This is a genomic window from Scytonema sp. PRP1, from assembly GCF_036697665.2.
GTDB lineage: Bacteria > Cyanobacteriota > Cyanobacteriia > Cyanobacteriales > Nostocaceae > Kalymmatonema > Kalymmatonema gypsitolerans.
The window spans coordinates 57672-138780 of record NZ_JBAHYJ020000067.1 but is presented as its reverse complement, the minus strand read 5'-3'; the positions used below and the strand labels follow the sequence as shown (position 1 = coordinate 138780).

At 44.3% G+C, this 81109-nt stretch carries 66 protein-coding genes, 1 tRNA gene and 2 pseudogenes; 38 read left to right on the top strand and 31 right to left on the bottom strand.

Annotated elements, in window-relative coordinates; genetic code table 11:
- Positions 1–307: 307 nt before the first annotated feature.
- Positions 308–790: a hypothetical protein gene (locus V5G28_RS14040; protein ID WP_332988748.1), complete on the top strand. Its 483-nt coding sequence runs from the start codon at positions 308–310 to the stop codon at positions 788–790.
- Positions 791–842: 52 nt separating this feature from the next.
- Here the strand turns inward: V5G28_RS14040 and V5G28_RS14035 are convergent, their stop codons facing one another.
- Entirely contained in the window at positions 843–1142 is a 300-nt protein-coding gene (locus V5G28_RS14035) for a TMEM165/GDT1 family protein (protein ID WP_096570958.1), read from the bottom strand.
- Positions 1143–1159: 17 nt separating this feature from the next.
- Complete coding sequence (locus V5G28_RS14030) at positions 1160–1585, bottom strand: TMEM165/GDT1 family protein (protein WP_332988742.1); 426 nt, start codon at positions 1583–1585, stop codon at positions 1160–1162.
- A gap of 665 nt (positions 1586–2250) precedes the next feature.
- Here V5G28_RS14030 and V5G28_RS14025 point away from each other — a divergent pair.
- From V5G28_RS14025 to V5G28_RS14015, 3 genes and pseudogenes are all read left to right on the top strand, one after another.
- Complete coding sequence (locus V5G28_RS14025; protein WP_332988740.1) at positions 2251–2415, top strand: hypothetical protein; 165 nt, start codon at positions 2251–2253, stop codon at positions 2413–2415.
- Positions 2416–2466: 51 nt separating this feature from the next.
- Complete coding sequence (locus V5G28_RS14020) at positions 2467–3273, top strand: phytanoyl-CoA dioxygenase family protein (protein WP_332988738.1); 807 nt, start codon at positions 2467–2469, stop codon at positions 3271–3273.
- Positions 3274–3483: 210 nt separating this feature from the next.
- Positions 3484–3627: pseudogene (locus tag V5G28_RS14015) on the top strand (transposase); the annotation flags it as partial.
- 82 nt (positions 3628–3709) lie between these two features.
- Here V5G28_RS14015 and V5G28_RS14010 read toward each other — a convergent pair.
- Together V5G28_RS14010 and V5G28_RS14005 are read right to left on the bottom strand one after the other, a co-directional pair.
- Positions 3710–4672, bottom strand: coding sequence for a DMT family transporter (locus V5G28_RS14010; protein ID WP_332988736.1), 963 nt, complete (start codon positions 4670–4672; stop codon positions 3710–3712).
- A 240-nt stretch (positions 4673–4912) separates the two neighbouring features.
- Entirely contained in the window at positions 4913–7360 is a 2448-nt protein-coding gene (locus V5G28_RS14005; RefSeq protein ID WP_332988733.1) for an FAD-dependent oxidoreductase, read from the bottom strand.
- 881 nt (positions 7361–8241) lie between these two features.
- On the opposite strand from V5G28_RS14005, the gene V5G28_RS14000 reads away from it, so the two are divergent.
- Positions 8242–9501, top strand: coding sequence for an RNA-guided endonuclease InsQ/TnpB family protein (locus tag V5G28_RS14000; protein WP_332988731.1), 1260 nt, complete (start codon positions 8242–8244; stop codon positions 9499–9501).
- A 96-nt stretch (positions 9502–9597) separates the two neighbouring features.
- Positions 9598–10671, top strand: coding sequence for a glycoside hydrolase family 43 protein (locus V5G28_RS13995; RefSeq protein WP_332988729.1), 1074 nt, complete (start codon positions 9598–9600; stop codon positions 10669–10671).
- A gap of 246 nt (positions 10672–10917) precedes the next feature.
- On the opposite strand, the gene V5G28_RS13990 is transcribed toward V5G28_RS13995, so the two are convergent.
- Genes V5G28_RS13990 through V5G28_RS13980 form a run of 3 tightly spaced genes read right to left on the bottom strand, consistent with a single transcriptional unit; the run spans position 10918 to position 13363 of the window.
- Entirely contained in the window at positions 10918–12336 is a 1419-nt protein-coding gene (locus V5G28_RS13990) for a pyridoxal phosphate-dependent decarboxylase family protein (protein WP_332988728.1), read from the bottom strand.
- 17 nt (positions 12337–12353) lie between these two features.
- Positions 12354–13076, bottom strand: coding sequence for a M48 family metallopeptidase (locus tag V5G28_RS13985; RefSeq protein WP_332988726.1), 723 nt, complete (start codon positions 13074–13076; stop codon positions 12354–12356).
- A gap of 8 nt (positions 13077–13084) precedes the next feature.
- A complete protein-coding gene (locus V5G28_RS13980) occupies positions 13085–13363 on the bottom strand; it encodes a hypothetical protein (protein WP_332988724.1) in 279 nt (92 codons plus the stop codon).
- 519 nt (positions 13364–13882) lie between these two features.
- Between V5G28_RS13980 and V5G28_RS13975 the strand changes: the two genes are divergently transcribed.
- The 3 genes from V5G28_RS13975 to V5G28_RS13965 all read left to right on the top strand — a co-directional run bounded on the left by V5G28_RS13975 (position 13883) and on the right by V5G28_RS13965 (position 17094).
- Positions 13883–15094: a sensor histidine kinase gene (locus tag V5G28_RS13975; RefSeq protein WP_332988721.1), complete on the top strand. Its 1212-nt coding sequence runs from the start codon at positions 13883–13885 to the stop codon at positions 15092–15094.
- 26 nt (positions 15095–15120) lie between these two features.
- Positions 15121–15810: a response regulator transcription factor gene (locus V5G28_RS13970; protein ID WP_332988718.1), complete on the top strand. Its 690-nt coding sequence runs from the start codon at positions 15121–15123 to the stop codon at positions 15808–15810.
- A gap of 132 nt (positions 15811–15942) precedes the next feature.
- Entirely contained in the window at positions 15943–17094 is a 1152-nt protein-coding gene (locus V5G28_RS13965) for an alanine--glyoxylate aminotransferase family protein (protein ID WP_332988716.1), read from the top strand.
- A 212-nt stretch (positions 17095–17306) separates the two neighbouring features.
- Here V5G28_RS13965 and V5G28_RS13960 read toward each other — a convergent pair whose 3' ends face one another.
- The 7 genes from V5G28_RS13960 to V5G28_RS13930 form a co-directional block, all read right to left on the bottom strand.
- Positions 17307–20063 carry an AAA family ATPase gene (locus V5G28_RS13960; protein WP_332988713.1) on the bottom strand — a complete coding sequence of 919 codons (2757 nt, stop codon included), beginning with the start codon at positions 20061–20063 and terminating at the stop codon, positions 17307–17309.
- Between the two features lie 144 nt (positions 20064–20207).
- Positions 20208–20549: a hypothetical protein gene (locus V5G28_RS13955; protein ID WP_332988710.1), complete on the bottom strand. Its 342-nt coding sequence runs from the start codon at positions 20547–20549 to the stop codon at positions 20208–20210.
- 28 nt (positions 20550–20577) lie between these two features.
- Complete coding sequence (locus V5G28_RS13950; RefSeq protein WP_336230574.1) at positions 20578–20805, bottom strand: hypothetical protein; 228 nt, start codon at positions 20803–20805, stop codon at positions 20578–20580.
- A complete protein-coding gene (locus tag V5G28_RS13945; RefSeq protein WP_336230573.1) occupies positions 20793–21932 on the bottom strand; it encodes an ATP-binding protein in 1140 nt (379 codons plus the stop codon). The genes V5G28_RS13950 and V5G28_RS13945 overlap by 13 nt, the downstream gene beginning before the upstream one ends.
- 376 nt (positions 21933–22308) lie before the next feature.
- On the bottom strand, positions 22309–23952 hold the full coding sequence (locus tag V5G28_RS13940) for an acetolactate synthase large subunit (protein ID WP_332988705.1): 1644 nt from the start codon (positions 23950–23952) through the stop codon (positions 22309–22311).
- Positions 23953–23993: 41 nt separating this feature from the next.
- Positions 23994–25361, bottom strand: coding sequence for an NAD-dependent succinate-semialdehyde dehydrogenase (locus tag V5G28_RS13935; protein WP_332988703.1), 1368 nt, complete (start codon positions 25359–25361; stop codon positions 23994–23996).
- A gap of 626 nt (positions 25362–25987) precedes the next feature.
- Complete coding sequence (locus V5G28_RS13930) at positions 25988–27592, bottom strand: adenylate/guanylate cyclase domain-containing protein (RefSeq protein WP_332988700.1); 1605 nt, start codon at positions 27590–27592, stop codon at positions 25988–25990.
- Positions 27593–28055: 463 nt separating this feature from the next.
- Between V5G28_RS13930 and V5G28_RS13925 the strand changes: the two genes are divergently transcribed.
- A complete protein-coding gene (locus V5G28_RS13925; protein WP_332988755.1) occupies positions 28056–29564 on the top strand; it encodes a serine/threonine protein kinase in 1509 nt (502 codons plus the stop codon).
- Positions 29565–29607: 43 nt separating this feature from the next.
- On the opposite strand, the gene V5G28_RS13920 is transcribed toward V5G28_RS13925, so the two are convergent.
- Positions 29608–30453 carry a TlyA family RNA methyltransferase gene (locus V5G28_RS13920; protein WP_332988698.1) on the bottom strand — a complete coding sequence of 282 codons (846 nt, stop codon included), beginning with the start codon at positions 30451–30453 and terminating at the stop codon, positions 29608–29610.
- Positions 30454–30459: 6 nt separating this feature from the next.
- Positions 30460–30888 carry a DUF29 family protein gene (locus tag V5G28_RS13915; RefSeq protein WP_332988695.1) on the bottom strand — a complete coding sequence of 143 codons (429 nt, stop codon included), beginning with the start codon at positions 30886–30888 and terminating at the stop codon, positions 30460–30462.
- Positions 30889–31337: 449 nt separating this feature from the next.
- Between V5G28_RS13915 and V5G28_RS13910 the strand changes: the two genes are divergently transcribed.
- Positions 31338–32357, top strand: a complete 1020-nt coding sequence (locus tag V5G28_RS13910) for an NADP-dependent oxidoreductase (protein ID WP_332988692.1) — start codon at positions 31338–31340, stop codon at positions 32355–32357.
- Positions 32358–32381: 24 nt separating this feature from the next.
- Here the strand turns inward: V5G28_RS13910 and V5G28_RS13905 are convergent, their stop codons facing one another.
- Positions 32382–36587 carry a CHAT domain-containing protein gene (locus V5G28_RS13905; protein ID WP_332988690.1) on the bottom strand — a complete coding sequence of 1402 codons (4206 nt, stop codon included), beginning with the start codon at positions 36585–36587 and terminating at the stop codon, positions 32382–32384.
- Positions 36588–36674: 87 nt separating this feature from the next.
- Between V5G28_RS13905 and V5G28_RS13900 the strand changes: the two genes are divergently transcribed.
- Positions 36675–36986 (top strand): hypothetical protein, encoded by a 312-nt coding sequence (locus tag V5G28_RS13900; RefSeq protein ID WP_332988688.1) that lies wholly within the window; start codon positions 36675–36677, stop codon positions 36984–36986.
- A gap of 140 nt (positions 36987–37126) precedes the next feature.
- The gene (locus V5G28_RS13895) at positions 37127–38638 is read left to right on the top strand and encodes an aldehyde dehydrogenase family protein (protein ID WP_332988685.1); all 1512 of its coding nucleotides are present in this window, start codon (positions 37127–37129) and stop codon (positions 38636–38638) included.
- 42 nt (positions 38639–38680) lie between these two features.
- Here V5G28_RS13895 and V5G28_RS13890 read toward each other — a convergent pair whose 3' ends face one another.
- From V5G28_RS13890 to V5G28_RS13875, 5 genes are all read right to left on the bottom strand, one after another.
- Positions 38681–38944 carry a hypothetical protein gene (locus tag V5G28_RS13890; RefSeq protein WP_096564074.1) on the bottom strand — a complete coding sequence of 88 codons (264 nt, stop codon included), beginning with the start codon at positions 38942–38944 and terminating at the stop codon, positions 38681–38683.
- A gap of 254 nt (positions 38945–39198) precedes the next feature.
- Positions 39199–39483 (bottom strand): zinc ribbon domain-containing protein, encoded by a 285-nt coding sequence (locus V5G28_RS13885; RefSeq protein ID WP_332988681.1) that lies wholly within the window; start codon positions 39481–39483, stop codon positions 39199–39201.
- The gene (locus V5G28_RS36725) at positions 39452–39583 is read right to left on the bottom strand and encodes a hypothetical protein (RefSeq protein ID WP_442994264.1); all 132 of its coding nucleotides are present in this window, start codon (positions 39581–39583) and stop codon (positions 39452–39454) included. Before V5G28_RS36725 ends, V5G28_RS13885 begins: the two co-directional genes overlap by 32 nt.
- Before the next feature lie 132 nt (positions 39584–39715).
- Positions 39716–40420, bottom strand: a complete 705-nt coding sequence (locus V5G28_RS13880; RefSeq protein WP_332988679.1) for an HAD-IA family hydrolase — start codon at positions 40418–40420, stop codon at positions 39716–39718.
- 317 nt (positions 40421–40737) lie between these two features.
- Positions 40738–40968, bottom strand: a complete 231-nt coding sequence (locus V5G28_RS13875) for a hypothetical protein (RefSeq protein ID WP_332988677.1) — start codon at positions 40966–40968, stop codon at positions 40738–40740.
- A gap of 104 nt (positions 40969–41072) precedes the next feature.
- Here V5G28_RS13875 and V5G28_RS13870 point away from each other — a divergent pair, with 104 nt between their 5' ends.
- The 10 genes from V5G28_RS13870 (at position 41073) to V5G28_RS13825 (ending at position 52962) form a co-directional block, all read left to right on the top strand.
- Entirely contained in the window at positions 41073–41237 is a 165-nt protein-coding gene (locus tag V5G28_RS13870; RefSeq protein ID WP_332988675.1) for a hypothetical protein, read from the top strand.
- Positions 41238–42242: 1005 nt separating this feature from the next.
- The gene (locus V5G28_RS13865) at positions 42243–42419 is read left to right on the top strand and encodes a hypothetical protein (protein ID WP_332988673.1); all 177 of its coding nucleotides are present in this window, start codon (positions 42243–42245) and stop codon (positions 42417–42419) included.
- A 334-nt stretch (positions 42420–42753) separates the two neighbouring features.
- Positions 42754–43653 (top strand): SDH family Clp fold serine proteinase, encoded by a 900-nt coding sequence (locus tag V5G28_RS13860; RefSeq protein ID WP_096568967.1) that lies wholly within the window; start codon positions 42754–42756, stop codon positions 43651–43653.
- 58 nt (positions 43654–43711) lie between these two features.
- Entirely contained in the window at positions 43712–43864 is a 153-nt protein-coding gene (locus V5G28_RS13855) for a hypothetical protein (RefSeq protein ID WP_332988671.1), read from the top strand.
- A gap of 122 nt (positions 43865–43986) precedes the next feature.
- Positions 43987–45438, top strand: a complete 1452-nt coding sequence (locus V5G28_RS13850; RefSeq protein ID WP_332988669.1) for a hypothetical protein — start codon at positions 43987–43989, stop codon at positions 45436–45438.
- 795 nt (positions 45439–46233) lie between these two features.
- A complete protein-coding gene (rimP, locus tag V5G28_RS13845) occupies positions 46234–46695 on the top strand; it encodes a ribosome maturation factor RimP (protein WP_332988667.1) in 462 nt (153 codons plus the stop codon).
- A gap of 186 nt (positions 46696–46881) precedes the next feature.
- Positions 46882–48159, top strand: a complete 1278-nt coding sequence (gene nusA / locus V5G28_RS13840) for a transcription termination factor NusA (RefSeq protein ID WP_096571478.1) — start codon at positions 46882–46884, stop codon at positions 48157–48159.
- A gap of 130 nt (positions 48160–48289) precedes the next feature.
- A complete protein-coding gene (locus V5G28_RS13835; RefSeq protein ID WP_073632737.1) occupies positions 48290–48559 on the top strand; it encodes a YlxR family protein in 270 nt (89 codons plus the stop codon).
- 434 nt (positions 48560–48993) lie between these two features.
- A complete protein-coding gene (gene infB / locus V5G28_RS13830) occupies positions 48994–52191 on the top strand; it encodes a translation initiation factor IF-2 (protein WP_336230568.1) in 3198 nt (1065 codons plus the stop codon).
- A 573-nt stretch (positions 52192–52764) separates the two neighbouring features.
- The gene (locus V5G28_RS13825; protein WP_332988660.1) at positions 52765–52962 is read left to right on the top strand and encodes a hypothetical protein; all 198 of its coding nucleotides are present in this window, start codon (positions 52765–52767) and stop codon (positions 52960–52962) included.
- A 46-nt stretch (positions 52963–53008) separates the two neighbouring features.
- Here the strand turns inward: V5G28_RS13825 and V5G28_RS13820 are convergent, their stop codons facing one another.
- Both V5G28_RS13820 and V5G28_RS13815 read right to left on the bottom strand, forming a co-directional pair.
- Entirely contained in the window at positions 53009–53296 is a 288-nt protein-coding gene (locus V5G28_RS13820; RefSeq protein WP_332988658.1) for an alpha/beta hydrolase, read from the bottom strand.
- A gap of 46 nt (positions 53297–53342) precedes the next feature.
- Positions 53343–53450 carry an alpha/beta hydrolase gene (locus V5G28_RS13815; RefSeq protein WP_332988656.1) on the bottom strand — a complete coding sequence of 36 codons (108 nt, stop codon included), beginning with the start codon at positions 53448–53450 and terminating at the stop codon, positions 53343–53345.
- 509 nt (positions 53451–53959) lie between these two features.
- Here V5G28_RS13815 and V5G28_RS13810 point away from each other — a divergent pair.
- The 7 genes and pseudogenes from V5G28_RS13810 to V5G28_RS13775 all read left to right on the top strand — a co-directional run bounded on the left by V5G28_RS13810 (position 53960) and on the right by V5G28_RS13775 (position 62824).
- Positions 53960–55642, top strand: a complete 1683-nt coding sequence (locus tag V5G28_RS13810) for a DUF1565 domain-containing protein (protein WP_332988654.1) — start codon at positions 53960–53962, stop codon at positions 55640–55642.
- Positions 55643–55920: 278 nt separating this feature from the next.
- Entirely contained in the window at positions 55921–56046 is a 126-nt protein-coding gene (locus tag V5G28_RS13805) for a hypothetical protein (protein ID WP_332988652.1), read from the top strand.
- 202 nt (positions 56047–56248) lie between these two features.
- Positions 56249–56425 (top strand): hypothetical protein, encoded by a 177-nt coding sequence (locus tag V5G28_RS13800; RefSeq protein ID WP_332988650.1) that lies wholly within the window; start codon positions 56249–56251, stop codon positions 56423–56425.
- Between the two features lie 454 nt (positions 56426–56879).
- On the top strand, positions 56880–57479 hold the full coding sequence (locus V5G28_RS13795) for a GUN4 domain-containing protein (protein WP_332988648.1): 600 nt from the start codon (positions 56880–56882) through the stop codon (positions 57477–57479).
- A gap of 146 nt (positions 57480–57625) precedes the next feature.
- Positions 57626–58858 carry an efflux RND transporter periplasmic adaptor subunit gene (locus V5G28_RS13790; protein WP_332988646.1) on the top strand — a complete coding sequence of 411 codons (1233 nt, stop codon included), beginning with the start codon at positions 57626–57628 and terminating at the stop codon, positions 58856–58858.
- Between the two features lie 84 nt (positions 58859–58942).
- Positions 58943–62208 (top strand): annotated as a pseudogene (locus V5G28_RS36720) (efflux RND transporter permease subunit).
- A gap of 415 nt (positions 62209–62623) precedes the next feature.
- Positions 62624–62824 (top strand): hypothetical protein, encoded by a 201-nt coding sequence (locus V5G28_RS13775; RefSeq protein WP_332988641.1) that lies wholly within the window; start codon positions 62624–62626, stop codon positions 62822–62824.
- Between the two features lie 467 nt (positions 62825–63291).
- Here V5G28_RS13775 and V5G28_RS13770 read toward each other — a convergent pair whose 3' ends face one another.
- A complete protein-coding gene (locus V5G28_RS13770; protein WP_096569000.1) occupies positions 63292–63561 on the bottom strand; it encodes a DUF3493 domain-containing protein in 270 nt (89 codons plus the stop codon).
- A gap of 22 nt (positions 63562–63583) precedes the next feature.
- On the opposite strand from V5G28_RS13770, the gene V5G28_RS13765 reads away from it, so the two are divergent.
- A tRNA-Thr gene (locus tag V5G28_RS13765) sits at positions 63584–63655 on the top strand.
- Between the two features lie 128 nt (positions 63656–63783).
- Here V5G28_RS13765 and V5G28_RS13760 read toward each other — a convergent pair.
- A complete protein-coding gene (locus tag V5G28_RS13760; RefSeq protein ID WP_332988638.1) occupies positions 63784–63906 on the bottom strand; it encodes a hypothetical protein in 123 nt (40 codons plus the stop codon).
- A gap of 222 nt (positions 63907–64128) precedes the next feature.
- On the opposite strand from V5G28_RS13760, the gene V5G28_RS13755 reads away from it, so the two are divergent.
- Together V5G28_RS13755 and mazG are read left to right on the top strand one after the other, a co-directional pair.
- On the top strand, positions 64129–65253 hold the full coding sequence (locus V5G28_RS13755; protein ID WP_336230564.1) for an RNA-guided endonuclease InsQ/TnpB family protein: 1125 nt from the start codon (positions 64129–64131) through the stop codon (positions 65251–65253).
- A 95-nt stretch (positions 65254–65348) separates the two neighbouring features.
- Positions 65349–66176 (top strand): nucleoside triphosphate pyrophosphohydrolase, encoded by an 828-nt coding sequence (gene mazG, locus V5G28_RS13750; RefSeq protein WP_332988636.1) that lies wholly within the window; start codon positions 65349–65351, stop codon positions 66174–66176.
- A gap of 68 nt (positions 66177–66244) precedes the next feature.
- Here the strand turns inward: mazG and V5G28_RS13745 are convergent, their stop codons facing one another.
- Positions 66245–66712 carry a peptidoglycan-binding domain-containing protein gene (locus tag V5G28_RS13745; protein ID WP_332988634.1) on the bottom strand — a complete coding sequence of 156 codons (468 nt, stop codon included), beginning with the start codon at positions 66710–66712 and terminating at the stop codon, positions 66245–66247.
- 316 nt (positions 66713–67028) lie between these two features.
- Here V5G28_RS13745 and V5G28_RS13740 point away from each other — a divergent pair, with 316 nt between their 5' ends.
- On the top strand, positions 67029–68336 hold the full coding sequence (locus V5G28_RS13740; RefSeq protein WP_332988632.1) for a glutamate-5-semialdehyde dehydrogenase: 1308 nt from the start codon (positions 67029–67031) through the stop codon (positions 68334–68336).
- A 509-nt stretch (positions 68337–68845) separates the two neighbouring features.
- Positions 68846–72538, top strand: a complete 3693-nt coding sequence (locus V5G28_RS13735) for a PAS domain S-box protein (protein ID WP_332988630.1) — start codon at positions 68846–68848, stop codon at positions 72536–72538.
- On the opposite strand, the gene V5G28_RS13730 is transcribed toward V5G28_RS13735, so the two are convergent.
- On the bottom strand, positions 72530–73945 hold the full coding sequence (locus V5G28_RS13730) for an isochorismate synthase (protein WP_332988628.1): 1416 nt from the start codon (positions 73943–73945) through the stop codon (positions 72530–72532). The two genes, V5G28_RS13735 and V5G28_RS13730, sit on opposite strands and share 9 nt — an antisense overlap.
- Before the next feature lie 334 nt (positions 73946–74279).
- On the opposite strand from V5G28_RS13730, the gene menA reads away from it, so the two are divergent.
- Genes menA through V5G28_RS13715 form a run of 3 tightly spaced genes read left to right on the top strand, consistent with a single transcriptional unit; the run spans position 74280 to position 77697 of the window.
- Positions 74280–75185, top strand: coding sequence for a 2-carboxy-1,4-naphthoquinone phytyltransferase (gene menA, locus V5G28_RS13725; protein WP_332988626.1), 906 nt, complete (start codon positions 74280–74282; stop codon positions 75183–75185).
- Positions 75185–76153: an o-succinylbenzoate synthase gene (locus V5G28_RS13720; RefSeq protein ID WP_332988624.1), complete on the top strand. Its 969-nt coding sequence runs from the start codon at positions 75185–75187 to the stop codon at positions 76151–76153. Before menA ends, V5G28_RS13720 begins: the two co-directional genes overlap by 1 nt.
- Positions 76138–77697 (top strand): 2-succinylbenzoate--CoA ligase, encoded by a 1560-nt coding sequence (locus V5G28_RS13715; RefSeq protein ID WP_332988622.1) that lies wholly within the window; start codon positions 76138–76140, stop codon positions 77695–77697. The genes V5G28_RS13720 and V5G28_RS13715 overlap by 16 nt, the downstream gene beginning before the upstream one ends.
- 110 nt (positions 77698–77807) lie before the next feature.
- Here V5G28_RS13715 and V5G28_RS13710 read toward each other — a convergent pair whose 3' ends face one another.
- The 3 genes from V5G28_RS13710 to V5G28_RS13700 all read right to left on the bottom strand — a co-directional run bounded on the left by V5G28_RS13710 (position 77808) and on the right by V5G28_RS13700 (position 80932).
- Positions 77808–78254, bottom strand: coding sequence for an acyl-CoA thioesterase (locus V5G28_RS13710; RefSeq protein WP_332988620.1), 447 nt, complete (start codon positions 78252–78254; stop codon positions 77808–77810).
- An 82-nt stretch (positions 78255–78336) separates the two neighbouring features.
- Complete coding sequence (locus V5G28_RS13705) at positions 78337–79425, bottom strand: T3SS effector HopA1 family protein (RefSeq protein ID WP_332988618.1); 1089 nt, start codon at positions 79423–79425, stop codon at positions 78337–78339.
- Between the two features lie 268 nt (positions 79426–79693).
- Complete coding sequence (locus V5G28_RS13700; RefSeq protein ID WP_332988616.1) at positions 79694–80932, bottom strand: aminoglycoside phosphotransferase family protein; 1239 nt, start codon at positions 80930–80932, stop codon at positions 79694–79696.
- Positions 80933–81109: the final 177 nt, after the last annotated feature.

Sequence of the window (81109 nt, the reverse complement as noted above, 5' to 3'; positions counted from 1 at the left end):
AACATCTTGCCAGTACCCAGTACTCAGTAAAGAGTCCCACAGCGGCGGTTCTCCCCAACCAATACGCGAATCTGGTTGAGGACTCCGAGGCGCGACTTGTAAATCTTCTACGTCTTTATTCAACTAATGTTTTATTATTCTTAACATTATTTAATTTCATTCATTATTTGAGCGTAATCAGGCAACAAATACTGAAATAGCTTTACGAAATAGCAACATATTTGTAAAAGATAATTGATATTTGTTGTCAGAGTGCTTTAGTTAAGTTAGAAGTGAGAAGTATAAAGATACGCAATTATTCAAAATTATGAATGCTGTTTCTAGTGTTGAACTCAAGCGACCCATTTGGCAAAGTATTGCCTTGTTAACTTTAGGCTTTTGGCTCAGTGCCAGCCTCTTGTTAGACTGGGTAATTATGCCTAGTTTATATGTTTCTGGCATGATGACTCAAGCGAGTTTTGCTTCAGCCGGCTATGTGATTTTTTGGAATTTTAATCGGCTCGAATTATTGTCTGCTGGTTTGGTATTAACTAGCGTGTTAGCTATGTGCAACAGCCAATCTAAGTGGCGTCGCAGTGCAATTATTTTATCTATGCTATTGCTCGCTATAGCTTTGGTTGATACTTACCTGTTAACTCCGCAAATGTCTGCAATCGGGCTTGAACTGAACCTCTTTCAGACAATTGAAACTCCAGCAACTATGGATGTACTGCATGGTGGTTACTGGATTTTGGAAGCAGTAAAACTATTGGCAGGCGGCACACTTTTGGGCTGGTGCTGGCGACGTTAAATCACTACATGAGGAATGATGAATGATACAAAGCTTCAGAATGCATGATTCATCATTCATCAGCTTCCGGCGAAGCTTCCTCATTGTTAAAAAATAGTAGGCGTACCGCGAGTATGGCAAATCCTACGGCGGCGATCGCTTTCAACAGCCTTGTAGGTAATAACTCTGCCACTGCTCCCCCAGCTAATGCTCCTAACAAGCTCGTCAACAGCAGTGCGCCAGCTGCCCCAAAAAACACCGCACGCGGAGATTGAGAACGACCTGAAAGGGCGATCGCCGCTAACTGACTTTTATCACCCAATTCCGACAAAAAAACTGTAATAAAGCTTAATCCTAAAAGATGCCAGTCCATAGTTAATAAATCCAAATTCAAAATTGTGCCACATCCCAAAAAAGCATCAGGGAAATCAGCAACAACATTATTCCTGCTGCTTTTTCTACGATTTTCGGAGAGAACCTGGTAGCCATCCAACTTCCCAACACCACACCGAGTAGACTAGTCGTGACGAGCGCTGCTGCAGATCCAAAAAACACCACCCACGGAGATTGTGATTCCGCACTCATTAACAAGGTGGATAGCTGTGTCTTGTCACCAATTTCTGCCAAAAAGATGGTCAAGAACGTAGTGGCGAAAATGACTCTTGGGGTTTGCGGCTTCTGAGGTTTGTCAGAAATCAAAGGTGACGACACTTCAACTAAGGCGGTTGTAGAATTGCAATCTACTTCATCTTTTAAATCTAGCTGGCTTTCAGTCTCAGATGTGGAAAAGTTCAAAGGCTTGGCGTCAAGTTTCACAGGTAGTATTTTTTTCGCTAAATTGTTTTCATATTTTTCTCATTTTCTCAATATTTTTGACAAATGGCAAGCCAGGGTTTACGAAAGCTTGTTATTATCGCCCTTCTCCTGTCGGAGACGCTACGCGTATGCCTAGCGGCACGCTTTGCGCTTACGGGCAAGGCAGAGGGCAGGAGGGAAGAACTTTTTTGATGTAAGCCTTCGCTGCCTTCTGCCCTCGCGGTGCGGCACGGCGTAGCCTGCCCTGCGGACAGGCTACGCCAACACAATGCATTTTCTACTCGTTGCATAAGTCAAAAACCCGAAGGAAGCCGCGCTTTGTAGGAGTGCGAGTTCTGGACCCATGTGATGCCTGCTCATTAAGATAGCTGCTGTTAGGAATGCATCTACTAAAAGGAATAGTTACAATTGTATAGCCCACCACTTTTTGCTCAAACAATCAAGAATTACTTTTAGTAGCGGGTATTGGACGAGCGAAAAACTGTAGAGCAAAGCCGCCTTTAAGTATTGAAACTGCAGCTGGAAGATATAGCCGTCGCCAAAGGTGTTAGGACAAGTCGGCTGTAGACGGCTGCAACAGCATGATTTGTGGATTGAAAAGTTGTCCTAAGCTTCGTGTCGGTTGCTATAACTAGAGACAATTCAACTATTAAAAGGCGCGCGGGATGGTGTCAAAGATTGATTTGCTTCCTCTTACAAAGGAAGTCGAACGATTCCACGGAACAATTTCTTTGTTCCAAGTTCAATCGATTCAGCGATCGCAGCATTTAGAGGAGATTGTGCAAGTAAATCTTATTATCAACAAGCAATTTGTAAAGTTCTACTGTTGAGAGTCCGGTTCAAATTCGACTCTCTTATCATGAATTAGAGAGGATAGAAAAATGGTTCAAAGTATAGGTTCAACTAACTATACGGCTACTGACTTAGACCGATTCGCACAAGAGCTAAATCGAGACGGCATTTGTGTGATTCGCGCTCTTTTTGACAGAAAACTGGTTTCAGAATGGGCACAAGCTTTTGAAAAGTTATTTCGAGAGCGCCAAAATCAACCAGGTGGGCTGGCTCCTCGTGAACTTGCCCGCTACTATTTGACGTTGCCTTGGGTTCCCCCATTCGCCAATGCGGAAGTTTTCGCCAATCCCACAATCTTGGGTGTCCTAGATCGCGTGTTCGCTCAGGAATACCTGATGGTTCAGTTAGGGGCTGATATCCCGGTGCAAGGCTCAGATTATCAAGAAACCCACCGGGATTTTCGCCCTCTGTTCTCGGATCAAATAGTAACGCCACTCTATGCCCTAGCGGTCAACTTTCCACTGGTTGAAGTAACGCCAGAGAATGGACCATTCCAGATGGCACGTGGCACGCACGTCTTACCGCGTGATGAAGCCCTCTTTAAGATTGCAACGGGCGAAATTCCCATGGAATCTTTTTATATGCAACCAGGTGACGTGATTATCCGAACACCCCTCGCGCTGCACCGAGGTTCACCAAATAAGACTTGCCAGGCGAGACCAATGGTAGTCATGGGCTACGTTATGCATTGGTTGCACACGGCGAAAGTGGATTTGACTCTCCAGCGAGACTATTATGAGACCCTGCCAGAGAAGATAAAGCAGTTGCTGCGGTGTCAGGTGGTGGAGCAGTTGCCAAAGGAAAAAGTTGAAACTTACGTAAATTTCAAGTACTAAAAAGACAGTGTGCTAAAAAAGCACTGCAAAAAAAGCTAAGTGCCTTGAAAACCTTGCATCATTACATCGCCATTTGTCATTAGTTATTTGTTGAAAGTAAGTATAAATGATTAATGACAAATGACGACTTTGATGAGGAAACGTATAACTTATATAACAACCCCACGACTCTCGAATGAACCACGTCGTGGTCCGTTTAGCCGTGAAATGTATCGTCAACGCAACGTTGTTGAAGGTGCTATCAAGCGACTCAAACAATTTCGCCGCATCGCTACCCGATATGAAAAGCTTGCAGCAAACTATACAACTATGATTACGTTAAGCGTTCGCGTAGCGTGCGCCTTTGGCGCTTAGCTCTGCCGTAGGCAATCACCTCCATTCTTTTGTGCTTGTAGTTTGAAAACACGCCCTAGCCCTTCGACCCTACTCTCAATGCCTACTCGAGATAGGGCTCATCATCTGCTAGCTTTTCTGAACCTTTACTGAGCTTTGCCAGGTATATACCAGTTAAAACCAAGAAAAAAGCTACCCAATTGAGAGGAGTCAAATTCTCCGCAAAAATAATCCAGGCAAATAAAGCTGTTAGCAAAGGTTCAAGGAGCATTAAAAGAGTGACAAAACCTGAAGAAAATCGCTTAAGATTATGAATGAGCAATCCCTGTCCTATGACTTGACACAGAACTGCTAGACAGATAACGGCGAGCCAAATCTGCCAAGAAGTTGGAAATAGTTGGCTTTCAGTAGTTAATGTAAGTAAGCAAGTAAAGCATCCAGAGAATAAGCAGGGCCATAGTAGTATAGTAGTCGCCGAAAATTTGGAACGAAGCTGCTCTCGAACCAGATAATTGAGAGCATAGAAAACAGCAGATAGCAGAGCTAAGGAATCACCAACAAGCGAATTTACCGCTTCCTGGAAATCTCCAAAAGCGATGGTAGCTGCTCCAATTATTGCCAACACCATTCCCAATAAAAACTTATAATCAAACCCTTGACGAAAAAATAGCCATCCACCTAATGTTGCAAAGATAGGGGTTAGATTATGGAGCAAATTAGAATTGGCAACACTGGTTTGAGTCAATGACAAAGCCCAAAGAAAAATAGCAGCAGTTCCTAAGATTGATGATAAAAGGAAAATCGCCCAATCTTTTAACTTAATTAACTCATTAGGTTTAGATGAATTACCAATTCCATATTGAATTCCCTCCCATAGAAACAAAACAACGGTAGCTATGTAATAGCGATTAAAACTAGTTGCTGCTGGACCAAGCTCATTTTCACTAAGCCGAGTAAAAATTGCTGCAAATGATAAAATAAAAACCCCTAACAACAATGAAAAAAAAGCAGGTGAGAATGAATTGTCTTTAGTGCTGTTCAGTGACAGCTCATGTTGGTTAACCATTACTTTCTTAGATCGTCTTCCTTTTTTAGTAAAAAATTATACTCATCGCTAAACGTCATTGAGTAGAGATATTTTTTATCGCCTATTGACTTATACTCAGTATAATACTTAGTATAAAGCGTAATTGAGTAGAAGGGTGGATTAAGTTCAAGCCCTAGCAGATTGAGCCAAATGTTTGAATGAAAGGCTTATTCAATCTGCCAGGGCAGTGTCAAAGTAACCCTCGACTGAATATATTGGTTATGCTGTCACTGTTGCAAAAAGAGCTTCAGCCTTCTCTAAAAAATCGTTCTTAGTCTTATAGAAACTGGTAGAATTGGCTACCTCATAATCCCGTTGAAGGGTTGAAAAGTCATGATGGCTTAAAAGAATGGCAATGGCAACATCCCTCATACTTTGTGATGCTTTGAGTCTCTCTCCCAGGTAAATCTGCCAAGAAACTTCCACATCGCTTTCAAGAATTGGCTTCTCAATTGCTGTAACAACGCCGTCCTGTTTTGGATGAATCGAGTAAGCACTGTACTTCCACTCATTCCTATCCTTGAGAATGATGTCAGGAGAATCACCAATCTGTAATTGGAGATGTAATTCGTTTAGACGTACTCCTTGATATGTGTAAAACATTTTCGATACAAGCCCTCCAGGGGTGCGTGCAGCTACTTCCATCAGAATTGGTTCTTCGCTACCTTCTTGCAGGAAGAAATCAATATTGAGTACACCATTTTTGGGATAACCGTGTTCTAAACTTTGCAACGTATCACTTGAAAATTGTCGAAGTTTGTGAAATTCTGGCTCTTCCTCTCTAACAACAATATTGCCGATTGGATGACCATAAAGGAACTCATCATTAGGTCGATAGTGCTTGCAAGCAGCAAAATAACAAGGTTGACCATTTTTCATGACAACACTTGTATTGTATAGTTGACCTCTAATGAATTCATTGAATTCAAATTCTTCATCTGAATCTACATTGCTGTCACACCAGCCTTTCAATTCATCAATAGTGTGAATTCTTTTGGTTTTTTCACTTCCTGCTCCAGTCACTGGTTTAACAAAGATGTCATTACCCAGTTCTTGTACAACAAACTTTAAGTATGAAACTGGCTCTTTGCGGTATTGGTTTTGGTCAAAAATCAGATGCTTTGGCACACGAATGAGGGAATTTTTGAGGGCAGATTTGAGGTAATTCTTATCCGTAAACTGGCGTATCATCATTGGGCGATCGCCAGCCAAATTTAGAGCTTCACGCAACTGTGCAGCTAACAGTACCGAATACTCATCATTGGTGACAATCCGGCAATTGTCATCCAATAGTCCATAATCCGCCTTAATCTGTTGATAGGTATGGAGCAGATTTTGCAAGTTGTAAGGTTCTACAATCTGCACAAGATCCAAGTGCTGATACTGGGAGGGTACAACCTTACTGAGTCCTCGCCTGCTACAGAGTAAAACCAGATTTCTATTGCCTGATTGGATATGCCTAAAATCAGTTTTGCTGGGGAGCATATCATGCAGCACAAAGATAGTCTTCTTGTTGGTATCTATCTTATGATTGAAAAAGGCAGATGGGTTTACCTCCTCGCGGATCATTTCTTGTACCAACTGTACAATCTCCTGTGAACATCCCCATGACAGGGTTACTCCTGCTCCTCCATGTCCATAGTTGTAAAATATCCGCGTGTTCGGAACCCTTTCGACACAAACATTTTCCTCGGTGAATGGTCGTAAACCAGTCCTAACAGGCTCCTTCTCATCGAGTGGAAGTTGTCTTAATTCCTGTAGAAATTGCAAACAACCATCATACATCTGTCGGATCATTGGAACCTCAAGAGATAGGTCTGTACTCCATTGATCCTGCTGTGCCAATCCTCCCAAGACTACCAAATCATCCCCTCTAGGAACGATGAAAATGATGTCTTGCTCATCTGAAGAAGATTCTTCGTGGGAAATACAATGAGCGTCTGTCACTACACCTGCCTGATTCTTAACTCTGACAAGTGCGCCCCTCAAGGGATACATAGAAGTATCTCCTGTAGTTGCTATCGAACCTAGTCCAGCACAGTTAACAATTGCCCTTGCATTGAAACGACGAAGCAGTTCTTGTTCATTTTGAACCACATTGACAGTGATTTTTTCCTGGATAATCTGACATCCAATATCCTGTACGTATTGAAGCAACCACTTCATATAGACATCGGTATTTGCCATCGGAGCCATGTGCTTAAAAGCATCTTTTATGCCTCCTTGGAAACTCAAATCAATTGTTTCTGGGACGATCTGTAAGCCTCTTTCAAAGCCATCAACCTTATCCTTCAACTCATTCATCTTGCGAAGGTCAGCAGGTCGATTTTCCAAAACATCCTTGAAATAGAAATACACATCCCTCAAATAAACCCCTGTTTCCTGTGAACCAAACTCTGCGTGTATTTCCTTGAATTTATTGTAAGCTGTCATGCACCACTGTTTAGAACGTTCCAGGGATCTAGGAGTCCCATGACGACCACAAACTGCTGGTGGCCATTCCCACAATGCACCCGCCACAACCGAGGTTAAATCAGGGGCAAAACGATCTGCAACAATGACAACACTAAAACCGGCCTCTCTGAGGCATATAGCGGTTGTTAGACCACTTACTCCTGCCCCAATCACTAAAATCTTCATATCATTGTCTTGCGATAGCTTGCTCATAAATTAAATTTAGTTCCCTGGATATTTTTTGCAGTACAAGATCAATGGATTAACTAGGCCATAAATGATATTCGGGCATTTTGAGGTTGGCGTAGTGTCAATCAACTCTTTCGCCGCGTGACACTTGCTACAGGCATCCCACATTTGCGGTTTCATCTTCTAGCGCTAAACCATCTTCCCCCGTACCCCTACCGTGACCGTTAAAATGAACAACTTGCGGTTCAAAATCTAATCGGGCTTGAGACACATCTCGCACCTTGTGGAAGCAATGGAAAGCCCCGCAAGTAAGCGTAATCTACAAGCAGAGGTAATTTAACACGAACGACAGAAGGGATAAAAGGACAGTTAAGACAGTTAAGACAGTTAAGGAATATTTAATAAAATATTTAGATTTCGAGAACGCAAATTCTCTACACCCATTAGCCGCTAAGGCCTTACTATCACGGGTTTTGGATTTAACATAATTTTGAACTATGCTGAATCCCCGACCAGCACAACTATGGCTAATCTTTTTCCCACAGCTTGACAAAGTCTGTGATCTCAACTCTCTTATGCCGATTATTGTGGTACTGCCTTAAGCCGTGCTTGTTGTTATGGTCATCAACGGTTGTTTAATGCGTTTTAACCCAATCACCTATCGCTTGCCTGTTACACCCTGAAACTTCACTTAGACTAGTCGTGCCAATATACCAGCGGTCATTATTGCTTGGTGCGTTGTTGTTATCTTTTCGTGGGGGTCTGGGGAGCTATAAGACCCGCACTGTACCCATAGGGTCAGCGTCGGGATACATGGACTCCCCCAGGTAACTTAGAGGGTTCGATGCCCCTTAAATTAACATTTAAAGGTTGCTTCTTAGCCAGTAAACTACTATAATACTGGGATGCTAACCATCACACACCGATATCGAATCTATCCGGATACCTCTCAAGATCAACAACTCATTGAGTGGATGGACATCTGTCGCAGCGCTTACAACCATGCATTGCGAGAGATAAAAGATTGGTGCGATGGTCGCAAGTGTTTGATAGATAGATGCTCCATAGAAAAAGAGTACATCCTCTCTCAGCCACTGAAGTTTCCGGGCGAAATTCAGCAGCTTAACAACTTGCCAAAAGCCAAGAAGGAATTCCCTAGATTGAGCGAAGTTCCTTCTCAGGTTCTCCAGCAAGCTATTAAGCAGTTGCACGTTGCCTGGAAATACTTTCAGGAGAGAGGATTTGGATTTCCTCGGTTTAAGAAGTTTGGGCAATTCAAGTCGTTGGTGTTTCCCCAGTTTAAGGAGAATCCAGTAACTAACCTTCATATTAAACTGCCCAAAATTGGAGCAATCCCTGTTAACTTGCACCGACCCATTCCCACAGGGTTTGTGGTTAAGCAGGTACGGATCTTGAGGAAAGCTGACAAGTGGTATGCATTTATCTCTCTTCAATGTGATGTTAGTGTTCCTGACCCCATTCCTCACGGACACCCCATCGGAGTGGACGTGGGGCTGGAAAAATTTCTTGCAACCAGTGATGGTGTACTGGTAAAGCCGCCGAAGTTTTTTAAAGAACTGCAAGGCAAGCTGAAATTGCTGCAACGCAGGCTCTCTAAGAAGAAGAAGCGGTCGAAAAATTATGAGAAACAACGTCTTAAAGTTGCCCGACTTCATCACCAAATTGACAACACCCGGAAGGACTTTCACTATAAACAAGCTCATGCACTTTGTGATACTGGCGATATGGTCTTCATGGAAGACTTGGATTATCGCACCAGTGCCAAAGGAATGTTTGGAAAGCATATGCTCGACGCAGCGTTCGGTCAATTTAGAAGTATCGTCAAGTACGTCTGCTGGAAGCGTGGAAAGTTCTTCTCAGAAGTCGATGCAAGAGGGACTTCTCAAGAGTGTTCCGAATGTGGTGGTTCAGTCAAAAAAGACCTGAGCGTTAGAGTTCATCACTGTCCTCATTGTGGATATAAAACAGACAGAGATGTGGCAGCAGGTCAAAACATTAGAAATCGAGGAATCAAACTCATTAGTACCGTTGGACAGACGGGAAAGGAAACTGCCTGTGCAGACGAACTACCGGGGGCTGGGGTAACTCAGTCTAGGCAAGTGTCGAAATCCCGTAAGGGAGCAACCAGGAAGCCGAGGAAGTAATTCTTTGGAAGCCAGCGCTGTACCCGTAGGGTCAGCGTCTGGAGATGTCACTCGATAGCACCGTCTTGTTGCAGTTGCACTTCTTAGGGAACTACGATGTCTCAGATTGAGCCAACACCGGAAGCCGTTACACAGACACGCACCTACACCAATCCAGTCTACGAAGGTTATTTCGCCGATCCCTTTGTCTGGGAGTACCAGGGCGTATACTATGCGATTGGAACTGGTGCGGCGGAGGCTCAAGGACAGGTAGACGAAATCGCTGAGGCGTCAGGTGTTGACTCCACTAACAAACTGCGTGTTTTTCCTCTGTTACGCTCCCTCGACTTTCTAAATTGGCATTTTGTTGGTAACGCACTGACGCGACCAGATCCTGCCCTGGGCGATAACTTTTGGGCACCCGAAGTTGCTTACTGCGATGGCAAGTTCTACCTTTACTACTCAGTAGGGCACGAGGACAAGAATCATCAGCTGCGCGTTGCAAAGAGCGATACTCCTAATGGTCCCTATGAGGATGTTGGAGAGCCGCTAGTAGATCCTAAGTCTTGTTCCTTTGCTATTGACCCGCACCCATTCCGCGATGATGATGGGCAGTGGTATCTGTTCTACGCCCGTGATTTTCTAGACACTGAGGGCGGTGTGCGTGCTGGTACTGCACTCTTTGTAGACCAACTCGAAAGCATGACGAAGCTCAAGGGCGTTGGGAAAGTCGTCTTGCGTGCGCGTTCCGATTGGCAGCGGTTTTTAGCCAATCGTTTGATGTATGGTGAAATTTTTGATTGGCATACTTTGGAAGGTCCTTGTGTCCGCAAACATGGAGGTCAATACTACTGCTTTTATAGCGGTGGGCGCTGGGAGACAGAAAACTATGGTGTGGATTATGGAGTTGCTAATAGTGTGATGGGACCTTACTCTGATGCGGGCAACGAAACGGGACCACGGGTGCTGAGGTCCGTTCCTGGTCGTGTTTTAGGACCTGGACATAACTCCATCGTTCTTGGTCCGGACGGTCAGACTGAATACATAGTCTACCATGCCTGGGGAATAAAGATGGCTGCGCGGCAAATGTGCCTAGATAAGCTCATGTGGACGCCAGATGGACCGTGTTGCAATGGTCCTACTTGGACGCCGCAGACCATCACGAAGACAATAAGAATAAGTACCAGCTAGAACTCACTAACAAACTTGCCGCCCGTGTTGGTAAAAGGCGGAAATCTCAATAATAACCAAGTAGAAAGGCGCAAATAAACAGAAGTATGTAACGAAAAGTAAACTTAGCTAAAACCCTCTTCCCTTCAGCATAGCTGCCCTCTGCCTTCTGCCTTCTTGCACTAGCACTCTTTGTTTGGATTTGAGGATGAAGAGGACATAAGACAAGCGTTTTCGGTCTAAATTTCCGCGCAATGCTCTTGAGAATTATACAGAAAACGCAGAGACTGTTTGTGAAAGCGATTTCCAAGCAATTTCTATGTCTGCTTCTTGTGTTCGCCAGTTCGCTATAGCTGCTCTCATTGCTGGAGTGCCATTATAAACTGTTGGCGTCAGGAAAACCTCACCTTTATCTGTTAATTTAGCAAGGAACTTTTGAATGTTATCTAATGAAAGGTTATATTTCTGCTCTGATAAGGTAAAACAAACAACATTAAGGCTCACAGGTGCCAATAACCTAAAGTGACTTGAATTATTTATCCTTTGCCCCATTATCTGAGCTAGTTCACAATTTCGTTCAACAATCTCTCGATAACCCTCGGCACCATATGCCATTATGCTGAACCATGCAGGTAAAGCCCGTAATCTGCGGGAGTTCTCTGGTGTGAGGTCAATGAAATCAGGTGAGGAAGTGGGTATTCCAAGGTAGGATGCACTATTTTGAAAAACTTCGATTTGAAGTTCCCGATGTCGCGTAAATTGCATTGCACAATCATAAGGAACATTTAGCCATTTGTGAGCATCAATTGCAATTGAATCAGCCGCGTCTATACCTTTAGTAAAATGTTCGTATTTTGGTGAGCAAGCAGCAAAACCTCCAAATGCTGCATCGACATGAAACCAAAAATTGAACTCTTCTTTAAGCTGTGCTATAGTTGCTAAATCATCAAAATCAACAGTATTGACTGTCCCTGCGTTAGCGACAACAATGCATGGGGTATTTTGTTGGGTAGCCAAGGATTTTTTGAGTGAGTTGATATCAATAGCTTCTCTATCTGGTAAACTCTGAACAATCTGTAAGTGACTCTTGCCCATTCCAAGCATGGAAAGAGCCTTAAAAATGCAAGAGTGCGGCGTTGCACTTAAAATCTTTATGGCAGGTAAAGCATACAAACCATCTTGCGCTATATTCACACCAAGTTGCCGCGCAATCCATTGTCTAGCAATAGCCAATCCTACAAAATTGGACATCGTTGCACCGGATACAAATGTTCCAGTATGAGCCTCTGATAATTTAAAAAGCTGTTGAAGAAAAGAAATCGTTTCTCTTTCAATGTAACCAGCACAAGAATCATCAGCTCTAATTGCGTTTTGGTCAAAAACACTCACAAGCCAATCCCCTGCAACTGAGGCTGGAGTCGCTCCACCTGTGACAAAACCAAAATATCGAGAACCACTGCTACCAGTGATACCCGCAAGGTACTTTTGCTTAAAAATCTCTAGGGCTTTGTTTGCTCCAATTCCTTTTAAAGGAAGCGCGGCAACTTCAGAATGAGGAGGTAACATTTCAACAGGACGTGCGTCTATGCCCTGCAAGAAGTTTGAGGCTTCATTGAGTACCTCATTGAGTATTTCTTTGAAGTTATATTTGTCTATCTCTAGATTTTTATTCATTTTAGTAACCATAGATGTTGTTACTCCAGTTACGACGGCAGCAAGCCAGCTTCCCAAGATTCTAGACTAGCTTTGCGCTCTCTCCAGTCAGGCATCACACACCAGAGTGTTTCCCAAAAGGCATCCCCGTGATGACGGTGTAATAAGTGGACAACTTCATGAGCAACAACGTATTCCAGAACTGATAAAGGTGCATGGATTAAATGCCAATTAATGGGGATGATTGCGTCTTTTGAGTAGGTTGCCCAAACTCGTTTCTGCTCAGAAAGCTTGATATCTGGTGACTTGACACCTAACTTACGCGCATAGACTCGGGCGTTGTACTGGATATCCTGCCCAGCGCGATCGCGTTTCCAAGCAATAAACGCCTGCTCAATAGCGTCCTGTTTTTCATCTGGTGTCAAATGGCGTGGCACTTGGATGTAGAAGCGGCTTTTGCAAGTAATAATAACTCGTTCTACATCGGCTTCCTCTACCTGTAACATTAAGCGACGACCTCGGTATACAACCTTTGCCGCACTGACGTAGTGTTGGGGGGTGCTAGGTGGATGCTTGGGGTGGCAATCTGCAATGGCATTAAAGAGCCAGCGGCGTTTGGTTTCAACGAAGGCGGTGATTTCCTCAAAAGGGGTATCGGCTGGAGCAACGACTTCTACAGCTTCCGGGGTAACGATGATGCGCTGGCGTTTGGTGCGGTTACTGTAGCGCACGGTGTAAGGAATGCTGGTTTGACCAATTTGCAGGACAGGCATAAGCTTGTCTAAGGAACTACAGAGCTTACATTTGTTTCAAGTAATTCCTTGGCTTGTTCTGAAAGTGATTTGTTTTCACCTTCAACTGCCCAGAAATCAGGACCAGGAAAAGCTCCAGACCCTACTGAAACGTTATTTTTTTCGCAAATCATTTTACAAAGAGCACTCAATGAATAACTCAACTCATCCAACTCCCACTTAAATTTTTGGGCAGTTTTTTGAAATGTGGCGAGTTTCGCCTTTTCCTCTATATCCTTATAGTCTAATTCAGGTTTGGGCGAACGCATGAGATAAACTCGCGTTCCTTCTTAGAGAATAAGTAGGTGCAGGTAAATAAACTAAAAATGACTGTATGATGATATAGCGATTTCATCAAAGAGTGTGCTAATAACTAGCGAGTTTGCAGATAATGATAATAATTAAAAGATGCACACGGCAGTTGCGATCGCCAATGACAACATATGACAATAAAATCTTGTTCAAAGCCTAAGCTGAAAAGGTTTTCAGGAGGGGGAGTGAGCGTCAACCCCTTCGCTTAATTCAAAATTCAAAATTCATCTCTGTACGGCAATGAAGACCCCACGGATAAATCCGGGGGCTTGAATAATTAGCTTGTGCATTTTTTCTTCTCCATGACTGAAGTTGGGGGCTTGTATCCTTTTGTTTTTCGGTCAGCCCTGATAGCAAATTTTAATTAGGACTTTAGTCCTACTGTGTTGCTGCAAAAATGGGAATAACGACCCTAGCAGCAAAAAACGCTTTGCTATAAAAATTTATCAAATGCTTAATTCATACCATTTGCCGCCGTGAATCGCCTGATTCAACTCCAATCTCACCCGTTTCGCTTACTGCTCTATCTAGAGTGGATTCTCTTGGGGATTAGCCTACTTCTGCCGCCACACCCGGTACAGATGCTCCAAGTCTTGCCCCAACACCGACTGCTATCTATTTTGAGCATTGTCTGCTTCGGTGTGATGGGTTTATGGTTACCAACGCTCAATCTGTTCTCAAAAGTGCTTTATACGGGGTTGGGGTTTGGATTGATTTTGTTGGCAAGTGTCATCGGTGGTAAAGGAATCGATTTTCCACCACCACTGCTGTTGATTTTAGTCATTCGTAGTTGCTTAGTCTTTAATTTAACCGGACGCTTGCTGGTAGTAGGTTTGGCATTCATATCCTTTGTTTTCACCTTGTTCATTCCGCTGATGTCATCACAATTACCCCCAAATAGTCTACAAAAACTAGGTGTAGATGTTTGGACACTAGTGTCAAATATAACTTTAATGTTTGGCTTGGTGCTGGTATTTGTGTTGTTGTTGGTAAATGCTTTGCTATCAGAACGGCAAAGTCGGGAGAAATTAGCACTTGCTCATCGACAGCTTAGTGAATACGCTCTCCGTATTGAAGACCAAGCAACACTACAGGAACGCAACCGCATTGCCCGTGAAATCCACGATTCTTTGGGACACTCGCTTACGGCTCAAAGTATCCAACTAGAAAATGCTTTACTGTTTTTGTCATCAAATCTTGACAAGGCAAAAACTTTTTTGCTAGAAGCTAAACAACTTGGGAGCAGTGCTTTAAAAGAGGTGCGACAATCTGTAGCAACACTGCGTTGTGACCCGTTGCAAGGAAAATCTCTGGAGTCTGCACTTAGGCTGTTACTTGCAAATTTTGAGCGTCAAAGTGGCATTATCCCAGACTGTACACTCAACTTATCCCGACCATTATCTGCTGAAGTTAGCACGACAATTTACCGGATTGTTCAGGAAGCCTTAACAAATATTTCTAAGCATAGCGCCGCCACTTACGTCAAAATTGACTTAGAAATAATTGCTGAGTCCCTGTATTTGCAACTTTATGACAATGGTAAAGGGTTTAATCCATACCAAAACACTACAGGTTTTGGCATTCAAGGAATGCGAGAACGAACGTTGGCGTTAGCAGGTCATTTTCGCATTTTTACTGCACCAGGAGGCGGTTGCCGAATTCTTGCAGTCTTTCCATATCAAGGTTAGTGCAATAATATGATTTCTCTGTTCCTATGATTCGCCTGTTATTGGTAGACGACCAAATCATTATTCGCCAAGGCTTGAAAAGCTTGTTGGAGTCAAAACCTGACTTTGAGATTGTGGGCGAGGCAGAAAATGGTAAAAGTGCGATTTCTATTCTGGAACGCTTGGCGATCGCCCAAGTAGAAGCCCCAAAACCAGATGTGGTCTTAATGGATGTCCGTATGCCGATAATGGATGGTGTAGCAGCAACTGAGGTCATTTCTCAGCAATTTCCAGATGTGAAAGTGTTGGTGTTGACCACTTTTGATGACGATGAGTATATCTCACAAGCAATGCGATTTGGAGCGAGGGGTTATTTGTTAAAAGATACACCTTTAGAACCATTGGCAAGTGCTATCCGGTCTGTTCATCAAGGGTACACTCACCTAGGATCAGGGTTATTTGAGAAAGTATTGTCTCCTTTACTACACTCTACAACGCCCAAACCTGTAAATTTCCCACCTGAGTTTGCTGAACTCACCCCCAGAGAAAAAGAAGTTTTGCGTTTAATTGCCACTGGTGCTAACAATCGAGAAATTGCCAAGTCTCTTTACATTGCTGAGAGAACGGTGAAAAATCACGTCACGAGTATTTTGAGCAGGTTAAATCTACGCGATCGCACTCAAGCTGCAATTTTTGCCAATTCCTTTGTGTCGTTGTTGGATGATTCTCTAAAGTAAAACAAATCAGGCAAAAGTTCACGCAAAGATATTACTTGTTTGTCCCAAAAAGGTAATCTACAATTTAACCAAATACTGCATGATTAAGACGTATCATATATGCGTTAATAATTATCTACCGTAAAAAAGATAATGACGCAAACACTTTCCATTGATAGCAACGAGCGGTTGCAACTTTCACCCCTTACAGTACCATCTCGCCTGCTGTTGGGACCAGGACCCTCGAATGCTCATCCCGCAGTTCTACAGGCGATGAATACTCCTCCAGTTGGGCATCTCGATCCAGCTTTTCTGGTATTAATGGATGAGATTCAGTCACTGCTGCGCTACGTGTGGCAGACGAAAAACCAGTGGACGATCGCAGTCAGCGGTACAGGTTCAGCAGCAATGGAAGGGGCGATCGCCAATGTCACAGAACCAGGAGATGTGGTTTTGGTTGGTGTCGCTGGATACTTTGGCAATCGCCTTGTTGACATGGCTTCTCGATATGGTGCCGATGTCCGAACCATCACAAAACCTTGGGGACAAGTCTTTTCGCTGGATGAACTGCGAACTGCCCTAGAAACACATCGTCCGGCTATCCTGGCTTTAGTGCATGCAGAAACCTCCACAGGCGCACGTCAACCATTGGAAGGAGTCGGTGACTTGTGTCGTGAATTCGGCACTTTGCTGTTGGTAGATACGGTAACGAGTTTAGGTGGAGCCCCCTTTCTTTTAGATGCGTGGGGAGTTGATATCGCTTATAGCTGTAGCCAAAAAGGATTAGGTTGTCCCCCTGGTGCTTCGCCATTGACGTTGGGTTCTCGTGCGGTTGAGAAATTGCAGCGGCGTTCAACTAAAGTGGCTAACTGGTATTTAGACATGACATTGTTGAGCAAGTATTGGGGCGAAGAACGCACCTATCACCATACAGCACCCATTAACCTGTATTATGCACTGCGGGAAGCACTGCGTTTGCTTGCCCAAGAGGGAATAGAAAACTCCTGGCAACGCCATCAAAAGAATGTAGAGTATCTTTGGCAGAGGTTAGAGGACTTGGGACTGTCTTTGCACGTCGAGAAACAGTTCCGCTTACCAACTCTTACCACAGTCCGCATTCCAGAAGGCGTAGATGGTAAGGCAGTTGCACGGCAGTTGCTTAATGAACATAATATCGAGGTTGGGGGTGGTCTTGGCGAACTAGCAGGTCAGGTTTGGCGCATCGGACTCATGGGCTTCAACAGTCGCAAAGAAAGCGTTGACCGACTTTTAGAAGCACTGCAACAGGTTTTGCATAAGGGGTAGTTGCTGATATTTTGAACCGCAGAGGCGCAGAGGAGGACATCCGTGAGAGGTTTCTTTGCGTCTTTGCATGAGGTAAAATCCAATACGGTTCAGATAAGATGGTTTGCAGCGCCTCATAACCTATGTAGATATGTAGAGACGTAGCATGCTACGTCTCTACACGCATGGAATTGTCATAAATAACCCTTAACTGAACGGTATTGAGGTAAAATCTACTGAGCAAACCATCGCCGAATTAACTCCACTTGAAATCGGTAGCCCTCACCAACTTCTTCAATCAACTCGCGTTGTAACAGCAGTTCAAAAGCGCTTTCCGATACATCACCAAGTTGTTCCAACATAGTAGTTCTACTGACTACTGCCCCTTCCCCTTGTTTTGCCAAGAAGCGCAGGATAGCTAACCCAGGGGCGTCTACTTGGTTATTTTGAATATCTGCAAAGAAGAATTGACCACTGCTTAAAGCTTCTGGAACCGCTGCTTCCACGTCAGCTAAAGTTGCCAGTCGCCGAACAGAGGGGTCTTGCTCATTCTTGAGGGCAACAATTTCACTACAAAGCAGTTGTACCAGGAAAGGGTGACAGTGGGTGAGCTGCAGCACTCGCTTCACTGCGTCTGGTTGATAACGCAAGGTAAAATCTTTGACAGGGCGCTCAATGAGTTGACGGGCTTCGTCTTCTTTCAGGTAGCTGATATGCACCACTTGCACATTAATCAAGTAGCTAGCCCAGCGCTGATATTCCTCTATGGTATGGGAACCAGCCAGCAGCACCTTGAAACGGGGACGATGTTGTATCAGGTGACGCAGCATTCCCAAAACGTCCTGCTCATCAAAGCGTCCTTTGTCTATGGCGCTATCAAGTACCTCGAATTCGTCTAATGCTAGCAATGCTGTGTTTTGTTCCAGCGCCTGTTCTACCTTATCTAGCCATTCCTCAAAGCAGGTGAAGGGGTCAGTTACTAGCGCCTCGCGTGTCAAGGGTGGCAGGGTCAAACCTCTTTGCCCCTTGGCTGAGTTCACCATGCCTTTGGCAATGTTGTAGAGAAAACCTGCATGGTTACTAGCTGATGCGGGTGCCCCTTGCAAGTCCACAAACATCGGGATGATGGTATTAGGTAGCAGGCGTCCCAGGTTATTGAGCAGGGAGGTTTTGCCCATACGCCGCTGACCGTAGAGTAGCAAGGGAGGGCGGCGTCGGTCTAGGAGTAATTGCTCGATACGCGTGCCAATGTCATTGCGTCCGATGAAAATTTCTTGCTGTTGTGTGAGAGGTACACCGATGATGTATGGAGAGTTAATCTCTTGGCGGAGTTCGGCTGCTTTAGCCAGTTCCTCTACATGGTTGGTGATTATCTGACGCCAATGAATGGGGATGGGGTAGAAGCGGACGGCGTATTTGTTGCTGCTGCGGGTCAAGTCTTGCAAGTGTGCATCCAAACTGTCTACAACTGCCCTGAGTGCTAGGCGCTGGTTGTAAGCGCTTTCCTGGTTCAAAGCAGCCTCCACATCCTCGCTAATGCGACTGAAGATTTGTAGCAGAGCGCTAGCTGGACCTTGTAGTTCGCCAATTACCAGACTGCAGTGAACATTGCAGATAGCTTTTACATCAGCACAGCGTTCTAACCTGCGTGCATCCAGTTCAATTTGTGCAGCTTGAGCCGCCCAGCGCTGGCGACTGGTAATCAGGTAATCAATGGCAGCTTTTCCCTCAGCTGGGTTACGTTCTGCTACTAGAAGAATGTGCTTGTCTAAGCTATGCAGAGGTAGGCGCTGCCACTCATCCCAAAAAGCAGAATGCCAACGCAATAGACTAGGTTGAGTGGCTGCAGATTCTTTGTCAAGTAGATACAGTAAGATGTTTCCTACTACCAGGAAGGGGTAGAGTACCACAGGTCGCCAGAAGTTTATGGTTACTCCTACCCCCGACACCAAACCCAAAGTCACACCCGATACTACGCCCGACAGCACGCCTGATACCACGCCCAACGCCATGCCCAACACCACGCCCAACACCATACCTGACGCTACGCCCAACATCAAGCTGACGGACACCACGGTTCCCGACACCACACCCGACACCACGCCCCCAGCTACGCCCCAAACCACTCCTCCAGCTACGCCCCAACCCACACCCCATAGTACGCCTGATGCTACCTGCCAAGTCACACCCGATACCACGCCCCACTCCCAGCCTGACACCACGCCTAACGCTACGCCCCACACTATGCCCAATGCTATATTCCACTCGACGCCCCACTCCATACACAGCATACTCAACGCCATGCCCGACGCTACGCCCAACGCTACGCCCAACGCTACGCCCAACGCTACGCCCAACGCTACGCCCAACGCTACGCACACAACGCCCAACGCTACGCCCCACAGTAGGCCCCACGCCACGCTCCACTCCAAGCCCCACTTTACTTCCCACTCGTCCCACTCCCAAGCCCACGGCAGGAAGAAGACCACGCCCAATACCACGCCCGACGCTACGCCCAACACCACGACCCACACTGCGCCCGACGCTACGCCCGACGCTACGCCCGACGCTACGCCCGACGCTACGCCCGACGCCACACCCAATACCACGCCCCACGCCACACCCAACACCATGCCCAACACCATGCTCAATACCACACCCAACACCACGCCCCACGCCACCCGAACAGCAATGTTTTCTGCGGACGCACCTAATACCCATAGAACCAAGCCAAGGGTTAAATTAGCAAGGAGAGGCAAGACTAAGTGCCCTTGTATCAGCAGCCGCCGCACACCGGGTTTTTGCGATCGCAACGGGCTTGCTCTGTCAGAGTCGGGGTCTAGGGCGGGGTCAATGCGGATTAGGTGGTTGCGCCAAGCTGAGGGACGAAAGGTAAGCCAGAAGAGCAGTTGCAGGCTACCCAGTATCAAGTTACGGTGCTGTTCAGGTGCATCGGTGTAGGCGTTGCGTGGAATATTTGCTGAAGTCATGTCGGTTTGTGATTTTTTTCGGGTTCCTCAGCGGAGTATCCGTAGGGACACAGCACTGCTGTGCCCGTACACTTTCTGTCTGTATCCTGACGGCGGATTTGATCTGAGATGTTCCCTAGCAAATCCAGATAAGGGTATCCAGTATTACCATTGCAGGACTTCCCAGTCTTCCGGAGGCACAGCAGGCTCAAATGGGTCATCATAGTGAATGACTGTGCCATGCAGAGGGTTTAGCAAAACATTTCTCATAGTCCGGTTAACCAAACTAAGATAATCGCTTAATTCTTGATATTCATTCAATTCTTTTTCTTCTTCAGAAGTTAGAGCAGACTCTTTTTGTTTATTTATTAATGTTGTAATTCGCTCTTGTACCATGTTAGAAGCGCGAAATATTGGTACTCTTTCTACTAACTCTATGCGGACAGCACCATCTATTGGCAAACTGTTAGGTAAGTGATGCAGCTTTATAGGTAAATTAGTTGTCATATAATTTATCTCAACCCTTAATCTGAGTTTATTTCTCTAACAAATGAGCAAATGGCTTTATCTGTCGCAGTCCCTCCTCCCGCCAGTCGTCTGTCTCCCCATCTTCTAGACTAAATAATCTTTCCCTACAAAGAATTTGCAATAATAGTGGCAGACATTGACTTTGTTGCAAAATCCACTCCACATCCTCATCAGAAAAAGCAATAGGCGAACTAGCTATCAATTCCCACGCTTCTGCCTCCGTCAGCGCTCCCAAAGTCCCGGTATAGCCGAAAATATTGAAAAGGGTGAACTATGCCCTGTGCTACGAGCAAGTTCAATTGGTGATTCGTGAGTAGCCAAGACAAACGCCAAATTTCCCCTTGTGTGGTTAGTCGCTAATGAGCGCAAACACTCCCAAAATCCATCATCTAACTCTGGACAACGTTTCAACCCAACACCAATTTCATCAAGTAAGATGACTGTGGGGTTATGCAAATTCTTACTGACTACATCCATGAAGTACTCTAAGTTACAAGGATTTGGCACTTTAAAATTCAAGCATTCCAGAATATAGCTTAGTAGCCTGTCTCTACCTGCCATACGTGGGTCTTGAAAGTCTACGAATATCCACTGGTAATTTTCTGGATGTGGTAGCCACTCATACTTTTGACCTGGACGCAACTGTTCTGGTACGGTGGTGGTGATGTTTTTCAGGTAGTGTAGCAGAGAAGTTTTGCCAATGCGCCGTTTACCAATAATAGCGGCGTTTTGCAGGGGATGGCGTTTGAGTAAGTCGAAGAGGCGTTTGAGTTCTCTTTGTCGTCCAAAAAAGCAACGAGGATAGGTAATTGGGGAGCCAGTGATGAAGGGTGAGGGTTCCTCGGTTTTTGGTTTAGGTGGCGGGAGTTGTTTTTTCTCAACTGTTTCTTTCTTCTGTGAAGCAATTTCCAGCGCTGCTTCAATTTCACCTAGCTCATGTTCAAGACACCCTAGTTCAGCTTCCTCATTTAACAACCTTTGTTCTAATTCAAACTTAACTGCTGCACTCGTCTCAATAGCCAAGCTTTGCCGTATCCGCCCGACTTTCTCACTCCGGGTGTCCCACTCTTGTTGAAGCGTGTCTCGTTTCTTCTCCAAGCGATACTGTTGCTCAGCGCTCAATCCTTGAGGTTGAGTTTCCAGCTCTCTATGCGCGATCGCTCGCCATTCCAGCTTTAATTTCTGGCTAATTTTGATAAAATCCAGACAATCAATAGATTGACCACTGAAAAAACTTTTGACAGTGGATGGAGATACTCCTAGTTCTAGAGCTAGAGCTTGTTGGCTAGGGTAGCCATTCTCTTTTATATATGACTGAATTGTTGCAATCTGCTGTGGGGCAATTCTCAGCGATCGCGCCATCACCACTCGTCGAGAAACTGCTTAGAGTATAGCGGTTTTTCTTAAAAAGCGACACCAAGCACAGAGAACCCAGATGAAATCAGTAGACTTATGACATGATTTTTTGTATATTTTGTGTCTTTGTAGGTTCAAAATAATTTTTTCACCACAAAGGCAAAAAGGTAAGTAAGTCGGCAAGAAAAAACCAAACTATGTAAAGAAAAGTAAAATCTCTGTATTTGGCTCGTAGTAGCGCTATGGCTGACGCCACGCTGCGCGAACAGCGCTGAAGCGCTACTACAAACCAATGATGATTATTTGCGCCGACTTACTTAAACAAAAATGAGGAGTTAGGAGTTAGGAGCTATTAAACTCCCAACTCTTAACTCCTCACTGTTTACACTGCACAATTCAACGCGCCGGCTTTTTGCGAAAAGCGCGTATTCTCCCGGTAATCAACAGGACAATCTATCACTGCTGGAACATCCTGTGCCAAAGCTTCTTTCAGGATGGGAACAAAATCAGTAGCAGATTCAACGCGGTAGCCTTTAAGACCCATGCTTTCGGCAAATTTAACAAAATCAGGGTTGCCAAAATGCACAAAAGATGATCTACCTTTGCCAAAGTAATTTTCTTGCTTCCACTCAACTAAGCCGTAGCCACCATCATTGAAAATGAGGGTGACAAAGGGTGTACCAACGCGCAAAGCTGTTTCTAATTCCTGGCAATTCATCATGAAGCCACCATCGCCGGTTGCAGCAACAACTTTACGGTTAGGATGCACAAGTTTTGCCGCTACAGCACCAGGAATGGCAATACCCATTGCTGCGAAGCCATTGGAAATAATGCAAGTATTCGGGCTATGGCAGTGATAATGACGGGCAATCCACATTTTATGTGCGCCAACGTCTGAGATCACGATATCTTCTGGTCCCATCACCTGCCGCAAGTCATAAATTAACTTTTGTGGCTTAATCGGAAACCCGTCATCATTGGCATACTCTTCGTAGTCAGCACGGATATTTGTCCTTAAGTTGATAGCGTAAGGATTGGGCTTACCTTCGCGATCTGCAAATTTTAAGATTTCAGAGAGGGAATCAGTAATATCTCCGACAACTTCAACGTTAGGGATATAACTACTATCAATTTCCGCAGGGGTGACTCCAATATGAACAATGGGAATTCTCCCATCGGGATTCCATTTTTTCGGAGAAAACTCAATCAAATCATAGCCAATGGCAATCACTAAATCTGTGTTATCGAAGCCACAGGTGATAAAATCTCGCTGTTGCAATCCCACTGACCACAAAGCTAAGGAATGAGTGTAAGGAATCACGCCTTTGCCCATGAAAGTGTTGGCAACGGGAATATTCATTTGGTTGGCAAATTGTGTGACAGCATCACTTGCTTGGTCGCGGATAGCCCCATTACCAACTAAAATTATCGGGTTCACTGCTTGGGAAATTGCTGCTGCTGCTGCCCTGATACTGGCAAAAGAAGCGAAGGTTTTTTCAATGTTGTCCTTACGCAAGGGGTAGCCTTCTGCGGGCATGGCGGCAATATTTTCTGGCAAATCAATGTGAACTGCGCCTGGTTTTTCACTTTGCGCCCGTTTAAAGGCTTTGCGCACAAGTTCTGGTGTAATACTAGGGCGCACAATCTGTTTATTCCATTTTGTCACTGGGGCAAACATCGCCACCAAATCTAAATATTGATGGGATTCGATGTGCATTCTATCTGTACCCACCTGTCCGGTAATTGCCACTAAAGGCGCACCATCGAGGTTAGCATCTGCTACCCCAGTCATCAAGTTCGTTGCCCCTGGACCAAGAGTTGAAAGACAAACTCCGGCTTTTCCTGTCAAACGTCCGTAGACATCTGCCATGAATGCCGCGCCTTGTTCGTGGCGTGTGGTAATAAATTGAATGGAAGAATGTTTCAGCGCCTCTAAAACATGCAGGTTTTCTTCCCCAGGGAGTCCGAAAACGTATTGCACTCCTTCATTTTCTAAGCACTGTACGAGTAATTCAGCTGTATTCATATTTACTATTCCTCTGGGTTGATTGCACCTGATGTGGTTAATTATTTCACCCACACAGTTTTAACATTGACGAACTCATGTATGCCCTGGATACTCAATTCCCTGCCATATCCAGAACGCTTGATACCGCCGAAGGGCAAGCGGGGGTCGGATTTGACCATACCGTTGATAAATACCGAACCTGCTTCGATTTCCTCTACGAGGCGATCGCGTTCTTCGGCGTTTGTTGTCCAAGCACTAGCACCTAAACCAAAAGGTGTCGCATTTGCTAGTTTTATCGCTGCGTCAATATCTGGTACACGGAATAACATCGCTACCGGACCAAAAAATTCTTCCTGCGCTACTGGATTGTCTGGGGAAATATCCGTGAGAATCGTTGGTGGATAATAGTTTCCCGGACGATCTGATAAAGGATGTCCACCCGTCAAAACTCTTGCCCCACTCTTGACACCTGCTTGCAGTTGCTGGTCTAAGTCTTTAAGAATATCAGGAGTTGCCAGTGGTCCTAAATCAGTGTCGCTTTGCATCGGATCGCCAATTTTCAGCGCGTGGAATTTCTCCAGGAGTCGTTTTTCAAACTTGTCTGCTATTGTCTCAGCGACGATGAAGCGTTTCGCTGCAATACATGATTGCCCGTTATTCAACATTCTGGCTGTTGTTGCCGTGGTAACTGCTGCTTCTAAATCAGCACTTTCCAATACAATAAACGGGTCGCTTCCTCCCAATTCCAAGACAGTTTTTTTAATTTGTTTTCCCGATGCGGCGGCTAAACTTGCACCTGCTGGTTCGCTTCCTGTCAATGTCGCTGCTTTGACGCGATCGTCACTCATCAAGTCAGCAACTTTTGCAGCACCTATCAATAGAGTTTGAAATACGCCTTTTGGAAAACCTGCTTTTTGTATAATTTCTTCTATTGCCAAAGCACACTGTGGCACGTTGGAAGCGTGTTTGAGTAATCCTACATTCCCTGCCATCAATGCGGGTGCGACAAAACGGAACACTTGCCAAAAGGGAAAATTCCACGGCATGACTGCGAAAATTATACCTAATGGCTGGTATTTTACGAAACTGTGGCTGGCATCAGTTTTTACGCTCACATCAGCGAGAAATTCGGCGGCGTGTTCCGCGTAGTAACGACAGACGACAGCACATTTTTCCACTTCCGCGATCGCCGCTTTGAAGGGTTTGCCCATTTCCAGCGTCATGATTTTGGCAAAATCTTCTTTTTCTTGGTCTAAAATGTCAGCAGCTTTCTGCATCCAGTGCGATCGCTCTGAAAAACTCGTTTTGTGGTACTTTTCAAAAGCCTGTTGTGCCAAATCTAGTTTTTCAGCGATTTCTGTATCGCTTAATGGTTCAAAAGTTTTCAGCAACTCCCCAGTTGCAGGATTAATTGTGGCGATCGCCATACCCTGACCTCCCCGTTAAAAAATTATCACAGGTAGCATCCATATGTTATATACATCTATTGCGGAAGCTACTTCGCTCATTGTAGTCTTTCAAAAAATGCTAACTCTACTTATATTAAATTTTTGCAATCAAAATTGAAACAAAATATACATAAACCATATGTACTTATGCCTACAATCCCCCCTTGCAAAGTGTGCTTTTCATTAACTCTGCTTGATTTTAGCAGGATGTAGTTGTGTTATTAAAAATAAATTTTACAATTTGATATCTTTTTTTGACTTTTAATTATGAAATTACAGCAAAATCGCGCTTTTGTGTGGACTTATAACGTTCGGACGGCTGTTATCTTAGGTTTGTACACAAAAGCTTTGACTAGGAATGCCGGAGTGTAAGTGAGTCCACCGTGAATTTTGAACAGAGAATTTCCAGATTCCATGACACCCGTACCGAATCTCTCCTTAGTACAGCATTTCATTAATTCGTAATGTTTTTAAACGCACCAGGTAGCGGAGGTAGCGCAGCGAAAAGTTCTGCAGGAGGGTTTCCCTCCGTAGGAAACTTTTCAAGACAAAGGGACGCAGAGTATTGCCAACTTTAATGGTCTACCAGTTAATGAAATGCTTACTTAGTGCATTTTTGTCTGATAAACTTTGACTAATCGATTGATACCTTTGAAGCGATAATCTCCCATTTCTAGGAAGGATGAGGGTTGAGAAAGCATTTGATAAGTGGCTTCACTGACAACGCATTCCCCTGGAGGACAAATTGCTTCCATACGCGCAGCTAAATTAATAGTGGCTCCTAATGCGGTATAATCTACCCTTTGGGAACTGCCGACATCTCCAACCACAGCTTTACCACTGTTAATGGCAATTCGCAATTGCAATGGTTCGATCCAAAAATTTTTGGCGTTGAGAGTTTCCAGACGAGTTAACATACCCTTGGCAACAGTGACAGCGCGATCGGCATGATCCGGTTGTGGTTCAGGAGCGCCAAAAAATGCCATAATGCAATCGCCGATATACTTATCTAAAGTGCCACCACAGGCAAATACCTCTTGCAGCATCTCCTCAAATAAATTGTTAAGCAATTCGGCAACTTGAGTTGGCGTGAACCTTTCTGAAATTGCCGTAAAGCCAACCAAATCCGCAAATAAAATACTAATTTCAGTTTCTTGTGGAGGTAAACGTCCATTTGGCAATGCACCGACAGCTATCAACTGCTGTACAACTGCTGGGGAATGATAGCGTTCGAGTCTTTGGCGAATCACTTCTTCGCTTCTAAGTTTTTCGGCTAGCAGCCAACGTTGTACGCTAGAAGCTACAAGATTTGCTAAAGCCGAAAAAAAACTGAGTTCTTCCTCTCCTTTTTCTACCCAATGGTGAGAAGAGAAATGAGCATCAGCGTAGAGAACACCAACAACCTTATTTTCATCCCACAAAGGCACCGCCATTGCACTACGAATGTCTTTTACCAGAATACTGTTTTCTCCAGCAAACCTTTCATCATTTTGGGCATCAGCGGTTTGAATGGCAACTTTTTCGTCAAAGACCTTTTGGCAGATACTACGGCTAATCCAACTACCATCACTTGGGAGATGTTCTTGATCAGAGATCTTTCTCGTAGCAGCATTCAATAATTCCAGATTGCCACACCCAGAAACATCAATTAATAATGCTAAACGGTCAATACTGTTGAGGTAACGAAACACCACTTGCTGGACTTGGGAGAAAATCTCTTCTATGGAGGCTGCTGCGGAGAGATTCTTGGCTATGTCTACCAAATCTTTCAAGCGAGCGATCGTTTTGTCTTTGATGCTGAGATCACCATTGATGTTATCAGCAAAAATCCATTGCTCTTGCAATTGTTTAACGTTGCGAAGAATTGTTTTTCCTGGAGAAACGACTCCTTGCTTAAACGTGGATGATTCAACAGGAGTCAACATGATAACCAGGCACATATCCCCCAGCCAAACAACATCACCGTCTTGCAACTCTTGCGGAGAGGAAATCAAGCGTTCGTTCAATTGAGTGCCGTTTTTGCTGCCCAAATCCTCAATCGTCCACAGACCCGAAGGAGTTTTCACAAGGCGGGCATGGTAACGTGAAACTCCCCCAGAAGGTAAGTATAAGTCGCATTGCGGCAAACGACCGATAGTGAAAACATCTTGATGCACCGTCACCGTTTTTTGGGAATTTCCTTCTTGTAGGCGCAGTTTCAGTTTAGTCATGACTTCTATAAATCCATTCTGGAAGCAGGGAGTGCCAGCATTGCTAACGTAAAGGATATGTTAAGGGTTAAGGGTTAATCCTTCACTGTTTCTTTATGGCACTGCTGATCCCATTCCGACAACTAGGAAAAAATAACATTTTAGCTAGATACAGATACGGAAGAAACATTGGCGACGCTGAACTGTAGCAGTAAACAGCATACAAGGGTGAAACCTCTGGATGGATGATAGGCACTAGTATTGCTGCTACTGACACAGTACAAGTAGACTGAATCCCGCCAATATAATTTAAATATGAAGTTATTGTCTTTGTTGCGATTTTTACGTTGTCATGGGTAGCTGCCATCACCTGATTGTTGTACATATATTTCTGTAGCAATTATTTCTACAGCAATCCGGGAAAAACTACTTTTTTTTGAAAAAGTCTATTGTGCTGAACATTTCACCTGAGGAAAGCTATACCATGATCGGCTCCTTACTAGACCAGCGTTACCAGGTGGTTGAACTATTGGGTAAAGGCGGATTTGGTCATACTTACATAGCGCAAGATACTCGTCGTCCTGGGAATCCCACTTGCGTTGTCAAGCATCTCAAACCTGCGACTAACGACCCCGATTTTTTACAAACAGCGAGACGCTTGTTTAGTACGGAAGCCGACGCTTTGGAAAAGCTAGGCAATCATGACCAAATTCCTCGGCTGTTAGCTTACTTTGAGGAAAACGAAGAATTCTTCTTGGTACAAGAGTTTATCGATGGACATCCGCTGTCTGCTGAGATGTTAAGCGGGAACCGTTGGGAGGAAAGCCAGGTCATTCAACTTCTGTATGAAATTTTGCCTGTCCTAGACTTTATTCATAATAATAATGTTATCCATCGCGACCTCAAGCCCCAAAACATTATCCGCCGCCATTCCGACAATAAGCTCGTTCTGGTTGATTTCGGCGCTGTCAAACAGGTGCAGATTTACTCGCTCATGAGTCCAGAACAGCAGTTCAAAAACCAGACAATTGCTATTGGGACTCCAGGTTATATGCCAAGTGAGCAAGCACAAGGTAGACCTCGTCCTAATAGTGATATTTATGCTCTTGGTATGATTGCTATCCAAGCCCTCACAGGCTTGAGTCCTAAGCAACTGGCAGAAGATCCGACAAGCGGGGAAATTATCTGGCAACAATATGCTCAAGTCAGCGATCAGTTAGCAGCTATCATCAGCAAAATGGTACGCCCATACTATAAATATCGCTTCCACTTTGCAGACGAAGCGCTGGAAGCACTCTCCTCAATCACTCATCCTAACACACCAACAGCTGTTGCTGGTGCCGTCAAACATGTCCTACGTAACTATTTACGAGAAGGGTATGTGTCAGCAAATAAAGTGATGCAATCACTCCAGAAACTAGCAAAACCTGGTTACACTCCACCAAATAACACAACAATTCCTGACGCCACTCTACCACCTGCATCCCCTGCACAGAGTACGGTGAAAATTGCTCCTAATTCACCCACCTCACCAAACAATTCTCCCTCAAGCCTTGATTTTCTTGATAAATATCGTCGCAAACTACCATTACTTATTGCTGCAGGCGGCGGTATTGTTTTAGTTGTGTTTAGCATCATTTCTGCAACTCCACCACCGCAGCCCTCTAGTCAGAGAGCAGATAATAAAATTCCAGAAACAATAGAAGAAAAAACAAAAGTCACAACACAAAATAATACAACTGATCAGAACACAACACAGAAGAATATACCTGAAGAAAAAAAAGAACAAAACAATTGTATTGTTGTGACGCAACCTGCAAATCTACGTGCTGTTTCTGGGCGTAGGAGAACAGGAAAAGTTATAAAAGCAGGTACTCAGGTGACAGTTACTGGAAAACAAAATGGTGGCTGGATTGAAATTACTACTCCGGAAGAGGGTTGGATTTGGGGGAGTCGAACAAAAAATACTTGCAAAGCACCGAAGAGCAAATGAAAACCTTCACCTCTATGAGGGATAGGAACTTGATGTTTAAAGACTAAGAAGAGCTTTGCGTGTTTGCCTCTTTGCGCGAAACTAAAAAGTGCGCGGCAGATGATTGAGTCATTTGTTTGATGACTTCTAAACCCGGCGGTGGAGTTTCACTCTCCATCCCCAGCCATAAAAGATACTCTATATTCCCAGCAGGACCAGTGACAGGCGACCAAGTTAAACCTTTGTACTTCCATCCCAATTCACCAGCCGCTTGCAACACCTGAAAAATAGCATCAGCTTGGTCTTGAGAATCACGCACAACACCTTTTTTACCCACACGGTTTTTCCCCACTTCAAACTGGGGTTTTACCAACAACACAGCTTCACGGGGAGATTGCAGCAGCTGCCATAAAGCAGACAAAATCTTGGTTAAGGAAATAAACGACACATCAACCACCGCCAAATCAGCCAGTTCAGCATCACCATACAACTCTTCTGGCTTCAAATACCGTAAATTCGTGCGTTCCTTCAAATTCACCCGAGAATCATTTCGCAAACCCCAGTCAACTTGTCCATAACCAACATCAACGCCGTAAACCAATTTTGCCCCAGCTTGCAGCAGACAATCAGTAAAGCCTCCTGTAGAAATACCGCCATCCAAACAAATGCGCCCTTCCACAGGAATAGCAAACACTTCCAATGCTTTTGCTAACTTTTCGCCGCCTCTGGAAACAAAGCGCGATCGCTCTTTTATCTGAATTTGCGCCGCAACATCAACTTCCGTACCAGGCTTATCAATCACCTGACCATTAACAGTCACTTCCCCCGCCTGAATTAACCTCTGTGCTAAAGCGCGGGAAGAAGATAAATTTAGTTCTACTAACAGTGTATCGAGTCGTTGTTTAGCCAATTATCTTTACTCTTGTGGTGAAATCAAAGCCAAGGCACGATTTATAATTTCTTCTTGATGAACCAGTTGTTCTAATTCTTCTGGTTGATAACGCCCTTCTTCTACTTCTAAAGAACCCTCATCGATGGCATTTAAGTACGCTTCTTGTAATGTTTCCAACAATTCTTCAGTAGTTAAATAATAGCCTCCTGTCTCACGACGCTTATTTTCCCTTTGAATTTCCCGAACTGAATTACGAATAGAAACATCCCAAGAGCGAGTCGTGCGCTTTTCTGCTTGCTGTTTAATCAGATGTAACAGCAGAATCACAGCATAGCTACGAATGTTATCGATGATGTCTTGTTTGCTCATCTCTTCTAATTCTTCAACAATGACCAACGCTCCTGGTACATCACCTTTGAGCAACAAATTTTTTAACTCTAGTAATTCTTCCATATCCAGTGCCTCAATCGTTGGGCAACTTCTATTGTGGCGGATTTTCGGCGATCTTAATGGGCTGGATTTGTAAACCGAATGTGTGACCAATCATAAATCAATAGCCCCTAAAATGCTGTGTAGAGCCTTCTAGGGGCTATCTGGTGTAGTCATAGTCACACAAAACCTTAATAGTTATCATTTTGAAGGTTTTCTTCCATTACAGCGTTTTTCACATGATTAGACCACAAATCGTAGGGTGGGCATTGCCTATAAAAGCTTATGTGATGGACATTTGAGATATTGGGGAGCAATGCCCACCTTACAGAAAACGGCGCTAATATTTTGATGTAATCCAAATAACATTGATTCAAATCATCACCTTGATTATCCTAGTTCTAGGAACTGCATATACAGAGTCATTTGCGGCACGACCAACTCAACGCATTGGCAGAAAATAGGAATTATCAATGCCTAATTCAATTAACCAACAAATCTTACTCAAAAGCCGCCCAGTTGGGGAACCAAAAGAGAGTGATTTCGCCCTGGTGGAAACCCCAATCCCAGAACCAGGGGAAGGGGAAGTTCTCAACCGCACGATCTATCTGTCCCTCGACCCCTATATGCGCGGTCGCATGAGCGATCGCGAATCTTATGCTACTCCGCTAGAATTGGGGTCTGTGATGGTTGGTGGCGCAGTCAGCCAAGTGGTGAAATCGAACCATCCCCAATTCTCAGCTGGAGATTTTGTGCTTAGTTATGACGGCTGGCAAGCCTATGGCGTATCGAAAGGCGAAACGTTGCGTAAGCTTGACCCCAATCAAGCGCCCATCTCCTATGCGTTGGGCATAACGGGGATGCCCGGAATGACGGCATATTTTGCGCTGCTTGATATTGGGCAACCCCAAGCGGGCGAAACAGTTGTCGTTTCTGCTGCCTCTGGCGCAGTCGGTTCTGTAGCCGGTCAAATTGCCAAACTCAAAGGCTGTCGGGCAGTCGGGGTGGCTGGTAGTGAGGCGAAATGCGATTACGTCGTGAAAGAATTAGGGTTTGATGCCTGCATTAACCGCAAAACTCAAGACCTAAGTTCAGCACTGAAAGCTGCTTGTCCTAACGGAATCGATGTTTACTTTGACAATACGGCAGGTCCAATTTTAGAAGCCGTGTTGCAGCAGATTAATCTTGGGGCAAGAATACCATTAGTTGGTTTAATCTCGCAGTACAACGCAGAAAATCCTCCTCCTGGTCCTAATTTGATGCCACTGTTGGTTAAACGCGCTCTAATCAAAGGTTTTCTGGTTGGTGATTACCAACAGCGTCAGGCAGAGTTCGTAAACGATGTTTCTCAGTGGTTGCAAGAAGGTAAGCTCAAGTATAAAGAAGACGTTGTAGAGGGTCTGGAAAACGCCCCGCACGCCTTCATCGGTTTACTCCAAGGGAAAAACTTTGGCAAACTGATTGTCAAAGTTAGTGACGATCCGACACAATGAGTACGCTTCTTTAGAGACAGCCTCTTAACTATGAGATTTCCTCTTAATTTGAGGGGTTAGATGCTCTGGAATATTTTCTAGTTGAATGGCATTACAACCAAACTTATATGCAGTTTCAACGGACTTGCCAGCGCCTAAAGCATCATAGAAGCCCATTGCAAATTTGATTGCGGCTGCATCTCCAATTGCTTGGCTCATGCCGATGACATAATTGATGTATTGAGCAATCGCATCTGCCTGAATCTCGGAATAGCAGGCATTAAGTAAAACACATTCAACATGATCAGCGCACAGCTCAAATAAGCTGGATAAAGCCTCAGTGCTGACAAGCTTGGATTTGCCATTATTGTCTTCTACAACTATCCCGTCATCTCCTGCGCCATGACCGCTGAAATGGACAATTTGCGGTTCTATGTCTAGCAAAGCTCGACGCAAGTCATCAGTACGAATAGCCGATTTCTGTTCCAATCTGAACTGATCACGCTTATTGGCGCGGCGCAACGCCTCATCAATCTCACGCACTTCTTTGTCTAGACGCAATTTTGCTTCATTCTCTGGATTTGATGCTAAAAATAAAATTTTCTTCATAGTCTGTGCTCGAACCAAACTGATAATTTGAACAATCTTGTCAGGGCTTGGTGGCTGCCAAGTTTTACGCCGCATGATGTTCTGAGCATCTATTAACGTTTTCTTAAGCCAAGTTAGCTCAGGAAACTCTTGAGCAATTCGTTGAATCTCATTGCAGCCATGAGGCGTTCCAAAATTCTTGAGTTGTTCCAAAGTGCGGTCTCTGAGATTGGCAACACTCTCTCTTGTCCCTACAAAGTGAGCCATAACGTCATTGCTATCGTCGGGATCTTCATTGTGAGGATATTGGCGAACAAGCCAAATATACAAGTCAGCTAATTGCTTCTCGTTTAATTTTGAGCGAGTGCCACTTGGATAGGAACGATTAGCAACTGCTTCAATTAACTCTCGTCCAAAATCTGGATCTTGTTGAATAACTGACCAAACAGCTGACCAACTGGAAGGAGTTGCATAATCGAATAAGACTTTTGAGGCAATAATAACTCTCTCACGTTCATCTTCGTCCAAAGGCAATGGAAGAAATACTAATGTCTGAAGGTATTCTCTAGCTTCATCCAATTTATGCTCTAGAAGCTCCTCTAATAACTGTCCCATACACTTAGGCTTCAGCGACTCATCTTTAGCCTTCTCCAAAAGAACAGATTTCAAATATTTATCCCAGCACTTCTTAAATCTACTGGTTATGAATATGTAATCATGCTGCTCATTGTCTTTATCAATAAGAAGCAGCAAAGTTTCAACTACTTCGTTGCAAGCTTTTGAATAGGTTAACCTAACCAAATCCAGATAGTTATCCTCGTGCTGGTTTCTACAGGGAAAAGCAATGATAACAGATGCCCATTTTCTCCATGTTTCAGGCAAAACAGTTTCAAGGAACTCTGGATCTTCCAGCAAGAGTAACAGGAAAGCTCTACAGCCTGCTAAAGCTGGACGATTAAATTTGTTTTTTCCAATCCACTCAGTTTCAATTTGATCTTGCCTTCTAATATATTCTTTAGCACCGTTGACAATTCTGTCGCAAGTAGGCTTATCAGCTTCCTGCCATCCTGGAAGTTTAGTTATATTGGGTTCAAATTCGTCCTCATAGTGTCGGCTGTCAGGTTTAAGAGTCATTTGCATATTCAGTTGCCACCAAGCAGATAAATCTCCAGATTCTAGGAGTTCTAGAAGTTGAAGAACTCTTTTTTTTGGTGGCGGGTCTAGTGGAGGAGGAATATTTATGCGGTTTTTTAGCTCATAATATTTGCGATATTCAGCTTCCAATTGAGCAGCCTTCTCTGAGTTGATCTCAATTGGTTCAAAATAAGGTTTAAGTTCTTCACGCAGAAAGTCATTGGTTTGAATGGCAGTAACGATAGCATCAATTTCCTGAGCATCATTACGATCAAAGCTCCACCGTATAACTTGTGACCAAATTCTCTGTGTTCCCAGAGAGATGCTATTTTGGAGCCTCCCTAACATCCAGAAAATATCTCCTTTCAAAATCATTGTCTCTGTTACGGAACTCAAGAGAAAATCCGGCTCTTCACCCAAATCTGCAACAATAGCAATTGCTTGCTCAAGTAACTTATATCGCCTTTGAGTATGCTTCAATAAATCGACTTCAAATTTCTTTTGAAGTTCACTACTATCATCAGTTATAATCCGCTGATACTCTTTCCACTGCACTATGGCTACTCTGGCAAAATGCTCTGCTACTCCAGGGAAATCCAAGTTTTCCCAAGCTTTATAAAGAATAGCATCTGCCAATTCTTCAAAAGGATGACTAAAGTCTCTTAAACCTTGTTGCTCAACCCATTTAAGAGATATAACTAAGTCATCTGGTTGCAAGGTTCGTGGGATCTCGTAATCAAGAAATATTTGATATGAGCCAGTAAAGTTTCTTTTTTTAGGACGGCTTAAGGAATTTAATAATTCCTGAATCGTCAGAGAATTTGGAAAAACTGCTCTTAGGCTATATCCTTTTAGCTGATCATACTCATCTTCCAGTATTTCTCTAGTAGCTAGTGATTTTAGTTTTACTCTTGCCTGTTCATCTCCAATTGAGGCAATTGCACTGGCAGCACTAACTCGGAGATCGATTGATTCAGATGAGTCAAGTGCTAAGTTAACCAACTCATCTTGAAGTTCACTCAATTCACAGACTTCAGCAATATTGATCGCTGTATCCCTCGCATCAATTTGTCTACTAGAGTCCACAATATATGGACGCAGTTGTTCAGCTAAATTAGGATGCTTAAGTTTCCAATATGAGTGATAATTAATCATCTCTTTATCAAAAAAGCTTTCTTGCTCATACTGTGTCAACAAATTAGAAACTATAGTTTGTCGTAAACTTACATCTGTGGGTATATCGCTGCGAAGTAATATATCAGGATCAGTTTTAATGATTTCCTCAAGCACATCAGGTCTCATACTAGCTAACCATGCAGCCGTTTCATGAAGGTGAGGAACCAATTTATTGTTAGGGTCTTCAGGTGAACGAGAAAAATTCAGGATTGAGCATACAGGAGTTTTATGTTGCACCACGTACCATGCTGCTAAAAACTCAGCATAGGTTTGATGAGCCCATCCCATACGCTGTTCCCCACGAGATGAAAACAAGCCAGTATCTAAAACCTCTTTGATGGCTGACTCAGTGATCTCAAATTCCTTACTGCTAGCAACTTCATGCCCAGTGCAGATCCTCCGAAGTAGCACATCTTCATCTGGAACATCACCTCGATCTACTCCAGTCCAAACGGCAAATCGATTTGAAAAAACTGTAACAGCCGCAATGCGAGCAGCAACAATTAAGCGTTGATCTACATTAAGCTCGCCTTTAGTATTTGAGGCAAGGCGGCTCTCATTAGTTTCTTCGCATAAACAGCGGCAACCCTCAAGGTAAAGTTCATGCAGCCTTTGATTTTCAGGAAACTGACCATTATGACGGCGATAAGTATTTAGCAGAAACTTCAGCGTGATGGGCTTAATCGCTAAGGGGACAATGCTTTTTTTATATACTTCTTCCAAGAAAGGATTTGGAGCAATTCCTTCAGCTTTTGCTGCTTCTATAACATCTTTCTGACGAAGTGGAGCTAGCTCATATATTCCCACTGAGCTTTCTCCAAAAAGTTTCTTTAGACCTTGCTCAAGAACGGATGGAAAGACTGCTGTTCTACAAGCAAGACGAAAGGTTAAACGACCAATTTGCTCGTGATAATCGCTAAGCTCATCAACTAAAAGAGTTGCCAGTTTTTTTATCTGTAAGAGACATTCATCAAGACTATCCAAAAAGACGTGTAGCCGATAGTTACCATTTAGCCAATCAGTAAATTTTTTACTTTTAAATAACTTACTATCTAGTTCGTATGTATGAGAAATTGATCGCAGATTAAGTGAAAGTATCTCATCTCTCGTATTTTTAAGCTCGTCAGCAACTTTATCCTGCTCCGCCTCTATTGCTTGACTCTTACCGATACCTGGTTCACCAAGAAGCACTAAGCACGGTATTTGAGAGATAGCACTAAAGGATACTAAGTCAGGATTGTAAGCATTGCTCCATTTAGCTTCTGGATCATACAGATAACCCCCATCGGCTAAATTGATGTGTCCAGAGCGAGGGCACCAAAATCGCTGCCAGTTATAGACCTGAGCTGACATACTGAGCGTTTCGCAAAGAGAACAAGTGTTCTTCCTAAGATAACTTCCCGTGAAAATTTTGGCTGTAATGAATGAAAACGGTAGAACTTGACAGTGTTTCTCTACCAGGCTGTCTTACAACAAGAATTAGAGGAAATTGATGCTATCCGCGCCAAGCGATTTTCACACAGACGCTTCGCGATCGCAATTCTCGATATACATCTATTGCAAGAGCTAACGCATCCTACCAGATTGGCGATAGCGTATCTCCTTTGGAGACGCTCCGCGAACGCGGAGCGTGTGCTTTGCACAAGTGCGCTGCTGCTTACAGCAGATCGCACTAAAACGTTCTGCAAAGTAGTCATAGACAGAACTCCAGGAAGGTATCCTCGAACACACAATATTGAGCTTCTGTCCTAACCATAGGGAAGATGAAACAGAACCGCGATCGCAGCTACAACATACATACCATAACGCATTCGGTTTTTGTGAGATACGTCTGATTGAGTCTCTGCGTCGAGAGGCAGTATCCAACCTGAAACCGATAAGGAGACTTTTTTATGACCACAACGACCCCAAACCGAACGACCGACTCAACTTCTAATGCACCCGCTCCCTACACCGGATTTGATCACCTATTCATCGGCGGGCATTGGGTCACAGGTCGCTCTGAACACAAATTGCGACCCATCAACCCGTACCGCCAAGACGTGATTATGGAAATTCCGGCGGCGGACAAACGCGATCTCGAAGATGCCTATCAAGAAGCTCAACGTGCTCAAGTGGCGTGGGCGGAGGCATTGCCGAGTGAGCGATCGCTTATCATGCGTCGTGCAACTGACATTATGGATGCCCGTCGTGAGGAGATTATTTCGTGGTCGATCCGGGAGGCGGGTAGCCCGCGCAAGAAAGCCATGCTGGAATGGAAGGTGGCGCGTGATGTGATGGAACAAGCTGTTTCGGCTCCCTATGGTGCCGAGGGGCGCATTCTCCCCTCTGATATTCCGGGTAAAGAAAGCCGAGTCTACCGCCGTCCAGTGGGTGTAGTAGCTGTAGTCAGCCCGTGGGACTTTGCCCTCAACCTTGCTAATCGCTCGGTTGCCCCTGCCCTTGCACTAGGCAACGCGGTCGTGCTGAAACCACCCTCGAATACTCCCGTCACGGGTGGTCTGATCTTTGCCAAGATATTTGAGGAAGCGGGACTTCCCCCCGGTGTGCTTAGCGTTGTGGCAGGTCCAGCCCGCGAGATTGGGGATGCGTTCGTGAGCCACCCCATCCCGCGTGTGATTACCTTTACCGGATCGACAAAAGCCGGTCGGCATATTGGGGAACTGGCAATGACTAGCCCGATCATGAAACGCGCTTCGCTTGAACTCGGCGGTAACAGTCCGCAGGTGGTTTTAGACGACGCTGATCTGGAACTGGCGGTAAATGCTGCTGTGTTTGGTAAGTTCTTGAACTCAGGTCAAATCTGCATGAGTATAAATCGGCTGATCGTCGATGAGCGTGTCTATGACGAGTTTGTCGATCGCTTTGTTGATCGCGTCCGCAATCTGAAGATGGGCGACCCAAACGACCCGGATACGGATATTGGTCCTATCATTAATGAAGCTCAGTTGAATTCACACCTCAAGCACATTCAACAAGCACGTCAGGAGGGTGCCCGTCAACTACTCGGTGGCGACCCTGATGGACTAATGCTACCGCCGCACGTCTTTGTCGATGTCAACAATCAGATGTCAGTGGCGCGTGAGGAGATGTTCGGACCTATCGTCTCCATCATTAAAGTCCGCGATGAAGCAGAAGCCTTGCAGGTTGCGAACGACACTGAGTACGGCTTATCGAGTGCAGTGTTTACCCGCGATGAGGGACGCGGGCTGCGCTTCGCACGCTTAATGCAAGCGGGGATGACGCATATCAACGATCAGACGGTAAACGACCTCCCGAATGCTCCCTTTGGTGGCGAGAAAAATAGTGGGATAGGACGTTTTGGTGGCAATTGGGCGATTGAGGAGTTCACCACCGACCATTGGATTACGGTGCAGCATACCCCGCGTACCTATCCCCTCTGATAAATAAGCACCAGTTGAAAGGGGATGAGGTTTTACGCGCGATCAATAAAGACGACACTCTTGAGAAGAATCACTGTTATCAGTAGGCAATCCTACCTCAGCCTCCGCACGGTTCAGCATTGACTCATGCAGGTGTTTTTCATGATGACGTTGCTGCGCCATTAACTCCCGTGCTTCTTCTTGAGTCATAGCGTCTGTCCCTGCGGGATGTGCTGCTTCAGCACGATTGAGCATTGACTCGTGCAAGTGTTCGTCATGCTGGCGCTGCTGAACCATTAATTCCCGTGCTTTATCTTGAGTACTCATACAATTTTTTCTCATCAATATTTAAATTGTTCTTCTATTTTGCAACTTAAAAAACTAAAGCAAAACGTTAATCCGATAAATAAAACACAAATTGACAAAAAACAATTTATCGCAACTTTGATGCAGCTAATATTGTTATCTGGTGAACACTGCTCCAAAATACTTACCTAAACTTGGTTAAACCTTGTTTAGAGATTTCTTCCTGCTTCATGCAAGGGAGTCGACTCCTACTTGTCCACAGGCGTAAATTCCGCTTAAGCCAAGCGTATTTTATCTATGGGGGCATTTTCAAGATTTATTGCGGCATTTTCGTCGCGGTCTTGAATATGTCCACATTGCGGATTTTGGCATCGAAACACACGCTCACTGAGTTTCATTGATTGAATGTGACCACACTTAGAGCAAGTCTTAGAGCTTGGATACCAACGATCTACAAGTTCTACCTTTGTACCGTAGTGTGACTGCTTGTAAACTAACTGACGACGAATTTCGTAGAAGCAGTTATTACTAACAGCAGTCTTCCAGCTTGTGATTTGCAATCATTCCCGAAACATTCAGATCTTCGATCCGAATCGTGTAAGCTCTACGACTCAGATCAGTGGTCATCTTTTGTGTCGTATCTTGCCGAATATTAGCAATACGAGCATCCAGAAGCGCTAACTTGTTGTAGTATTTGTGTGCGTTGTTTGATGCCTTTACATTTAATTTCTTATTGCCGAGAATCTTTTTCCGATTACGCCATTGAAGTTTACCTAGCTTGGTTTTCGCCTTCTATTTTGCGATTAAGTCAAGCTCCACGATCTGGTTGGCTGCTTCGACCAAATCACAAGCGATTACCTCTGGTTGCGGGTAAACACTGAGATAGTCCTTCTCCTCCTGATTAATGAAGGCAGTTCGCAAACCAGCACAGGCGGCACCTGCAATATCCCAGGCATGAGCAGCAACCATCCAAACATCGGCAGATGCATCCTGCTTCGCCAAGGCGTAGACATCCGGATGCGGCTTCGTCTTCTGGATCGCATCACATGAGAAGATGTTGGCAAAGTACTCAAGGGCATTGGCACGATCTAGCAGCTTATGGGTGGAGTCCTCACTGCCATTGGTGAGGGCGACTAGCTTCCAACCTGCTGTCGTTAGAAGGCGAAAAGCTTCTAAAGCCTCTGGCTGTGGCTCCAGTTCGGAGAAGGCGTTTACCACATGCGTTAGCGAAGCGGGACGCGATAGCGTCCTTCGCTGTTCAGCATCTGCCTCAATTAAGAGCACCTTGAGCGTCCGGGGCAGTTCTGCCTCTAGTACTTCCTTGAGCGGTCGGTAGCCACCTGCATGGGAGAGGGCGAAGGCATCTCGTAAGGTTTGGGCAAACCAGAGTTGGAGAGCATGAGGGGGAGCACCCAGCTCTACCAATCTCTGGCGGGGCTTGTCCAAACTGAAGCAGGTACCGATGATGTCGAATACTACAGTGCCTTTTGTGTTCATTGAGGGTTGATAAATTGAGAATTATATGGTATAGACCCGCTACGCGGTGAACCAGTCCAGTGCGGAGTCCACGATCGCTGCGGGAATTGTGTGGGGACCGTCGAACTCCCGATACATTGTAGCCAGCACGCCGCACCTGCGGCACTATCTTACGGCTGCAAACGTCGATTGGTAAGACAGAGTCTCGCGTGCCGTGCGAAATGAACAGGCGCGGTGTGCCAACCTGTGAAGCTGGTGCCATAAACCCCGGCGAGAACGCTATGACATGGGTGAACAGGTCGCCATCCCCTAGCTGTTCCCAGATTAGTTCTAGGGCGTCATCCTTGTCGCTGTGGCGGCATTTGTTCCCGTAGCGTTGCTTGAGCCGAGTTGCAGAATTTCAGACTACCATCTACTCTGGTGACTGCTAGTTTGTTGCTCGATACAGCCCAGGCATCCCCTGTCTCTTCCAAAGTCGTCTCTACTTCCTGCCAATCCTGACGGCTGATGGCATACCTAATAGCAGGGATGCCACCTAACCAGTCAACTCGGACTAAATCGGGAGCCAAAAAACAAATTTCAAGCTCCGTTTGCTCGAAGTAGAAGTGAGCGCCTCTAGCTGTCGGCTCAGCCTGAAGTAATTTTCCAGGTTTGTCAAAACCTTCTTTTGTTTGTGGAACAGCAAACTCGCGTTCAAGGCGATCGCGCTTACCGAAGAAAGGCAGAGGGCAGAGGGCAGAGGGCAGAAGGAAAGATTGTAAGTTTTAATACAAAAGCAGGTTCTATGTGCTCTGCCAGATGGTCTAAAGCCCCTGAATTTATTTATGGAGACAAATAAAAAAGTGCGAACTTTATTAAATCCCCCGCTTTCAAGCGTGGGGAAACATAGCTGCCTTCAGACGAGCGTACTTCTGCCTTCTTAAGCGAGTAGAGGTATGCCGAGTGAGCGTAGGTCAAGTAGAACAGCGACCCGAAAAAAAATTTTAATCTCAGTGATAGGTTTTTGAAGAAATCCATAATGCCTTCATCAAAGAAACCTAGGAAGTTTCTAATCGCTCTTTAAAAAGTACACAAGCCTAAAAAACTGACTACTTTTTTTGACGAGAAGAAACTTCCAAGGGCATGAGGAGTATTATTAGGGCTGACACAAGCATGGCTGTTGTATCTATCCAACAGAGTAACAGCTAGTGCTTTTCGTAACGCCTTTCTCAGGTAGGAGCGGCAAGTTAAGGCGAGTTGTGATGGCAAGCACCAAAGGAGTTTTATAAAAACAAAAAGACGAGTAACAGAAAGCCAAAGAAGGACAAACTCGACTCGACAAAGATTGGAAGAGTAATACTACGTTCCATAAAAATACCTCACTTGAGAAATTAAAAGGCGATCGCTCAAGAACCCGGAAGCAAACGCCCGGTCTAAGAAAGTGTTTGTTCTTATATCTACAGATTAGATGCCGACGAGTGCTTGTTTCATATACCAAGCGAAAGGAGTTTATGTTAAATCAATTCGTTAGGAGTTATACGGGAGTTTCTTTTCCCGATAAGCTTGCATCCATTATCACTTTTACAAACCTCAAAAACTATTAATATTGTATTCGCTGGCACATTTCCCTTTTACCAGAAACTTAGCGGGAGAGTGAAAGCCCTTACCTTTTTCTGTGGGCATTGGTCACTATGCGATCGCGCGATCGCCCTATGGTTCTTGCCCAAAAATAAGCCCCCTTCATGCGAGAAGGGAGCTAGAGAATGGTTTCATATCTTTCTGCTGATAATGATTAAATGCAGCTAAAACTGACTTATGCAGTTCGCCGTGATCGATTGTTGAGACACCTGGGTTTGAGGCGCTGGTGTCAAAGGAGGAACTCAGTCGCTTCAGCAGTGTTCATCCGTTGGGGCGCAATGGACAGCCTACTGACATTGCACAGGCAATACTCCAACAAGTGCAAGTGCTACGCGCAAGTTGGGTTAGGGGCGCAATTCTCCCTATAGATGGTGGCGTTACAGGCGGACGACACGGCGCTTAAATCAGTTATCAGTTATCAGTTATCAGTTATCAGGTTATCAGGCGTATGGTGGGGGATGCGCTCACCGCCACCAACGCATAAAGGTGCTCTTGGTGGGGGACGCGCGACCACTCGTATTTAACTGATAACTGCGTAGGTAGCTGTTCACTGTTAATGCCTCTGGGGTTCAATTCTTCTAACTCTCTAGATAGACTCAATATTTCCCAAGAATTGAAACAATAAGGACGGTCATCCTAATTTTGGCAATCTATCCTTAGCTGACATGCTTTTACTAAAGCAAGCAGATAGGACGTTTACCGAAGTTAGGCATATTAATTTTAATTTTGAATAGCATATGGGCTTCGGTATAGGTGATTTATTTTGGGTTTTCCTCCTTCTTTCTTCCCTGCAACCCCTGTGGCAGAAACGTCAGATAGAGTACCGGCGCGTGCGCTCTCTACAGGAATTTCAGCAGCAACGTAAAAGCCGGGTGATTTTGCTCATTCACCGCCAAGAGTCTATCAGCTTTCTGGGAATTCCCGTATCGCGTTACATCACCATTGAAGACTCAGAACAGATTCTGCGGGCAATTCGCCTCACTCCGCCAGATGTTCCAATTGATTTAATTTTGCATACTCCCGGTGGTTTAGTCTTAGCAACAGAACAAATAGCTAGAGCATTAATTCGCCATCCTGCCAAAGTGACCGTTTTTGTACCCCACTACGCGATGAGTGGCGGCACAATGCTTGCCCTAGCGTCCGATGAAATTGTCATGGATGCTAACGCCGTTCTTGGACCAGTTGACCCACAACTGGGTAACTTCCCAGCAGCCAGCATCATTAAAGTTGTTGAACAGAAGCCCATTGGTGAAGTTGACGACCAGACTTTGATTATGGCAGATTTATCACGCAAAGCGATCGACCAAGTACAGCGTTTTGTAAGGACTCTGCTGAAAGATACAGTACCCACACAAAAAGTCCAGCCAGAGAACATCGAAAATATTATCGATGCCCTAACAACTGGGCGCGTAACTCACGATTACCCAATCACCGTTGAAGAAGCAACGGAAATGGGGCTGCCCATAACAGCAGGACTGCCCCGTGTGATTTACGACCTCATGGATTTATACCCACAACCACAAGGCGGACGCCCCAGCGTACAGTACATTCCTATGCCTTACGATGACCGCCGTCCAATTTTACCTACTCCCAAAGGTAGACCTTTAGAAGAACCTAGCCCAAGCCAGTTGAGTTAAGGTAACTCATTATCTTGTTGGCGTTGGTGCAGGCGTTGCTGTCGGTGATACTCCAGGTGTGGAGGTAGGAGTCACTGTAGGCAACGCTTCTGGTGTAGAAGTCGGCGTCGCAGTTGGCGACGCTTTTGTTGTGGGAGTAGGTATCCTTGTAGGTAACACCTGTGGTGTAGAAGTAGGCGTTGTGGTTGGTTTTGCTGTTGGTGTTGGCTAAGGTTTTGTCACCTATCTATAAATTTAGTTTTTAAAATCAGCAGGTATAGGTTGGCAAGACCTAAAACCACGTAATTTAGAGATATTGTATTCAAAATCTGTACTTTACTTATTTAAAAGCCAATGGCTAACGTAAAACCTTTAACACGGCGTAACTTATGGTTTGAGCGATTGATGGCAATAATTGCCTCTGTTAATTTAGGCTTAGTTTTATTTGATTTAAGTTATGTTCCTTGGCGAGATTTTTACATACGAAATTTGCCGCAAATTACTCGAATATACGATCCAATTAAAGGGATTGAACCTCATCGAGAAACGGAAAACTATCTGGTAACAGTAGACGCACTTACAGAACAGGTGAGTCAAACAGGGTTGCAATCGCCTCAGGTGGCACAAAAACTAGAGGAACTCAGCCATCTTAGTGATGAGATGATTGACAGTAACCCGTTTGCGGGGGTTGATAAAAGTGGTACCTTGGAAAAAATCAAAAATCGGATGCGCGATCGCATAGGGGTTAAATCTTCCAAGCAAGCCTTTTCCACTTTCTGGAGCCAGGCATATTTATCAAAACGTGGCTGGAACCAAGAAATTAATTTTTTCAACCAAACAATTCGTCCTTTAATTATCACCAACTACTACCGAAGTATTGGAGAAAATGGTGAACTCATTGATAAATTTTGGAGAATTGACTTACCATTTGTGATTTTATTTGCTGTAGAGTTACTGGTACGTAGCTTTTATATCAAACGTCAGCACCCTGGTTTTAGCTGGTCAAATGCGATTTTGTGGCGTTGGTACGACCTATTTTTGCTGCTACCATTTTGGCGAATTTTACGAGTTATACCTGTATTAATTCGCCTCGACCACGCACGTTTATTAAATCTCCATCCACTACGCCAGCAAATTCATCAAGGAATTGTCGCGAATTTTGCCGAAGAAATCACAGAAATTGTCGTAGTGCGGGTTATTAACCAGGTTCAGGGGTCTATTCAACGGGGCGAGCTAAAACATTGGCTGTCACAAAACGAAAACCTGCGTTCTTACATAGATATCAATAATATTAATGAAGTAGAAGCAATTGGATCTATTTTGGTAAAAACAATTGTTTACCAAGTGCTGCCAAAAATCCAACCCGAAATAGCTGCCATTTTGCGCCATAATATCGAAAGCGCCATCACACAAGCCCCGATGTATCGCAACCTGCACTCCTTACCAGGGGTGGAGGTGATGCAAAGTCAGCTGAGTGAGCAACTGGCAACCCAAATCACGGCTAACCTTTATGGTGCGATCGTCAGCGCAACAGAGGATCCAGTTGGCGCTAAACTTTCGAGTCAACTCTTGCAACGCTTTAGCGAAGCCTTGGGAACAGAAATGCAGAAAAAACACGTCCTCTCAGAAATTCAGAATTTACTTATTGACTTTTTAGAGGAAGTGAAGCTCAACTACGTCCAACGCCTCTCACAAGAGGATCTGTGGAAAGTTCTGGAACAAACCAAGCAGCTACGAAGACAGCCGTCAGTTGCGCCTGCACAAGACAAAAACTCTGCCGCACTGGTGCGTAGAGAAGGAAGCTGATTGTTGCTTTCCCTTGAATAGTAAGCGTCTCCTGCTGCGGGAATAAACTCAGGACTATTTTGGGGATGAAAAATTGAGCCACACCCCCAAATTTTCTTTGGGGGATTCTGGCGCTTAAGTTGGGATTAGCTTTTTGCTCGATTTTTTTTGCACAAAATAGCTATCTGGCTAACCTTTTCCAGCTTAAAGGAGAACCGCTCTACCGGGCAACGCCAGTTCCCTACCGAGGGAAACCCTCCTTCAGGACTGGCTCATCAGGACACGGGCGTTCAGACTCGCTTTTACTTACTCTCGCGGTTTAAATCGACGCTTTCATGTCTCCAAAAAGAACAGCTCCGTCCTTGGGACAAATCCCTACATGAAAACTTTCCTGATTCTTTATCCAGAAATTATCCCAGTACTTTCAACCGTGGATTCTGGAAAAAACATTCCAGTTTAAGCATTTGCTTTCTAAATATTGCTATCTTCCTACATATTGCTATCTATGTATCTTATCACTGCTGAAATTATTATAATACGGCAATTAAAATTGCTCGTGTCAGCTTTGGGGACCGATTTAAAAATGCGGGACTACCAGCTATCCCGTGATTTTAACCAGCTATCCCGTGATTTTAAGGTGTAGAATAAAGAGTTACAACCTATTGATTAAAAATCGCTTTTTGCTTCTCGCTCCAAAAAAAATGCGCTAAACTTAGATCAAAGGCGAACTTATACAAGTTCGTCTGTAGACTTCTTGGAAGATATCTCTATCGCAGGAAGTGGGTAATAGCCCACTTTTTTTGTTGGAATAGCCGCATGACTCACCCTCTCGTACCACAAATTATTGAATTGGCGACCCCAGTGGCAGAAGAACTGGGATTAGAAGTAGTTGGCGTGGTTTTTCATACGAACCAACGTCCGCCAATTTTACGCGTAGACATTCGCAATCCTCTACAGGACACTGGGTTGGATGACTGCGAGAGAATGAGCCGTGCTTTAGAAGCTACCTTAGATGCGACGGAAATTATTCCAGATGCTTATGTGTTGGAAGTGTCCAGTCCTGGTATTTCGCGACAACTGACAACCGACCGAGAGTTTATTTCCTTCAAGGGATTTTCTGTGATTGTCCAGACTTCGCCACCCTACGAAGGACAGCAAGAGTGGAATGGTCAGTTGATTCGCCGGGATGAGACAGCAGTTTATTTAAACCAAAAAGGTCGTGTCGTCGAAATTCCTCGCTCCTTGATTACCAGGGTGCAGCTCGATGAGCGGCGATAAAAGAGCTATCAGCTACTAACTATTAGCTTTTTGTTCTTCGTCATTTGTCCAACCCTACCGGAAACCACGTTAGGGGTGTGTATGTCATTTGTCGTTTATGGTTCCTAATGATCCATGACTCATGAGTGCTAACAGCTAAAAGCTGATCATATTTTGCATAGCGCTATAAGGAGATTGCTTATGTCAATGGTTACTCTACCCGGATTAAAAGATTTAATTGAAAATATAAGTCGCGAGCGTAATTTACCTCGTATTGCAGTTCAATCAGCTATAAGAGAAGCACTACTTAAAGGTTACGAACGTTATCGCCGTGCCCAAAACTTGGAGCGAAAACAGTTCGATGAAGATTACTTTGAGAATTTTGATGTCCAACTAGATGTTGATGATGAAGGCTTTCGCGTTGTTGCTACCAAAACGATAGTTGAAGAAGTCACCAACTCTGACCATGAAATTGCTCTGCAACAAGTTCAGGACATGGGAGGAGACGAAGCGCAATTAGGACAGGAAGTTGTATTGGATGTCACCCCGGATCAAGGGGAATTTGGTCGGATGGCGGCGATGCAAACCAAGCAGGTGTTGGCACAAAAACTGCGGGATCAACAGCGCCAAATGGTGCAAGAAGAGTTCCAGGACTTAGAAGGAACAGTTTTACAAGCAAGAGTTTTGCGATTTGAAAGACAATCGGTAATTATGGCGGTCAGCAGTAGCTTTGGTCAGCCGGAAGTGGAAGCCGAATTGCCCAAGCGCGAACAATTGCCTAATGATAATTATCGGGCAAATGCTACTTTTAAGGTTTATCTCAAAAAAGTTTCTCAAGGTCAGCAACGGGGACCGCAGTTGCTGGTATCACGAGCCGATGCAGGTTTAGTGGTTTATTTGTTTGCGAACGAAGTGCCAGAAATCGAGGATGAAGTTGTGCGGATTGTGGCTGTTGCGCGAGAGGCAAATCCCCCTTCCCGTCATGTTGGACCTCGGACTAAAATTGCTGTAGACACTCTTGATCGCGATGTAGACCCAGTAGGTGCTTGTATTGGAGCACGGGGATCACGGATTCAAGTGGTAGTCAACGAATTGCGCGGCGAAAAAATAGATGTGATCCGCTGGTCTCCAGATCCTGCGACCTACATTGCCAATGCCCTCAGCCCCGCACGGGTAGATGAGGTTCGGCTAATGGATCCCGAAACCAGACAAACTCACGTACTGGTAGCAGAAGACCAATTGAGTCTGGCGATCGGTAAAGAAGGACAAAATGTCCGTTTAGCAGCTCGCCTGACAGGTTGGAAGATTGATATCAAAGATAAAGCTAAGTATGATTACGCAGGAGAAGATACTAAGTTTGCAGCAGCAAGAGCAAAATATACACCAGAAGTAGATGACTTAGACGAAGAGGAATTCGATGATGAAAATCAAGAAGAATTGTTGGAGGAGGAAATTTTTGAGGATAATAATGACGACCAAGAGTAAAACGAGCAGGACTTCCCCAATCCTCTCTTTTGAGCAAGGAGGAGCTTTGAGGAGGAGCGTTGCTTGCGTAGAGTCATTTCAAGCGACTCAAAAGTAGCACTTAAGCCTCGCTTATCAAGATCACTCAGTTATGAAACCAAATTATCGGCGTTGTATGAGCTGCCGACAAGTAGGATTAAAACAAGAGTTCTGGCGAATTGTCCGCGTGTTTCCTTCAGGACAGGTACAATTAGATGAGGGCATGGGGCGTTCTGCCTATATTTGTCCACAACAGAGTTGTCTAGTGGCAGCTCAAAAAAAAAATAGACTAGGGCGATCGCTACGTGCATCAGTGCCAGAAGCACTGTACCACATATTGTGGCAGCGCCTATCTCTAAGCAATAACCAAAAACAAACTTAATTTAAAATAAAACTACGTTGTAGCGGTAATTTCCAGAGGAATTGTGTTGAGAGCCGAATAAATCGTGCTATGAACACACCCTCTTTTATCGCTCATGTAGTGCCAAAATAGTAAAAGGGTGTCGTTAGCATTGCTCTTGGTCATCCAAAGGGGCGAAGCAAGACTCCTAACAAGTTTTACTCGATTGTGTCGTGGAAGACTCAGAATCAGCAAAACAACAAAGTACAGAATGGCAACCTGGTAGCGCTCAAGCGCACGGCGTCAACCATCTTTTCTGGTGGGGATGCAAGCAATAACCCGAAACATCTCTCTTTCCTGAATGGAGGCACACCGGCATTCATCAGAAACGGCAACCTAACACAGTAATCGAAGGATGGAGATGTCGCCAACCAGGCAACCATCCGCTAAAACTGTAAATTAAAGGGGAAGAGTGGATGAACAACGGCAAAGTTAGAATTTACGAATTATCAAAGGAATTGAATTTGGATAACAAAGAGCTATTAGCAATTTGCGACCAGCTCAATATTGCGGTCAAAAGTCATAGCAGCACGATTACAGAATCCGAGGCAGAACGCATTCGGACTCAAGCAGAAAAAGTTGCGGCGACAAGCGTGACGCTGCAAAGGGATAATGGCGCAAACAGCCATAGACCAAATTCATCACAAGATGGTGGACGTAACCGACCAGCTGCACCTAATAAACAACAAATTTTGGAGATTCGCAAACCTAAAGTTTTGAAAAACCCCATCTCTAACGCCCCAGAGGCGTCGGTTGCTACCAATATACAAGCTGCTTCTGAAGTTAATCCTCCTTCACCCCCTAATCCCTTCGCTACCCCAGTCTCACCAATGAAGCCGACGGCACCAATTCGACCTGTACCCCGGAATCAGTCTGAGACCACACCTCAACAAAGTGCTGTGACAGACGCGGATAAAGACAAAGCACGCAATACAAATCAGCCGGTTGAAAAAGTCGCAGCGGAAAAACCAGAAAAAGTAGCAGTACCAAAACCAAAAGCGGAAAGACCCCCAAAACCGCAACTGTCTGCCCCGCCGACAAGACCTGCAGGTGTGGACGACACGAACCCTCCAGCAGATGATCCCCAACCGACGGTCAGCGAAAAACCCGTTCTCAAACGCGATCGCGACCAAGTTAAGCCGCAAAAGGTCAACAAACCGACAACAGGGGAAGCACAGACTGCTCCATCGGCAAAACCAGAAAAACCTGTGCGTTCTAGTCCATCGCCGGGTAGACCCGAGCCAAGGGGGAATAGACCTTCTGCACCTGCAATAGTAGGAGAATCGCAACGACCCGCAAGACCAGTAGTACGTTCTGGTGAACAGCCAGTAGGTGCGGGTGCATCGCTGATTGCGACTCCTCCAAAACCGATGCGCGTCATCTCATCGACCAAACCGCAGGTCGGGCAAGAGGAGGAAGACGATGATGCAGTAACGACGACTACGACTGATGAAGTCCTTGAACTCAAGCGCCCAACACCGCCACGTCAAATTAATAAAGGCGGTAAGAAGTGGCAAGAAGAAGAAATAGATGAAATTAAAGAGTCAGCTAAGGCTAAGGTAGCCGCTAAAGGCAAACGTCTCAAGCCGATAGTTGATGAGTTTGAGGACGAAGATTTACTAGAAGAAGAGGGACTGGACATACCAGCCACGATCCAAGTCAGCCTCTCGATCGCCCGTCCGCCCAAACCTAAAGCTGCCAAGCCAACACAACCTGTAGCAGCCACAACTGTCGCGCCAGTTGCTAAAGGTAAAAAGCCACCTTCCTCTCGCGAGCAAAACCAAAACCGTCGCCGCGAAACGGAACAAAAGCCCGATCGTCCAGAAATACTGGAAGTCACAGGTCCGATGACAGTGCAAGAACTGGCTGAAGCCTTGGCGATGGCTGACACAGAGATTGTGAAAATCCTGTTCATGAAAGGCATGGCGGTGAGTATCACCCAAAACCTGGATATTCCGACAATTACGCTGGTCGCCAACGAGCTGGAAATACCAGTCGAAACCGTCGAACGAGAAGCAGAAGCCCGCAAAGTCACCGAAATGATAGACGTGGCAGACCTGGAATACCTCCATCGCCGTCCGCCAGTTGTGACAATTATGGGTCACGTAGACCACGGAAAAACGACGCTGCTTGACTCGATTCGCAAAACAAAGGTGGCATCTGGCGAAGCAGGTGGTATTACCCGGCACATCGGAGCTTACCACGTAGATGTGGAACACGATGGCAAGGTTCAACAAGTGGTATTCTTGGATACCCCTGGTCACGAAGCCTTTACAGCTATGCGGGCGCGTGGAGCGCGAGTGACCGACATTGCTATTTTGGTTGTCGCTGCCGATGATGGCGTCCGTCCTCAGACCGTTGAAGCGATTAGTCACGCCAAAGCGGCTGAAGTTCCTATCGTGGTTGCCATCAATAAAGTTGACAAACCAGAAGCACAGCCTGACCGTGTGAAGCAAGAATTAACGGAATATGCTCTGGTGCCAGAAGAATGGGGCGGCGACACCATTATGGTTCCCGTGAGTGCCATTAAAGGTGAAAACCTGGATACACTCCTAGAGATGATTCTGTTGGTAGCAGAAATAGAAGAACTTTCTGCTAACCCAGACCGACTCGCGAAAGGAACCGTGATTGAAGCTCACCTAGATAAGGCAAAGGGACCAGTTGCGACCCTGCTGATTCAGAACGGTAGCCTACACGTTGGTGATTTGTTGGTAGCTGGCTCAGCGTTCGGTAAAGTCCGGGCAATGGTGGATGATAGAGGTAAAAGAGTCGATGCGGCTACTCCCTCATTCGCTGTTGAGGTGTTGGGCTTAAGTGATGTACCAGCAGCAGGCGATGAATTCGAGGTCTTCAGCAACGAAAAACAAGCACGGTCAATTGCTTCCGATCGCGCCGATAAACAGCGTCAATCCCGCCTCATGCAGGGACGCATTACCTTGACAAGTATCTCGGCTCAAGCTCAAGAAGGCGAGTTGAAAGAACTCAACCTGATCTTGAAAGGAGACGTACAAGGTTCCGTAGAAGCCATTGTGGGATCGCTACGGCAAATACCCCAAAACGAGGTACAAATCCGCTTGTTGATGGCAACTGCTGGTGAAATTACCCAAACCGATATCGACTTAGCTGCAGCTAGTGGAGCCGTCATTGTTGGCTTTAACACCACTTACGCTAGTGGCGCAAGACAAGCCGCCGATGAAGCTGGTGTAGATGTGCGAGAATACAACATCATCTACAAACTTATAGAAGATATCCAAGGAGCCTTGGAAGGTCTATTGGAGCCAGAGTTGGCGGAAGAACACTTGGGTCAAGCCGAAGTGCGTGCAGTCTTCCCAGTTGGTCGTGGTTCCGTTGCCGGTTGTTACGTGCAGTCTGGCAAACTCACCCGCAACTGCAAAGTGCGAGTGCGTCGTAACAGTAAGGTGATCTATGAAGGCGTCCTTGACTCGCTCAAGCGAATGAAAGAAGACGTCCGCGAAGTTAACTCAGGTTACGAATGCGGTATCGGCATTGACAAATACAATGAATGGGCTGAAGGTGACATCATCGAAGGCTTCCAGATGGTGACCAAGCGCCGTACTCTTTCATCTACTAGACAGGGAGTTAATGAAAGGTGATAGGTGACAGGTGATAGGTGACAGGTGACAGGTGATAGATAAGTTTTACTTCCCTGCACTCTGTCCCCCTCCTAATACCCTGTACCCTTTCCTGTTGGCGCTACCTTGTGCAAATATTTGCTATTGCGTTCGTTGGTTTAAAAAAATCTGATTAATAAACAAACAGTAAAAAATTTTTTGTTTAAGTAATAAAACAGTAAAAAATTTTTTGTTTAGGTAATAAAAATTAAAAATGCGTGCTGCTCATATGGCAGCAATATCAAGACCTTAACTGTGGTGGTATCAAGAGCAAGCTTAACCATTACTCATAAGTGTTATTTAGTTGATTCCATAGGAGCTAGGTTTAGCCTAGCTTTTAGCTGATTTAAGCTTTTTTGCTACAATTTATCTATATATTGTGAAGTATATGTGAAATTTCCGTGAGTAGGCGCAAGTTTTAGTGACTAATGAGACAGAATTTGCAGCCATAGAAGTTTACCCTGGAAAAATGAGTAGCATTTTACGCTAAAAGAGGAGCGGCTTCTTTAAAGTTTGCTTCATATATTGACCTTTGAAACTGAGGAACAAGGAACTATGGCTGGAATTAAAGCTTCTAGCGATACCCCATTTACTGGTAATACTGAAAATTGGAATAGCTTAAAGTGCGCGATCGCAGCTAGTTCCGGTTTCCAGCGCTGGCTATTAGAACGCGATGCTCCATTTCAAAAGCTTCGCCTTGAGGAACAGGTACAGCGGTATTTGCGGGAAACATTAGAAACATTAGCATACTAGTTATTAGTCACGGACAAAAGACAAATAACTTAAGTAACGCTAATAACTAAAAACCAAGCAAATCTCGTAAGTTTCCTTGTAAGCGAGCCAGTTGACGATAAGCGCTTTCCAACCGTTCCCCGTCAACTTCAACTGCTGAAGTAGGGTAATTTTGCATAATTTCTACCAGTGTCATTTGCTTATCAACGTTAGCAGAAAGTACCAACGCGGAGCGTAAAGCTTGTCGGTTTGCTTTCTGGGAAGGTGTGTGAATCACTTGGCTAAGTTGGTCTAGAATAGCGTTACCAATTGGGCTATTGAGTACCCTGTCTAAAATCACAGGGTCTACTTTCACTGGTTGCGACAAATACTTGCGAATCAGTTTAGGATCTTGCCGTGAATCAAGCTAAATTGATTTGCAACGACCTTGAGAGTTTGCCAGTTTCAGCAAAAGTAGATAACTCTTCTACAGAAAGTGATTCGCGAAAGATGCGGTACTTAAGTACCACTCGCTCAGCCGCTTTGACAGGAACACTCTTCGAGTAGAAGACAGATAGTAATGACTAAAAATAACGCGCGACGTAGTGACAATAATCGATAGCGCATTACGTTAACTTCGGTGAAAGTTATCTTTTCTTTAGACGACATTCCACTGCAATAAGTTGCAGCTTTATATAACTTCCACAAACCCAGTTTCTTCTTAAAGAAACTGGGTTTGTTTTTCAGTTGTGTACGGATGAGGGGTGTTGAGTTTAGAAGAAAGGGTTGAGGGTACGGGATATTAAGTTAGGGAAGCATCAAATATCCCTATCCTGCAATTCGCCTACACGCTACACCCTCAAACCCTTGTTGATATGCAAACTAAATGTGAATGAGTGTAACAAATTATATTCTTTACATAGGGAACTCAGCTGCCAAGCTGCTGGTCTTCGGCTATAGTTTGCATGAGTTTTACAGCAACGCCTGCTGTTATTGACACCTTATTCAACTAACACTATTTCAGCACATCATTGATAAGATGACACATCAGGGATTTGATACTCCACAAAAGAAAAATTTTCGTATTCAAACTGGTAAACGCCTTATGATGCCAGCAGGACTAACCGCTTTGTTAGTGGTTTCTGGTGGGTTTATGCTACCAGGTTCACAGGTTAATGCTGGTGCTATCCACACCAAAGAGATTGCCCAAACTGTTACGCCGCAAGCTCCCGCAACTGCAAGCATTATTTACGTCAATCCACAAACTGGTACAGACAGTGCTGGTGCTGGTAACGCGGAAGCAACGCCATACAAAACCATTACCTACGCTCTTAATCAGGCTCAACCAGGTACAGTCATTCAATTGGCTCCTGGTACTTATAATCAAGAAAGTGGAGAAACCTTCCCACTTTTTATCAAACAAGGTGTGACGCTGCGGGGTGATGAATCGACCAAAGGTCAGGCGGTATTGATTACAGGTAGCGGCATTTACATTAGTCCCACCTTTGCCCGGCAAAATATGACTATTCGTGCCGATAACGATAGCCTTATCACAGGGGTAACAGTCACCAACCCAGAAAACCGTGGCACTGGTATATGGGTGGAATCAACTAATCCCACAATTACAAATAGTACGTTTACCAACAGTATACGAGAAGGTATTTTTGTCACCGGTAAAGGTAATCCTAAAATTGAAAATAGTGTCTTTGTTCAAAACAAAGGCAACGGGATTTCAGTTGCTAAATCAGCCCAAGGACAGATTCGGAATAATTTGTTTCAGGATACTGGTTTTGGTCTAGCAATAGGTGGTACTTCTACACCCTTAGTAGAAGGAAACCAGATCATCGAAAACCAAGATGGTCTATTTATCTCCGAATCCGCTAAGCCTGTACTGCGTAAGAATGTGATTCAAAAGAACAAGCGCGATGGCATAGTCGTGATTACTAATGCTTCACCTGATCTTGGCACCACTGAAAATCCCGGCGGTAACATGATCCGCAGTAACACTCGCCATGACGTGAACAACAGCAAGGGTAATAATACAATTGTCGCTATTGGCAATGATATTGACCCGAAGCGCATACTTGGTCAAGTCGAATTTGTTGCCGCTACTGTTGAGCCACCAGCAGGCGGTCCAGTCGCCTTCAAGGATCTGCCTGCAAATTATTGGGCGAAAAGCTACATCGAAGCTCTAGCCTCTAAGAATATTATTGCTGGATTTCCCGATGGGACTTTTAAACCCAATGAACCTGTTACCCGTGCGCAATTTGCCGCTATTGTAACCAAAGCCTTTGCACCAACAGGGCAACGCCAAGCCATTAACTTCAACGATGTTAGCAGCAACTTCTGGGCTTCCAAGGTGATTCAATCTGCCTACCAAGGCGGCTTTGTTTCTGGATATCCTGACCGTACCTTTAAACCAGAGCAACAAATTCCGCGAGTGCAGGTACTCGTCTCATTAGCAAACGGTTTGGGTTTATCTGCGAATACTCAGAATGTCCTTTCCGTATACAGCGATGCTTCCCAAATTCCTAACTATGCTACCAATTCAGTAGCAGCAGCCACTGCACGGCAACTCGTGGTAAATTACCCCGCAGTCGGGCAGTTAAATCCTAATCGTCAGGCAACTAGAGCAGAAGTTGCTGCCTTTGTTTACCAAGCACTGGTTAGTAAAGGGAGCGCTCAAGCCATTCCTTCACCGTATTTGGTAAGAGTGCCGTAATTGAAAAGTTAAAAGCGCCATGACTGACAGTGAGTCTGGCGCTTGGTATATTATCATTTTTACCGACATTGGGGTCTTTAAATTTATAGTTTGACCCCTTTTAAATATTTCAGGGTTATAATCAGGGTCTTTATATAAGCTGACCCCGTTTGAACAATATTTAGTTTCTCAGTAAATTCGCTGAAGTTGAGATTTTCTAATAATTTTTTTATTTTTTCTCTCTTTATATTTAGCAAATTGAATAAATATTAATTTTACTGAAGCACCCCAACTTGGGTATGCCAGACGGCACGTTGCGCGTTGGCGGAGCCTGCGCTTTGCGCTTACGCCTTTTGCTGATCCGGCGATTAAGCCTATGGGTGAATGAAGGGCAACCTTACATAGAATTGGTATCACAACTGTAACGCCCAAAATCCCCCTAAAGAAATAGCAAGAATATGACAAGAACCACAAGAATGGACAAGACAATGAAATGCCAAACCTCTACTTTATTGTGATTAGGTGTAGAAAGACAAAGTTCCCGCTCCTCGCCTACAAACTTGATTAGCAGCCACAGTTGCTAAAATTTCTGCCTGAGTGTTGCTCGACCAGCCTTGGTAATGAAAGATGAATACTCCGCATGCGCATCAATCTATGCCACCTGCTTTGGCTTCTGCTGATTTTCCCGTTAAGCAGGTTGTGCTTACAGCCAATCCTTTGTGTGGTTCCAGCAACCTCCTAAAAGAACCATCAAATTATCAACGGTTGAGACAGACACCGTTGATAATACTTGAGAGTACATAGCAACTAAGGAAAACTCCTAGGGATGAGCCGTGTGTTTTTCATTGCACATAACACGACGAGCAACAAGACACAATGAGTACTGCTTAAAGCGGTGTTTAACAATAGACCTTTTGCACGAATAGTGTGAAGATGGAAACAACTAGGTCAAAATACGTGTTAGCCAACACATTAACCGTTTGAAGATTTTTTACATCCTGGCACAGCGCTATCGTAATCGGAGAAAATTATTTCGCTGGCGATGCAATTTGATTGCTGATTTACTTAACGTAAAGGTGCCCTCTTTTGTTGATTTATGCAATCTTGTGTACTAGTACACAATTATGAGAAGGCTATAGCAATTAAACAACTCGGTATGACCAAATCTCGCCGTCATTTGTCGGTACCTATTAAAGAATGAATAATTTAGCTATTGACAAGTAAAGTTGAAAACACCCCCTTGTTTGTGAGGAATTCAATGTCTAATGAAGTGCATGAATCGGAAGTCACGACTCGTTTAAGTGCGATCGAACAACAGCTACAACAATTTAATCAGCTCTTAGCAAATCTCAGCGATCGCATTGCCAAATCAGAAGAGAGTTTCCTACTTGTTGCCGATATCCACAAATACAAAAAGCTGCAGGAGTTGTTAGCGGCAGGGAACCTACGAGAGGCAGACTGGGAAACGATTCGGGTCATTCAAGCAATCACAAAAGAGCCAGACTTGGCAGCCATCACTCCGGATGATATGAGGGAGTTCCCCTGCGAAGAACTACGGGTGATAGACAGTTTGTGGAGAAAATATAGCCAAGGTCGGTTTGGTTTCAGTGTGCAAATACAGAGATATCAAAGTGTTGGGGGTTCATTCGATACCACCATTAATCAAGATAATGCAGTGATTGAGAAATTCGGCGAGGTTGTAGGCTGGCGCGTGAACGGCAAATGGCTAAAGTGTGATGACCTAGATTACACATTGGCTGCACCGATTGGCTGTCATCCTTCACGGTGGTGGAATTCTCCCTTTGGTTCAAAAATGACGAATTATTTCTTCAACCGTCTGCTTGTATGTAGTCTTTAAACTAGACGAAACCTTGTTGCCATCCAAGCGGTTGGGCAACCAACGTTCTTCTCAAGAGCAAAACTTAAGCATTCAAAATTCATAAAACTTGCAAGAAGTATTCATTTTTGCCTTCACCTCACTTAAATTCTTTTGAGGTTAAAAATATGTTTAAAAAAGCTGATGTCTTACTCGCAAGTAAATTATTATTTCCAGCGCTTCTAGCTTCTTTTTTCACCAGCGCCTGCGGTAAGAGCAAACCCTCTGCCGCAGCTACCGAACCGCCACCAACTCCGGTGAAGTTGCAGTTATTGAAGTCTACCACAGTGCAAGACGTGTCAGAGTTCGTGGGTAGGCTGGAAGCTCAGCAGAGAGTCTCACTGCAGCCGGAGATCCAAGGTCGGATAGAGTCGATTCCTGTCTCCTCAGGAGATCGAGTGCAGCAAGGAACGCCGATTGTGCTGCTGCGTCCTGATCGCAGCGGTCCGGAATTGAATAGCGCCATTGCCAGAGTCAACTCAGTCAAATCTGCTTATGGAACGGCACAGGCGCAAGTGAAAGCACAAGAAGCACAACGGCTGAGGGATGCGGCAAACGTAGAACTTCAAAAACTTCAGTTCCAAAGGGCGCAGCAACTGGTATCTGCTGGGGCACAAGCAAAACAGCAGTTAGACATTGCCCAGAGAGACCTAAACACGGCGATCGCCACCCTCCGCGCCACTGAGGAACAGGTACAAGCTGCCAAAGCTAGCTTAAATCAAGCACAAGCTAACGTCCGACAAGCTGAGGCAGATACAGCGACTGCTCGCGTGTCGCTTCAGTTTAAACGGGTGCTGGCACCAATTACTGGAGAAGTGGGTGATTTTCCCGTTAAGGTGGGAGACTACGTTAACACTGGTCAAACCCTAACGACTATTACTCAAAATGATAATCTTTACCTGCGAATCTCAATTCCCAACAACTACCTTTCACAACTGCGACGCGGGCTACCAGTGGAGCTGATTGATCCCAATACCAAAAAACGCTTGGTCAGCGGGAGTATTAACTTTATCTCCCCAGAGGTAGACACAGGTGCCCAAGCTGTCTTAACCAAGGCTCGCTTTTCCAACAAGGGGGGCAGCTTACGCGAGGGGCAGTTTGTCCGCGCACGAGTCATTTGGAACGAACGTTCAGGTGTTTTGCTTCCCACGGTAGCTGTCTCTAATATCGGGGCGCAGAGCTTTGTCTTTGTAGCCCAGAATGCAGGGTCAAAACAGACTGTGCGGCGGGTACCAGTGAAGCTGGGAGCCATTCAAGGTCAAAGCTACCAAGTGCTCGATGGAGTCAAGCCAGGCGATCAAATTGCGGTCACGCGAATTCTGACCCTGAGAGATGGTTCTCCGATTCAGCCTGAGTCTTAAGTCAGCACAATTAGATTTCTATTGAGCTTAATCGTCAATAGCTATTGATCGCACTCTCAACTTGATCCCTATCACTCCTAGGCTATGCTCCTAAGTATTGCGGATATTTTCATTAAGCGACCAGTCTTCACGACAGTTTGTACTGTACTTATTCTCTTGGTCGGAGGAATCTGTATTCCCCTCCTCCCCTTGGATAAGCTACCAGAAATGGCTCTCAAGCAGGTGACTGTCACTGCTAACTATCTCGGGACTGATGCCAAAACAGCAGAAGAAAACGTCACCACCGTGCTAGAGCGGGAAATCAACGGCACGGAGCGGGTCGTGTATATGTCCTCGCAGACGACGAATGATGGCAACAGCACGATTAACGTCTCCTTTCCCACGGACACGGATAGGAATACGGCACAAGTCCTCGTGCAAAATAACGTGGCGATCGCCTCAGCCAGCTTACCAGAGGAAGTCAACCGCATTGGTGTGATTACTCAGAAGCAGTCTCCAACCATTACTCTCGCCTATGCCTTTTATTCGGAAAAAGACGAAAAGGGTAACTTCATCTACGATAACGTCTTCCTAAGTAACTACGTTGACCGACAAATCTTCGATGAAATCAAACGGATCGAGGGCGTAGGTTCGATCAGAATTGTCGGGGAACGGAAATATGCCATGCGTATCTGGCTTGATCCCGATGCCTTGGCTGCCAGAAATTTGACGGCACAGGACGTCATCAATGCCGTTTCGGAACAGAATATCCAGGTTGGATCGGGGAGAATTGGTCAGCAACCTACCCCAACCGATCAGCAGTATGAAATTGCTCTGCGAGCCAACGGTCGGTTTACTACTCCCGCAGAAGCGGAAGACATCGTGGTGCAAACAGGCAAGGATGGCACGCTAATCCGGTTAAAAGATGTCGGTCGCGCCGAAGTTGGGGCAGAAAACTATAGCGCAACGACGCTCTTTGACGGTTCACCAGCAGTTATTTTGTTAGCCTACCAACTGCCCGGCACGAATGCCTGGAATACAGCCAGCGCCATCAAAGCAAAAATGGCGGAGTTGCAACCGAATTTTCCGCCAGGATTAAAGTCGGCGGTCGGCTTAGATAATACTTTGTTCGTCGCAGCTTCTCTCGATGAAGCCTTCAAAACTTTGATGGAGGCGATCGCGCTGGTGTTCCTAGTCATCTTCATCTTTTTACAGGATTGGCGCACCACAATTATTCCCTCGCTTGCGATCCCCGTATCGCTGATTGGAGCGATGGCATTTGCCTATGTGTTTGGGTTTACCCTCAATCAGTTGACGATATTCGGCATCATCCTGGCAACAGGTTTGGTGGTGGATGATGGGATTGTCGTCGTGGAGGCGATCGCTGCCAAACTCGAGCAGGGCATGAAACCAATGCAAGCCGCCCTAGATGCGATGGAGGAACTCACCGGGGCAATCATCGCGACATCAGTGGTACTGATGGCAGTATTTATCCCCGTAACCTTCTTTCCTGGGACAACCGGCATCGTTTACAAGCAATTCGCACTGATTATTGCTTTCTCGATTGCCATTTCGACCTTCAACGCGCTCAGCTTCTCTCCCAGTATGTCAGCCATCATCATGCGGCGACAGCAGGAAGTCCACGGTCCCTTGGGCTTGTTTTTCCGCTGGTTTAATCGGGTGTTTGATTGGCTCAAGGGGGATATGTCAAGATTGTGGAATTCCTGATCCGGGTTCGCTGGCTCGTGATTCCAGTCTTTATTGCGGGTCTAGTAGCGACAGGTTGGATTTACCAGACAACTCCTCAAGGGTTTATCCCTGAAGAAGACCAAGGCTATTTCTTTGCGATTGTCGAAGCGCCACCAGGGGTGTCTCTCAACTACAGCGTTGATCTCGTGAAGAAGATTTCTGAGGAAGTGGTGCAGCCACTACCTGAAGTTGAGCATGTCGTCGGGAACGCTGGCTTTGGATTTGAGGGGAACGCTAGTAACAAGACGCTATTTTTCGTCAAGTTGAAAGATTGGGAAGAGCGCCGTGGTGCTGAGCATTCAGTCTTTGGCATTCTGCAAAAAATCAATAAAGGGTTGCGGGAAAAAATTCCGGGAGCAGTAGCGATCGCCGTCAATGCACCACCTGTGGATGGTTTGGGTAGTACAGGTGGCTTTGAGATGTATATCCAAAATAGACAAGCCCTGCCGATGGAAGTACTGATCGAGAATACCCGAAACGTGATCGCTGCGGCTCAGAAGCGACCGGAACTCGGAGGTGTCTTTACCCAATTCACCTTTGATACCCCGATGATGCAAATCTCCATCGACCGCAACCAAGCCAAGGCACAGAACATCCGGGTCAGTGATATTTTCAGCACTATGCAGACCTACCTGGGTGCAAGCTATGTCAACCAATACGTGCTTGGTGGACGACTGTATCGGGTTTATGCCCAAGCAGAGGGGACAGTCCGCTCCAATCCTGAAGACCTCAGTCGCCTGTACGTGCGCTCCCAAGATGGCAATCTCGTCCAACTGAGTTCTTTAGTGCAATTGGAAAGAATGACCTACCCGCCTGTCGTCACTCACTTCAACGTCTATCCGTCAATCAAAATTCAAGGAGGTCCTGCACCAGGCTACAGTACCGGACAGGCAATTCAAGCAATGGAAGCGGTTGCCAACGAAGTTTTGCAACCGGGGTTTGGCTTCGCTTGGACAGGGACTGCCCTGCAGGAGAAATCTTCTGGCGGTGCAGCACCCATCATTTTTGGCTTAGCCTTTGTCATGGTCTTCTTAGTGTTAGCGGCGCAGTACGAAAGCTACGTCGATCCCACCATCATTATGATTACCGTACCTCTGGCAATCTTGGGTGCGCTTGGTGCAGTCCTGTTCCGCGCTAATGTTTTCCAAGCAGGCGGCGTTTGGCCTGTAATTAACAATAATATCTATGCCCAAGTCGCGCTGGTGATGCTTATTGGTTTAGCAAGTAAAAACGCGATTCTGATCGTGGAATTTGCTAACCAGTTGGTAGAGTTAGGGATGAATATCACTAAGGCAGCAATCCGCGCTTCTGAGGAACGCTTGCGACCAATTCTCATGACTGCTATCTCTGGTTTCGTTGGTTTTTGGCCCTTGGTGATAGCTTCTGGCGCTGGGGCAACGAGCCGTTGGTCTTTGGGAACAGCGCTATTTGGTGGTTATCTGATTTCGACAATCTTAAGTTTGTTTTTAGTTCCAGTGCTGTATGTCGTGATCAAGAACCAAGAAGAGCGCTTCTTGAAACCGGGTAAACCTGGCAAGCCCAGCCCGACAGAGTATCCACAGTCTCAGCAGGACAAGGAACAAGCTCTTTCTACATTTCAGGCTAGTCCACAAGAGGAGTAAGGTGTTGATGGCGTCACGCAGCCCGGGTTGAACACTCAGGCTGTTCTTTTTTCATATTGGCTGAAATTGTCATGCAACTTCGACATTATTAACATTATTAACTGTAAAGTTAGCAGTTCCACAAAAAGCCTTAAATGTAGAATAATGTCATGGGGTAGAAGAAGATTCACGTTTGTCTATAGAGGTAACACGGATGTTCAAAAAATGGAATTTAGACGATTGGATAAACCACATTTTGTTTACGCTCACTGTTGCCTTTCTGTTTTACTCTTTCTTCTTGCACCATTAGTCCTGTTATCAGTTATCAGTTATGGGTAAACAACCACGTGTTGACTGTTAACTGATAACTGCTAACTGTTCACTATTTACTGTTTACTGTTCTATGAATATCAGGTTAATCATCTTCTCAGGTGTTATGACTGGTCTAATTGGCGCAGTTATCGGTTTGGCTGCTGCTCAAATTGGTCAGCGTGGCTTTAATCAACCTAAATTTGAAGGTCAGTACTACCAAGACTTGCACAATAGATATACCTTAATTGGTGCCACCTTGGGACTTGCTGTAGGTGTTGCACAAGAATGCGTGCGTGAGCTTAAGGCTGATAGAGAAGATAAGTAGGAATAAGTAAAATTAGGCTGAGCCAAGAGTACTTCTCTTTTTAACTTGTGGATATGCACGAAAGTTCTCCAAAACGTCTTGTCAGTGAGCTAAATCAAAACCCGAGCCGATCTTAGGTATTGTTTTTTAAAGTCAATTATGCACTTCCTATCTGCAAGTGTCTCAGCCATTAATTTTCATTTCTTAGTTTCCAAACGCAGACCTTTGGTGGAAAAAGCTTGAATCTTTTGTTTAGAAAAAGTAAGTACGAATGAAGGTTAAATACAGCTTATTTTGCTTGCTTATTATCGGCACAACCGCTCTAACTACGACTTACTGGAACTTTGGTATGATGGGGATAACAGTATTTTTATTAGCTTACTTCTCTAAAGGCATAAGATCCCATCGCGTAAGCCTGGCGGCACCGGAGGACTCAGCGGACGCTTTGCGCCATCGTAAAAGCTTGTAATTCATTTGATGAAAGGGTTTTAGGGGCGTCGTTGTTTGCGCTGCTCCCAACGCCAAAGAAAAACCATTAAAGTGATAATTCCTACTTGAAGTGCCAAGTTAGGCAAAGCGTTGTCAACATCACGTCCCGCAAGTAGCTGAGAAAAAAAAATGAGTGCGCCGATAAAGCCAGAAGCACCACAAGCAATGTAGATAAATTGCCGTAAGCCACGATAGGGGGCTGCTATTTCTGCCTTAAGACGGGCATATTGTTCTGATTTCATACGATTTTTGCTATTTGGTTGTGTCATGAGCTATTATCTTTTAATGTGTGCCGATGTGGCTCAGTGGTAGAGCACTCGATTCGTAATCGAGCGGTCGCGGGTTCAAATCCCGCCATCGGCTTTTGATCAGAGATTACCAGAACTTTAGCTAGCTCGCCAGAAGCTCCACATCTCACCCGCTTTGGGGAGTGTGGGATGAATGGCGGACAAGAACTGGGACATTCTCCACCTAAGGTGTCCCAGTTCTTGTCACTCTCTCGCCCAACACTCAATGAGTTCTCTGGCACTTACTCCTTGTTCCTTGGCACCTTCGTGTAATGTTTGCCACGCACTAGGAGTGAGTGTTATGTACTGCTTTGTCTTTAGACTCATTTCGTCCCAGCTTTTTACCAAAAAATTGGGTTTAAAGCCCCGTCCTTCTAGGACGGCTTTCTCTTGGTCTTCAGAGTTCTAATAAGTTCTCTAAATACATCAGTTTTTGTTCTGCCAACTTCGGAGCAGTAGTCTTCAAGAATTTGAAGTTCGTACTCTTCTACCCTAAAATCTAATCGTTTCTTCATACTATTGTACAGCTTTATTGTGTACAATAGTAGCATGAAAACACTAAGATTTAAGTTGTACTCACACAAGCGCAATAGATACCTCAAGCAGTCAATTAACGCTGCTGGGGTAATCTATAACCATTGCATTGCCCTTCATCGTCGGTACTACCGGATGTGGGGTAAACACTTGAGTTGTACAAAACTTCAATCTCATATAGCCAATTTGCGGAAACGTAACCCGTTTTGGCAATTAGTAGGTTCTCAAGCAGTACAGGACATTTGTCAACGTATTGAAAAAGCATACCAATTGTTTTTTAAACATAATAAGAAGGGGGTTCGTCCACCAGGCTTCAAGAAGGTTAAAAAGTACAAATCATTCACCCTCAAGCAAGCAGGGTATAAATTTTTAAGTGGCAATCGGGTCAAAATTGGGAATCGGGTTTATCAATTTTGGAAATCTAGAGAGATAGAGGGGACAGTCAAAACTTTAACCATTAAACGCACACCGTTGGGTGAATTGTTTATGGTTGTCGTGGTTGACGATTGTTTTGAACCAGAAATTAAATTTGCGACTGGTAGAATAGCGGGATTTGATTTTGGTTTAAAGACATTCCTCACCTGTTCTGACGGCTCCAGTATTGAATCTCCTCAATTTCTTAAACAGTCTCTCAACACCATTAAGAAAGCGAGTAAACAACATTCCAAAAAGCTAAAAGGGTCGTCCAATCGAGAACGGGCTAGAAAGAATTTAGTACGCAAGCATGAGGATATTTGTAATGCCAGACGTGATTGGTTTTGGAAGTTAGCACACGACTTAACTAATAAGTTTGATGTGCTATGTTTTGAAACACTCAATCTTAAAGGGATGCAACGTCTTTGGGGACGAAAAATCTCAGACCTAGCCTTTGGGGAATTTCTACAAATTCTAGAGTGGATTGCCAAAAAGAAAGGCAAGCAGGTCATATTTATAGATCAATGGTATCCGTCTAGCAAGACTTGTTCTAATTGTGGACACGTTCTAGAAAAACTGGATTTGTCTATAAGAGAGTGGCGTTGTCCATCCTGTGAGTCGGTGAACGGGAGGGACGAGAACGCAGCTAAGAATATTTGTGCAGTTGGGGCATCAACTGTTGGGTTAGGCGATGTAAGACGGGCTGTGCCTGCAATTGCTGTTTGAGCCTAGAATCCCCGTCCCTTTAGGGCGGGGGGTATGTCAAAAAGAGTATTTTGAACCGCACCAGGACAAGAGAGGACGCAGAGTTTTTATTAATTATGGAAACTAATCAAACCCAGAGGAACGCTGAGACTTTGGCGGCGTTACAAGAATTAATTGATATAGTGGCAAAGTTGCGCTCTCCTGATGGGGGTTGTCCTTGGGATTTGGCGCAAACTCCCCAAACGCTGACACCATATGTGATAGAAGAAGCTTATGAAGTAGTAGACGCTATTAATAGTGGGGATAAAGACGCTATTGCTGAAGAACTGGGCGATTTACTCTTACAAGTTGTCCTACAATCACAAATCGCTGGCGAATACGAACAATTTTCTTTGAAGGAAGTGGCTGAAGGGATTTCCCAAAAACTTATTCGCCGTCATCCTCATGTCTTTGGTGATGTGTCGGTGCAAAGCGTTGATGAGGTGCGGCAAAACTGGGAACAAATCAAAGCTGCGGAAAAAGGTGAACCATCGCCAGATAGTCAAACACTCAGTCACAAGCTAGGTGGCTATGCACGTAAGCTTCCGCCATTGATGGCGACGATGAAGATTTCGCAAAAGGCGGCGGCTGTTGGATTTGAGTGGGAAAATATTGATGGGGTGTGGGACAAGTTTAATGAGGAATTGACGGAATTCAAACAGGCTTTGGAACACGAAACACCAGAACGACAACAAGCTGAGTTAGGTGATTTGCTGTTTTCTGTTCTCCAGCTTGCGCGTTGGAATAATCTTGATCCGGAAGCAGCTTTGCAGGGAACAAATCAGCGGTTTGTTCAGCGTTTGGAAAAAATGGAGGCTTTTGCTGAGCGTCCTCTTTCTGATTACACTTTAGAGGAATTAGAAACGCTGTGGCAACAAGCTAAGGCTCAACTTGCACAAGAGTAGAAAAACCCGGTTTCTTAAAGAAATCGGGTTTGGTGTTTCTACTACCTTCTCATTGTCTCCACGTGGCTTTAGTGATTAATTTTGCTGAACTCAAACCAAGTGCGATCGCCAACAACGCCATCTTGTGGCAAACCGACACGCTTTTGGAAAGCTTTGACTGCGGTTTCTGTGCGGACACCAAAGTCACCATCAGCACTACCACTATAGTCTTTGGTAGTTAGCAAGATTTTTTGAATAGTAACAACTAAATCGCCTTTGCTACCTTTTTTCAGAATTGGCATATCGACTGGCGCACCCTTGTAAAGCGCTCGCCAAGTCTTATCGGCAACAATACCATCTTCTTTTAAGAATACACGGTGTTGGAAGGCTTTGACAGCTTTTGTTGTTGCTGGACCAAAAATGCCATCAATAGCACCTGTGTAAAGTTCGTATTTCTTTAACAAATTTTGTAATTCTTTAACTGCTTCGCCTCTGGAACCTTCTCTTAGTTCCGGTCTGTCAAGTTGAGCTTCGGTAGATGGTTGAGTAAATGTCATTGTTTTTCTCCCTGAATTTCATTTGCGTTCGATATTTCTAAAGTAAGGTTGATTATGTAGCTTAAACCTCGCCCGAAGCGATTAGTTTTTATTACCCAGTTGGGTGAACCAAGTGGAGGATGCGGAGGTGGGGAGAATAACTAATAGATTTGCTGCACGAATATTTAGCACCCCACCCTAACCCTCCCCGTAAGCGAGGAGGGAATTAAACCTTCCCTCCGCTTGCGGGGGGATTGAGGGGGGTTTTAGAGATTAGTGCAAGAGGTCTAGTGTTGATAGGATTGGGGAAAGGCATAGATTAATGTGATTTGTTATCATGAGTATTTTTGGTGAGGATTTATCAAACTTAATTGCAGTTGCTAAAAAAACCCGACTGGCTGCACTCAAGCTGGCGGTTCTCCCAACTGACGCGAAAAATCAAGCTATTGAAGCGATCGCCCAAGCTTTAGAAGCTGCAAAAGACGAAATTTTACAAGCAAATGTTGCTGATTGTGAAAGAGCGACTACAGAAGGAATTGCTAAGCCTCTTTATAAGCGTTTGCAGTTAGATGAACATAAGTTAAGAGACACTATTACTGGTGTTAGAGATGTCGGGAAACTCCCTGATCCAGTCGGTGCTGTACAGATTCACCGTGAACTTGATACAGGTTTAATCCTGAAGCGCGTCACTTGTCCTTTAGGCGTTTTGGGTGTCATTTTTGAAGCACGTCCAGAAGCCGCAATTCAAATTGTTTCTCTTGCTATCAAGTCGGGAAATGGCATTATCCTCAAAGGTGGTAAGGAAGCGACTCGTTCTTGTGAAGCCATAGTTAAGGCGATTAAACAAGGATTATCTCAAACTGCTGTTAATCCAGATGCGGTGCAGTTATTAACAACACGAGAAGAAATTTTAGAACTTTTGAAATTAGATAAGTATGTAGATTTAATTATTCCTAGGGGTTCTAACTCGTTTGTCCGGTTTGTGCAGGAAAATACCCGTATACCTGTATTAGGTCACGCTGATGGAATTTGTCATCTTTATGTAGACAAAGCCGCAGATATTGAGAAAGCCATCGCCATTACAGTTGATGCTAAAACGGGCTATCCTGCTGCTTGCAATGCAATTGAAACTTTGCTAGTTCACACGAGCATCGCTGAAGAATTTTTACCAAAAATTGCTGAGACTTTGCAAAAACTCAATGTGGAATTAAGAGGGGATGAACACAGCCGTGAGATTTTGTCAAGTATCGCAGCCGCAATAGAAGAAGACTGGAAGACAGAATACTCTGATTTGATTTTGTCGATTAAAGTTGTGGATTCATTGCAGGATGCGATCGCCCACATTAACGATTATGGCTCTAAACACACCGATGCCATTGTCACTGAAGATGCAGAAGCTGCTGAAACTTTCCTGGCGCTGGTGAATGCAGCCGGAGTTTACCACAACTGTTCTACCCGATTTGCTGATGGCTTCCGCTATGGTTTTGGTGCAGAAGTCGGAATTAGTACTCAACAAATGCCTCCTCGTGGTCCCGTTGGCTTAGAAGGTTTGGTAACATACAAATATCAGATGAGTGGCAATGGTCATATTGTGGCTACTTACACAGGTGCAGATGCCAAGCCCTTTATCCATAGGGATTTATAGTCAATTGATTGAACTTTTGACTTTGGTTTGTAGTTACGTTTGTGTAACTACAAGCTAGCTATAAGCTATTGCCAAGATATTGTTGTTATATTTTTTCACTACAAATCTATAAGCTTGGGTATTGCCACCCGACAATATCTATTTATTTTGTGTGCATTTACCTTAAACTTACAAAAGTCAAATTTATGAGAATGAAACCACAGATGCACAGAGATTAACACAGATAAATTATCTGTGTGGATCTGTGTTAATCTGTGGTTATGAATCTTCCTTAATCATACTTTCTTTTGTAAGAAATTTTTTTCATTTATAAAATATGATTTGATGTTCAATGATTTGGACTGATTCCAATGATAAATAGTTATAAATATTTTAATTAGCAATTAATGAAGGAATTTTTTGAAAGCGGTATATAAATTTACGACATTAGATAATGACAGGGATAAAACCTTTCTGTAAATATTCTAAGTAACTGCTTCAAACAGAGCTTTTTCCTAATATATAAGGCAATGAAAGACGAGGAAAAGACAAAAGAGCAGTTGATTGAAGAGTTAGCTGCACTGCGCCAACACCTTTCTCAATTAGAACAATTAGCATCTCTTCAGCCTGTTGCTGAAGAGGGGCTACGACAGCAATACGAACGGGAGCGACGCCAACAAAAAGAGCAGGCGCTCAATCGGGTGATTCAAAGTATCCGTAATTCTCTAGACTTAGAAACAATTTTTTCCACAGCAGTTTATGAGATTACTCAGCTTGTACCAGCTGATCGAGTTGAAATTGTGCAATATCTACCCGAACGGCAACTGTGGCTGAATGTCGCTGATTATCATCAAATTCCAGATTTACCAAGTGCTTTGGGAGTGGAAATTCCCGATGTTGACAATGAAATTGCTGCTCGACTCAAGCGATTAGAAGTTGTTGAAATCGAAGATGCTAGTGCTTGTTCAGATGAAATCAACCGTAACTTTGCCCAAACTTATCAGGGAGCATGGTTGCTGGTTCCAGTGCATTTTGGCTCTACTCTTTGGGGTAGTCTTAGCCTGATCAGAAATAACCACTCTTTTTCTTGGCAACAGGAGGAAGTGGAATTAACTTGTGCAGTGGCTGATCAACTGGCGATCGCCATTCAACAATCTACGCTCTTGTTACAATTACAAACCGAACTTGCGGAACGTAAGCAGGTAGAAGCTGCTTTGCAAGAAAAGCAGTATCTTATTGAGCGGATTGTTGAAACAAGCCCGGATATGATATACGTCTACGACTTAGTTGAACAGCGCAACATCTATGTAAACCGACAAGCTGTTGAGATTTTAGGCTATACGTCGCAACAAATTGAAGCCATGAGAGAGGCAGTATTGCCTAATCTTGTTCATCCAGATGATATGCCACGAATTACAGAATACCATAAACGCTTTGAAAGTGTGAAAGAGGGTGAAGTTCTGGAACTAGAATACCGAATGAGAGATAGTAATGGCGAGTGGCGTTGGCTGCGTAGTCGAGATACTGTTTTTTCCAAAAATGCCGATGGCTTGCCGGTGCAGGTTTTGGGTATAGCTATTGATATTACTGAGCGCAAGCAGGCAGAAGCAGCAATTTACTTTCAGGCGCATCTGCTATCAACGGTAGAACAGGCAGTGATTGCCACTAATTTGGATGGGGAAATTATATACTGGAATCGCTTTGCGGAAATACTCTATGGCTGGTCAGCGTTGGAAGTCATAGGTCAAAATATCTTGGAAGTCGTTCCTGCTGAGACTTCACAAGAGCAAGCCGCCCAGATTATGTCACAGCTACAGCGCGGTGAAAGTTGGTCTGGTGAATTTCTCGTTCGCCGTCGAGACGGCACCTTGTTCCCAATCTTAATCACTGATTCGCCCATATACGATGATAAAGGCGAATTAGTCGGTATTGTTGGCATTTCTATTGACATCACTGTACGCAAGAATGCGCTCGCCGCGCTGCAAGAAAGTGAAGAACGATTTCGCACTATGGCAGACACAGCCCCAGTCATGATATGGATGGCTGGTATTGACCAATTTTGTCATTATTTCAACAAGGGCTGGTTGGAATTTACTGGACGCACAGTGGAAGAAGAACTAGGTGACGGATGGGCAGAACTTATTCATCCCGACGATTTAGAGTTTTGCTTGGAAACCTACACAACTGCATTTGATGCTCGCCGCAGTTTCACAATGGAATACCGCCTTAGGCGTTTTGATGGTGAGTATCGTTGGCTATTAGATACAGGTACCCCAAGATTCCATTCAGATGGTAGTTTTGCGGGTTACATTGGTTCGTGCATTGATATCACAGAGCAAAAGCTGACGCTTGAAGCACTGCAAGATAGCGAAGCGCGACTCTTGTTAACTCTGGAAGCCGCCCGCATGGTGACGTGGGATTGGAACATCACAACCAATAATGTTGTGGATTATAACCCAATGGAACCGCTGTGTGGTCTTCCCTTAGGCTCCCATGACCACACATTTGAAGCTTTTCTCGATGCTGTTTATTCTGAAGATCGCGATCGCGTCCTTGCTGCCATTACAGATGCTATTGAAAATAGGACAGATTATGAAGCCGAATTTCGATTAGTATCACCTGATGGAACGCTGCATTGGATAGGAAATAAAGGGCAAGTCTACTATGACGAAACTGGTAGAGCAGTCCGTATGGTTGGTGTCGGAATGGACATTACCGAGCGGATACTAGCAGAACAGAAAATCGGCGAACAAGCGGCTTGGCTTGATGTCGCAACAGATGCCATTGTAGTTAGAGATTTAGAAAACAAAATTGTCTTTTGGAACAGAAGCGCCGAGCGTCTTTACGGTTGGAAAGCAAAAGACGCTTTAGGTAGGAACGCTAACGAGGTTTTGTATAAAAAAACTTCGTCGCAACTGCAAGAAGCTTTGTCTCAAGTCAACTTGGCAGGCGAGTGGTATGGTGAATTGAGCCAAGTCCGAAAAGATGGCAAAGAAGTCATCGTTGAAACTCGTTGGACACTCGTGCGCGATGAACATGGGAACGCAAAATCAATCTTGACTGTAAACACCGACATCACCCAAAAGAAACAACTTGAAGCACAGTTTCTTCGCGCTCAACGACTGGAAAGCCTCGGGACACTTGCGAGTGGTATTGCCCACGACCTCAATAATATACTGGCTCCGATGCTCATGTCTGCTCAACTTTTGCGGATGAGAATTTCTGATGAGCAGAACCAGCTGCTGCTTGAGACATTAGAAACAAACGCTCAACGTGGTGCGACTTTGGTTAAGCAAGTGCTATCGTTTGCACGCGGTGTCGAAGGTAGGCGCACGATTTTACAACTACGGCATTTGATATTGGAAATTGAGCAATTTGCCAAACAGACATTTCCCAAATCTATCGAATTTTGCACTGATATAGCACCAAATCTTTGGACTGTTTCTGGAGATGCGACACAACTGCATCAGGTGCTTATAAATTTGGTTATTAACGCTCGCGATGCGATGCCAAATGGTGGTGTTTTAAGTATTTCAGCCGAAAATTTCTTGATTGACGAAAACTATGCGCGGATGAATCTTGATGCAACTGTTGGACCCCACATTATGATCAGCGTGAGGGATACTGGAATTGGTATGCCCGCTGAAGTTTTGGATAAAATTTTTGAGCCTTTCTTTACTACCAAAGAGGTTGGCAAAGGTTCAGGGCTTGGTCTTTCAACGGTACTTGGTATTATGAAAAGCCACAGCGGTTTTATCAGTGTTTCTAGCACTGTTGGTAAAGGAACAGAATTTCAGGTCTTTTTAAAAGCAGTTTTAGAGAACGAAACACCGCCTACAGAAACTTTGAAATTACCTACGGGAAATGGAGAATTAATTTTGGTGGTGGATGATGAGGCGGAAATTCGAGAGATTACCAAAATCACGCTCTCAAGCTACAACTATAAAGTGTTGACAGCTTGTGATGGCATTGAGGCACTTGCATTGTATGCTCAACATCGGGAAGAAGTCAAAGTTGTGTTTGTGGATATAATGATGCCACTCATGGATGGTTTAACCACGATCCGTGCTTTGCTAAAAATGAATCCATGTGTCAAGATTATGGCTGCTAGTGGGCTTTCAGACAACAAACAACAGACGCAAGCCCTGAGCGTTGAAACATTTTTGCCAAAACCTTACACCGTTAAGCAATTGTTACACGCATTACACAAAATTCTAAACTAATGCTTTGAGCAACGCTTGTAGTTTGAGTTGAACTTCTGCAAGTTCTTTATCGGGATCGGAACCAGCAACGATACCAACACCTGCGTAAAGTCTGGCGCGATCGCCATGTATGAGTGCTGAACGAATTCCCACAATAAACTCACAGTTTCCCTCCAAGTCTACCCAACCTAGTGGCGCAGCGTATAAACCCCTTTCAAAGCTTTCGTAACGACGAATTTCGCGACAAGCAATTTCTTGGGAAGTACCTGCAACTGCTGGTGTTGGATGTAGCTGGGCGACTATCTTTAAGGGATGGACATGAGCAGGAACTCGGGCGCTGATAGGTGTCCACAAGTGCTGGATGTTAGATAATTGTCGCAAGCGAGGTGCTAAAACTTGAGGTGATAAACCCAGTTGAGACAGACGCTGAGTGATAAAATCAATTACCAACGAATGTTCGTGTCTTTCTTTCATGCTATTGAGCAAAGAACTGGCATTAGCAGCATCTTCAGCAGGTGTTTTACCCCGTGGTGCAGAACCAGCCAAAGCATCAGTCATTAACTGTTTTTCCTGAATACTAATTAAGCGTTCCGGGCTTGCGCCTATAAAATTATGTCCCTTACCGTTTCCTATAGAAAACACATAACAATTAGGATGCAGTTGTCGCAGGTTATTTAAGGATTGAATTAAGTTAAAATCAGCATTTGACCTTACATCAAGTGCATCTGCCAAAACAATTTTATTTAAATGATTAGACTGAATTTTTTCCAAAGCTGACAAGACTGAAAGTTTAAACTTTTCTGGATTTGCAACGGATTGTTTGCTGAATTTTGGCAAAGAATAATCAAGAGTTTGTGACTCATATCCTATGGAATTGATAATTTCAATCTTGCGCCAGAAAATTTGCAGAATTCTTTGAATATTTACGTCAGCATTGATAATTGTATTTAAAACTAATACGCTACACTCATTTTTAACAGCCACTTGCCAACGTGGCAGAAAAATGGTAGCGGCTGGAAATGGATAGTCTACTTGGGTATTTTGATCAAAAAAACTAAAACTACATAAAAATTGAGTTCCAGAGAAAGCTTGGTTTGTCCTAGAAAAGCAAACTATATTTTTTACACATTCTTTGATAAACTCTTCTGATTGAGCGAAACGCTCTTTCCCGACAATTTCTAATTTGGCAACAGCATCAACAGCAGCAAGCGCTTCTTTTTTTCCTCTATTCTCCCAATAAAAATTAATTTTATTTGGTTGTGCCAGCCGCTCAAGGACAACTAAAGGGTCAACACAGTCAATCTCCAGGGAAAGACTTGCAATTTGTGTGACATTATTCCTGATGCAATTTTGCTGAACAGCTAAAAGAAAGCGGCATAGTTCCTTATTATATACAAAAAAGTCAGCGTTACATGGAGAAACTGTCATGGATCTAGAAAGAGTAAATTTTTCTAAAGTTAACTTCCAAAAGAGTGATAATTCGTGGTCGTATTTCTACAGGTAACACAAAACAGTCGCCTTGTAACCAGCATAGTGGCTCTGCCAGATTGTGGTTTGGCAAAAACCTGATTGCAGTGCCAAGTTTATGCTGTCATTTGAGAGTGAGAAAGACCATAACCAGGTTAAGTGCGTTAATGCACCTGACTAATGCTTCACTCTTACAGAGACGACTTTTTTAAATGTGTTGTCTGTATATGGTGTATTTACAAACCATAAGAACTTTTGCTGAAAAAGTTGTTGGCAATTTCATTACTCACGACTGATGACTACAAAGCTGATTTCTTATCCCAACACTAAGTTATGGATGGCGGCAATAAAACCGCCAATGTATAGCGTTGCTCTTATGCCCATCTGGGTAGGAACGGCGATCGCATTTGCGGAAACTAAAATATTTCATGGAGCAGTTTTTTCTACTTTCTCAGTCGCTGCAATTTTTATCCTGGCTTGGGAAAATCTCAGTAATGATGTCTTTGATTCTGAAACAGGGATTGACAAAAATAAACACCATTCTTTAGTGAATTTAACAGGCAATAAGCTATTAATATTTTGGCTGGGAAATGTATTTTTAGGTCTGGGTTTACTGGGAATATTAGCAATAGCTTGGTGGCAACAAGACTTAACCGTAATCGGAATAATTTTGCTTTGTTGTGCTTTGGGCTACACTTACCAAGGACCTCCCTTTCGTCTAGGGTACCAGGGTTTAGGGGAAATCATTTGCTTTTTTGCCTTTGGTCCCTTGGCTATAGGAGCAGCATACTACAGTCAAACGGCTAGCTGGTCAACGATGAGTTTGGCTGCTTCGGTGATTGTTGGAATCGCTACAAGCTTAATTTTGTTTTGTTCGCACTTTCATCAAGTTGAGGATGATATAGCAGCAGGAAAACGTTCCCCAATTGTCCGCATAGGAACACAAAAAGCGGCTCAGTTGTTAACTTGGTTTACTGGTAGCATTTATGCCCTAACTTTGCTGTTTGTGGTTTGTGGAATTTTCCCCGTGTGGACTTTACTAAGTTTTGCGAGTTTACCCTTTGCCCGAAAGTTATGTAGTCATGTTCAGCAAAATCATAACCAGCCGGAAAAAGTGAGTAACTGTAAATTCATTGCCGTATCAGTACATTTTTGGAGTTGCTTGCTGTTGGGTTTGGGATTTTTACTTGCAGGCTTTTGATGCAGTATCGATTTGAGTTTCGTCCTTATCAGCAGAGATTTCTCAAACCGCTGACTACAAGTCACGGAACCTGGGATATTCGCGAAGGTATTATCCTGCGTCTCACCGATGAAACAGGAAAAATCGGCTGGGGGGAAATTGCACCCATCAGCTGGTTTGGTTCGGAAACTCTAGAACAAGCTCTAGAATTTTGCCACGAGCTTTCAGAGGAAATCACACAAGAGATGATTTTCTCTATCCCGGATCAATTACCCGCGTGTCAATTTGGGTTTGAGTCCGCTTGGGAAACGAACCGCCAAGACGCCAAGAACGCCAAGTTTTTTTGCTACAGTGGTTTGTTACCAGCTGGAGAAGCGGCGCTAGAGGGGTGGCAGAAGCTGTGGAAGGAGGGATATCGTACCTTTAAGTGGAAGATAGCTGTTTATCCCATTGTTCAAGAACTGGAAATTTTGGAACGACTCACTCAAACTTTGCCAGCCTCTGCAAAACTACGATTAGATGCCAATGGCGGACTCAAGCTTAAAGAAGCTAATTTATGGCTGCGGGCTTGCGACAATATCAAGGTAAATGATGAATTATCCCTAGAAATTGAATTTATTGAACAGCCTTTGTCTGTGGATCAATTTGAGGCGATGTTGGAGTTAAGTCATGACTATAAAACGGCGATCGCCCTAGATGAGTCTGTCGCCACACTTAACCAACTAACCAGATGCTTCAAACAAGGTTGGCGAGGAATTTTTGTAATTAAGCCTGGGATAGTCGGTTCACCATCTCGCCTGCGTCAGTTTTGTCAGCAGCATAAAATTGATGCTGTCTTTTCATCCGTTTTTGAAACCACAATTGGTAGACAAGCAGCACTCCAGCTAGCCGCTGAATTATCTCAGGGTAACAGAGCAGTAGGTTTTGGTGTCAACCATTGGTTTGCCCAAGAAGAAACTTTGCCAGAAGATTTATGGAAAAAACTTTAGAAAATATTGTGCAGCAAACATTTTACCAGCCTCTACCTCAAGACTGGTTAATTTGTGATGATAGGGATTTATTTGCCCAGTTAAGCGAACAACTGTATTTAGAATTAACCCAGTTTTCATATTATCGAGGCACACCACTGAAAATTCTCCTAGCTGAACGCGATCCAGTGCGGTTTTTAGCAGGGTTTCTCGCCGCTTGTGCTGCTCGTTGTCCGGTTTTTCTTTGCAATCCCGATTGGGGAAAACAAGAATGGCAACAGGTTTTTGATTTAGTCAACCCAGATTTAATTTGGGGACTAGGGACAAGAAATTGGGGACAAAACAATTCAAAATACTCTGCGGGAAGCCCTTCGGGTATGCCTGCGGCACGCCAAGGGCGAACGCAGTCGCCTACGGAGGGAAACCCTCCTGCAGCGCTGTCTCACCGCCCAAGGGGCGTCTACAAAATTCAAAATTCAAAAATTTTATCTCCCCACCTCCCCACCTCCTCATCTCCTGACTCAGCATTCATCATGATTCCCACTGGTGGTTCATCGGGAAAGATGAAGTTTGCCATTCATACCTGGGAAACTTTAATGGCATCCGTAAAAGGATTTACAGAACATTTTTCGCTCAATCAAGTTAATTCATTTTGCGTATTACCGCTTTATCATGTCAGCGGTTTAATGCAATTTATGCGCTCCTTCACGACTGGTGGAAGACTCGTTATTCAGCTATTTAAAGACTTAGAATCTGGTCAAATAAAAAATCAAATAAGCACTATTGAACCATCAAATTTTTGTATTTCTTTAGTACCAACACAGTTACAGCGTCTTCTACAAAATTCAGAATTAACTGAGTGGTTATCCCAATTTCAAACCGTACTTTTGGGAGGTGCGCCAGCTTGGAACGAACTTTTAGAAAAAGCAAGATATTATAACATCCGATTAGCTCCGACCTATGGCATGACAGAAACTGCCTCACAAATTGCTACCCTCAAACCCGATGATTTTCTTAATGGGAAAGATAGCTGTACTCAAGTCCTTCCCCATGCCTCTGTAAAAATTTGCAATGAGCAAGGCGAGGAATTGAATTCAAATCAAATAGGAAATATCACAATTTATTCTCAATCTCTAGCTTTAGGCTATTATCCTAATACTTGGGATAATCAGGAATATTTGCGAGTAGATGATTTGGGATTTTTAGATAACCAAGGTTATTTACATATCGTTGGACGTAACAGCGAAAAAATCATTACAGGCGGGGAAAATGTCTATCCAATCGAAATTGAATCAACCATTAGAGCAACACAAATGGTAGCAGATGTTTGTGTCATCGGCATACCAGATAAACTTTGGGGACAAGCAGTCACAGCAATTTACATTCCGAAAAACTCGAAGACTTCTGATTTAGAAATCCGAAATCTCCTAAAACAGAAACTTAGCAAATTTAAAATTCCCAAACATTGGATTCCTGTACAAACCCTACCTCGCAACTCTCAAGGCAAAATCAATCGCCAACAGCTACAGCAAATAGCCACAAGTTTTCTTCAAAACTCTCTTTAATAACCTCTCTTCTTCTTGGCGTTCTTGGCGTCTAAAGCCCTTCGGGCATGCGCCTGAGCGCAGAGCGCTCCCTTCGGGTACGGCGTAGGGCGGTTCGTTTCCTAACTCTTTCAAAGAACCTCTCTTGACTTTCTTCTCTCTACGCTCTCTGCGCCTCGGCGGTTCGCTTCCAACCATTGCGTCATTTCTTCTGGTAACTCTGTTTTCGTTCTGCTATTTGTCTCAATACAAACGTGTCGAGTCACTGCTTTAGCAGCCACCACCTCACCAACTATGACTTCATAAGCTACTTCAAACCTATCAACACTAAGCTGTTGTGGCATTAATCTAATAACGGAATTGTCCCCACAATACAGCGGACGGAAAAAATCCACACTAGTATGAACAATGGGAAAAGCCACAGATGGATTGGTGAAAAAATCTTTGAGGTTAATGCCAGATGCAACTAGAGACTCTTCATAAGCTTCATGACAAATAGCCAAGATATTAGCAAAGTAAACGACTCCAGCAGCATCAGTATCTTGAAACCGAACAGTGCGATTATAAGTAAAAGGCATTTTGAAAAATTCAAAATTAAAAAATATATAGCAGTCTATTTGCCCGCTATAGTAAATAATTTTACCGCAACGATTGGTTTTATCAGTTTAGTTCGTAGTAAATATCCTCAGAGTAAGGATTGAGGTAGGGACGCTGTAAATCAATGCCGAACCGAGTAAAATGTAGCTCAATTGCCCTCATTCGCTCATGCGTTGAATTGTTACCTTGTTGCCAAACTTCCAACAAAGCATTAGCTACAATTTGACATCGGTTCATTCCAAAACTTTCCTGTGCTGCAAATTTTTGGCTGACTTCTTCAGCTAAACCTAGCCCAGGTGCCAAAAATTTGGTAAATAAGGGGATTTCTTTGTGAAAATGCGATTGATAGTCTGCATAGACAGCCTGAAGGACTTTTCGCACTGCTGGGTAGTCTTCGCGTTCAAAGCACAGCACTCCTGAGTCGTAGCGCCCATAGGCTAATGGATTATGTAAAACCTGAAAATTAAAAGGAATTCCAGCAGCGTTCAGTTGCTGTGTGAGGCTGTTCATGAGGGCGATCGCACCAAATGGAGTGACATTAAAGTAAATCCGCCCTACGCCTAAATCAGCATCTGGGTGAACCTGCAAATCCTGTCCGACATTACTAACCGCTACGTAAAAGCCGTTTTCCAGCCGGTTTTTAGGCATCCAGATATTAATATACTCTCCTACTTTGGCGGTCTGCGTTGATGCTTCTAGGTTGCTATTGTACTCAACATACAATGACAAACCGCCTTTGGTAACTGCAATACTACCATCTGGTTCCCGTCGCAACACCTGCCAACCAGGATCAAAGTAACCTATACCGTGATTGCTGGTATGTAATTGCTCGTAAAATTGCCAATCAATCTCCAAAATCGAATGGCTCTCCAGGTTTTTGTATGCTAAGTTATCACTCGCATCACCATCAAGTGACAATGTGGTTTGTAGCGATCCATTGTAGTAAATCCCGTGAAGGAAATTTCGCAAAAGTAGAGCAAGATACTTGTGTTGTAATGCTGGCGAATTTTTCCGAAATCGCTCTGCTATTTTGGCTGGTAGAGCAAAGGGTTGATATTTAGGGTGGCGAATGCAAAAGTTAGATTCAATTTGGATATTGCTAGCAATATCTAATAGAGAATTTAGCAGTGGTTTGGTAGAAGACTCTAGCATTATTGGAGCTTATTAAATGAGAGTTCAAGGTAGAGAGCGTATCCCTCACGGGACGCTTTGCGACGAGCGCGAGTATTGAGGGAGGGTAGTAATTAAACAAAAGTGCGAAATGAAATTTTTTGGCAATTTTTGGAAAATTAAACCACAGATGGACACAGATAGACACAGATAATTTATCTGCCTGCATCTGCGGTTATAAATATCCAAATCATACTTTTGTAAGAAGTTGATTATTTATTGACTTCTCCATTATCGTCACCTTCTCGTATTAACAACCACGCAAACGAGTTTTGTCGTAATAAAGGCGAAGCAAGTTATTTTCTGTTTCTGGCTGAGAGAATTGAGCGAAGTTGACAAAATGTTTTATAATTTCTGACTCTGCAATACCGAAAACAGTCAGCACAGACTCTTGCGGTTTGGTGAGTAAACTTTTAGCAACTTGGAGCATACAAATACTTGAGTTATCAAAGTATTTGTGATGCTTAATTTTTGACTCAATTTGATGAATCAGAACTAAACCCGCAAACTGAATAACTCGTTGAACAAAGTCACCATGATACTCAAGAATCATTGGGAAAGCATCAAGATAAGCCAGAGTTAGGGCTATTATTGAGGGTTGGAGAACTTCCAATGGTACCGCTGCTAGAAGCAAAGATTCTTCTAACTCGATGGTGGGATCTACCACTAGACTTTCTAACCAAATTTTCAAATAGCTTGCTACTAAAGTTCCCAAATCAAAAGCAGGATCTCCCCAAGCACAAGCTTCCCAGTCAATGAGTCGTACAAGGCAATTATCTAACTGATCCCACCTTGAATGGACTAAAATATTTTCCAATTTTAAATCATTATGAGTTAAGCAGCAGGGATTCCATTCGTATGCCAATTCTGCAATTGCGGCTTCCAAACTTTCATAATGTTGATAAAGAACGTAGAATTTCAGTGCTTCTGTGGGAACATTGCCAAAAATCTCAGAGCCAATTGACCCTATTCCTTGCGCTGGATTATAAAATTGATAGCGAAACTGTCCCTGAGGAGCAGTTGCCATAAAATCACGATATTCTCGGCGATTAAAAGTAGCACGATGCAGCGCTCCCAAGCTAGTGCCAATAGCACTTGCAATTGCTTTGGGAAAGGAAAAATCTTTTTGATAAAAACTTGCTACTTCAAAATATTCCTTTAGGTAATTGCGAACAAGAATAGATTTTTCTTCATCAAAATGCACTAATAAAGATGCGATCGCAGGAATATTTCCTAAAACTGGAAACTGCTGAAGCAATTGGTGAAACAGCCATTCATTGAAAAACTCATGGGAGTTGGCATCATTATTAATGTATCGTTCCTGTTTAACCAGCAGCTTGTTATTTGCCGTCAAATTCACAAGTAAATTGCAATTTTTAATGCTACTTAGCGGTAATTCAGAATCGGCATATACGCCTTCTTCTGAGCTACACAGACCTACTTTATGCAGATACTGGATAACATTATGAGAAGATAGTGAAAGTACCATGTATTATTTCCTATAGCGTAAGATTGGTTGGATAATCCGCTATTTCAGTATTGGTTTTGCTTCAAGAGTTTTCAGTAGATAGCAACAAGCATGCGAGTATCAATAACGATTGACACAATCTACTAATATCCGATTTTTCTAAAATGAACCTGCCAAAATGGCAATGCTACCTTTACT

What these genes read in the sequence shown, in the direction of transcription:
- V5G28_RS13775 (WP_332988641.1), top strand. Translation starts at nt 62,624, where the DNA reads ATGACTGGTCTAATTGGCGCAGTTATCGGTTTGGCTGCTGCTCAAATT.
- V5G28_RS13945 (WP_336230573.1), bottom strand. Translation starts at nt 21,932, where the DNA reads ATGGCGCGATCGCTGAGAATTGCCCCACAGCAGATTGCAACAATTCAG.
- V5G28_RS13700 (WP_332988616.1), bottom strand. Translation starts at nt 80,932, where the DNA reads ATGGTACTTTCACTATCTTCTCATAATGTTATCCAGTATCTGCATAAA.
- V5G28_RS13770 (WP_096569000.1), bottom strand. Translation starts at nt 63,561, where the DNA reads ATGACACAACCAAATAGCAAAAATCGTATGAAATCAGAACAATATGCC.
- V5G28_RS13970 (WP_332988718.1), top strand. Translation starts at nt 15,121, where the DNA reads ATGATTCGCCTGTTATTGGTAGACGACCAAATCATTATTCGCCAAGGC.
- V5G28_RS13810 (WP_332988654.1), top strand. Translation starts at nt 53,960, where the DNA reads ATGACACATCAGGGATTTGATACTCCACAAAAGAAAAATTTTCGTATT.
- V5G28_RS14000 (WP_332988731.1), top strand. Translation starts at nt 8,242, where the DNA reads ATGCTAACCATCACACACCGATATCGAATCTATCCGGATACCTCTCAA.
- V5G28_RS13730 (WP_332988628.1), bottom strand. Translation starts at nt 73,945, where the DNA reads ATGACAGTTTCTCCATGTAACGCTGACTTTTTTGTATATAATAAGGAA.
- V5G28_RS14040 (WP_332988748.1), top strand. Translation starts at nt 308, where the DNA reads ATGAATGCTGTTTCTAGTGTTGAACTCAAGCGACCCATTTGGCAAAGT.
- V5G28_RS13940 (WP_332988705.1), bottom strand. Translation starts at nt 23,952, where the DNA reads ATGAATACAGCTGAATTACTCGTACAGTGCTTAGAAAATGAAGGAGTG.
- V5G28_RS13720 (WP_332988624.1), top strand. Translation starts at nt 75,185, where the DNA reads ATGCAGTATCGATTTGAGTTTCGTCCTTATCAGCAGAGATTTCTCAAA.
- rimP (WP_332988667.1), top strand. Translation starts at nt 46,234, where the DNA reads ATGACTCACCCTCTCGTACCACAAATTATTGAATTGGCGACCCCAGTG.
- V5G28_RS13850 (WP_332988669.1), top strand. Translation starts at nt 43,987, where the DNA reads ATGGCTAACGTAAAACCTTTAACACGGCGTAACTTATGGTTTGAGCGA.
- V5G28_RS13890 (WP_096564074.1), bottom strand. Translation starts at nt 38,944, where the DNA reads ATGAGTACTCAAGATAAAGCACGGGAATTAATGGTTCAGCAGCGCCAG.
- V5G28_RS13800 (WP_332988650.1), top strand. Translation starts at nt 56,249, where the DNA reads ATGAATACTCCGCATGCGCATCAATCTATGCCACCTGCTTTGGCTTCT.
- V5G28_RS13980 (WP_332988724.1), bottom strand. Translation starts at nt 13,363, where the DNA reads ATGCGTTCGCCCAAACCTGAATTAGACTATAAGGATATAGAGGAAAAG.
- V5G28_RS13935 (WP_332988703.1), bottom strand. Translation starts at nt 25,361, where the DNA reads ATGGCGATCGCCACAATTAATCCTGCAACTGGGGAGTTGCTGAAAACT.
- V5G28_RS13745 (WP_332988634.1), bottom strand. Translation starts at nt 66,712, where the DNA reads ATGACATTTACTCAACCATCTACCGAAGCTCAACTTGACAGACCGGAA.
- V5G28_RS14025 (WP_332988740.1), top strand. Translation starts at nt 2,251, where the DNA reads ATGGTGTCAAAGATTGATTTGCTTCCTCTTACAAAGGAAGTCGAACGA.
- V5G28_RS13960 (WP_332988713.1), bottom strand. Translation starts at nt 20,063, where the DNA reads ATGACTTCAGCAAATATTCCACGCAACGCCTACACCGATGCACCTGAA.
- V5G28_RS13880 (WP_332988679.1), bottom strand. Translation starts at nt 40,420, where the DNA reads ATGAACACAAAAGGCACTGTAGTATTCGACATCATCGGTACCTGCTTC.
- V5G28_RS13710 (WP_332988620.1), bottom strand. Translation starts at nt 78,254, where the DNA reads ATGCCTTTTACTTATAATCGCACTGTTCGGTTTCAAGATACTGATGCT.
- nusA (WP_096571478.1), top strand. Translation starts at nt 46,882, where the DNA reads ATGGTTACTCTACCCGGATTAAAAGATTTAATTGAAAATATAAGTCGC.
- V5G28_RS13905 (WP_332988690.1), bottom strand. Translation starts at nt 36,587, where the DNA reads ATGTCAGCTCAGGTCTATAACTGGCAGCGATTTTGGTGCCCTCGCTCT.
- V5G28_RS13715 (WP_332988622.1), top strand. Translation starts at nt 76,138, where the DNA reads ATGGAAAAAACTTTAGAAAATATTGTGCAGCAAACATTTTACCAGCCT.
- V5G28_RS13915 (WP_332988695.1), bottom strand. Translation starts at nt 30,888, where the DNA reads ATGGAAGAATTACTAGAGTTAAAAAATTTGTTGCTCAAAGGTGATGTA.
- V5G28_RS13835 (WP_073632737.1), top strand. Translation starts at nt 48,290, where the DNA reads ATGAAACCAAATTATCGGCGTTGTATGAGCTGCCGACAAGTAGGATTA.
- V5G28_RS14020 (WP_332988738.1), top strand. Translation starts at nt 2,467, where the DNA reads ATGGTTCAAAGTATAGGTTCAACTAACTATACGGCTACTGACTTAGAC.
- V5G28_RS13925 (WP_332988755.1), top strand. Translation starts at nt 28,056, where the DNA reads ATGATCGGCTCCTTACTAGACCAGCGTTACCAGGTGGTTGAACTATTG.
- V5G28_RS14035 (WP_096570958.1), bottom strand. Translation starts at nt 1,142, where the DNA reads ATGGACTGGCATCTTTTAGGATTAAGCTTTATTACAGTTTTTTTGTCG.
- V5G28_RS13795 (WP_332988648.1), top strand. Translation starts at nt 56,880, where the DNA reads ATGTCTAATGAAGTGCATGAATCGGAAGTCACGACTCGTTTAAGTGCG.
- V5G28_RS14005 (WP_332988733.1), bottom strand. Translation starts at nt 7,360, where the DNA reads ATGAGCAAGCTATCGCAAGACAATGATATGAAGATTTTAGTGATTGGG.
- V5G28_RS13995 (WP_332988729.1), top strand. Translation starts at nt 9,598, where the DNA reads ATGTCTCAGATTGAGCCAACACCGGAAGCCGTTACACAGACACGCACC.
- V5G28_RS13860 (WP_096568967.1), top strand. Translation starts at nt 42,754, where the DNA reads ATGGGCTTCGGTATAGGTGATTTATTTTGGGTTTTCCTCCTTCTTTCT.
- V5G28_RS13755 (WP_336230564.1), top strand. Translation starts at nt 64,129, where the DNA reads ATGAAAACACTAAGATTTAAGTTGTACTCACACAAGCGCAATAGATAC.
- V5G28_RS13825 (WP_332988660.1), top strand. Translation starts at nt 52,765, where the DNA reads ATGGCTGGAATTAAAGCTTCTAGCGATACCCCATTTACTGGTAATACT.
- infB (WP_336230568.1), top strand. Translation starts at nt 48,994, where the DNA reads ATGAACAACGGCAAAGTTAGAATTTACGAATTATCAAAGGAATTGAAT.
- V5G28_RS13740 (WP_332988632.1), top strand. Translation starts at nt 67,029, where the DNA reads ATGAGTATTTTTGGTGAGGATTTATCAAACTTAATTGCAGTTGCTAAA.
- V5G28_RS13955 (WP_332988710.1), bottom strand. Translation starts at nt 20,549, where the DNA reads ATGACAACTAATTTACCTATAAAGCTGCATCACTTACCTAACAGTTTG.
- menA (WP_332988626.1), top strand. Translation starts at nt 74,280, where the DNA reads ATGACTACAAAGCTGATTTCTTATCCCAACACTAAGTTATGGATGGCG.
- V5G28_RS13985 (WP_332988726.1), bottom strand. Translation starts at nt 13,076, where the DNA reads ATGCCTGTCCTGCAAATTGGTCAAACCAGCATTCCTTACACCGTGCGC.
- V5G28_RS13965 (WP_332988716.1), top strand. Translation starts at nt 15,943, where the DNA reads ATGACGCAAACACTTTCCATTGATAGCAACGAGCGGTTGCAACTTTCA.
- V5G28_RS13910 (WP_332988692.1), top strand. Translation starts at nt 31,338, where the DNA reads ATGCCTAATTCAATTAACCAACAAATCTTACTCAAAAGCCGCCCAGTT.
- V5G28_RS13760 (WP_332988638.1), bottom strand. Translation starts at nt 63,906, where the DNA reads ATGAGTCTAAAGACAAAGCAGTACATAACACTCACTCCTAGTGCGTGG.
- V5G28_RS13790 (WP_332988646.1), top strand. Translation starts at nt 57,626, where the DNA reads ATGTTTAAAAAAGCTGATGTCTTACTCGCAAGTAAATTATTATTTCCA.
- V5G28_RS13805 (WP_332988652.1), top strand. Translation starts at nt 55,921, where the DNA reads ATGCCAGACGGCACGTTGCGCGTTGGCGGAGCCTGCGCTTTGCGCTTA.
- V5G28_RS13930 (WP_332988700.1), bottom strand. Translation starts at nt 27,592, where the DNA reads ATGACTAAACTGAAACTGCGCCTACAAGAAGGAAATTCCCAAAAAACG.
- V5G28_RS13895 (WP_332988685.1), top strand. Translation starts at nt 37,127, where the DNA reads ATGACCACAACGACCCCAAACCGAACGACCGACTCAACTTCTAATGCA.
- V5G28_RS14010 (WP_332988736.1), bottom strand. Translation starts at nt 4,672, where the DNA reads ATGGTTAACCAACATGAGCTGTCACTGAACAGCACTAAAGACAATTCA.
- V5G28_RS13735 (WP_332988630.1), top strand. Translation starts at nt 68,846, where the DNA reads ATGAAAGACGAGGAAAAGACAAAAGAGCAGTTGATTGAAGAGTTAGCT.
- mazG (WP_332988636.1), top strand. Translation starts at nt 65,349, where the DNA reads ATGGAAACTAATCAAACCCAGAGGAACGCTGAGACTTTGGCGGCGTTA.
- V5G28_RS13705 (WP_332988618.1), bottom strand. Translation starts at nt 79,425, where the DNA reads ATGCTAGAGTCTTCTACCAAACCACTGCTAAATTCTCTATTAGATATT.
- V5G28_RS13990 (WP_332988728.1), bottom strand. Translation starts at nt 12,336, where the DNA reads ATGGTTACTAAAATGAATAAAAATCTAGAGATAGACAAATATAACTTC.